At 71.0% G+C, this 112,844-nt stretch carries 107 protein-coding genes and 3 pseudogenes; 50 read left to right on the top strand and 60 right to left on the bottom strand.

Going from position 1 to position 112,844, the window contains the following annotated elements:
• Positions 1-14 precede the first annotated feature (14 nt).
• A complete protein-coding gene (locus ABD793_RS36825) occupies positions 15-911 on the top strand; it encodes a right-handed parallel beta-helix repeat-containing protein (protein ID WP_344868073.1) in 897 nt (298 codons plus the stop codon).
• A gap of 461 nt (positions 912-1,372) precedes the next feature.
• Complete coding sequence (locus ABD793_RS36820; RefSeq protein ID WP_344868072.1) at positions 1,373-1,981, top strand: acyl-CoA dehydrogenase family protein; 609 nt, start codon at positions 1,373-1,375, stop codon at positions 1,979-1,981.
• Between the two features lie 9 nt (positions 1,982-1,990).
• Here the strand turns inward: ABD793_RS36820 and ABD793_RS36815 are convergent, their stop codons facing one another.
• Both ABD793_RS36815 and gltB read right to left on the bottom strand, forming a co-directional pair.
• Positions 1,991-3,499 carry a glutamate synthase subunit beta gene (locus ABD793_RS36815; protein ID WP_344868070.1) on the bottom strand — a complete coding sequence of 503 codons (1,509 nt, stop codon included), beginning with the start codon at positions 3,497-3,499 and terminating at the stop codon, positions 1,991-1,993.
• Positions 3,500-3,567: 68 nt separating this feature from the next.
• Positions 3,568-8,139, bottom strand: coding sequence for a glutamate synthase large subunit (gene gltB / locus ABD793_RS36810; protein ID WP_344868069.1), 4,572 nt, complete (start codon positions 8,137-8,139; stop codon positions 3,568-3,570).
• 389 nt (positions 8,140-8,528) lie between these two features.
• On the opposite strand from gltB, the gene ABD793_RS36805 reads away from it, so the two are divergent.
• Genes ABD793_RS36805 through ABD793_RS36795 form a run of 3 tightly spaced genes read left to right on the top strand, consistent with a single transcriptional unit; the run spans position 8,529 to position 11,220 of the window.
• A complete protein-coding gene (locus tag ABD793_RS36805) occupies positions 8,529-8,867 on the top strand; it encodes a hypothetical protein (RefSeq protein ID WP_344868067.1) in 339 nt (112 codons plus the stop codon).
• A 14-nt stretch (positions 8,868-8,881) separates the two neighbouring features.
• The gene (locus ABD793_RS36800; protein WP_344868066.1) at positions 8,882-10,429 is read left to right on the top strand and encodes a hypothetical protein; all 1,548 of its coding nucleotides are present in this window, start codon (positions 8,882-8,884) and stop codon (positions 10,427-10,429) included.
• 26 nt (positions 10,430-10,455) lie between these two features.
• Positions 10,456-11,220, top strand: a complete 765-nt coding sequence (locus ABD793_RS36795) for a hypothetical protein (protein ID WP_344868065.1) — start codon at positions 10,456-10,458, stop codon at positions 11,218-11,220.
• 65 nt (positions 11,221-11,285) lie between these two features.
• Here the strand turns inward: ABD793_RS36795 and lgt are convergent, their stop codons facing one another.
• The 4 genes from lgt to ABD793_RS36775 all read right to left on the bottom strand — a co-directional run bounded on the left by lgt (position 11,286) and on the right by ABD793_RS36775 (position 16,191).
• Positions 11,286-12,329, bottom strand: a complete 1,044-nt coding sequence (gene lgt, locus ABD793_RS36790; protein ID WP_344868063.1) for a prolipoprotein diacylglyceryl transferase — start codon at positions 12,327-12,329, stop codon at positions 11,286-11,288.
• Between the two features lie 69 nt (positions 12,330-12,398).
• The gene (locus ABD793_RS36785; RefSeq protein ID WP_344868062.1) at positions 12,399-13,595 is read right to left on the bottom strand and encodes a M20 metallopeptidase family protein; all 1,197 of its coding nucleotides are present in this window, start codon (positions 13,593-13,595) and stop codon (positions 12,399-12,401) included.
• Positions 13,592-14,731, bottom strand: coding sequence for an amidohydrolase family protein (locus ABD793_RS36780; RefSeq protein WP_344868060.1), 1,140 nt, complete (start codon positions 14,729-14,731; stop codon positions 13,592-13,594). Before ABD793_RS36780 ends, ABD793_RS36785 begins: the two co-directional genes overlap by 4 nt.
• The gene (locus ABD793_RS36775; RefSeq protein WP_344868059.1) at positions 14,728-16,191 is read right to left on the bottom strand and encodes an APC family permease; all 1,464 of its coding nucleotides are present in this window, start codon (positions 16,189-16,191) and stop codon (positions 14,728-14,730) included. Before ABD793_RS36775 ends, ABD793_RS36780 begins: the two co-directional genes overlap by 4 nt.
• 924 nt (positions 16,192-17,115) lie before the next feature.
• Here ABD793_RS36775 and ABD793_RS36770 point away from each other — a divergent pair.
• Entirely contained in the window at positions 17,116-18,423 is a 1,308-nt protein-coding gene (locus ABD793_RS36770; protein WP_344868057.1) for a type I glutamate--ammonia ligase, read from the top strand.
• Between the two features lie 600 nt (positions 18,424-19,023).
• Here the strand turns inward: ABD793_RS36770 and ABD793_RS36765 are convergent.
• The 7 genes and pseudogenes from ABD793_RS36765 to ABD793_RS36735 all read right to left on the bottom strand — a co-directional run.
• Positions 19,024-19,195, bottom strand: a pseudogene (locus ABD793_RS36765) (indole-3-glycerol-phosphate synthase TrpC); the annotation flags it as partial.
• 44 nt (positions 19,196-19,239) lie between these two features.
• Positions 19,240-19,899, bottom strand: a complete 660-nt coding sequence (locus ABD793_RS36760; RefSeq protein WP_344868056.1) for a peptidoglycan recognition protein family protein — start codon at positions 19,897-19,899, stop codon at positions 19,240-19,242.
• Positions 19,900-20,163: 264 nt separating this feature from the next.
• On the bottom strand, positions 20,164-20,955 hold the full coding sequence (trpA, locus tag ABD793_RS36755) for a tryptophan synthase subunit alpha (protein WP_344868055.1): 792 nt from the start codon (positions 20,953-20,955) through the stop codon (positions 20,164-20,166).
• Positions 20,952-22,190: a tryptophan synthase subunit beta gene (trpB, locus tag ABD793_RS36750; RefSeq protein ID WP_344868054.1), complete on the bottom strand. Its 1,239-nt coding sequence runs from the start codon at positions 22,188-22,190 to the stop codon at positions 20,952-20,954. The genes trpA and trpB overlap by 4 nt, the downstream gene beginning before the upstream one ends.
• Positions 22,169-22,978: an indole-3-glycerol phosphate synthase TrpC gene (gene trpC, locus ABD793_RS36745; RefSeq protein ID WP_344868053.1), complete on the bottom strand. Its 810-nt coding sequence runs from the start codon at positions 22,976-22,978 to the stop codon at positions 22,169-22,171. The genes trpB and trpC overlap by 22 nt, the downstream gene beginning before the upstream one ends.
• 83 nt (positions 22,979-23,061) lie before the next feature.
• Positions 23,062-23,604, bottom strand: coding sequence for a Trp biosynthesis-associated membrane protein (locus ABD793_RS36740; protein ID WP_344868052.1), 543 nt, complete (start codon positions 23,602-23,604; stop codon positions 23,062-23,064).
• Between the two features lie 661 nt (positions 23,605-24,265).
• Positions 24,266-25,825, bottom strand: coding sequence for an anthranilate synthase component I (locus ABD793_RS36735; protein WP_344868051.1), 1,560 nt, complete (start codon positions 25,823-25,825; stop codon positions 24,266-24,268).
• A 97-nt stretch (positions 25,826-25,922) separates the two neighbouring features.
• Here ABD793_RS36735 and ABD793_RS36730 point away from each other — a divergent pair, with 97 nt between their 5' ends.
• A complete protein-coding gene (locus ABD793_RS36730) occupies positions 25,923-26,528 on the top strand; it encodes a TetR/AcrR family transcriptional regulator (protein ID WP_344868050.1) in 606 nt (201 codons plus the stop codon).
• A 15-nt stretch (positions 26,529-26,543) separates the two neighbouring features.
• On the opposite strand, the gene ABD793_RS36725 is transcribed toward ABD793_RS36730, so the two are convergent.
• From ABD793_RS36725 to hisF, 3 genes are read right to left on the bottom strand one after another with little or no spacing between them, the layout of a single operon-like run.
• Positions 26,544-26,906: a DUF1304 domain-containing protein gene (locus ABD793_RS36725; RefSeq protein WP_344868049.1), complete on the bottom strand. Its 363-nt coding sequence runs from the start codon at positions 26,904-26,906 to the stop codon at positions 26,544-26,546.
• Positions 26,903-27,268: a phosphoribosyl-AMP cyclohydrolase gene (hisI, locus tag ABD793_RS36720; protein ID WP_344868047.1), complete on the bottom strand. Its 366-nt coding sequence runs from the start codon at positions 27,266-27,268 to the stop codon at positions 26,903-26,905. The genes ABD793_RS36725 and hisI overlap by 4 nt, the downstream gene beginning before the upstream one ends.
• The gene (hisF, locus tag ABD793_RS36715; protein WP_344868045.1) at positions 27,265-28,038 is read right to left on the bottom strand and encodes an imidazole glycerol phosphate synthase subunit HisF; all 774 of its coding nucleotides are present in this window, start codon (positions 28,036-28,038) and stop codon (positions 27,265-27,267) included. The genes hisI and hisF overlap by 4 nt, the downstream gene beginning before the upstream one ends.
• Positions 28,039-28,144: 106 nt before the next feature.
• Between hisF and ABD793_RS36710 the strand changes: the two genes are divergently transcribed.
• Genes ABD793_RS36710 through ABD793_RS36700 form a run of 3 tightly spaced genes read left to right on the top strand, consistent with a single transcriptional unit; the run spans position 28,145 to position 30,055 of the window.
• Entirely contained in the window at positions 28,145-28,690 is a 546-nt protein-coding gene (locus ABD793_RS36710) for a SigE family RNA polymerase sigma factor (protein WP_425548834.1), read from the top strand.
• On the top strand, positions 28,687-29,658 hold the full coding sequence (locus ABD793_RS36705; RefSeq protein WP_344868042.1) for a hypothetical protein: 972 nt from the start codon (positions 28,687-28,689) through the stop codon (positions 29,656-29,658). The genes ABD793_RS36710 and ABD793_RS36705 overlap by 4 nt, the downstream gene beginning before the upstream one ends.
• Before the next feature lie 16 nt (positions 29,659-29,674).
• Positions 29,675-30,055 carry a PPOX class F420-dependent oxidoreductase gene (locus ABD793_RS36700; protein ID WP_344868041.1) on the top strand — a complete coding sequence of 127 codons (381 nt, stop codon included), beginning with the start codon at positions 29,675-29,677 and terminating at the stop codon, positions 30,053-30,055.
• A 6-nt stretch (positions 30,056-30,061) separates the two neighbouring features.
• Here the strand turns inward: ABD793_RS36700 and priA are convergent, their stop codons facing one another.
• Complete coding sequence (priA, locus tag ABD793_RS36695; RefSeq protein WP_344868040.1) at positions 30,062-30,793, bottom strand: bifunctional 1-(5-phosphoribosyl)-5-((5-phosphoribosylamino)methylideneamino)imidazole-4-carboxamide isomerase/phosphoribosylanthranilate isomerase PriA; 732 nt, start codon at positions 30,791-30,793, stop codon at positions 30,062-30,064.
• Between the two features lie 64 nt (positions 30,794-30,857).
• On the bottom strand, positions 30,858-31,478 hold the full coding sequence (hisH, locus tag ABD793_RS36690; protein WP_344868106.1) for an imidazole glycerol phosphate synthase subunit HisH: 621 nt from the start codon (positions 31,476-31,478) through the stop codon (positions 30,858-30,860).
• Between the two features lie 141 nt (positions 31,479-31,619).
• On the opposite strand from hisH, the gene ABD793_RS36685 reads away from it, so the two are divergent.
• Positions 31,620-31,802 (top strand): hypothetical protein, encoded by a 183-nt coding sequence (locus ABD793_RS36685; RefSeq protein WP_344868039.1) that lies wholly within the window; start codon positions 31,620-31,622, stop codon positions 31,800-31,802.
• Between the two features lie 55 nt (positions 31,803-31,857).
• On the top strand, positions 31,858-33,030 hold the full coding sequence (locus ABD793_RS36680) for an acyl-CoA dehydrogenase family protein (protein WP_344868038.1): 1,173 nt from the start codon (positions 31,858-31,860) through the stop codon (positions 33,028-33,030).
• Between the two features lie 49 nt (positions 33,031-33,079).
• Here the strand turns inward: ABD793_RS36680 and ABD793_RS36675 are convergent, their stop codons facing one another.
• Both ABD793_RS36675 and ABD793_RS36670 read right to left on the bottom strand, forming a co-directional pair.
• Positions 33,080-33,967 (bottom strand): transketolase family protein, encoded by an 888-nt coding sequence (locus ABD793_RS36675; RefSeq protein ID WP_344868036.1) that lies wholly within the window; start codon positions 33,965-33,967, stop codon positions 33,080-33,082.
• Entirely contained in the window at positions 33,967-34,665 is a 699-nt protein-coding gene (locus ABD793_RS36670; protein ID WP_344868035.1) for a thiamine pyrophosphate-dependent enzyme, read from the bottom strand. The genes ABD793_RS36675 and ABD793_RS36670 overlap by 1 nt, the downstream gene beginning before the upstream one ends.
• 53 nt (positions 34,666-34,718) lie before the next feature.
• Between ABD793_RS36670 and soxR the strand changes: the two genes are divergently transcribed.
• A complete protein-coding gene (gene soxR / locus ABD793_RS36665) occupies positions 34,719-35,180 on the top strand; it encodes a redox-sensitive transcriptional activator SoxR (protein WP_344868034.1) in 462 nt (153 codons plus the stop codon).
• 213 nt (positions 35,181-35,393) lie between these two features.
• On the opposite strand, the gene ABD793_RS36660 is transcribed toward soxR, so the two are convergent.
• On the bottom strand, positions 35,394-35,963 hold the full coding sequence (locus ABD793_RS36660) for a TetR/AcrR family transcriptional regulator (RefSeq protein ID WP_344868033.1): 570 nt from the start codon (positions 35,961-35,963) through the stop codon (positions 35,394-35,396).
• Between the two features lie 207 nt (positions 35,964-36,170).
• Between ABD793_RS36660 and ABD793_RS36655 the strand changes: the two genes are divergently transcribed.
• The gene (locus ABD793_RS36655; RefSeq protein WP_344868031.1) at positions 36,171-38,351 is read left to right on the top strand and encodes an MMPL family transporter; all 2,181 of its coding nucleotides are present in this window, start codon (positions 36,171-36,173) and stop codon (positions 38,349-38,351) included.
• Positions 38,352-38,497: 146 nt separating this feature from the next.
• On the opposite strand, the gene ABD793_RS36650 is transcribed toward ABD793_RS36655, so the two are convergent.
• Genes ABD793_RS36650 through hisD form a run of 4 tightly spaced genes read right to left on the bottom strand, consistent with a single transcriptional unit; the run spans position 38,498 to position 41,767 of the window.
• On the bottom strand, positions 38,498-38,656 hold the full coding sequence (locus ABD793_RS36650; RefSeq protein WP_344868029.1) for a hypothetical protein: 159 nt from the start codon (positions 38,654-38,656) through the stop codon (positions 38,498-38,500).
• Between the two features lie 45 nt (positions 38,657-38,701).
• On the bottom strand, positions 38,702-39,301 hold the full coding sequence (gene hisB / locus ABD793_RS36645; protein ID WP_344868028.1) for an imidazoleglycerol-phosphate dehydratase HisB: 600 nt from the start codon (positions 39,299-39,301) through the stop codon (positions 38,702-38,704).
• Positions 39,298-40,407 carry a histidinol-phosphate transaminase gene (locus tag ABD793_RS36640; RefSeq protein WP_344868027.1) on the bottom strand — a complete coding sequence of 370 codons (1,110 nt, stop codon included), beginning with the start codon at positions 40,405-40,407 and terminating at the stop codon, positions 39,298-39,300. The genes hisB and ABD793_RS36640 overlap by 4 nt, the downstream gene beginning before the upstream one ends.
• A gap of 34 nt (positions 40,408-40,441) precedes the next feature.
• Positions 40,442-41,767, bottom strand: coding sequence for a histidinol dehydrogenase (gene hisD / locus ABD793_RS36635; protein WP_344868026.1), 1,326 nt, complete (start codon positions 41,765-41,767; stop codon positions 40,442-40,444).
• An 82-nt stretch (positions 41,768-41,849) separates the two neighbouring features.
• On the opposite strand from hisD, the gene ABD793_RS36630 reads away from it, so the two are divergent.
• A complete protein-coding gene (locus ABD793_RS36630; RefSeq protein WP_344868024.1) occupies positions 41,850-42,680 on the top strand; it encodes a carbon-nitrogen hydrolase family protein in 831 nt (276 codons plus the stop codon).
• A 227-nt stretch (positions 42,681-42,907) separates the two neighbouring features.
• A complete protein-coding gene (locus tag ABD793_RS36625) occupies positions 42,908-43,612 on the top strand; it encodes a S1 family peptidase (RefSeq protein WP_344868023.1) in 705 nt (234 codons plus the stop codon).
• An 81-nt stretch (positions 43,613-43,693) separates the two neighbouring features.
• Here ABD793_RS36625 and ABD793_RS36620 read toward each other — a convergent pair whose 3' ends face one another.
• The 5 genes from ABD793_RS36620 to nadA form a co-directional block, all read right to left on the bottom strand.
• The gene (locus tag ABD793_RS36620) at positions 43,694-45,157 is read right to left on the bottom strand and encodes a class I adenylate-forming enzyme family protein (protein WP_344868022.1); all 1,464 of its coding nucleotides are present in this window, start codon (positions 45,155-45,157) and stop codon (positions 43,694-43,696) included.
• Positions 45,158-45,212: 55 nt separating this feature from the next.
• Complete coding sequence (locus tag ABD793_RS36615) at positions 45,213-46,181, bottom strand: hypothetical protein (RefSeq protein ID WP_344868020.1); 969 nt, start codon at positions 46,179-46,181, stop codon at positions 45,213-45,215.
• A gap of 382 nt (positions 46,182-46,563) precedes the next feature.
• Positions 46,564-47,472 carry a carboxylating nicotinate-nucleotide diphosphorylase gene (gene nadC / locus ABD793_RS36610; protein ID WP_344868019.1) on the bottom strand — a complete coding sequence of 303 codons (909 nt, stop codon included), beginning with the start codon at positions 47,470-47,472 and terminating at the stop codon, positions 46,564-46,566.
• A complete protein-coding gene (locus ABD793_RS36605; protein ID WP_344868018.1) occupies positions 47,469-49,112 on the bottom strand; it encodes an L-aspartate oxidase in 1,644 nt (547 codons plus the stop codon). Before ABD793_RS36605 ends, nadC begins: the two co-directional genes overlap by 4 nt.
• The gene (nadA, locus tag ABD793_RS36600) at positions 49,109-50,119 is read right to left on the bottom strand and encodes a quinolinate synthase NadA (RefSeq protein ID WP_344868017.1); all 1,011 of its coding nucleotides are present in this window, start codon (positions 50,117-50,119) and stop codon (positions 49,109-49,111) included. The genes ABD793_RS36605 and nadA overlap by 4 nt, the downstream gene beginning before the upstream one ends.
• A 135-nt stretch (positions 50,120-50,254) precedes the next feature.
• Here nadA and ABD793_RS36595 point away from each other — a divergent pair, with 135 nt between their 5' ends.
• Positions 50,255-50,896, top strand: coding sequence for an NUDIX hydrolase (locus tag ABD793_RS36595; protein WP_344868104.1), 642 nt, complete (start codon positions 50,255-50,257; stop codon positions 50,894-50,896).
• A gap of 50 nt (positions 50,897-50,946) precedes the next feature.
• Positions 50,947-51,663 (top strand): LON peptidase substrate-binding domain-containing protein, encoded by a 717-nt coding sequence (locus ABD793_RS36590; protein ID WP_344868016.1) that lies wholly within the window; start codon positions 50,947-50,949, stop codon positions 51,661-51,663.
• A 9-nt stretch (positions 51,664-51,672) separates the two neighbouring features.
• On the opposite strand, the gene ABD793_RS36585 is transcribed toward ABD793_RS36590, so the two are convergent.
• Complete coding sequence (locus tag ABD793_RS36585) at positions 51,673-52,311, bottom strand: TetR/AcrR family transcriptional regulator (protein WP_344868015.1); 639 nt, start codon at positions 52,309-52,311, stop codon at positions 51,673-51,675.
• 112 nt (positions 52,312-52,423) lie between these two features.
• On the opposite strand from ABD793_RS36585, the gene ABD793_RS36580 reads away from it, so the two are divergent.
• Positions 52,424-53,416 (top strand): N-acyl homoserine lactonase family protein, encoded by a 993-nt coding sequence (locus ABD793_RS36580; RefSeq protein ID WP_344868014.1) that lies wholly within the window; start codon positions 52,424-52,426, stop codon positions 53,414-53,416.
• Positions 53,417-53,432: 16 nt separating this feature from the next.
• Here the strand turns inward: ABD793_RS36580 and ABD793_RS36575 are convergent, their stop codons facing one another.
• The 8 genes and pseudogenes from ABD793_RS36575 to ABD793_RS36540 all read right to left on the bottom strand — a co-directional run bounded on the left by ABD793_RS36575 (position 53,433) and on the right by ABD793_RS36540 (position 61,776).
• On the bottom strand, positions 53,433-54,032 hold the full coding sequence (locus tag ABD793_RS36575; RefSeq protein ID WP_344868013.1) for a DUF2567 domain-containing protein: 600 nt from the start codon (positions 54,030-54,032) through the stop codon (positions 53,433-53,435).
• Between the two features lie 69 nt (positions 54,033-54,101).
• A pseudogene (gene bsaP, locus ABD793_RS36570) lies at positions 54,102-54,281 on the bottom strand (biotin synthase auxiliary protein BsaP); the annotation flags it as partial.
• Between the two features lie 148 nt (positions 54,282-54,429).
• A complete protein-coding gene (bioB, locus tag ABD793_RS36565) occupies positions 54,430-55,461 on the bottom strand; it encodes a biotin synthase BioB (RefSeq protein ID WP_425548833.1) in 1,032 nt (343 codons plus the stop codon).
• Between the two features lie 73 nt (positions 55,462-55,534).
• A complete protein-coding gene (bioD, locus tag ABD793_RS36560) occupies positions 55,535-56,254 on the bottom strand; it encodes a dethiobiotin synthase (RefSeq protein ID WP_344868103.1) in 720 nt (239 codons plus the stop codon).
• Positions 56,255-56,311: 57 nt separating this feature from the next.
• The gene (locus ABD793_RS36555; RefSeq protein ID WP_344868011.1) at positions 56,312-58,498 is read right to left on the bottom strand and encodes a bifunctional SulP family inorganic anion transporter/carbonic anhydrase; all 2,187 of its coding nucleotides are present in this window, start codon (positions 58,496-58,498) and stop codon (positions 56,312-56,314) included.
• 291 nt (positions 58,499-58,789) lie between these two features.
• Positions 58,790-60,070, bottom strand: a complete 1,281-nt coding sequence (locus ABD793_RS36550; RefSeq protein WP_344868009.1) for an adenosylmethionine--8-amino-7-oxononanoate transaminase — start codon at positions 60,068-60,070, stop codon at positions 58,790-58,792.
• 45 nt (positions 60,071-60,115) lie between these two features.
• Positions 60,116-61,336 (bottom strand): cytochrome P450 family protein, encoded by a 1,221-nt coding sequence (locus tag ABD793_RS36545; protein ID WP_344868007.1) that lies wholly within the window; start codon positions 61,334-61,336, stop codon positions 60,116-60,118.
• A gap of 26 nt (positions 61,337-61,362) precedes the next feature.
• Positions 61,363-61,776: an SRPBCC domain-containing protein gene (locus ABD793_RS36540; protein WP_344868005.1), complete on the bottom strand. Its 414-nt coding sequence runs from the start codon at positions 61,774-61,776 to the stop codon at positions 61,363-61,365.
• Positions 61,777-61,828: 52 nt separating this feature from the next.
• On the opposite strand from ABD793_RS36540, the gene ABD793_RS36535 reads away from it, so the two are divergent.
• The gene (locus ABD793_RS36535) at positions 61,829-62,458 is read left to right on the top strand and encodes a nucleoside/nucleotide kinase family protein (protein WP_344868004.1); all 630 of its coding nucleotides are present in this window, start codon (positions 61,829-61,831) and stop codon (positions 62,456-62,458) included.
• Between the two features lie 298 nt (positions 62,459-62,756).
• Here the strand turns inward: ABD793_RS36535 and ABD793_RS36530 are convergent, their stop codons facing one another.
• The 5 genes from ABD793_RS36530 to ABD793_RS36510 all read right to left on the bottom strand — a co-directional run bounded on the left by ABD793_RS36530 (position 62,757) and on the right by ABD793_RS36510 (position 68,329).
• Positions 62,757-63,914, bottom strand: coding sequence for a glycosyltransferase family 4 protein (locus ABD793_RS36530; RefSeq protein WP_344868003.1), 1,158 nt, complete (start codon positions 63,912-63,914; stop codon positions 62,757-62,759).
• Between the two features lie 78 nt (positions 63,915-63,992).
• Positions 63,993-65,054, bottom strand: coding sequence for a C40 family peptidase (locus ABD793_RS36525; RefSeq protein WP_344868002.1), 1,062 nt, complete (start codon positions 65,052-65,054; stop codon positions 63,993-63,995).
• Between the two features lie 432 nt (positions 65,055-65,486).
• Positions 65,487-65,687 (bottom strand): hypothetical protein, encoded by a 201-nt coding sequence (locus ABD793_RS36520; RefSeq protein ID WP_344868102.1) that lies wholly within the window; start codon positions 65,685-65,687, stop codon positions 65,487-65,489.
• A 556-nt stretch (positions 65,688-66,243) separates the two neighbouring features.
• On the bottom strand, positions 66,244-67,623 hold the full coding sequence (locus ABD793_RS36515) for an NYN domain-containing protein (RefSeq protein ID WP_344868001.1): 1,380 nt from the start codon (positions 67,621-67,623) through the stop codon (positions 66,244-66,246).
• A gap of 121 nt (positions 67,624-67,744) precedes the next feature.
• Positions 67,745-68,329 carry a TetR/AcrR family transcriptional regulator gene (locus ABD793_RS36510; protein WP_344868000.1) on the bottom strand — a complete coding sequence of 195 codons (585 nt, stop codon included), beginning with the start codon at positions 68,327-68,329 and terminating at the stop codon, positions 67,745-67,747.
• Positions 68,330-68,426: 97 nt separating this feature from the next.
• Between ABD793_RS36510 and ABD793_RS36505 the strand changes: the two genes are divergently transcribed.
• From ABD793_RS36505 to ABD793_RS36495, 3 genes are all read left to right on the top strand, one after another.
• Positions 68,427-69,467: an NAD(P)-dependent alcohol dehydrogenase gene (locus ABD793_RS36505; RefSeq protein ID WP_344867998.1), complete on the top strand. Its 1,041-nt coding sequence runs from the start codon at positions 68,427-68,429 to the stop codon at positions 69,465-69,467.
• Positions 69,468-69,514: 47 nt separating this feature from the next.
• A complete protein-coding gene (locus tag ABD793_RS36500; protein WP_344867997.1) occupies positions 69,515-71,233 on the top strand; it encodes a DEDD exonuclease domain-containing protein in 1,719 nt (572 codons plus the stop codon).
• A 76-nt stretch (positions 71,234-71,309) separates the two neighbouring features.
• The gene (locus ABD793_RS36495) at positions 71,310-71,594 is read left to right on the top strand and encodes an Lrp/AsnC family transcriptional regulator (RefSeq protein WP_344867996.1); all 285 of its coding nucleotides are present in this window, start codon (positions 71,310-71,312) and stop codon (positions 71,592-71,594) included.
• 61 nt (positions 71,595-71,655) lie between these two features.
• On the opposite strand, the gene qcrB is transcribed toward ABD793_RS36495, so the two are convergent.
• Genes qcrB through ctaE form a run of 4 tightly spaced genes read right to left on the bottom strand, consistent with a single transcriptional unit; the run spans position 71,656 to position 75,983 of the window.
• Positions 71,656-73,335 carry a cytochrome bc1 complex cytochrome b subunit gene (gene qcrB / locus ABD793_RS36490; protein ID WP_344867994.1) on the bottom strand — a complete coding sequence of 560 codons (1,680 nt, stop codon included), beginning with the start codon at positions 73,333-73,335 and terminating at the stop codon, positions 71,656-71,658.
• A complete protein-coding gene (gene qcrA / locus ABD793_RS36485) occupies positions 73,332-74,483 on the bottom strand; it encodes a cytochrome bc1 complex Rieske iron-sulfur subunit (protein ID WP_344867993.1) in 1,152 nt (383 codons plus the stop codon). The genes qcrB and qcrA overlap by 4 nt, the downstream gene beginning before the upstream one ends.
• Positions 74,480-75,298, bottom strand: a complete 819-nt coding sequence (gene qcrC / locus ABD793_RS36480; protein ID WP_344867991.1) for a cytochrome bc1 complex diheme cytochrome c subunit — start codon at positions 75,296-75,298, stop codon at positions 74,480-74,482. Before qcrC ends, qcrA begins: the two co-directional genes overlap by 4 nt.
• A 58-nt stretch (positions 75,299-75,356) precedes the next feature.
• Positions 75,357-75,983: an aa3-type cytochrome oxidase subunit III gene (gene ctaE / locus ABD793_RS36475; protein WP_344867990.1), complete on the bottom strand. Its 627-nt coding sequence runs from the start codon at positions 75,981-75,983 to the stop codon at positions 75,357-75,359.
• Between the two features lie 95 nt (positions 75,984-76,078).
• On the opposite strand from ctaE, the gene ABD793_RS36470 reads away from it, so the two are divergent.
• The 3 genes from ABD793_RS36470 to trpD all read left to right on the top strand — a co-directional run bounded on the left by ABD793_RS36470 (position 76,079) and on the right by trpD (position 78,039).
• Positions 76,079-76,504, top strand: a complete 426-nt coding sequence (locus ABD793_RS36470; RefSeq protein ID WP_344867989.1) for a ribonuclease E inhibitor RraB — start codon at positions 76,079-76,081, stop codon at positions 76,502-76,504.
• A gap of 61 nt (positions 76,505-76,565) precedes the next feature.
• Positions 76,566-76,976: a hypothetical protein gene (locus tag ABD793_RS36465; protein WP_344867988.1), complete on the top strand. Its 411-nt coding sequence runs from the start codon at positions 76,566-76,568 to the stop codon at positions 76,974-76,976.
• Between the two features lie 7 nt (positions 76,977-76,983).
• Positions 76,984-78,039, top strand: a complete 1,056-nt coding sequence (trpD, locus tag ABD793_RS36460; protein ID WP_344867987.1) for an anthranilate phosphoribosyltransferase — start codon at positions 76,984-76,986, stop codon at positions 78,037-78,039.
• A gap of 48 nt (positions 78,040-78,087) precedes the next feature.
• On the opposite strand, the gene ABD793_RS36455 is transcribed toward trpD, so the two are convergent.
• Positions 78,088-79,047 carry a GlxA family transcriptional regulator gene (locus ABD793_RS36455; protein WP_344867986.1) on the bottom strand — a complete coding sequence of 320 codons (960 nt, stop codon included), beginning with the start codon at positions 79,045-79,047 and terminating at the stop codon, positions 78,088-78,090.
• 83 nt (positions 79,048-79,130) lie between these two features.
• On the opposite strand from ABD793_RS36455, the gene ABD793_RS36450 reads away from it, so the two are divergent.
• Positions 79,131-80,057 (top strand): DMT family transporter, encoded by a 927-nt coding sequence (locus ABD793_RS36450; RefSeq protein WP_344867985.1) that lies wholly within the window; start codon positions 79,131-79,133, stop codon positions 80,055-80,057.
• Here ABD793_RS36450 and ABD793_RS36445 read toward each other — a convergent pair.
• Both ABD793_RS36445 and ctaC read right to left on the bottom strand, forming a co-directional pair.
• A complete protein-coding gene (locus tag ABD793_RS36445) occupies positions 80,005-80,427 on the bottom strand; it encodes a cytochrome c oxidase subunit 4 (protein WP_344867984.1) in 423 nt (140 codons plus the stop codon). The two genes, ABD793_RS36450 and ABD793_RS36445, sit on opposite strands and share 53 nt — an antisense overlap.
• 38 nt (positions 80,428-80,465) lie before the next feature.
• Positions 80,466-81,413: an aa3-type cytochrome oxidase subunit II gene (gene ctaC, locus ABD793_RS36440; RefSeq protein ID WP_344867983.1), complete on the bottom strand. Its 948-nt coding sequence runs from the start codon at positions 81,411-81,413 to the stop codon at positions 80,466-80,468.
• Between the two features lie 214 nt (positions 81,414-81,627).
• Here ctaC and asnB point away from each other — a divergent pair, with 214 nt between their 5' ends.
• Complete coding sequence (gene asnB, locus ABD793_RS36435) at positions 81,628-83,562, top strand: asparagine synthase (glutamine-hydrolyzing) (RefSeq protein WP_344867982.1); 1,935 nt, start codon at positions 81,628-81,630, stop codon at positions 83,560-83,562.
• 54 nt (positions 83,563-83,616) lie between these two features.
• On the opposite strand, the gene ABD793_RS36430 is transcribed toward asnB, so the two are convergent.
• Positions 83,617-84,606: a carbohydrate kinase family protein gene (locus ABD793_RS36430; RefSeq protein ID WP_344867981.1), complete on the bottom strand. Its 990-nt coding sequence runs from the start codon at positions 84,604-84,606 to the stop codon at positions 83,617-83,619.
• Positions 84,607-84,738: 132 nt separating this feature from the next.
• Here ABD793_RS36430 and ABD793_RS36425 point away from each other — a divergent pair, with 132 nt between their 5' ends.
• The 6 genes from ABD793_RS36425 (at position 84,739) to ABD793_RS36400 (ending at position 91,665) form a co-directional block, all read left to right on the top strand.
• Positions 84,739-84,921: a hypothetical protein gene (locus ABD793_RS36425; RefSeq protein WP_344867979.1), complete on the top strand. Its 183-nt coding sequence runs from the start codon at positions 84,739-84,741 to the stop codon at positions 84,919-84,921.
• Between the two features lie 351 nt (positions 84,922-85,272).
• The gene (locus ABD793_RS36420; RefSeq protein WP_344867977.1) at positions 85,273-86,406 is read left to right on the top strand and encodes a GNAT family N-acetyltransferase; all 1,134 of its coding nucleotides are present in this window, start codon (positions 85,273-85,275) and stop codon (positions 86,404-86,406) included.
• Positions 86,403-87,566, top strand: coding sequence for a LuxE/PaaK family acyltransferase (locus ABD793_RS36415; RefSeq protein ID WP_344867975.1), 1,164 nt, complete (start codon positions 86,403-86,405; stop codon positions 87,564-87,566). Before ABD793_RS36420 ends, ABD793_RS36415 begins: the two co-directional genes overlap by 4 nt.
• Complete coding sequence (locus ABD793_RS36410) at positions 87,563-90,085, top strand: acyl-CoA reductase (protein WP_344867974.1); 2,523 nt, start codon at positions 87,563-87,565, stop codon at positions 90,083-90,085. The genes ABD793_RS36415 and ABD793_RS36410 overlap by 4 nt, the downstream gene beginning before the upstream one ends.
• Entirely contained in the window at positions 90,082-91,335 is a 1,254-nt protein-coding gene (locus ABD793_RS36405; protein ID WP_344867973.1) for a phenylacetate--CoA ligase family protein, read from the top strand. The genes ABD793_RS36410 and ABD793_RS36405 overlap by 4 nt, the downstream gene beginning before the upstream one ends.
• A 120-nt stretch (positions 91,336-91,455) precedes the next feature.
• Entirely contained in the window at positions 91,456-91,665 is a 210-nt protein-coding gene (locus tag ABD793_RS36400) for a hypothetical protein (RefSeq protein ID WP_344867972.1), read from the top strand.
• A gap of 129 nt (positions 91,666-91,794) precedes the next feature.
• On the opposite strand, the gene ABD793_RS36395 is transcribed toward ABD793_RS36400, so the two are convergent.
• On the bottom strand, positions 91,795-92,172 hold the full coding sequence (locus ABD793_RS36395) for a HesB/IscA family protein (protein ID WP_344867971.1): 378 nt from the start codon (positions 92,170-92,172) through the stop codon (positions 91,795-91,797).
• 144 nt (positions 92,173-92,316) lie between these two features.
• Between ABD793_RS36395 and ABD793_RS36390 the strand changes: the two genes are divergently transcribed.
• Together ABD793_RS36390 and ABD793_RS36385 are read left to right on the top strand one after the other, a co-directional pair.
• Entirely contained in the window at positions 92,317-92,976 is a 660-nt protein-coding gene (locus tag ABD793_RS36390) for a DUF3043 domain-containing protein (RefSeq protein ID WP_344867970.1), read from the top strand.
• A 41-nt stretch (positions 92,977-93,017) separates the two neighbouring features.
• The gene (locus ABD793_RS36385) at positions 93,018-94,007 is read left to right on the top strand and encodes an aldo/keto reductase family protein (protein WP_344867969.1); all 990 of its coding nucleotides are present in this window, start codon (positions 93,018-93,020) and stop codon (positions 94,005-94,007) included.
• A gap of 20 nt (positions 94,008-94,027) precedes the next feature.
• Here the strand turns inward: ABD793_RS36385 and ABD793_RS36380 are convergent, their stop codons facing one another.
• The gene (locus tag ABD793_RS36380; protein WP_344867968.1) at positions 94,028-94,723 is read right to left on the bottom strand and encodes an IspD/TarI family cytidylyltransferase; all 696 of its coding nucleotides are present in this window, start codon (positions 94,721-94,723) and stop codon (positions 94,028-94,030) included.
• Between the two features lie 78 nt (positions 94,724-94,801).
• Between ABD793_RS36380 and cobT the strand changes: the two genes are divergently transcribed.
• On the top strand, positions 94,802-95,881 hold the full coding sequence (gene cobT / locus ABD793_RS36375; protein WP_344867967.1) for a nicotinate-nucleotide--dimethylbenzimidazole phosphoribosyltransferase: 1,080 nt from the start codon (positions 94,802-94,804) through the stop codon (positions 95,879-95,881).
• Positions 95,882-96,056: 175 nt separating this feature from the next.
• On the opposite strand, the gene ABD793_RS36370 is transcribed toward cobT, so the two are convergent.
• Entirely contained in the window at positions 96,057-97,160 is a 1,104-nt protein-coding gene (locus tag ABD793_RS36370) for a branched-chain amino acid aminotransferase (RefSeq protein WP_344867966.1), read from the bottom strand.
• Between the two features lie 110 nt (positions 97,161-97,270).
• On the opposite strand from ABD793_RS36370, the gene ABD793_RS36365 reads away from it, so the two are divergent.
• On the top strand, positions 97,271-97,564 hold the full coding sequence (locus ABD793_RS36365; RefSeq protein ID WP_344867965.1) for a hypothetical protein: 294 nt from the start codon (positions 97,271-97,273) through the stop codon (positions 97,562-97,564).
• 9 nt (positions 97,565-97,573) lie between these two features.
• On the opposite strand, the gene ABD793_RS36360 is transcribed toward ABD793_RS36365, so the two are convergent.
• The gene (locus ABD793_RS36360) at positions 97,574-98,200 is read right to left on the bottom strand and encodes a DUF402 domain-containing protein (RefSeq protein WP_344867964.1); all 627 of its coding nucleotides are present in this window, start codon (positions 98,198-98,200) and stop codon (positions 97,574-97,576) included.
• Positions 98,193-99,050 (bottom strand): sulfatase, encoded by an 858-nt coding sequence (locus ABD793_RS36355; protein ID WP_344867963.1) that lies wholly within the window; start codon positions 99,048-99,050, stop codon positions 98,193-98,195. Before ABD793_RS36355 ends, ABD793_RS36360 begins: the two co-directional genes overlap by 8 nt.
• A 102-nt stretch (positions 99,051-99,152) precedes the next feature.
• Here ABD793_RS36355 and ABD793_RS36350 point away from each other — a divergent pair, with 102 nt between their 5' ends.
• Both ABD793_RS36350 and ABD793_RS36345 read left to right on the top strand, forming a co-directional pair.
• Entirely contained in the window at positions 99,153-100,655 is a 1,503-nt protein-coding gene (locus ABD793_RS36350; protein ID WP_344867962.1) for a leucyl aminopeptidase, read from the top strand.
• An 18-nt stretch (positions 100,656-100,673) separates the two neighbouring features.
• Positions 100,674-101,657, top strand: coding sequence for an SMI1/KNR4 family protein (locus tag ABD793_RS36345; RefSeq protein WP_344867961.1), 984 nt, complete (start codon positions 100,674-100,676; stop codon positions 101,655-101,657).
• 6 nt (positions 101,658-101,663) lie between these two features.
• Here the strand turns inward: ABD793_RS36345 and ABD793_RS36340 are convergent, their stop codons facing one another.
• Positions 101,664-102,002 carry an oxidoreductase gene (locus ABD793_RS36340; protein ID WP_425548832.1) on the bottom strand — a complete coding sequence of 113 codons (339 nt, stop codon included), beginning with the start codon at positions 102,000-102,002 and terminating at the stop codon, positions 101,664-101,666.
• Between the two features lie 201 nt (positions 102,003-102,203).
• On the opposite strand from ABD793_RS36340, the gene lpdA reads away from it, so the two are divergent.
• The 7 genes from lpdA (at position 102,204) to lipB (ending at position 109,419) form a co-directional block, all read left to right on the top strand.
• Complete coding sequence (lpdA, locus tag ABD793_RS36335) at positions 102,204-103,577, top strand: dihydrolipoyl dehydrogenase (RefSeq protein WP_344867959.1); 1,374 nt, start codon at positions 102,204-102,206, stop codon at positions 103,575-103,577.
• Between the two features lie 56 nt (positions 103,578-103,633).
• Positions 103,634-105,442 (top strand): 2-oxoglutarate dehydrogenase, E2 component, dihydrolipoamide succinyltransferase, encoded by a 1,809-nt coding sequence (gene sucB / locus ABD793_RS36330; protein WP_344867958.1) that lies wholly within the window; start codon positions 103,634-103,636, stop codon positions 105,440-105,442.
• Positions 105,443-105,552: 110 nt separating this feature from the next.
• A complete protein-coding gene (locus ABD793_RS36325; RefSeq protein ID WP_344867957.1) occupies positions 105,553-106,662 on the top strand; it encodes a serine hydrolase in 1,110 nt (369 codons plus the stop codon).
• A gap of 5 nt (positions 106,663-106,667) precedes the next feature.
• A complete protein-coding gene (locus tag ABD793_RS36320; protein ID WP_344867956.1) occupies positions 106,668-107,153 on the top strand; it encodes an ArsR/SmtB family transcription factor in 486 nt (161 codons plus the stop codon).
• 15 nt (positions 107,154-107,168) lie between these two features.
• Positions 107,169-108,053, top strand: a complete 885-nt coding sequence (locus ABD793_RS36315; RefSeq protein ID WP_344867955.1) for a TIGR01777 family oxidoreductase — start codon at positions 107,169-107,171, stop codon at positions 108,051-108,053.
• On the top strand, positions 108,050-108,679 hold the full coding sequence (locus ABD793_RS36310) for a phosphatase PAP2 family protein (RefSeq protein ID WP_344867954.1): 630 nt from the start codon (positions 108,050-108,052) through the stop codon (positions 108,677-108,679). The genes ABD793_RS36315 and ABD793_RS36310 overlap by 4 nt, the downstream gene beginning before the upstream one ends.
• Entirely contained in the window at positions 108,676-109,419 is a 744-nt protein-coding gene (gene lipB, locus ABD793_RS36305) for a lipoyl(octanoyl) transferase LipB (protein ID WP_344867953.1), read from the top strand. The genes ABD793_RS36310 and lipB overlap by 4 nt, the downstream gene beginning before the upstream one ends.
• Positions 109,420-109,463: 44 nt before the next feature.
• On the opposite strand, the gene ABD793_RS36300 is transcribed toward lipB, so the two are convergent.
• Both ABD793_RS36300 and ABD793_RS36295 read right to left on the bottom strand, forming a co-directional pair.
• Positions 109,464-110,399 carry an LLM class F420-dependent oxidoreductase gene (locus ABD793_RS36300; protein ID WP_344867952.1) on the bottom strand — a complete coding sequence of 312 codons (936 nt, stop codon included), beginning with the start codon at positions 110,397-110,399 and terminating at the stop codon, positions 109,464-109,466.
• Between the two features lie 25 nt (positions 110,400-110,424).
• Positions 110,425-111,048: a TetR/AcrR family transcriptional regulator gene (locus ABD793_RS36295; RefSeq protein WP_344868101.1), complete on the bottom strand. Its 624-nt coding sequence runs from the start codon at positions 111,046-111,048 to the stop codon at positions 110,425-110,427.
• A 133-nt stretch (positions 111,049-111,181) separates the two neighbouring features.
• On the opposite strand from ABD793_RS36295, the gene ABD793_RS36290 reads away from it, so the two are divergent.
• From ABD793_RS36290 to ABD793_RS36280, 3 genes and pseudogenes are all read left to right on the top strand, one after another.
• Positions 111,182-111,709 carry a hypothetical protein gene (locus ABD793_RS36290; RefSeq protein ID WP_344867950.1) on the top strand — a complete coding sequence of 176 codons (528 nt, stop codon included), beginning with the start codon at positions 111,182-111,184 and terminating at the stop codon, positions 111,707-111,709.
• 19 nt (positions 111,710-111,728) lie between these two features.
• Entirely contained in the window at positions 111,729-112,679 is a 951-nt protein-coding gene (locus ABD793_RS36285; protein WP_344867948.1) for an oxidoreductase, read from the top strand.
• A gap of 37 nt (positions 112,680-112,716) precedes the next feature.
• Positions 112,717-112,844: pseudogene (locus ABD793_RS36280) on the top strand (lipoyl synthase); the annotation flags it as partial.

Here is a 112,844-nt window from a genome sequence, read left to right as displayed (position 1 = left end):
AAGGGAAAGAACCCGTGAAAGCTCCGACTGTGCTCGGCAAGGCCCTGCTGATCGCCGCGCTGGCCGTCCCGTTCGCGACCGTGGCGGCGAGCGCCACGCCCGGCGCACCGCCCGGCCCGGCCTGTACCCGGCACATCGCCGGATCGGGCGCGCTCGAGCAGGCGCAGCCCGGCGACGTGGTCTGCGTCGACGTCGCCGCCTCCGATCGGCTGAAAATCACCAAGGGCGGCACCCCGGACAAACCGCTGACCTACTCCGGCAACGGCGAGCAGGTCGGCGGGATCGACGTGGAAGCCGACAACGTCGTGGTGGACGGCTACACGATGGACGGCCCGGAAGCACCCGGTATCGAAATCCACGCCAACAACGTGACGGTGCAGAACACCACGGTCAAGGCCCCCGAGGGCGGCGACGGCGACGGCGTGCGCTTCTTCGGCGACAACATCAAGATCCTGCACAACACCATCAGCGACACCGACAACAGCACCGGCGCGCACGCCGACTGCATGCAGACGTTCGCGACCGACGACGAGGACATCGCGAGCAAGAACGTCGACATCGAAGACAACCGCTGCGAGCAGATCGACAACATGTGCCTGATGGCCGAGGGCCCGAACTCGGAGGCGGGCGACGGCAGCGGCGAGGGGGTTTCCGAAGAGTGGACCTTCCGCAACAACTACTGCGAGACCAAGGAAGCCTCGCAGGCGGTGATGATCGACGACGTCCAGAAGCTCACCCTCGAGGGCAACACCTGGGTGGCGGGCCCGGACCACGCGATCGGGCTGCAGAACAAGTCGACCGACGCGCACGTCAAGGACAACAAGCTCGACCCGTCCATCGACTGCGAGGTCGGCATCGACGATTCCTCCCGCGAGGGCTACCAGGGACCGGAGCCGAAGTGCGAACCGTGACCGGCGCACGGTGAGGACGGCCACGCCGGAAGCGCTCCGGCGTGGCCACTCCCGGCAGTGGCCGGAATTCGGGACCACCACAGCACACTCGCGGCGCACCACCCCAGTACTGAGTGCTTTTTCCTTATCCCGCAAGGAATTCTACGGCCAGCGGACCCGGCGAGGCCACACTCGGCGAGCGTCCGCACCCGGTCTGCAGAGGCGAAATTCCTTCCGTGGTCACGAACCCGACGCAGGGCGCGATCGACGTTTCCGGCCGGAGACCGGGAGGGATGTCCGGTGCGGCACCGGCTGGAACGAACGGATCATCGCCGAGTTCCGGGCGAACGGCGGGTACATGACCTGGAGCGGCGAAGAGAACTTCCAGCCGATCCGGAAACTCGTACCGGATTTCGTGCGGACGAGGGTGGTCCCGCGGGAGCGCGAAACCGACGAGCACCTACAACGGCGTCGCCGGGCAGGTGCTCGTCGGTTTCGGCACCGGCGAGCAGCAGGCGCGGCGGCTCGAACGGCTTGCCTCCGGCGAGGTGGTGGCCTCGTTCGCGCTCACCGAACCCGGTGCCGGATCCGCCCCGGCCGGACTGCGCACCACCGCCCGCCACGACCGCGGCGGCTGGGTCATCGACGGCGAGAAGTGCTTCATCACCAACGCGCCGATCGCCGGCCTGTTCGTCGTGTTCGCGCGCACCCACCCGGCAGGCGAGGACGGCACCGGGATCGCGGCCTTCCTCGTCCCCTCGGACACGCCCGGGGTCCGGGTCGGCCCGCACGATCGCAAGATGGGCCAGGAAGGCGCGTGGACCGCGACCGTGGCGTTCACCGACGTCCGCGTCCCCGGCACCGCACTCGTCGGCGGTGCCGGCCGGCCGCGCGCTCGTCCGCGAAACCGCCGCACGCTACGTTTCCGGTGCGGACCGGCGGATCGGCCCGTCCGCGGCGAAACTGTACTGCGCGACGTCGCGGTCGAACGCATCTACCGCGACGTGCGCCTGCTGCGGCTGTACGAGGGCACCAGCGAAATCCAGTGCCTCGTCATCGGCGGCGGCCTCGTCCGCGCCGCGCGCCGATGAGCGGGCCGCTCACACCACCGCGAGCGGCAACGCCGTCGGGTGCACCGGAGCGGGCAGGTCCGAGGCGCCGGTGAGGTAGGTGTCCACCGCGTTCGCCACCGAACGGCCCTCCGCGATCGCCCACACCACCAGGGAAGCACCCCGGTGCGCGTCCCCGCACACGAACACGCCCGGCGTTTCGGTCTGCCAGTCCGCACCGCAGGACAGCGTGCCGCGACGGGTCAGGGACAGGCCGAGCCCCTCGAGCAGCGGCATTTCCTCCACGCCCTCGAAACCGATCGCGAGCAGCACCAGGTCCGCGGGCACCGTTTCGACCTCGTCACCGGTCGGCACCACCTCGCGGCGGCCGGTCTCCGGGTCCTTGCTCACCCGCACCTGCTGCAGCTCGATGGCCTTGACGGTGCCCTCGCCGTCGTCGACGAACCGCCGCACGGCCACCGCGAACTTCCGCTCGCCCGCCTCCTCGTGCGCCGGGTAGGTGCGCAGGATGTAGGGCCAGGTCGGCCACGGCGAACGCTCGTCGTCGCGGGTCATCGGCGGGACCGGGTACTGGTCGAGCTGCGTGACCGACAGCGCACCCTGACGGGTGGCGGTGCCGTAGGAGTCGGCGCCGGTGTCCCCGCCGCCGATGATGACCACGTGCTTGCCGTTCGCGTCGACCGGCGACGGACCGTCGCCCTCCACGAACTTGTTGGCCGGCACCAGGTGCTCCATGGCCAGGTGGATGCCCTTCAGCTCACGCCCCGGCGTGGTGTGGTCGTCGCGGCCGCGCAGCGCACCCACCGCCAGCACCACCGCGTCGTACTGCGCACGCAGATCCGCCACCGTGAGATCGACGCCGACCTCGCAGCCGGTGACGAACTTCGTGCCCTCCTTGCGCAGCTGCGCCAGCCTGCGGTCGAGAACCTTCTTCTCCATCTTGAACTCGGGGATGCCGTACCGCAGCAGCCCGCCGAGCCGGTCGTCCCGCTCGAACACGGTGACCTCGTGGCCGGCGCGGGTGAGCTGCTGCGCGGCGGCGAGCCCGGCCGGACCGGAACCGACCACGGCCACCCGCTGCCCCGAGGCCACCTCGGCCGCCTGCGGCTGCACGTACCCGGATTCCCACGACTGGTCGGCGATCGTCGCCTCGACCCGCTTGATCGCCACCGGACCGCCGGACAGCGGGGAGATGGACAGCACGCAGCCCGATTCGCACGGCGCAGGACACAGCTTCCCGGTGAACTCGGGGAAGTTGTTGGTCGCGTGCAGCCGATCGGATGCGGCCGCCCAGTCACCCCGGCGGACCAGGTCGTTCCACTCCGGGATCAGATTGCCCAGCGGACAGCCGGACCCACCGGAATGGCAGAACGGGATACCGCAGTCCATGCACCGCGAAGCCTGCGTGCGCACTGCTTCGTTGCGCTCGCCGGGGTCGACGTCTTCGTAGACCTCGCCCCAGGAAGCTAGCCGGTCCTCTTTGGACTTCTTCTTCGGCTCTGCACGCTGATACTTGAGGAAACCGTTGGGGTCAGCCACGAGCGGCCTCGGTTTCTTGCGGGATACCCGCACCCGGTCGGCACTCGCGGCCGGGGCTCCGCCAATTGTCAGCCACGAGCGGCCTCCATGATCGCTTCATCGACATCGCGGCCGGCGGCACGCGCCGCCTTCGCCGCTTCGAGGACCCGCCGGTAGTCACGCGGCATCACCTTGGTGAAGGCCGCCGCGCGCCGCGTCCAGTCGCCGAGCAGGGACGCGGCCACCGCCGAGCGGGTGAGGTCGTGGTGGCGGCGGACGATGTCCTTGAGCCAGGCCAGATCCTCGGCGTCCGGCGGCAGCAGGTCCACCATCTCGCCGTTGACCTTGGCCGGGTCGAGGTCCAGCACGTACGCGGTGCCACCGGACATCCCGGCCGCCACATTGCGTCCGATCGGCCCGAGCACCACGGCCTTGCCACCGGTCATGTACTCGAACGCGTGGTCACCGACGCCTTCGGCGACCACCGTCGCCCCGGAGTTGCGGACGCAGAACCGCTCCCCCACCTGGCCGCGCAGGAACATCTCGCCGCCGGTCGCGCCGTAGGCGAGCGTGTTGCCCGCGATCGTCTGGCGTTCCGCGGCGAACCCCGCCTCCGGATGCGGGCGGACCACGATCCGGCCGCCGGAGAGGCCCTTGCCGACGTAGTCGTTGGCATCGCCCACCATGTCCAGCGTGATCCCGCTCGGCAGGAAGGCGCCGAGCGACTGCCCCGCGGATCCGGTCAGCAGCACGTGGATGGTGTCCTCCGGCAGGCCGGCACCGCCGTAGCGGCGGGTGACCTCCGAACCGAGCAGCGTGCCGACCGTGCGGTTGACGTTGCGCACCGGCAGTTCGAGCCGCACCGGATGCGCGTCCTCCAGTGCCGCCTCGGCGAGCTGGATGAGCGTACGGTCCAGCGCGTGCTCCAGGCCGTGGTCCTGTGCGCGCACCCGCCGCTTCGCACCGCCGTACGGGGTTTCCGCCGGCATGTCGAAGATCGGCGCGAGGTCGAGCCCGTTCGCCTTCCAGTGCGTCACCGCCTCGTCGGTGTCCAGCACCTCGGCGTGCCCGATGGCCTCGTCGAGGGTGCGGAACCCCAGCTGTGCCAGGGTTTCCCGGACTTCCTGTGCGACGAACTCGAAGTACCGCACCACGTGGTCGGCCTGGCCGGTGTAGCGCTTGCGCAGTTCGGGGCTCTGCGTGGCGACACCGACCGGGCAGGTGTCCAGGTGGCACACCCGCATCATGATGCAGCCCGCGACGACCAGGGGGGCCGTCGCGAAGCCGTACTCCTCCGCGCCGAGCAGCGCCGCGATCACCACGTCGCGGCCGGTCTTCATGGCGCCGTCCACCTGCACCGTGATCCGGTCGCGCAAACCGTTGAGCAGCAACGTCTGCTGCGTTTCGGCGAGCCCGATCTCCCACGGCGTGCCGGCATGCTTGAGCGAGTTCATCGGGGAGGCACCGGTGCCACCGTCGTGCCCGGAAATGAGCACCACGTCCGCGTGTGCCTTCGACACCCCGGCCGCGACCGTGCCGACCCCGAGCGAGGACACCAGCTTCACGTGCACGCGGGCCTGCTCGTTCGCGTTCTTCAGGTCGTGGATCAGCTGCGCCAGATCCTCGATCGAGTAGATGTCGTGGTGCGGCGGCGGCGAAATCAGCCCGACGCCCGGCGTCGAATGCCGCGTGCGCGCGATCCACGGGTACACCTTGTTCGGCGGCAGCTGCCCGCCCTCGCCCGGTTTCGCGCCTTGGGCCATCTTGATCTGGATGTCGTCCGCGTTCACCAGATACTCGCTGGTCACCCCGAACCGGCCGCTGGCGACCTGCTTGATCGCGCTGCGCCGCTGCGGATCGTAGAGCCGCTCCGGATCCTCGCCGCCCTCCCCGGTGTTGGACCGGCCGCCGATCCGGTTCATCGCGATGGCGAGCGTCTCGTGCGCCTCGGCGGAGATCGAGCCGTAGGACATCGCACCGGTGTTGAACCGCCGCAGGATCGACGCGGCAGGTTCCACCTCGTCGATCGGCACCGGCGGCCGCTCGCCGTCGCGGAACCGGAACAGGCCGCGCAGCGTGCCGCCCTCGCGGTAGAGCCGGTGCACTTCCTCGGTGTACTTGCGGTAGACCTCGTCCCGGCCGGTCTTGGACGCGTGCTGCAGCAGGAACACCGTCTCCGGGCTGAACAGGTGCAGTTCGCCCTCGCGCCGGTAGGCGTACTCGCCGCCGGTGTCGAGCCCGCGGTGCACCCGGTCGGTCGGGTTGTCCGGGTAGGCCCGGCGATGCCGCACCGCGACCTCCTCGGCCAGCACCTCCAGTCCGACGCCACCGAGTTTCGACGACGTGCCGGTGAAGTACTCGTCGAGCAGTTCCTGGCTCAGGCCGAGCGATTCGAACACCTGCGCCGCGGTGTAGGCACCCACGGTGGAGATGCCCATCTTGGACATGATCTTCAGCACGCCCTTCACGAGCGCCTGCACGTAGTTGCGGATCGCCTTCGCGGATTCGATGCCGGTGTTCGCGCTGTGTTCGAACCGGGCGCCTTCGGGGCTCCGGCTCGCGAACATGTCCTCGATCGTCTCGAAGGCGAGGTACGGGTTCACCGCGGCGGCGCCGTAGCCGAGCAGCAGCGCGACGTGGTGCACCTCGCGGGCGTCGCCGGTCTCCACCACCAGCGCCACCCGCAGCCGCTCCTTGGTGCGCACCAGGTGGTGGTGCACCGCGGAAACCAGCAGCAGCGACGGGATCGGCGCCATCCGGTGGTCGGAATCGCGGTCGGACAGCACAAGTGTGCGTGCGCCCGCCGCGATCGCCTCGGACGCCTCGCGCCGCACCCGCTCGACCCCCGAGCGCAGCGCCGCCGCACCGCCGTCCACTTCGTACAGTCCGGAAAGGACACTGCAGGCGAAGCCGGGCAGATCGCCGTCGTCGTTGATGTGGATGAGCTTGGCGAGCTCGTCGTTGTCGATCACCGGGTAGGGCAGGTTCAGGTGCCGGCACGACGCGGGTCCCGGCGCGAGCAGGTTGCGCTCCGGGCCCATGATCCGGCTCAGCGACGTGACCAGTTCCTCGCGGATCGCGTCCAGCGGCGGATTGGTGACCTGGGCGAAGTTCTGCTTGAAGTAGTCGTAGAGCAGCCGGGAACGCTTCGACAGCACGGCGACCGGGGTGTCCGAACCCATCGAGCCGATCGGCTCGGCGCCCTTGGCGGCCATCGGCGCGAGCAGGATCTTCAGCTCCTCTTCGGTGTAGCCGAAGGCGAGCTGGCGGCGCAGCACCGAATCGTGGCTCTGCACCACGTGGTCGCGGTCGGGGAGCTCGGCGATCTTGAGCAGCCCGGCGTGCAGCCAGTCGCCGTACTGCTGCCGGCCCGCCAGCGCGGACTTGACCTCCTCGTCGTCCACGATGCGGCCGGCTTCGGTGTCCACCAGGAACATCCGGCCCGGTTTGAGCCTGCCCTTGGCCACCACGTCCGCCGGGGCGACGTCGAGCACGCCGGCCTCGCTGGCCAGCACCACGCGGCCGTCGGCGGTCTGCCACCAGCGCGCCGGGCGCAGGCCGTTGCGGTCGAGCACCGCGCCGACCAGCGTGCCGTCGGTGAACGTGACGCACGCCGGACCGTCCCACGGCTCCATCAGGCTCGCGTGGAACTGGTAGAACGCGCGCCGCTGCGGATCCATCGTGGGGTGGTTCTCCCACGCCTCCGGGATCATCATCAGCACCGCGTGCGGCAATGAGCGGCCGGACAGGTGCAGCAGTTCCAGCACCTCGTCGAAGGAAGCCGAGTCCGATGCCTCCGGCGAGCAGATCGGGAACAGCCGGGTCAGATCGCCGGGGATGAGGTCGGATTCCAGCAGCGCCTCGCGGGCCCGCATGCGGTTGCGGTTGCCGCGGATGGTGTTGATCTCGCCGTTGTGCGCCACGAACCGGAACGGGTGCGCCAGCGGCCAGGACGGGAAGGTGTTGGTGGAGAACCGCGAATGCACCAGTGCGATCGCGCTGGCGAGCCGCGGATCGCGCAGGTCGGCGAAGAACCGCGGCAGCTGCTCCGGCGTCAGCATGCCCTTGTACACGATGGTGCGCGCGGACAGCGACGGGAAGTAGGTGCCGCAACCGGCGGTGAGGCTTTCGTGTTCCGCGCGCTTGCGCAGGCAGAACGCCAGCCGGTCGAGCTCGAGACCGGTCTCCTCGTGCCGGGCGGCGACGAAGAGCATCGAGAAGTACGGCATCACCGAGCGCGCAGTGGGACCGAGGTCCGCGCGGTCGGCGTCCACCGGCACCTCGCGCCAGCCGAGCACCTCCAGGCCTTCCTCACCCGCGATGCGCTCGACCAGCCCGACGGCCTTGCGGCGCTGCTCGTCGTCGGCGGGCAGGAACGCGATCCCGGCGGCGTACCCGCCGTCGGCAGGCAGGCCGAAGCCTGCCTCGGCGCGCAGCAGGTCATCGGGCAGCTGGAGCAGGATGCCCGCACCGTCCCCGCTGGTGGGCTCGGCCCCGGCGGCGCCGCGGTGGTCCAGATTGGTCAGCGCGGTGAGACCGTCGGTGACGATGCCGTGCGAGCGGCGGCCCAGGACGTCGGCCACCATGGCCACCCCGCAGGAGTCCTGTTCGCTCTCCGGGTCGTACAGACCCTGCTTGCCGGGCATGGCGGAGAAGATCATGAAGGGGACCTCCTTCGTCGTTTTCGTGCGATGGCCGGTGAGCCGGCCGCGGGAGCGCACGGGACGACGATGGCCCGCCTGTTAGCGCGACTTTAACACCCGGGAAACACGTGAGCATCGCTGCGGAGCGCCCGGGAGCGGGCCGAACGGTAACGATCCGGCTGCGCGGAACGACGTAGTTCCTGATGGGGCCGCGCTGGTTCGCCTCCCCGCAGCATACGTCCCCCGCGGCCGATCCGGTACGCGCCGTGACCCCCTCGCCCGCTTTGCCCCGTTTGCCCTGTTCGCCCTGCTCAAGTCGGGGAAATTCGCGGAACCGCAGACCGAGCGTCGCCGTCCACTGTCATAGTGTTCGGCAACCAAGAGTGCTCTCGGGGAGGGGTTTCCCAGTGTCTTCGTTCGAGGTGGACCCGCAGTCGATGCGGGACTACGCCCAGGCGGTGGACGGCCTGCACGACGTGGTCTCCAAGATCAGGGACTACATGAAGGACACCGCCTGCGACAAGTCCGGTTTCACCGGCCTGTTCACGGTGCTGCAACCGGTCGTCGACCTCGTCGGCAACCTGTACGGCGAAACGTTGAAGTTCGGCGACGAGCGGCTCACCTCGCTGAGCCAGGGCATGACCGCCGCCGCCGACCACTACGCCAAGCACGACGACAACACCGCGACGATCCTCGCCCAGTTCGGCATGAAAGCCGACGACATCGGCAGCGGTACCCAGGTCTGAGGAGGGGGAAGGACATGGCCAGGCACCACAGCGGGTCGCACAGCTCGCACAGCGGGTCGCACTCGGGATCGCACACCGGTTCACACACCGGGTCGGACACGGGATCGCACACCGGCTCACAGACCGGCTCGCACACGGGCTCGCACACCGGCTCGGACACCGGTTCACAGACCGGCTCGCACACGGGGTCGCCGACCGGCTCGGACACCGGGTCACAGACCGGGTCACCCACGGGCTCGGACACCGGCTCGCACACCGGTGACAACACCACCCCCGGCGGCGAGGGCACCAGCCCCAGCGGCGACGACAGCCAGACCGGCAGCCGGAACCGCGACGGCCAGGACGGCGAAGACGGTCAGGACGGCCGCGACGGGGAAGACGGTCAGGACGGCCGCGATGGAGAAGACGGTCAGGACGGCGAGGACGGCGAGGACGGCGAAGACGGTCAGGACGGGGAAGACGGCGGCGGGGACTCCGGCGGCGGCGATTCGCAGGGTGGCGGAGACGGTGGCGGGGGCGGCGGAAGCACCGGACCCGGCGGCTACGACAACGGCGGTTCGATCACCGAGTCCCTGCAGCCGCCGGAGGACACCTCCGGCGACGACGTCCAGGACCTGATCAAGGACGCGGGCGTCGAGGTGATAGCGGTCGAGTGGGTGTACCAGAAGTTCACCGGCACCACGCTGACCCAGCAGTTCATCGAACCGCTCACCGGCGACTTCTCGAAGATGACCGCGGACGGCGAGGCCTGGCGCAACATCGCCGAGTCGATGAAGGCGTTCTCCGCGGTGATGGTGTCCAACGAGGGCGTCCTCGGCGAGAGCTGGACCGGACTCGCCGCGACGGCGCACAAGGCCTACGTCGACCTCGGCTGGCGGGCCGGGCTGACCGCGGAGGCGGGCATCGCCGAGCTGATCGCGAAAGGCTTCGACCTGCTCGCGGACACCTCGAAGAAGCTCGCCGCGAAAGCGCTCGACCTGCTCAAGAGCCTGATCGACCGGCTGCTGGTGATGGCGGCCGAGGCATGCGTGCCGATCGCGGGCTGGGTCGCCGACGCGATCACCGCACTGTCCGAACTGCTGCCGCTGATCAACGCGCTGATCTCGATCATCGACATGATCACCGACATCATCGAGAAGGTCGGCGATCTGTGGAACTCGATCAAGGACATCGGTTCGCAGCTGGCGAAGATCAAGGACATCCACTCCATCGGCGACGCGGTGGACATCGCCAAGAACATCGGCGGCGATGTGAAGGACATCAAGGACAACGCGGGCGATATCGTCGGCGACGTCAATGACATCGGGGAGACCGCGGACAAGGGCGTAGAAGAGTCGAACAAGCAGCACGACGAGAACGAGAACCGGCGCCAGGAGCGGGAGAACAGCAGCGACGATTCGTCGTCGGACAACGGGAACCGCTCCTCGGACAACGGGAACCGGTCCTCCGACAACGGGAACCGCCCGTCCGGCGAACCGCCCGCCCGCACTCCCGAGCCCACGCCGGAGCGCACGCCGGCGCGGTCCGGAACCGGCCGGATCAGCGGCCGGATCGACGACTGAGGAGGTAGTACCGAATGTCGGGGCCCATGTCGGAAGACGCGTGGAAGACGCCGGAGATCCGTGAGGCCGAGTCCACGCTCGACCGCACCATCAGCAAATCGCGGCAGCTGCTGAAAGATCTGGAGAAGATCAAGCTGCCGCCGGTGAAGAAGCCCGACACCCCGGAGCGGATCGCCGCACTGAAGGCCGCCGCGTCCCGTCCGGACGCGCCGCCCGAGCTGCGGCTGATCAAGCGGAAGGTCGACGCCGGAGAACTGTCCTGGGAGGACGTCGCCGCCGGGCGCGCGTTCGCCGATCCGGAGGTGCGCGAACTGGCCTCGGGCAGGCTCGGCGAAGCGAAGGAGATGTACGACGAGCTGCGCGACGGCGTGCCACCGGAGGAGCTGCTCGAGGCTCGCACCGGCAGCCCGTCCGGCGGCAGCCTGCTCGACGACCGCGGCCGGTCCGGGTACGCCCCGCAGCAGGAGGCGCCGAAGGGCTACTCCAGCGAAGACCCGTTGCGCAGCAGCTCGCAGCCGGACCACCCGTCCTCGAGCGAGCAGCACCACCCGGAGCAGCCCCCGGCGACGCCAGGGCCGCCGCCGTCCCGGCACCGCGCGCCCGAGCAGGACCCGGACGACGAGTTCGCCAGCCCGCTGACCGAGCGGCGCAACCGTGACGACGACTTCGACAACCCGATCGCCGATCGGGACACCCCGCCGTCGCGGCCCGCGCCACCGCCGTCACGACGCAAGCGGGACGACCCGCCGGACTCCGACGACGACTACTTCGGCGGTTCGTACCTCAGCTAGCCCGGCAATGCAGGAGGGGCCCCGGCCAGGTACCGGCCGGGGCCCCTCCTGCGTTGCGGTGGATGTCAGGAGTCGGCGGGCTTCTCGCGTTCCGGCGTGGCCGACGCGCCCACCTCGTCCCTGGCTTCGCGGTCCGCTTCCGGCGTGGCCGACGCGCCCACCTCGTCCGCGGTCTCAGCGTCCGAAGTGGACCCGGGCTCGTCCGCAGTGTCCGGTGCGTTGCGCTCATCGTCCTTGCTGCGCAAGGATTCCGGGATCTCGCGGGGGCCGCGGCGGCCGGCCAGGACCAGGTACACCGCGGCTCCGGCGAAGACCAGGATCGAGGTCCACACGTTGACCCGCAGGCCGAGGATGTGGTTGGCGGTGTCCGTGCGCATCAGCTCGATCCAGCAGCGGCCCACGGTGTAGCCGGCGACGTACAGCGCGAAGGCACGGCCGTGGCCGAGCTTGAACCGGCGGTCGGCCCACACCACGAGCGCCGCGATGAGCAGGTTCCAGATCAGCTCGTAGAGGAACGTGGGGTGCACCGGGCTGTCCGGCAGCGGGATGTGCCCGGTCGCGACCCCGTTGAGCGCATCGTCCGGGTTGGCCGGGTTGAACCGCTGGTAGATCTCCAGCCCCCACGGCAGATCGGTGTGCGCGCCGTAGAGCTCCTGGTTGAAGTAGTTGCCGAGCCGCCCGATGGCCTGTGCGGCGACGATGCCCGGCGCGATCGCGTCGGCCAGCGCCGGCAGCGGGACGCCCTTGCGACGGCAGGCGATCCAGGCGCCGACCCCGCCGAGCGCGATCGCCCCCCAGATGCCGAGCCCGCCGTCCCAGATGGCGAACGCGTTCCACGGGTTCCGCCCGGCGGTGAAGTACAGCTCGGGATCGGTGACGACGTGGTAGATCCGGCCGCCGACCAGGCCGAACGGCACGGCGAACACGGCGACGTCGAGCACCGTGCCCTTGGTGCCGCCGCGGGCCACCCAACGTCGTTCGCCCCACCAGATCGCCACGATGATGCCGGCGATGATGCAGAGCGCGTAGGCACGGATCGGGATCGGTCCCAGGTGCCAGACCCCGCGGTCGGGGCTCGGGATCGTGGCCAGGAAGGCTGCGGAATACACGCGGCCACCGTAGCGCGTCGGCGTACGGCTGTGGTCAGGGAGCCGCCGAAGAAAACCCCGAAGCTGTGGTCACGAACCGGCCGTGGGCAGCTCCGGGTACTCCGGTCCGGACGCCGCGGCGAGGTACCCCGCGAGCAGCGCTTCCGCGACCTGCCCGACCGCGTCGTCCCCCGGCAGGAACAGCTCGTCGTGCAGGCTCCGCGCACCGGCCGTGTCGCCGAGGCCGACGAAGAGCATCAGCCCGCGCATCCCGCCGCCGCAGTAGTGCGCGAAGTCGTCCGCGCCGAACGAACGGAAGTCCACGTCGAGGTCGGCGCCGCCGCGCAACAGCCAGTCCTGTGCTGCGGCGGCGAGCGCGGGATCGTTCACCAGCACCGGTTCGCACGGGCTGATCTGCAGCTCGGCGGTGCAGCCGTAGGCCTGCGCCGTGCCGTGCACGATCTCGGCGAGCACTTCCAGCGCACGCTCCCGGTCGCTGCCCCGCATCAGCCGCAGCGAGCCGAGCGCGGACGCGCTGTTGGGCACCACGTTCGCGGCCGTACCCGCCTGGATCCGGCCGACCGTGCAGACCGCGCCGTGCACCGGGTCGATCCGCCGGCTGGCCACCTGCTGCAGGCTCACCACGAGCTGGCTCAGCGCCAGTACCGGATCGCGCAGCAGGTGCGGGTAACCGGCGTGCCCGCCCTGCCCGCGCAGGACGATCTCGAACTCGTCGGTGGACGCGTTCACCGGCCCCGGCGCGGCCGAGACGACTCCGTAGGGCAGCCGGGGCTGGACGTGCGCGCCGATCACGGTGTCCACGTCGTGCGCTTCCAGCGCCCCTGACTCGACCAGGTCCTGCGCACCGGACGGCGACGTCTCCTCACGCGGCTGGAGCACCGCGACGATCGGCTTCGGCACGCCGGCCCGCTGCGCCGCGCGGCACACCGCGACCAATGCCGCGAGGTGCACGTCGTGACCGCACGCGTGCATCAGGCCCGACCTCGACGCCCACGGCACGCCGGTCCGTTCGGTCACCGGCAGCGCGTCCATTTCCGCGCGCAGCGCCACCGCGGGCCCCGGGTGTTCCCCCGGCAGGTCGATCAGCCTGCCGGTCTTGGCCGCGCGCTCGCCCTCGCCTGCTCCGATCGCCGCGGTGACCAGACGCGCGGTGTCCTCCTCCTCGCCGGAACCGCGCGGATCGGCGTGCAGCCGGTGCCGCAGCTCGATCGCGGCGGGCAGTTCGTCGGCCAGCGCCGCGCGCCAGCGGATCGGGAATTCGGTCATCGGGGCTCCAGCCGGTAGATCCGGGCCGCGTTCTCGTACCCGGCCAGCCGGGCGAGCCGGATTGCGTCCACTTCGGACAGTTCGTCGGCGGTGAGCGCGGCACGCAGGAAATCGGACAGTCCCTTGCGGAACAGGGCGGTGCCGAGGTGGTGGAGCTCGGCGAGGCCGAACGCGTCGGTCGAGAACAGCAGCTTGCCGAACGGCGCCAGCTCCAGCATTTCGGCGAGGATCGCGGGCGCGCGGGAACCGGCGTTGTGCGTGATGAGGCCGACGTCGGCGAAGACGTGCTCGAAGACCTGCGCGAGGTAGGCCGCGCCACGGTGGAACGGGTAGTTGTGCAGCAGCAGGATCGGGACGCCGCTGGCGCGGGTGGCACGCAGCAGACCGGTGAGCAGGAGCGGATCGCAGCGGTGCAGGTCGACGTCGGAGTCGCCGTAGCCGACGTGGAACTGCACCGGCAACCCGCGGTCGATGCCGGCCCACACCAGGTGCCGGTGCAGGACTTCGTCGGCCAGCCGGACCGGCTCCCCGGCGTCGACCCTGGCGAGCCAGCGACCCGCGGCATCGGAGACCTCGACCGGCGCCGGCCGTGCACCGGACAGTTCGAGCCCGACCCGGTACGCCGCGATCGACTTGACCCCCACCGCGCCGTTCGCACGACTTGTCAGCTCGGCGTCGAAGTCCGCGGCGAATCCGGCCGCGGTGGTCCCGGCGCGGACTACGTCCTCGGCCACCTGCTCCAGCCGCACGACGTCGTGCGCGCGGGCGCCCGACAGCTGTGCGAATTCGGCCGTGGTGGTCAGGGAGGCCGCCAGGAAACCGCCGTCGAGCAGGAAATCCGTGGTGCCGGTGCCGCGCAGGAACCGCCGGTTGACCTCGTCCGCACCCAGTTCGCCGCGGCGCGTGAGGTAGTCCTCTGCCGTTGCGTGTTTCGGCAGGTCCAGCACCGGCGCGCAGCGTGCCCGCACGGCGAGGCCGATGAGCGAGTCGAACAAGGACACACCGAGCGGGGAAACGGTGTCCGCCTCGGTGAGCATCCGCTCGAACCCGTCCCGGTCGACGTCACGGGGCACGACGCCGTGGCAGTGGTGGTCGATCAGCGGCAACTCGGCCACGAAGTCCAGCAGTGCGGTCATACGCCTCCCTCGGCGAGCTTTGCCCCCACCCTACGAGCGAAGCCGGGTGCCAGGACGACCACGAGCACCGCCGGCACCAGCACCGCGCCGGCCACCACCGGGAACCAGCGCGCCGGGCCGTCGGTGGGATAGGGCACGACGTTGACGTAGACGGTGTAGCCGAGCAGCGCGAGTGCACCGAGCGGGAAGACCAGCTGCCACCACGGAACGCGCATCTTCCGCCGGACGAAGAGCAGCAGGATCGCGCCGAGCGTGGTGAGCACGTAGATCACCAGCAGGATGAGCGTGCCGATCGAGCCTGCCCAGGAGAAGGTGTCGGCCGCGGTTGCGCCGAAGAAAACCGCGCACACCAAGATGATCACGGCCGCGCCCAGCGCCACCGCGGTGACGGCCGCGACCGGCGTGCCCTTGCCGGAAAGCCGGCCGATGCCGCGTCCGTCGAAGGCGTCCCGGCCCAGTGCGAACAGCAGCCGTGAGCCGCCGACCACGCAGGCGAGGCAGCAGCCGAACGCGCTGATCGCGGCGCCGACGCTGATCACGTCACCGGCCCAGGAGCCGACGAACGTGCTGCCGAGGTCGCCGAGCAGCGAGGACGAGCCGTGGAAAGCGGTGGCGTCGCCGCCGAAGGCCATCATCTCCACCGCGGTCACGACCACGAAGTAGGCGCCGCCGAAGATGGCCGTGCCGAGGATGGCGCGCGGGATGTTGCGGCGCGGATCGCGGGTCTCCTCGCCGAGCGTGGCGGCGGCCTCGAACCCGGCGAAGGACAGGAAACCGAACACCGCGCCGAGGAAAACCCCGGAGACACCGGTGTCGGGAACGAAGACCTGCCAGGTGAACCGGCCGGACGGGGCATCCGCGGACAGCAGCCGGACCAGGATCACCACGGTGACCAGGAGGATGAGCGCGATGGTGGCGCCTTCGACGGCGAGCAGCGTGCTGGTGCCGCGTTTCGCCGGTGCGACCGCGAGCAGCCAGCTGCCGGCGAGCGCGGCGGCGGTCAGCACGAACGGGCCCCACCACGGCGGATCCGGCCAGATGCCGACGTGCGTGAGGAAGGCCGTGCCGAGCGTGCCCGCGGCGGAGCTGGTGACCACGGCGTAGAAGGTGTAGGTGCCGAGCAGCCCGATACCGGACACAGCTCCGGCGCGCGGGCCCAGCGTCGCGCCGACGAACGCGTAGACCGAGCCGGCATGCTGGTAGTACTGGCAGAGCCGGACAAATCCGTACGCGACGAGCAGCACCCCGGCCGCGGACAGCAGGAACGCCAACGGCACCGCCCGCCCGGCCGCGGCCGCGGTCTGCTGGGGGTTGATGTTGGCCGCCATGCTCGGTGCCATGAGCGCAACGGACAGCCCGACCGCCTGCCAGACCGAAAGTGTCCGCCGCAACTTCGGCGGGCCGGTGGGCCCGGTGGCTCCGGTGCGCTCCGCTGGACGGCCTTCCGCGAAGTCTGACACGATGCGCTCCTTCACGACGGAAACGCGGAAGCACCCAGTGAACCTCGCGGGAGCACGATGAGCCAGCCTCCGGCCGACCCCCAACCACCCCGGCGAACCCCACCGGACCCGACCACCGCCCCGGAGCCCGCCCCACCGCCTGGACCGCCCCCGCCCACCAAACCCAGCCCACCACCTGAACCGCTCGCGTCCGCCAAACCCGGCCCACCACCTGAACCACTCCCATCCACCAAACCCAGCCCACCACCGGCGCCAGGCTCCGGCGTGGACGGTTTCCGCCGCACGCCACACCCGGCCTTCACGGAACCGGCCCCGGCACATCCCGCCGCAGCCGCACCACAACACCCGCACCCGGCAGCACCTGCCCCGACCGATCCCGTTGTGACACCACAACACCCAGCCCCGGCGCGACCCACCGGAACCACACCCCACCCAAGCCCACCGGCATCCGACCCAACCGATCCGGGCGGGGCACCGCACCACTCGGCACCACCGGATCCGGCGCCTGCCGCCGGAACGGCTTCCCGCCCGAACCCACCAGCGCCTGGCCCAACCGATCCCGGCCGGGCCCCACTGCACCCACACTCGACGCAACCGTTCCCGGCGCGCCCCACCGGAACACCGGCCCACCCAGGATCGAGAGCAATCGACCCCACCGATCCCGTTGCGACACCACGACACCCGCACTCGGCAGCGCCCGACGCGGTGCAACCCGCCGGAACCACACCGCAGCCCAACCCACCAGCATCCGACCCCGGCGGGACACCACAGCGCCCACACTCACTGGAGCCAGACCCAGCACACCCCACCGGAACCACACCGCAGCCCAACCCACCAGCGTCCGACCCCGGTGGGGCATCGGACCCGGGTGTTCGGCTCGATCGGGCGCGGCTCGCCGGGCGGGGGGCGGACGTTGCGGGGCGGTTGGCGCGCGACGGGGTGGAGCTGGTCGCGCTGACGTTCGTGGACAACTCCGGGATTTCGCGAGTCAAGGCCGTTCCTGTGGGGCGGCTCGCCGAGGCGGCGGCGTGGGGTGTCGGGGCGTCGAACTCGTTCGACTTCTTCCTCTGCACTGATACGATCGCCACCGGCGCGCATTCGCCCGGCCCGGTGGGCGATCTGCGGCTGCATCCCGACCTCGACGCGCTCACCGTGCTCGCCGCGCAACCCGGGTGGGCTTGGGCGCCGGTGCTGAAGTACGACCAGGACGGGCAGCCGCATCCGCAGGACGCGCGGGGACTCGCCGACGCGGCAGTCGGACGGCTTGCCGCGCGCGGGTTGTCTGCGCGGATGGCGTTCGAGCTCGAATGGGTGGTGGCGGACGCGGACGGGGCGCCGCTGGCGGGGCCGGCGTACGGCTACTCGCGGCTGAGCGCACAGGCCGGTTACCTCCGCGCATTGGTGTCCGCTTTGGACAGTCAACATGTCGAGGTGGCGCAGATCCACCCCGAGTACGCCGCGGGTCAGTTCGAATTGTCAGTCACCGCAACGGATCCGGTGCGCGCGGCAGACCTGGCGGTGCTGACCCGGGAAACCGTGCGCACGGTCAGTGCCGCGCACGGGCTGCGGGCGTCGTTCACGCCGAAGTTCGCCCCCGGCGGCGTGGGCAACGGCGGACATCTGCACCTGAGCTTGTGGGACGGTGAACGGAACCTGTGCGCGGGCGGAACCGGAACCTTCGGACTCACCGGCACCGCAGCGTCGTTCGGCGCCGGGATCCTCATCCGGCTGCCCGCGCTGCTCGCGGTGGGTGCGCCGTCGGTGATCAGCTACCTGCGCCTGGAACCCCACCACTGGGCAGGCGTGTTCACCGCGTGGGGACTGGAAAACCGCGAAGCACCACTCCGGCTGATCCGCGGTGCGGCCGGTCAACGCGAGACGGCGGCGAACCTGGAGGTGAAGTGCTTCGACCTCACCGCCAACCCGTACCTCGTGGTGGCCGCCGTGCTGTTCGCAGGCATGGCGGGCCTCGACACGGGCGCAACGCTGCCCGCCCCGGTCGACGTGGACCCGGGCACCCTCGACCCGGCTGCCGCAGCTGCCGCCGGCGTCACGCGCCTGCCGAGATCCCTGGCCGAAGCCGTCACCGCATTCGAAGCGGACGACGTCCTCCCCGGATCCTTCGGCCCCCAGCTGGCCACGACCCTGATGGACATCCGCCGCGCCGAACTGGCCGAACTGGGCACCCTCTCCCCCGACGAACTGTGCACGGTGATGCGCTGGCTGCACTGACCAGCCGACCACACCTCCCAACGCCGATCGCCAACCCCACCACAGCCCACGAACCACACGAGGGGAGCCACCACGACTGCCACCACCCACAACACCCGGCCACCACAACCCGCAACCACCACTGCGGGCCACCGCGACCCGGGCCACCACACGACCACCCGCCGACCGACCCACCAACGACGACCACGCCAGACCACCACTGAGCGCGCCCGCGCCATGGCACCTCGCGACCTCGGCACCACCAGAACCCTGACCGTTGCACAACCATCAACCACCACACCGGACCACAGCACCCCGACCACTACCGACCACTACCGACCACACCGCGCCACCAACCGCACCGGGACCGCACCGGGCCACTGGGCCACTAGGCCACTAGGCCACTAGGCCACTAGGCCACTAGGCCACTAGGCCACTAGGCCACTAGGCCACTACGGTCCGCGGTCGCCGCAGCACCAGCAACCCACAACCACCGCAGCACCAGCAACCCACCTCAATCACACCACCAGCAACCCACGGCGCCCGCGCCGTACAACCGGCCTCACTCGCCCCAACCCGGCCCGCCACAGCTCCGTTCACCCAACCCAGCTCACCACGAGCCGAAGCGACCAGGCGCTCGCCGGCCGGCGCCGCACCCGCGCTGTGCACCGCCATACGACATCAGGTCGGCGGCGTCGCGCACGCCGGACTCGACGACCTTGAACACCTCCATCGGCAGGCCGGGGGCGAGACGGGAGAACACGTCCCGGTCCACTTCGAGGGTGTGCAGGTTGCCGCGTTCCCGTCTCTCGCCGGCCGGAAGCCTGTTTCCCAGGGTCAGCCGGTCAGTTCCTGTGCGACGCGGGACCGGAGTTCGGGCAGCCGGGCGTACAGCTTGTCGCCTGGACAATCGGTGTTGTAGTAGTCGCGGTGGCCGTTGATCTCCTCGGCCGGGATGCCGTACTGGCGGCACACGTGCGCCACGAACACCACCAGCGATTCCCACTGTGCCTCGGGTGGTTCCACCTCCGTGTAAGTGCCTTCGTTCTCGATGCCGATCGCGTTGTCGTTCTGGCCGGGGCAGTGCGCGGCGCGGACGATCTTCGTGCCACTGCGCAGCGCGTCGAGGCTGCCGTGCCTGCCTTCCAGCCGGTAGCCGCCGCGGGTGACGGTGAAGTGCTGGCCGGTGTCGGACCAGCCGTTGTTGTCCATATGGTCGGCCTGATCGTCACGCGCCACCTGGAATGCGTGTGCGAGTGAGTAGTCCGTGCTGTTGGGGCACGCGATGTGGTGGATGAGCACCCGATCGGCCGGATGGTCGAGCGTGGTGAGCGGCTCCGCAGGCGGGCGGGCGCCCCACTCGGCGCAGCGGTAGATCCGCGGCTCGTCCGCGGCCGACGCCATCCCCGGCAGCACGAGCCCGGCCGCCGCGGCACTGACACCTGCCACACCACGCAGGAACGTCCGCCGAGGCAGTTGCCCGATGTCGAAAGCCATGCCCGGCACGGTGCACGCGTGCCGTACACGATGCGTACAACCGGCCGCGAAGCCAGGCCAACCGCCCACGAAGCCACGGAAACTGCTCACGCAAGCCCCGGCAGCTGCCCGCGAAACTACGGCGGTCCACCTCCGCCCGCGCCCGGTCTCGCGCCGGGCCCGATCTGTCTTGTCCGGTCGTGTCCCTCTCGGTTCCTCTGCATACCGAGAGAGTACGAGCGACCACCGACAGTTTCGGCGCCGCGAGCCGGCGGAGGGCGATCCTCAGGCCGGGGTGACGGCCTCGCGCACGCCTTCGGCGAGTTCACCGGCCAGCCCGCGTACCCCGTCCGGACCGTGGGCGGCCGCGGTGACCAGGGCGGATCCGACGATGACCGCATCCGCGAAGCCGGCCACCTTGGCAGCCTGCTCGCGGGATCGGACGCCGAGACCGACCCCGATCGGCAGTTCGGTGTGTGCCCGGGTGCGGCGGACCAGGTCCTCCGCGTGCACGCCGACCGTGTCGCGGGCGCCCGTGACGCCCATGACCGCCGTGGCGTAGACGAAGCCGGAGGCCGCGGCGGTGGTCTTCGCGAGCCGTTCCTCCGACGAGGACGGCGCGACCAGGAAGATCCGGTCCAGCCCGTAGGCCTGCGAGGCCGCGGTCCACTCCTGCGCCTCGTCCGGGATCAGGTCCGGGGTGATCATGCCGAGGCCGCCTGCCGAGGCGAGGTCGCGGGCGAACGCGTCCACACCGTAGCGGTGCACCGGGTTCCAGTAGGTCATCACCACGGCCCGGCCGCCCCGCGCGGACACCGACTCGACGACCTCGAACAGCTGCTTCAGCCGGAAGCCGCCGTCCAGCGCCGCCTCGGCGGCCGCCTGGATGGTGGGCCCGTCCATCACCGGATCGGAGTACGGCACGCCGACCTCGACCAGGTCCGCGCCACCGTCGACCGTCGCGGCCAGCAGATCCTTCGACCCTGCCACGGTCGGGAACCCGGCGGGCAGGTAGCCGATGAGCGCAGCCCGGTGTTCCGCCCGCGTCGCCGCGAACAGCTCGTCGAGGCCGCTCACTTGTCCTCCCCGTCCACGAGCCCGAACCACTTCGCCGCGGTGTCCATGTCCTTGTCGCCCCGCCCGGAGAGGTTGACCACGATCAGGCCCTCCGGTCCCAGCTCACGGCCCAGCACCAGGGCGCCTGCCAGCGCATGCGCCGATTCGATCGCCGGGATGATGCCCTCGGTGCGCGAGAGCAACCGGAAGGCGTCCATCGCCTCGGCGTCGGTGACCGGGCGGTATTCGGCACGCCCGGTGTCCTTGAGCCAGGAGTGTTCCGGGCCGACGCCGGGGTAGTCCAGCCCGGCCGAGATGGAGTGCGACTCCACGGTCTGGCCGTCCTCGTCCTGCAGCAGGTACGACATCGCGCCGTGCAGGTTGCCGGGGCTGCCCTTGGTGAGCGTGGCGCCGTGCCGGATACCGTCGACGCCCTCGCCGCCGGGCTCCAGCCCGACCAGCCGCACATCCGGATCGTCGTAGAAACCGGAGAAGATGCCGATCGCGTTCGAACCGCCGCCGACGCACGCGGCCACCACGTCCGGCAGCCGTCCGGCCTTCTCCAGGATCTGCGCGCGGGCCTCCTCGCCGATGACGCGGTGGAAGTTGCGCACCATCATCGGGAACGGGTACGGCCCTGCCGCGGTGCCGAACACGTAGTGCGTGGTGTCGGCGTTGGCGACCCAGTCGCGCAGCGTCTCGTTGATCGCGTCCTTGAGCGTGCGCGAACCCGTCTTGACCGCAACGACCTCGGCGCCCAGCAGCTTCATCCGCGCGACGTTGAGCGCCTGCCGCTCGACGTCCACCTCGCCCATGTAGACGATGCATTCGAGATCGAGCAGCGCACACGCGGTGGCCGCGGCCACGCCGTGCTGACCGGCGCCGGTCTCCGCGATCACCCGCTTCTTGCCCATCCGCTTGGTGAGCAGCGCCTGGCCCAGCACGTTGTTGATCTTGTGCGAGCCGGTGTGGTTGAGGTCCTCGCGCTTGAGGAACACCCGTGCACCGCCGGCGTGCTCGCCGAACCGCTTGGCCTCGGTGAGCAGCGACGGCCTGCCCGCGTAGTCGTTCAGCAGCCGGTGCAGCTCGTCGGTGAAGTCCGGGTCGTGGCGGGCCTTCTCGTACTCCGCCGCAACCTCGTCGACCACGCCGATCAGCGCCTCCGGCATGAACCGGCCGCCGTACGGGCCGTAGTAACCGCGCTCGTCCGGGTCGTGCCGGTGGTGCTCTCCGGTCACCGCGACGGCCTCGGGCACGCCGGATGCGAACCGGCGGTGACCAGCTTGACCACGGCGCCCTTCGGGTCACCCGAAGCGACCAGGCCCTCGCCGACCAGCACCGCGTCCGCGCCGTGCCCCGCATACGACATCAGGTCACCGGGGCCGCGCACACCGGACTCGGCGACCTTGAACACTTCCATCGGCAGGCCGGGGGCGAGACGGGAGAACACGTCCCGGTCCACTTCGAGAGTGTGCAGATTGCGGGCGTTCACGCCGATGACCTTCGCGCCCACCTCGAGCGCGCGATCGGCTTCCTCGGCGTTGTGGATCTCCACCAGCGCGGTCATGCCGAGCGATTCGACGCGATCGAGCAGCGCGGCGAGCGCGTTCTGCTCCAGCGCGGCGACGATCAGCAGGACCATGTCCGCGCCGTGCAGCCGTGCCTCGTGCACCTGGTACGGGCTGACCACGAAGTCCTTGCGCAGCACCGGGACGTCCACCGCGGCGCGCACCGCGTCGAGGTCGGCCAGCGATCCGCCGAACCGGCGCTGCTCGGTGAGCACGCTGATCACGCGGGCGCCGGCGTCCTGGTAGTCCTTGGCCAGCTCCGCGGGGTCGGGGATCGGGGCGAGGTCGCCCTTGGACGGGCTGCGCCGCTTCACCTCGGCGATCACGCCGATCCCGGACTCGCGCAGCGCGGTCATCACGTCACGCGGGGGCGCGGCCTGCGCCGCCTTGGCCTTCAATTCGTCGAAGGGCAGCACGGATTCCCGCTGTGCGAGGTCCTCCCGCACGCCGGCGACGATGTCTTCGAGCACGCTCACCGGGCGCCCCCACCCCGTGCCGAACTCCTGGGTTCACTCGCAAGCTCGCTCACAAAAACCTTCCCCTTCCCGCCGAAACGATGCTAACCCCCGCTCGAAGAGCGACCCGTTCCGGGTTGCCCGGCAGGGTCGGTCGGATCGGTGCCGCCGGAAAGTGCCTCCCACAACTCGGTGTCCGGATCACGGCGCACCCGTTTCGCGCCGGGCGCGGAATACCGCGCGCCGAGCCGCTTCGCGGTGCCCGCCCACTTGACCGCTGCCAACCCGCCGAGGGCCACGAGAATTCCGCCCAGCGTGGCAAGCCCGTGCCCGAGCAGGATTTCGGTGCCGGGCAACCCCGGCCCGGACCCGAAGTGAACGCCGGTCACCCCGCTCCAGACCCCGGCGGCCCCGGCCAGTACGAGCACCACACCGAGCAGCCGCCGAGCCCACCCGCCGGTGGCGATCACCCCGGCGACCCCGGCCAGCGCGAGCAACGCGAGCGGCACGAGCGCGGTGGCGCGCTGTGCACCGTTCTCGGTGTACTGCACGACCCCGCGAACCCCTTCGTCGCGAAACTCGGCGAACCACACCAGCCGGGAAGCACCCCACAACGCGAGCGCACCGAGGAGGAGGGCCAGTATCATCGTCCACAGTGGACGCTTCGAGGAACGCCCGCCCGGCTCGGCCGGGGATGACGCAGACCCACCGGTGGCAGCGGTGACGTCCTCCGCAACCGGACGAGCCGAGGCACCGCGCGAAAGGGCGGGTTCGTCCTGCGAAGGGGCACCGTCATCCTGCGAACGGACGGAGTCGTCGCGCGAAAGGGCGGAGTCGCCCTGCGAAGGGGCCGATTCATCGCGCGAAAGGGCGGGCTCACCGCGCGAAAGGGCGCGGTCATCCTGCGGACGGGCGGGGTCGTTGCGGGTGGCCGAGGGCGCGAGGGGGCCGGAGGGCGCCTCGTCCTGCCGCTGTGCAGCTGCGCCGGCGGGGGTTTCGGAGGTGGGCGCCGGGGGCGAGTTTCGCGCCGCGGTCAGGTCCGTCTCCGCGGTGGGGTCCGATGCATCAACCCGGTCCGGCGACCCAGCACGATCCGGCACCACGGCGGGATCCGGGGTCCCGGCGGGATCGGTCGGCCCGGCGGGATCCGATGCCCCAACCCGGTCCGGCGACCCAGTACGGTCCGGCACCACGGCGGGACCCGGGGTCCCGGCGGGGGCGGTCGGCCCGGCGGGGTCCGGTGGGCCAGTCGGGGCCGCGGCCGCTGGGTTTGGTGGTGGGCTGGGGCGGGGCGGGGGTTCCGGTTGCTCAGACACCAGCCGCGTCCTCGGCTGGGTTCAGGTGGCCTGCCGGGGTCATGGTGTTGGCGGCGGCTACCGCGGACAGCACCGTGCGGGCCTTGTTCAGCGATTCGGTGTCCTCGTAGTCCGCGACCGAATCGGCCACCACGCCGCCGCCTGCCTGGACGTAGGCGACCCCGTCGCGCATCAGTGCGGTGCGGATCGCGATTGCGGTGTCGGCGTCGCCGGCGAAGTCCAGGTAGCCGACCACTCCGCCGTACAGGCCGCGGCGTACCGGTTCCAGTTCCTCGATCAGCTCCATCGCACGCACCTTCGGCGCACCCGACAGCGTGCCCGCCGGGAAGCAGGCCGCGACGGCGTCGAAGGCGGTGCGGCCCTCGGCCAGCTCACCGGTCACCGTGGACACGATGTGCATCACGTGGCTGTAGCGCTCGATCTGGAAGAAGTCGACCACCCGCACGGTGCCCGGTTTGCAGACCTTGCCGAGGTCGTTGCGGCCGAGGTCGACGAGCATCAGATGCTCTGCCCGTTCCTTGCCGTCCGCCAGCAGGTCCTTCGCCAGCTGCGCGTCCTCCTCCGGGTCCGCGCCGCGCCAGCGGGTGCCTGCGATCGGATGCGTGGTCGCGCGTCCGTCGCGCACCGTGACCAGTGCCTCCGGGCTCGAACCGACGATGTCGAACCCGTCCAGCCGCAGCAGGTACATGTACGGGCTGGGGTTCGAGGTGCGCAGCACGCGGTAGACGTCCAGTGCGTCGGCACCGGTCTCCATCTCGAACCGTTGCGAAGGCACCACCTGGAACGCTTCGCCCGCCTTGATCGCCTCCACCGCCTTCTCGATGGCGACGTGGTGGTCCTCCTTGGTGCGGCAGCGGACGAACTCCGGCGACGGACGGCTGAACGTCGCCACCGTGGGCGGCGCCGGCACGCCCAGTTCCACGGTCATCGCCGACAGCCGGGCCAGCGCGTCGTCATAGGCGGCGTCCACGCGTTCCGGCGAGTCGTCCCAGTTGACCGCGTTCGCGATCAGCGTGACGGTGCCCTCGTGGTGGTCGAACGCCGCGAGGTCGGTGGCCAGCAGCATGGTCATCTCGGGGATGTCGAGGTCCCGTTCGGCCAGTTCGGGCAGCTTCTCCAGCCAGCGCACCGCGTCGTAGCCGATGTAGCCGACCATCCCGCCGGTCAGCGGGGGCAGGCCCGGCAGCGGTTCGCTGTGCAGCGCCTCGACGGTCTCGCGCAGCACCTGCAGCGGGTCACCCTCGGTGGGCAGGCCGACCGGCGGCGTGCCGGTCCACACCGCACGCCCGTCGCGGACGGTGAGCGCAGCCGGGCTGCGGACCCCGACGAACGACCAGCGCGACCACGATTTCCCGTTCTCCGCCGATTCGAAGAGGAATGTGCCCGGCCGGTCGGCGGCGAGCTTGCGGTACACGCCGAGCGGCGTTTCACCGTCGGCGAGCACCCGGCGCACCACGGGGATCACGCGGCGGCCTTCGGCGAGGGCGCGGAATTCGGCGCGGGAAGGGCTGACCACACCGGGACCGGCTGCGGTGGCTGCTGAGCTGACCATGTCCTCATTGTGCCGCGGCAGCCGCGGCGGCGGACGGGCGGGGCGACAGAATTCAACCAATGTTGAATTACGGCCGCGAACCGGTCAAGATGGACCGGTGAGCACCGAAGACACTACCTCGCGCCGTCGCGGCCGCCGTCCGGCCGGACAGGACACCCGCGCTGCACTGCTGACGGCCGCTCGCGCGGTGTTCGGCGAGAACGGCTACGAACGCGCGACGGTCCGCGCCATCGCGGCCCGTGCCGGTGTCGACGCGGCCATGGTCAACCACTGGTTCGGCGGGAAGGACGGGCTGTTCGCACAGGCCGTGCTGAAGCTTCCGTTCTCACCGAACGAACTGGTCCCCGAACTGCGCGCGGGGCCGGACGAGGAGCTGGGTTTCCGGATCGCCCGCACCTTCGTGACCCGATGGGACGGCGCGGGCGGCAACCAGTTCCAGGCACTCATGCGCAGCCTCACCGGCCACGAGGTCGCAACTTCCGCACTGCGCTCGTTCTTCTCCGGCTTCTTCGCCGAGCTGATCGGCGGCATCGGCACCGACCGCCCGGAATTCCGCACCACGCTGTGCGCTTCCCAGCTCGTGGGCATGGGCCTGATCCGCTACGTCGCCGGATTCGAGCCGATGGCCTCGGCCACGGTGGACACCCTGGTCGCCGCGGTGGGCCCGACCCTGCAGCGATACCTCACCGGCGACATCGACTGAGCGCCCTGCCGCGGGTCAACGCGCGAGCAGCAGGAACACCAGCGCCAGCACACCCGGCAGCGCCTGCACGACCAGGATCCGCCTGGCGGCCGTCGCGGCGCCGTAGAGGCCGGCGACGATCACGCAGACCAGGCCGTACAGCTTGAGCTGGAAGCCGGCCGGGTCGCTCGCGAGCAGGCCCCAGATCAGCGCCAGCGCCAGAAACCCGTTGTAGAGGCCCTGATTCGCGGCGAGTGCCTTGCTCTCCCGTGCGAACGCCTCGGTGGTGCCGAACGCGGCGCGGGCACGCGGGGTGGTCCACAGGACCATCTCGAGCACCACGATGCAGAGGTGGATCAGTGCGACGAGACCGACCAGCACGTTCGCGACCACGGTCACCGGGATGCTTCTCCTTCTTCGGCGAGCAGCAGGCGTTCTTCGGTGTCGAAACAGGTGTGCGTGCCGGTGTGGCAGGCCGGGCCGGTCTGGTCCACGCGCAGCAGCACGGTGTCGCCGTCGCAGTCGATGCGGACCTCTCGCACGTGTTGCACGTGGCCGGAGGTCTCGCCCTTCACCCACAGCTCCTGGCGGCTGCGGGACCAGTAGGTGCCGCGGCGGGTGGCCAGGGTCGCGGCGAGCGCCTCGTCGTTCATCCAGGCCATCATCAGCACGTCGGACGTCGAGTGCTCCACGACGACCGCGGCGATCAGGCCGTCCTCGGTGCGCTTGAGCCGTGCCGAGACCTGCTCCTCGAGCGTCATCGCACGACCACCCCGTCCGCCCGCAGTGTGTCCTTCACGTCGCCGATCTTCAACTGTCCGAAGTGGAATACGCTGGCCGCGAGCACGGCGTCCGCACCTGCCCGTACCGCGGGCGGGAAGTGCTCGAGGCGACCGGCACCGCCGCTGGCGATCACCGGCACCCGCACCGCCTTGCGCACCAGTCCGATCAGCTCCAGGTCGAAACCGGATTTGGTGCCGTCGGCGTCCATCGAGTTCAGCAGGATCTCCCCCACGCCCAGCTCCTCGCCGCGCGCGGCCCACTCCACGGCGTCGATGCCGGTGCCGCGGCGGCCGCCGTGCGTGGTCACCTCGAAACCGGACGGCGTCGGCTCATCGCCGTCCGGCACCCGCCGGGCGTCCACCGACAGCACGATGCACTGTGCGCCGAACCGCCGGGACGCCTCGCGCAGCAGCTCCGGGCGCTCGATCGCGGCCGTGTTGATGCTCACCTTGTCCGCCCCGGTGCGCAGCAACCGGTTCACGTCCTCACCCGAGCGCACGCCGCCACCGACGGTGAGCGGGATGAAGACCTGCTCGGCAGTGCGGCGGACCACGTCGAAGGTGGTCTCCCGGTTCCCGGACGACGCGGTGACGTCGAGGAAGGTCAGCTCGTCGGCGCCCTCGGCGTCGTAGCGACGCGCCAGCTCCACCGGATCACCCGCGTCCCGCAGGCCGGCGAAGTTGACCCCCTTGACGACCCGGCCGGCGTCGACGTCGAGACAGGGAATCACCCGCACCGCCACAGCCATGCCCTCAGCGTAGCCGTCGACCTGCGCGTGAGCGTGCCCGGACACCACCTCCGCTGCGGACCCGGCAGCGTCCTCGCGGGGCGTCGGCAACCGAATTTGAAATCCCATGCATCGAAACCGGCCCCTCGCGCGTCTGAGTGACGTGACCACCGGCTTCGACGACTTCGTGGCAGAGCGCCTCGACGGGCTCCTGCGCTATGCGACCGTCCTCACCGACGATCCGCATCTGGCGCAGGACATCGTGCAGAACGTGCTGCTGCGTGCGCAGGAACGCTGGGCGAAGATCGAATCACCGCCCACCTACGTACGCCGGATGATCACCAACGAGTACCTGTCGTGGCGGCGCCGGGCGGCGCGCCGGATGGTGCCCTCGACCCACACCGTGCTCGACTCGCTCAGCCCGCCCGAGGCCGATCCCAGCACGGCCTACGACGAACGGGACGAGATGCTGGGCCTGCTGGCCACCCTGCCGCGCAAGCAGCGTGCCGCGATCGTGCTGCGCTATTACGAGAACCACACCGACGCCGAGATCGCCGAACTGCTGCGCTGCGGCGTTTCGACCGTGCGGAGCCAGATTTCCCGGGCGCTCGGCACGCTCCGCGCCGGCGTGCACCCGCTGCCGGCCACCCTCACCACCGGAGTCCGAGAATGAGCGAGCACGAGACCGAGATGCTGCTGCGCGACAGCCTCGAACGGCTCGCCGAGCGCGCCCCGGACGGCAACGAAGTGCGCAACGCCCTCGTCCGCGCCCGGCATCGGCGTCGCCAGCGATTCACGCTGGCCGCCGTGGCCGCGGCGGTGGTCGTGGTGACCGCCGGAGTGCCGGTGGTGCTCAACGTCGTATCGGACGTACCCGCCGACGTACAACCCGCGGCGGGGCGCCCGGTGCTGGACTACACCCCGGATTGGCTGCCGGACGGCTTCACCGAGCAGTACCGCTCCGCCGGGCCCGGCCACGCTCCGCAGGTCCGGCGGTGGCTCGCCGGACCGGCCACGGTGGAGCTCGCGGCGCACTCCACCGCCGACCCGGAGTGGGCACAGACGGCGTTGCGCATCTCGGCGCTGAAGGACCAGGTCGTGGTGCACGGACGGGTCGGCATGGTGACCGGCGAGACCGGCACCGCGGCCACACTCACCTGGATGCCCGACGACGGCCACGTGCTCACCGCGGAGGTCGACGGGATGCCGGACGCGCGGAAGGTGGCCGAGCAGGTGGCGGATTCGGTGACCGCCGAACCCGCCCGGATCCGCGGCGAAGCCCGTTTCGGACCGTTGCCTGCCGGGCTGCGCGAGCTGACCACGACCGTGCGCGGCAGCAACCCCGACGACGGCGGCACCGCGCTGGACGCGAGCAGCCCGGCCGCACCCGGCAAGGTGGCAGTGCGCGTGACGGTCGGCGCCGGAGCCCCCGGTCTCGGTGGTTCGGTGCCGGTGCGGGTACGCGGGCTTCCCGGGGCGTATCTGGCCGCGTCCGGCCCGGCGGAGGCGACGGTCGCAGTGCACCTGCCCTCCGGCCGCTGGCTGATCGCCTCCGGCCGGGTCCCGCAGGAGGAGCTGGTCGCGGTGGCCGATGGCGTGCAACTCGACTCGGCGCCGGACTACGGCTGGCTCGGCCAATGAGGGCTACGCTCGGCGCATGCCGTCCGAATGGGAGCGCCTGACCGCGGAGAAGTACGTCCTGCTCACCACTTTTCGCCGCGACGGCCGCGCCGTGCCCACCCCGGTGTGGGCCGCAGCCGACGGCGACGAGCTGGTGGTGTGGTCGGCGCGCGAGGCGGGCAAGGTCAAGCGCATCCGCAACAGCGGCGAGGTCCGGCTGCAGGCGTGTGACATCCGTGGCCGCACCCACGGCACCGAAATCCGCGGCGAGGCGAGACTGCTCGACGCCGCCGGCACCGAACGTGCCAACAAGCTCATCGCCCGGAAATACGGCCTGGTGGCGCACGTGACGATGTTCTTCAGCCGCCTCCGCGGCGGCCGGGAACGCAGCATCGGCATCGGCCTCACCCCGGCCTGAGCAGGCTCAGCGCACTGCGGCAAGCGCCTCCGGCAGCGTGAACGCGCCCGCGTACAGGGCCTTGCCCACGATCGAGCCTTCGACGCCGTCGCCGGACAGACCGGCGAGCGCGCGCAGGTCGTCCACACTGGACACTCCGCCGGACGCGATCACCGGTGCGTCGGTGCGCGCGGTGACCTCGCGCAGCAGGTCGAGGTTCGGCCCGCGCAGGGTGCCGTCCTTGCTCACGTCGGTGACCACGTACCGGCTGGCGCCGTCGCGGTCAAGGCGTTCCAGCACCTCCCACAGGTCTCCGCCGTCGGAGGTCCAGCCGCGTGCGGACAGCCGGTGCCCGGCCTCGGTGATGCGCACGTCCAGGCCGATCGCCACCCGGTCGCCATAGCTGGCCACCGCCTTCGCCGTCCAGGCCGGATCCTCCAGCGCCGCGGTGCCGAGGTTCACCCGGCGGGCACCGGTGCCGAGTGCGGCTTCCAGCGACGCGTCGTCGCGGATGCCGCCGGACAGTTCCACCTGCACGTCGAGCCTGCCGACGACCTCGGCGAGCAGTTCGCGGTTGCTGCCCTTGCCGAACGCCGCGTCGAGGTCGACCAGGTGGATCCATTCGGCGCCGTCGCGCTGCCATGCCAGCGCTGCATCCAGCGGGCTGCCGTAGGACGTTTCGGTGCCTGCCTCGCCCTGAACGAGTCGGACGGCCTGGCCATCGGCCACATCAACGGCGGGAAGGAGCGTGAAAGTCACGCGCACAGACTAACCGCGCGGCGGAACCGTCCCGGTGCGGGTGGCCAGGCAGGGCGGCCGGGGCTCAGAGCGTGGCGAGCCAGTTGCGCAACAGCACGGCACCGGCGTCCCCGGACTTCTCCGGGTGGAACTGCGTGGCCCACAGCGGCCCGTTCTCCACCGCGGCGACGAAGTCCTCGCCGTGCTGCGCCCAGGTGAGTTTCGGCTGCTGCCCCGGCAGCCCGGACTCCAGCTCCCAGTTCCGCGCGGCATAGGAGTGCACGAAGTAGAACCGCTCGTCCGGGCCGATCCCGGCGAACAGCTCCGAGTCCGACGGCGGGCGCACGGTGTTCCAGCCCATGTGCGGGAGCACGTCGGCCTGCAGCCGGTCGACCGTGCCCGGCCACTCGCCGGTGCCCTCGGTCTCCTCGCCGTGCTCGACGCCGCGGCCGAACAGGATCTGCATGCCCACGCAGATGCCCAGCACCGGCCGCCCGCCCGCGAGCCGTTTGCCGATGATCCGGTCCCCGCGCACCTCGAGCAGCCCGGCCATGCACGCGGAGAACGCGCCGACACCGGGCACCACCAGCCCGTCCGCCTCGACCGCGGCATGCGGGTCGCCGGTGACTTCCACCTCGGCACCGGCGCGCGCGACCGCGCGTTCGGCGGAACGGAGGTTGCCGGAGCCGTAGTCGAGAATCACCACACGAGACACCCGGCAAGGGTAGTCCCCCGGCGCGGCGACCCGGCTTTTCGCCCGTCCGGGTTTCATCCGCGTGCCGATCGGGTACTCCACAGCCCGCGTGTGGCACTCCCCCGGTGCCCCCGGACCCGGAAAGAGGACGCGATGTCCGAGTCCGACCTGCTCTGCCGGATGTTCCAAGCCTGGCGCGAGGACATCGAGAGTGTGCCGTTCCCGCAGTTCACCGTGCTCACCATTCCGCTGCAGCGCAACCGCGCGGACCTCGACGCGGCGCCCGGCGCCGAGCACGTGACCAATCCCACGCGCCGGTCCGCGGGCCCTCGCTGACCGCACTGTGTTTTCCTTCTGAGGCCCGCATCGACGCGCGTCTTCAGGAGGATCGATGAGCACCAGCCCGGATCCGCAGGACTTCCTCGGCCTCGACGCCGCTCTCGACGAGGACGAGCGGGCGATCCGGGACGCGGTCCGCGACTACGGCCGTGACCAGCTGCACGACCACGTCGCCGACTGGTACGAGAGCGGTGCGCTGCCCGCCCGTGAGCTGGCCAAGGGCTTCGGCGCGCTCGGACTGCTCGGCATGCACCTCACCGGCTACGGCTGCGCGGGTACGAGCGCGGTGGCCTACGGCGTCGCCTGCCGTGAGCTGGAAGCGGTGGACTCCGGGCTGCGCAGTTTCGTGTCCGTACAGGGTTCGCTGGCGATGTTCGCGCTGCACCGCTGGGGCAGCGAGGAACAGCGCGCGGAATGGCTCCCGCGGATGGCCTCCGGTGACGCACTCGGCTGCTTCGGCCTGACCGAACCGGACGCGGGCAGCGATCCGGGCAGTATGCGCACCCGCGCCGTGCGCGACGGCTCGGACTGGGTGCTCACCGGCACGAAGATGTGGATCACCAACGGAACCGTGGCCGACGTCGCGGTGGTCTGGGCGCAGACCGACGAGGGCATCCGCGGTTTCGTCGTACCGACCTCGACGCCCGGTTTCACCGCGAACGAGGTCAAGCACAAGCTTTCCCTGCGGGCCTCGCTCACCGCGGAACTCGTGCTCGACGGTGTGCGGCTGCCGGAATCCGCGGCGTTCCCGGAAGTCCGCGGTCTGCGTGGTCCGTTGTCCTGCCTCAACGAGGCCCGCTACGGCATCCTGTTCGGCGTGGTCGGCGCGGCGCGCGCGTGCTACCGGGCAGCACTGGACTACACGCTCTCGCGCGAGCAGTTCGGCAAACCGCTCGCCGGTTTCCAGCTCACCCAGCGCAAGCTCGCCGATCTCCTGGTGGAGGTCAACCGGGCCGGACTGGTGGCACTGCAGATCGGCCGGTTGAAGGACGCCGGGACGCTGCACCCCAGCCAGGTCAGCTTCGGCAAGATGGCGAACGTGCGCTCCGCGCTCGAGGTCGCCCGCACCGCCCGCACGATGCTCGGCGCGAACGGTATTTCGCTCGAGTACCCGGTGATGCGGCACATGGCGAACCTCGAAACGGTGCTGACCTACGAGGGCACCGAGGAAATGCACGCGCTCTCGCTCGGCCAGGCGGTGACCGGGATCCCGGCGTTCCGCTGATCCCGGTTCCGGCGCCGGGTCACCCGCCGGACCGGGTTGCGGCGCCGGATCAGGTGAAGAACTCCTTGAGGGACAAGGCAATCGAGCCCGCGTCCAGGCCGTGCGCGAGATCGTGCTCGGCGAGCGTGCCGTAGATCCGGACCTCCGAATCCCGCTCGGTGCCGAGGCTCAGCAGCCGGTGCGGCAGGTCCGCCAGCGCCGCCGACGCGTGATGTGCCGACGTGCCACGCAGATACGGCTCCACCAGTGCAACGTCCGGCACCCCGGTCACCGCGCGACGCAGGCCGGCCGCGTCGAACGGGCGCACGGTGGAGGCGTAGAGCACGGTCACGTCGAGGTGCTCGGTCGCCGCCAGGACGCGATCCAGCATCGGCCCGATCGCGGCGACCACCCCGCGGCTGCCGTGCCGCATCGACTGGAAGCCCACGCCGAAGTACGCGGATGCGTTCTGCTGCGCGGAAAGCCGGAGGTACACACGGCTGTCGCCGGGCACCGAATCGAGCAGCAGCCTGCGGGCCTCGTCCGGATGTCCCGGCACGTGCACGTGCCAGCACGGCAGCGAGTCGATCAGCGCGACGTCGCCGGGCGCCTGGTGGGTACGGCCTTCGGCGGGCATGTCGTAGGACGCGCCGTAGGAAACGAGCACCGCGCCGAGGTCCTGGTGGCTCAGGTCGAGCTTGATCTGTTCGAACGCCCGCTCCACGAGGAACGGCGAGAAGGTGTGCACGATCGGCCGCAGCCCGGCGAGCGCGAGTCCGGCACCGGTGCTCACCAGCAGCTGTTCGCGGATCCCGACGTTGAGCACCCGGTGCGGATGCCGCTGTGCGGCCTCGGCGAGCTGGGCTGCGGAGATGTCCGCGAGGACCACCGCCACGTCCGGGTCGGTGTCCACGATTTCTTCCGTGGTGGCAAGGAAGGTGCTCCGCATGTCCGGCATCAGTGCCCGCCTTTCGGCTCCACGACGGCGACCACGGCGAGTGGCCGTCCCGGGTGTTCGGTGGTGCACGCCGCGTAGAGCGCTTGGTGGTCGCGGCCGGAGACGGTGCGCGTCACCCAGCCCTCCGTTTCGAAGCGGCGTGCGATCCCGCCCGGCCAGCCGTGCGTCGAGGACTGGTTGTCGACGACCACGGCGCTCAGCCGGTCGAGGCCCATCCGTGCGGCGACGACGATCGCCTCGTGGTTGGAACCCTCGTCCAGTTCGGCGTCGCCGACCAGGGTCACCACCCGTGCGTCCGCCGCACGGGCACGCAGGCCGAGCGCCGTGCCCAGTGCGATCGGCAGGCCGTGGCCGAGGGATCCGCTGGAGATCTCGACGCCGGGCACGCGGGTGCGGTCCGGGTGGTGGCCGAGCCGGGAACGGGCGGAACTCCAGTCGGCGAGCTCCTCCTCGTCGAGGAACCCCTTGGCGGCGAGCACCGCGTAGTAGGCCATCGGACCGTGTCCCTTGGACAGCAGGAACCGGTCGCGGTCCGGATCGTGCACGGTCTCCGGAGTGATCCGGAGCACGCGGTCGAACAGCACCCACAGAACGTCCACCGTGGACTCGGCGGCCGCATGGTGTTTGTCGTCTCCGGTCATCAGTGAAATCAGCCGGGGCAACCGTGCATAGCCCGGCATCGGTGTCGTGGTGGTCATGTACCGACCATGCAACCTCGACCAAACTGTAGGTCAACGGCTAACCTGGACCAATGACGAGGTTGGCGGAGATGCTGAGCATCGGGCAGGTCGCGCAGCGCAGCGGGGTCCCGCACACGGCGCTGCGGTTCTACGAGGAGAAGGGCTTGATCAGCTCGGAACGCTCGGCGGGCAACCAGCGCCGCTACTCGCGTTCGATCCTGCGCCGGATCGCGTTCATCCGTGCGGCACAACGGGTGGGACTGTCACTGGAGGACATCAGCTCCGCACTGGCCACACTGCCTGCGGACCACGCTCCCACGAAAGCCGATTGGGCCCGGCTGTCCCGCGAATGGCAGACCGAACTGGACGCCAGGATCGACGCACTGCAACGCCTCCGCGACCGCCTGACCGGCTGCGTCGGCTGCGGCTGCCTGTCCCTGCGCAGCTGCGGCCTGTACAACGCGGAAGACGAACTGGCCCGCTTCGGCCCCGGCGCGAGCAAACTGCGCCCATCGACCGAGGGCGGAATCTGAGCCTTCCCGGCCGCCGCCGAAGTACCCGGCTGCCGGGAACAACACACGCCGACAGCGGCATCCACCGCCACGGCAGTACCCGGCGGCCCGGCTACGCCCGGCGCGTTCGCGGCACCCGGCGGTTCCGCGGCGCCCGACGGCCCAGCTGCACCCGCCGGCTCCGCGGCACTCGGAGGTGCCCAGCGGCCTGGCGGTTACGCGGCGCCCGATGGTTCAGCGGCGCCGGGGGCGGCCCATCAAGCGGCGGCCCACGTCGATGAGTTCCCGGCGCAACGTTTCGTCGTCCAGCTCGGCGAGATCGGGGGAACCGCCCGCCATTGCGACGCCGGTCAGGGTGACCATCGCGGTCACCCTTGCGGCCACGTCGGGTTCCGGACCGGCCAGGATCGCGATCAGCGCGTTCTTGAAGCCCTCCATGCCGTGCGCCGATTTCTCGATCGCGCGGTTGATCCCCGGGTCACTGGAGAACAGCGCGACCAGCACGCGGTGACGCACCACGAGGTCGACGAAACCGTCGAGCAGGTGGTCGATCTGCGCGCCGCGGCGACGCTGCTTCGCGGCCTCGACCACGAGCACGTCCAGCTCGCGGATACCGGGCTCGGCCACCGCCTCGGTGATCTCCGCTTTGGTCTTGAAGTGGTAGTACACGGCCGCCTTGGTGACCCCCAGCGCGGCGGCGATCATCTGCAGCGACGTGCCCTCGACGCCGTGCTCGGCGAACAGCTTCAGCGCAGTGCCCAGAAGCCGCGTCCGAGTGTCTTCTGCCGGGGCGGCGGTCGTCATCGTTCCTCCTCGTCGAAGCGGTCGGAGCCTACGTCACCGCCTTCTCGATCGGCAAACCGCTTACCTGCCGATCGACAGGTGAACCACTTGCCGTGCGGCTAGTCACACACTTGCCGATCGGCTTGGCAGTCCCCTGCCGATCGGCTAGCTTCGAGGTAACCAGAACGAGTGACGAAGGCCCTCATCGGGCGAACGGAGACAAACCCCGTGGCGACCTTTCTCTACTGGCTCGGCAGGCTGTCGTTCCGCCGCCGCGCCCTGGTCACGGCCGTGTGGGCGGCTGTGCTCGTGGCGCTCGGTGTCGGTGCGCTCACGCTCTCGGGCAAGCTTTCGGACTCGGTGACCATCCCCGGCACCGAATCGCAGCAGACGATCGACCGGCTGGCCGAGCGGTTCCCGCAGGCCGCGGCCGGTGGCGGTACGGCACGCGTGGCGATCGCCGCGCCGGACGGGCACACCGTGACCGACCCGGCGGGCAGGGCCGCCGTCGAGTCCGTGGTGAACCGGCTGAAGGCCGCGCCGAAGGTGGCCACGGTCGCCGACCCGTTCCAGGCCAGGTCGGTCTCCCCCGACGGCCGGGTCGCGCTCGCCCAGGTCGGTTACCAGATCAAGGGTTACGAGCTGACCGACGGCGAACGGCAGGCGCTGCTCGCCAGTGGCGATCAGGCGAAGCAGCAGGGCTACGAAGTCGAGTTCGGCGGCGACGCGGTGCAGGGCATCCCGGAGACCGGCGCCACCGAAGGGCTCGGCGTGGCGGTGGCCGCGGTCGTGCTGATCATCACCTTCGGCTCACTGCTGGCGGCCGGTATCCCGCTGCTGACCGCACTGATCGGCGTGGGCATCGGCATGGCGGGCATCCTGCTGGCCTCCGGTTCGATGGAGCTGAACTCCAACACCCCGATCCTGGCGCTGATGATCGGGCTCGCAGTGGGCATCGACTACGCGCTCTTCATCGTCTCCCGGTACCGGCACGAGCTACGGGAGGGCCGAGCTCCCGAGGAAGCCGCGGGCCGGGCGGCGGGCACCGCCGGGTCCGCTGTGGTGTTCGCCGGGCTCACCGTGATCATCGCGCTGGCCGGGCTCACCGTGGTCGGCATCCCGTTCCTCGGCCAGATGGGCGTCGCCGCCGCGGCGACCGTCGCGATCGCCGTGCTGATCGCGTTGACGTTGCTGCCCGCCATCCTCGGGTTCGCGGGCTCGCGCGTGGCCGGCAGCCGGATCCGGGTGCGCCGCAAGGTCAGTGAACCCTCGCACGGCGAGCGCTGGGCACGCTTCGTCGCCCGGCACCGGCTGCCGGTGCTGCTGGCCGCACTCGTCGGCCTTGCCGTGGTCGCGATTCCGGCGCTGAGCATGCAGCTCGGCCTGCCCAACGACAGCACGGCTGCCCCGGACTCCACCCAGCGCAAGGCATACGAGCTCACCAGCGCGAGTTTCGGCGAGGGCGCGAACGGACCGCTGCTCGTGGTCGTCGACACCGGCCCGAACCACGATCCGGATGCGCTGAAGCAGGCGAGCGCGGGCGTCGGGCGGTTGCCCGACGTCGCCGCGGTGACCCCGCCGCGGGTCAATGCCGCCGGAGACACCGCACTGCTCACCGTGATCCCGAAGAGCGGGCCGAGCAGCACGCAGACCGAGGACCTGGTGGCGGCGATCCGGGCGCAGTCCGGTCCGCTGCACGACGCCACCGGCGGCAGTCTCTCGGTGACCGGGCAGACCGCGGCCAACATCGACGTGTCGCAGAAGCTGTCCGACGCGATGCTGCCCTACCTCGGGCTGATCGTGGGGCTGGCGTTCCTGTTGCTGATGCTGGTGTTCCGCTCGGTCGTGGTGCCGCTCAAGGCCACGCTCGGCTTCCTCGGCTCGGTGGTCGCGACGTTCGGCGCGGTGGTCGCGGTGTTCCAGTGGGGCTGGCTGACCGATCTGCTCGGGGTCACCTCCACCGGCCCGATCATGAGCATGCTGCCGCTGCTGCTGATCGGTGTCCTTTTCGGACTCGCGATGGACTACCAGGTGTTCCTGGTGACGCGGATGCGCGAGGAGTACGTGCACGGCGGGGATCCGCAGGAGTCGATGGTCACCGGGTTCCGGCACGGGTCGCGGGTGGTCGTGGCGGCCGCGTTGATCATGATCTCGGTGTTCGCCGGGTTCGTGCTGGCCGAATCGTCGCTGATCCAGTCGATCGGGTTCGCGCTCGCGTTCGGCGTGCTGGTGGACGCGTTCGTGATCAGGATGACGGTGGTGCCCGCGGTGATGTCGCTGCTCGGCCGCGGTGCCTGGTGGCTGCCGCGCTGGCTGAACCGGATCCTGCCGAACGTGGACGTCGAGGGCGCGAGCCTGACCCGCAAGCTCGACACCCCCGACGACGAGCACGAACTCGCCAGGGTCTGACGAAATCCGGGGCGTGGCCGATCCGTGCGGATCGGCCACGCCCCGGTTCGTTCGGGTTCCGCAGCCCCCGGTGTCCTCCCCGCACAACGGCCGCAGGTCCGGCCGGTTCCGCGAGCCCGGGTCCGGCGAGCCAGGGTCGCGCCGGGTCAGCCGGCCAGCCAGGCGACGGCTCCGCCGACGGCCAGCACGGCCGCGACGCCCAGTGCCACCGCGATGACCTTGGCCGTCTTCCACGTGGAGTAGACGCCGCCGATCAGGAAGCCGCCGAGGGCCAGCAGCAGGACCGCGATCACCTCTTTGCTCACCAGGTCAGCGTGCCACACACGAAACGGCGCGGCCCCGGCGGGCGGTCAGAGCACGCCCTTGGTGGACGGGACTCCGCCCGCACGCGGGTCCGGTTCGGTCGCCGCCCGCAGCGCCCGTGCCACGGCCTTGTACTGCGCCTCCGCGATGTGGTGCGGATCGCGCCCGTGCAGGACACGGACGTGCAGTGCGATCTGCGCGTGGAACGACAGCGAGTCGAACACGTGCCGGGTCAGCACGAATGGGTAGTTGTTGCCGATGGTGAAGGTGTGGAACTGCTCCGGTTCGCCCACGTGCACGCAGTACGGCCGGCCGGAGACGTCGATCGCGGCGTGTGCCAGTGTTTCGTCCATCGGGATCCACGCGTCGCCGAACCGGCGGATACCGCTCTTGTCGCCCAGCGCCTGGCGCAGTGCCTGGCCGAGCACGATCGCGGTGTCCTCGACGGTGTGGTGCGCGTCGATGTGCACGTCGCCTGCCGCCTCGACCTTCAGGTCCAGCGAACCGTGCACCCCGAAGGCGGTGAGCATGTGGTCGTAGAACGGCACGCCGGTGGTGATCTCCACCTGCCCGGTCCCGTCGAGGTCCAGCTGGACCAGGATGGACGATTCCTTGGTGCTGCGCTCCACCTTGCCGATGCGGCTCATCGCGGGATTTCCTTACTGGCTTCGAGGAAGGCGTCGTTCTCTTCCGGGGTGCCGATGGTCACGCGCAGGTGCTGCTCGATGCCCACGTCCCGGATCAGCACCCCGTTGTCCAGATAGGACTGCCAGCTCGCCTTGGCGTCCGCGAACTGTCCGAAGAGGACGAAGTTGGCGTCACTCGGCACCGGGGTGAAGCCCAGTCCCAGCAACGCTTCCACCACACGGTCGCGTTCGGCGGCGAGCTGGTGCACGGTGGCGAGGGTGGCATCCGCATGCCGCAATGCGGCTCGTGCGGCGGCCTGGGCGATTTTGGACAGATGGTACGGCAGCCGGACCAGCTGCAGTGCGTCCACCACGGCCGGTGCGGCGGCGAGGTAGCCCAGCCGTCCGCCGGCGAAGGCGAACGCCTTGCTCATCGTGCGCGAAACGATCAGCTGCGCGGGGAATTCGGCGATCAGCTCCACCGCGCTCGGCTGCGAGGAGAACTCCGCGTACGCCTCGTCCACCACCACGATCCCCGGCGCGGCCGCCAGCACGCCGCGCAGCTGCGCCAGCGGGATCGACCCGCCGGTGGGGTTGTTCGGGCTGGTCACGAAAACGATGTCCGGCTGCCGTTCGCGCACGGTCTCGGCGGCCCGCTCGGTGTCCAGCGTGAAGTCCGGCCGCCGCGGCACCGGCACCCAGTCGGTGCGCGTACCGGAGGCGATGATCGGGTGCATCGAGTAGGACGGTTCGAACCCGAGCGCGCTCCGGCCGGGCCCGCCGAAGGCCTGCAGGATCTGCTGCAGGATCTCGTTGGACCCGTTGGCCGCCCACACGTTCGCCTCGGACAGCACCACCCGCGTGGACACCGTGAGGTAGTCGGCGAGGTCGGTACGCAACGCCACCGCGTCGCGGTCCGGGTACCGGTGCAGGGCCGCGGCCTCGGCGCGCACCGCCTCCGCGACGTCGGCCACCAGCTCCGGCGGCGGCGGGTACGGGTTTTCGTTGGTGTTGAGCCGAACCGGTACGTCGAGCTGCGGCGCACCGTAGGGCGTCTTGCCCCGCAGATCCTCGCGCAGCGGCAGCTGCTCGAGGGTGACGTCGGCGCCGGGGATGGCGGAAGTCATGCCACCTCCGTCGGGAAAAGTACGTCGGTGGAGGTCATGACCGGTCTCCTTCGAAACGGGCGGTGACGGCTTCGCCGTGTGCGGGCAGGTCTTCGGCGTCCGCGAGCGCGACCACGCGCGGGGCGACCTCGCGCAGTGCGTCGGAGGAGTAGTCGACCACGTGGATGCCTTTGAGGAAGCTCTGCACGGACAGCCCGGAGGAGTGCCGGGCGAACCCGCCGGTGGGCAGCACGTGGTTGGAACCCGCGCAGTAGTCGCCCAGCGACACCGGGGCGTAGGCACCGACGAACACCGCGCCCGCGTTGCGCACTCGCGCGGCGACCTCGCGGGCATCGGCGGTCTGGATCTCCAGGTGCTCGGCGGCGTACGCGTCGACCACCCGCAGTCCGTCCTCCACAGTGGACACCAGAATGATGCCGGACTGCTTGCCGCCCAGTGCTTCGCCGACCCGTTCGGAGTGTTTGGTCGCCGCGACCCGGGTGCTCAGCTCGCGCTCCACCGCGTCGGCGAGCTGCTCGGAGGTGGTGACCAGCACGCTGGCCGCGAGCGGATCGTGCTCGGCCTGGCTGATCAGGTCCGCCGCCACGTGCACCGGGTCGGCGGTCTCGTCGGCGAGGATGGCGATCTCGGTGGGGCCGGCCTCGGAATCGATGCCGATGGTGCCGCGCACGAGCCGCTTGGCCGCGGTGAGGTAGATGTTGCCGGGGCCGGTGACGATGTCGGCCGGGGCCAGTTCGGTGCCGTCGGTGTCGGTGCCGCCGTAGGCGACCAGCGCCACCGCCTGCGCGCCGCCGACCGCCCACACCTCGTCGACGCCCAGCAGCGCGGCGGCGGCCAGGATCGTCGGATGCGGCAGGCCGCCGAACGCCGCCTGCGGTGGCGAGCAGACCACCAGCGATCCGACGCCGGCCAGCTGCGCCGGGACCACGTTCATCACCACGGTGGACGGGTAGACGGCGAGACCGCCCGGCGCGTACAGCCCGACGCGCTCCACCGGGACCCAGCGCTCGGTGACCGTGCCGCCTGCCACCACCTGCGTGGTCACGTCCTGGCGGCGCTGGTCGGCGTGCACCTTCCGCGCCCGCGCGACGGACTCCTCCAGCGCGGCCCTGACCTGCGGGTCGAGCTGGTCGAGCGCCCTGGCCAGCTCGGCCGCGGGCACCCGGACGGTCGCCGGGCGCACCTTGTCGAACCGCTCGGTGAACTCGAGCACCGCGGGCACACCCCGGTCCCGCACCGCCTCGACCACCGGCCGGACCTGATGCAGTGCCGCGTCCACGTCGTATTCGGCGCGGGGCAGCGCGGCACGCAGTTCGGCGGAGCTCGGTACCTGCCCACGCAGGTCGGTGCGGTTCAGCATGGTCACCAGGGTACGAGGTGGCCCGCGGGCGCCGGGCAGGGATACTCGGTGCTGACCGCTGTCCCCTGACGAGGAGGCCACCGTGCCCCGGATCGCGTTGTGCCAGCTCAACTCGGGCGACGATGCGGAAACCAACCTGGAATCGGTGCGTGCGGAGGTGGCCTCCGCGGCGGCGGACGGCGCGCGGGTGGTGGTGTTCCCGGAGGCCACCATGGTGCGGTTCGGCCGGGCACTCGCACCGGTCGCCGAGCCGCTGGAGGGCCCGTGGGCGTCCGCGGTGGCCGAGCTCGCGCGGGAACACGACGTGCTGGTGGTCGCAGGCATGTTCACCCCGGCCGGTGGCGGGCGGGTGCACAACACGCTGCTCGTCACCGGGCTCGGGCAGCACCTCGGCTACCACAAGATCCACCTGTACGACGCGTTCGGCTTCGCCGAATCGGACACCGTGGCGCCCGGTTCGAAGCTGGTCACGTTCGAGTCCGGCGGCACCGTGTTCGGCGTCGCGACCTGCTACGACCTGCGTTTCCCCGAACTGTTCCGCCGGCTCGCCGACGACGGGGCGGACGTGCTGCTGGTCCCGGCGTCCTGGGGAGCCGGCGAGGGCAAACGCGAGCAGTGGGAACTGCTGGTCCGGGCCCGCGCGCTGGACTCCGGCTGCTGGGTGCTGGCCTGCGACCAGGCCGATCCGGCGGCAACCGGACTGGAGGTCAACCCGAAAGCCCCGACCGGCATCGGCCACTCCCTGGTGGCCGACGGTTTCGGCCGCGTGACGGCGGCACTGGGCCCGTCGCCGGACAGGCTGGTGGTGGACGTGGATCCGGCCGGCGCGGTCCAGGCGAGGGGCGCCACCGGGGCACTGGCCAACCGCCGGCTCACCGGCGGGCCGGCAGGCACCGGCGGACGGCTCAGCTGAACCGTCCCGGTCGCGGGCCGGACGGCACCGCGTCCGGCCCGATCCGGAAGCCCACTGCCCGAGCCATGCCGGGCCGGATGCACACCGGGCCGGGAACCCCGCGGAAACCCTGGGACTAGCCCGAACGGCCTACTACGGACGCCGGTCGGGAACCCGACTTCAGTAGGTTATCCGGTTTCCAAGATCGACCTACGGTTGGGAAATCATTTCCGACCGGAGGGAATTCCATGCGTTTGGCTAAGGCGGTGGCAGCAGTCGTCGGAACGGCGGCGGCGCTGGGCATCGGGGCGGTCGCGCCCGCGAACGCCGGCCCGGCGATCATCGGCGGGGACACAGTGGACTCCGCTCCCTGGGGCGCGCAGGTCTTCTGGGACGACCAGACCGAGTACGGCGGCTTCGAATGCTCGGGCACGATCATCGCCTCGCAGTGGGTGCTCACCGCACAGCACTGCCTCAACGAGCCGGGCATGCACGTCAAGATCGGTGATGTCGCGCTGGGCAAGGGCACCGAGGTGGCGGTGGACAAGCAGGAGGCCTCGCCCAACGGGGACCTTGCGCTGCTGCACCTGAAGACCGAGGTGGACACCACCTTCATGAAGCTCGCCGACGCCGATCCGGACAACGGCGCGACCAACCAGATCTACGGCTGGGGCCGCACCGAGGGCAACAGCCCGCCCTCGGACACCCTCAAGACCGCCGACGTCAAGGTGACCGGTGACAGCACCGATGCCTTCGGCGGCAAGGCAATCGCCAGCGAGGGCGTCACCGGCGCCTCGTGGCACGGCGACTCGGGCGGCCCGCAGGTGTCCGACGGCGCGCAGGTGGGGGTGTGCTCCACCGGCGAGAACTCGGGCAGCGACCCGAACGGCACGCAGAACTACGCGAGCGTCGCCGGCAGCCGCGACTGGATCAAGCAGACCGCCGGCGTCTGATCCTCCCTCCGGCGAACCCCGTCCGCTGTACCGGAATTCCGGTGCGGCGGACGGGGTTTTCCGGCTCTGCGGACTATCCGCTCACCGCAGGGACAGCAGTGCCTGCTTGTCCGGCTTTCCGGACGCCCCAACGGGAACCTCGCCGATCACGGTGAACGACGCAGGCACCGCCGCCGCGCCGAGGTCCGCCGCGACCAGCTCGCGCAGCTTCGCGAAGTCCGGGGTTCGCCCCGCAGCCGGGACGACGAACGCGTGCGCGGCTTCTCCGGTCTGCTCGTCCGGCGCCGCCACCAGATAAGCCTGGTCCACGTCGGGGTGCGAGGCGAGCACGCGCTCGATCGGGCCGGTGTAGTGGAGCACCGCGTTCACGATCACCACGTCTCGCGAACGTCCGGTCAGGTAAAGGAATCCACGCTCGTCGAGCCGGCCGATGTCCTGGGTGCGGACCCAGCCACCGTCCAGTACCGCGGCGCTCTGCCCGGGGTCCCGCCAGTAACCCGCGAACGCGGTGGGCGTGCGCACGTGCACCTCCCCCGGCGTCCCGGCCGGCACTACGTTCCCCGCCGCGTCCCGAATCTGCAGGGTCACGCCTTCGCAGGGCAAGCCGGCCGAAGCGAGTGCTTCCGGGTGGGCGGCCACGTCGGCAGCGCTCAGCACGGTCAGCTTGCCGGTCTCGCTCTGGCCGTAGCCCTGGCGCAGCGCAGGCCCGATCCGTTCGAACGCCTCCGCCAGCAACCCCGGCTCCACCGGCGAACCCGCGACGGTCAGCATCCGCAGCCCGGACAGGTCGACGTGCTCGGCGCGCAGTACGTCCAGGATCCGGTACAGCCGGGGCACGGTCACCAGCGCCGCCGTCACATCCAGCCGCGGCAGGATCCACGGGAAGTCCGGCAGTCCTTCCGGGATCACCACGGTGCCGCCGGCGAGCAGGCACGCCTGCAGGTGCATCACCATCACCGCGCTGGTGAGCGTGCCGAACAACAGGAACCGCCGGTACTCCCCGGCCAGCTCGGCTTCGGTCTGTCCCCGGTGTTCGACACCGAGCGCGGCCAACGCACCGAAATCGAACGCGACGCCCTTGGGCACGCCGGTGCTGCCGCTGGTGAACACCACCCAGCCGAGGTCGCCGGACCTGCCTTGCGGAACCGGTTCTTCATACGCGGCAAGCAGTTCCGGGCCGATCCGGAGCGGCTCGACGGGTGCGGCCGCACGCAGTTGCGGGGTTGCGGATGCCTCGTCGGTGACCACCGCACTCACCCCGTCCAGCACCGCACGCAGGTGCGCCGGCGAAAGCCCCGCCCGCACCCCCACCGCCCGAGCACCCACCGTCTGCACGGCCAGCTGCGCGGCCCATCCTTCGGGCGTGACGCCGGTGGCGAGCGCGACCCCGTCGCCCGGCCGCACCCCGGCCGTCCGCAATCCGGCGACGAACCGGCCGATCAGCTCGAGCACCTCCGCCCGCGGCACCCGGCGGGCACCGTGCTCGAACGCCACCGTGTCCGGCGCCCGTCGCAACTCCTCGAGCAGTGTCTGCGGATATCCCATCGCACTCGTCCTTCCGCCTCCGCACCAGAGGTACCGCAGGGTTCTCAGAATCCCCTCAGCGCGCCGGCAGGTCCGCGAGCTGCACCAGCTTCGGCACCCGCAGTGACAGAGCCACACCCGTGGCGACCACCGCGAGCAGTCCGGCCACCGCGGCCAGCGTCCAGAAGTCCGGTCGCACGATCGACTGGCCGCGCAACGCCTGCCACGTCACGATCGCCAACGTGCCCGCGTAACCCGCCGCAGTGGTCCACACGAGACGGCGGCGCACCACGTCGCTCGACAACACCGGGTAACGGCGGGACAGGGCCAGCAGAGCGAATGCGACCAGCGGCACCACCTGGATCGCATGGATCCCCACGAAGTGCGGGATGCGCAGGTCCCCGCCGACCGTGCTCCAGCCCAGCAGCGGCAGCCCGGGTCCGCCGTCCGCGAGCCCCACGGTGTGCCCACCGGACGTGGGTGGCTTGATCCCCTGGGCGTACAGGGCCTTCTGCGATGGCGTCGCCGAGAACATCAGCAACGCCAGCCCCATCCCGGTGGCCGCGAGCGCGGTTCCCCAGCGCAGCGCGGAAACCAGCGCGCGATCCGGCAGCCTCTGCCACAGCAGCAGGACCACCACGGCCGCGGTCGCACCCCACGCGGTGAACGCCCCGGTGGCAATGAAGTTGTTGATCTGCCGGTCCGTCGGGGTCTCGACGTTGAAGTGCAGGGTGCGGGCACGGAAGATCACCTGCCACACCAGCAACGCCATGTCCATGCCGATGCCGACGGCGAACACCGTGCCCAGCCACCACCCCACCCGGCGGCCACGCCGCAGCAGCGACAGCAACCACGCCAACGTGCCCGCATACATCCCCACCGAGACCGCGAACTTGAACGGCTTGGCCCAGATCGGAGCGTTGACCAGAGTGCGATCGTCGACGAGCAGGCCCACCGCCGAAACCACCAGCAGCACAGCCATGACCGCAGCCAGCACCATCAGCGGACGGTGCAGTGTGCGGAAAACCGGTCCCCAGGTAATCATGGCCGCCAGCATCACCCGCCCCGGCAACGGAAGCACTGGTGCGCACCACCGCCCGCGGGGTAGGGCGCTCCCCACCCCGCGGGCACCACGGCTGTGTGTGCAGCATCGCCCCGGCCCCGCCCGCCGGACCCCGCAACCACCGCACGCAATGCGGCAGGATCACGACCACGCGGCCCAAGCCGCCAGGCCTCGCCACCGCCGATTCCGACCACACCAGCCCGAGCGACCAGCCGCAGCGCAGCCCACCCCCCGACGCCCTCGCCAACGCTCCGCCGCCCCGCAACCACCGCGCACAATGCGACACCCCGGCCAAGGCAGCCGGCGCCCTGCCGCTCTCGGCCGGGGCCGATCCCCTCCGACCGAGGGTTCCCGGGGCGATGGTTCAGCGGCGGTCGTGCAGATCCATGCCGAGGTCCAGTGCCGGTGCGGAGTGCGTGAGTGCGCCTACCGCGAGGTAGTCCACTCCGGACTCGGCGTACGCCCTTGCCCGTTCCAGGGTCAGGCCGCCGGACGATTCCAGCCGGGTCTTCGGGGCCACCTCGTCGCGTCGGGACACCGCTTTCGCGCATTCCTCCGGGGTGAAGTTGTCCAGCAGCACCTCGTCCGCGCCCGCGGTGAGTGCTTCCTCCAGCTGGGCCAGGTCGTCCACCTCGACCTCGCACGGCAGCTGCGGCGCGTGTTCCCTCGCCGCCGCCAGCGCCGCGCCGACCGAACCGGCCGCGACCACGTGGTTGTCCTTGATCAGCACCGCGTCGCCGAGGCCCATCCGGTGGTTGACCCCGCCGCCGCGGCGCACCGCGTACTTCTGCAGCAGCCGCAACCCCGGCGTGGTCTTGCGCGAATCCCGTACCGCTGCACCGGTTCCCTCGATCGCGGAAACCCAGGCCGCGGTTGCAGTGGCGATCCCGGACAGCTGGCACAACAGGTTCAGCGCCGCACGCTCCGCGGTGAGCAGCCCCCGCACCGAGCCGCGGAGCACCAGCACCGGCTCCCCCGCAGCCGTCCGCGAACCGTCTTCGCAGACGGACACGACCTCGTAATCCGGCCCCAGCACGGCGTCGAACACCGCCAGCGCCACCGGCACCCCGGCCACCACACCCGCGACCCGAGGCGTCAGCTCCGCCACCGCTCGCGTGTCCGCCGGCACGGTCGACGCCGTGGTGGCGTCCGGGCCGTAACGCAGGTCCTCCCCCAGCGCCGTGGTGACCACCCGGCGCACGTCGGCCACGTCGAGCCCGGCGTCCGCCAGCGCTGCGGTGACGACGTCGGAAAACGGGAACAAGTCGGTCATGCCGCCCCCTCCAGCAGGATCGGGTCCGCCAGCACCGGCTGGCCGGACGGGCTGAGCCGGATCAGCTGGCTGCGCTGCCAGCGGTGCTCGTCACGGTCCGGGAAGTCGGTCCGCACATGCGAACCACGCGATTCGGTGCGCCGCGCGGCAGCGGCGAGCAATGCCTGTGCCACCACGGTGAGCGCCGCGTCCTCGACCGCCCGATGCGTCCACAACGGACTGTCCTTCGTGGACAGGTCGAGCACCGATCCGGCCGCCGCGAGCCCGTCGGCATCCCGGCCGATCGCGGCGTACCGGCTCATCACCCGCTGCAGCGCGTCGCGTTCGGCGACCGGCGCGGAGGTCCGCTGCGGCATCCGGCCACGCGAGGGATCCGGCAGCAGCCCGGCCGCGAGATCCGCCGCCACCGCCTCGGCCGCCCGCTCCCCGACCACCAGGCCTTCGAGCAGACTGTTGGATGCCAACCGGTTCGCACCGTGCAATCCGGTACGCGCCACCTCACCCGCCGCGTACAGGCCACGGACGGTGCACCGTCCGTGCACCGTGCTCACTACGCCACCGCAGGCGAAATGTGCGGCCGGGGTGACCGGAATCGCGTCCACGGCCGGGTCGAGACCCAGCTCCGCACAGGCCGCGTACACCGTCGGAAACCGGGTCGCGAAACCGGAAACTCCGGTGGCGTCGAGGAAAACGTGGTCGCCGACGCCACCGGGAGCCTGGCTCATCCGCCGCGTGATCGCCGCCGACACCACATCCCGCGGTGCCAGGTCGCCCAGCGGGTGCACACCTGCCATCACCGGCACACCCGCACCGTCGACCAGCGTCGCACCCTCACCGCGCACCGCCTCGGTGACCAGCGGGCACCGCCCGCGCGCACCCGGGGTGTAGAGCACCGTGGGATGGAACTGCACGAACTCGACGTCCGCGACCGACGCCCCTGCCCGCAACGCGAGCGCGAGCCCGTCGCCGGTCGCCAGGTCCGGATTCGACGTCGCCTGGTACAGCTGCCCGAACCCGCCGCTGGCGAGCACGACCGCGGACGCGCGCACCACCCCGGGCACCCCCCTGCGGTCCAGCACGGTCACGCCGGCCACCTCGCCCGCGGGCGTGCGCAACGCGTCGACCGCGATGTGGTGCTCCAGCACCGGCACCCGCCGGTCGGTCACCTGCGTGACCAGCGCGCGCTCGACCTCCGCGCCGGTGGCGTCGCCGCCCGCGTGGATCACCCGGAACGCGCTGTGCCCGCCTTCCCTGGTCCGGGACAGCCCGTTCATCCCGCGGTCGAACATCGCGCCGTTCGCGAACAGCTCCGTGACCGCAGACGGCCCGCCGGCGAGGATCGACCGCACGGCGTCCTCGTCGCAGAGCCCGGCGCCGGCGGCGAAGGTGTCCTCGGCGTGCTTCGCGACCGTGTCGTCGCGGTCGCGGTCCCCGTCGAGCACCACGGCCACGCCGCCCTGCGCCCACCGGGTGTTGCCGTCCTCGACCGCAGCCTTGGTCACCACGAGCACGTGCAGGCCGAGCTCCTGCGCCCGCAGCGCGGCGGTCAGCCCGGCCACCCCGCTGCCGATCACCACCAGATCGGCCCGAGCCTCCCAGTGCGGGGTTTTCGCCTCAAGATCGCTAACCGGGGTGTTCATTCGCCACCGCCCGGACGGCCGATTTCGATCATCCGCTGCACCGAGGCCCGCGCCCTCGCGGCGGTGTCCGGGTCGACGTGCACCTCGTCCGCGCCCTCGGTCAGGCACCGCAGCAGCGCGGCCGGGGTGATCATCTTCATGTACCGGCACGACGCCCGGTCGTTCACCGCGCGGAAGTCGATCTCCGGCGCGGCCTTGCGCAGCTGGTGGATCATGCCGATCTCGGTGGCCACCAGCACCGAACGCGCCTTGGTGTCCCGCGCCGCGTGCACCATGTCGCCGGTGGAGAGGATCTTCACCCGGTCCGGGGCCACCGCGCCCTCCCCTGCCAGGTAGAGCGCGGAGGTCGCACAGCCGCACTCCGGATGGATGAACAACTCGGCGTCCGGATTCTCGTTCGCCCGCGCGGCCAGCTCGGCGCCGTTGATGCCCGCGTGCACATGGCATTCGCCGGCCCACACGTGCACGTTCTCCCGTCCGGTCACGCGCTTGACGTGCGCGCCGAGGAACTGGTCCGGCAGGAACAGCACCTCCTGCCCGGCCGGGATGGACGCGACCACGTCGACCGCGTTCGACGATGTGCAGCAGATGTCGGTTTCGGCCTTCACCTCGGCCGTGGTGTTGACGTAGGAGACGACGACCGCGCCCGGATGCTCGGCCTTCCACTCGCGCAGCTGTGCGCCGGTGATGGAGTCGGCGAGCGAGCAGCCCGCCCGCGCGTCCGGGATCAGCACGGTCTTGTCCGGAGCGAGGATCTTGGCCGTCTCGGCCATGAAGTGCACACCGCAGAAGACGATCGTGTCCGCGGCACTGCTCGCCGCGATCCGGCTGAGCGCGAGCGAGTCGCCGGTGTGATCGGCGATGTCCTGGATCTCCGGTACCTGGTAGTTGTGCGCGAGCAGCACCGCGTTGCGCCGGTCGGCGAGCTCCCGCACCCTGGCGGCCCAGTCCGCGTCCGCCTCGACCCCGCCGTAGGGGGTCAGGTCCTGGTCAAGCGTGGTGGTCATGTGGCCCTCCTGGACCCCGGAACCGGCCGTCGCCGGCCGGTTTCGTTCTGCCTGGTTTTCGCCTTATAATCGAAAACTGTGCGAAGTCATCTTAACACCCAGGCCCCGCTCGCCCACGAGGTTCTCGCTGCCGTCCTGCAAGTGCGCTCGGACACACTGCAGGTGCTGCTGTGGCGGCGGGCGCTCGACCCGCACCTCGGCCGCTGGTCACTGCCCGGCGGACGGCTGCGGCCGGACGAGGACGTGGAGACCTCCATCCGCCGCCAGCTCGCCGAGAAGGTGGATGTCCGCAAGCTCAAGCACGTGGAGCAGCTGGCCGTGTTCAGCGCACCCGACCGGGTGCCGGGCCCGCGGGCCGTCGCGACCGCGTTCCTCGGCCTCGTCCCGTCCGGGGTCGACCCGGTGGTGCCGGAAGACACCCAGTGGCACGACGTGAACGCCCTGCCGCGCACCGCGTTCGACCACGAGGCCATCGTGCTGCACGCCCGCGACCGCCTGCGTTCGAAACTCAGCTACACCAACCTCGGCTTCGCGCTCGCCCCCGAAGAATTCACCATTTCGGCATTGCGCGGCCTGTATTCCGCGGCGCTGGGCTACAAGGTGTCCGCGACGAACCTGCAACGCGTGCTCCAGCGCCGCGGGTTGCTGGTGCCGACCGGCCACACCGTCTCCCCCGGCCGCACCGGCGGCCGCCCCGCGGCGTCGTTCTCCTTCGCGGGCAAGGGGATGCAGGTGACCGACCCGTTCGCGGTGCTGAAACCCCCGCCACGCAAGTGAGGCTGCACGCACGGACTGCGCGGCCGCCCGGCTGCCCGTACCGTGGACGCGTGACCGAGCCGGAGCAAGTTCCCAGCGGAACGGCGATCCTGCCGTTGTTCCCGCTGCAGACCGTGTTGCTTCCCGGCACCCACCTGCCGCTGCACATCTTCGAACCGCGCTACCGGCAGCTCACCGCCGACCTGATGAGCGGTTCCGTACCGGGCAGCGAGTTCGGCGTGGTCGCACTGCGCGCCCCCCTCGTGCGCGAGGTGAGTGGTCTGGACCATGTGTACGAGGTGGGCTGCAGCACCGTGTTGAAGGAGGCGAAACGCCATCCGGACGGCCGCTACGACGTGATCACCAAGGCCGCGCGACGGTTCCGCCTGCGCGAACTGGACCGCACCTCGGCGCCGTACCTGGTGGGCGTGGTGGAGTGGGTGCCCGACGGCCCGGTGCCCGCCGCGGCCGAGCCGGCCGGCCGGCAGCTCGGCGAGGTCGCGCGCACTGCCCACCAGCGCTACTGCGAGGCCGCCTGGCACGAGGACGACTGGCGTTCCCCGGTCGAGGACGCCGATCTGGCCGAGCTGGCCTACCAGCTGGCCGCGGACTGCCTGCTGCCGCTGGAAGACCGGCAGCTGCTGCTCGAGGAGACCCATCCGCTGCGCCGGCTGCGGATCGCGTGCCGCCTGCTCACCAGGGAAGCCGGATTCCTGGAAACGCTCGGCGCGGTCCCGCTGCCGCCCACCCAGCTGAGCACGTTCACCAAACCGTCCGACCTGAACTGACCCCGGACCTCAGCCCGGCCGAGGGCCTGCCGGTCGCGCCGCGGCGACAGCGGCGGTGACGGCGCTGGTGAGCCGGGCGAGGTAACCGTCGTCGACCTGTCCACTGGTGAATCCGAGCCGGAACACCAAGGGTGCCAGCAGCAGGTCGATGGCCAGTTCGTGGTCGATGTCGGCGGGCAGTTCCCCGCGTCCGACCGCGCGGGACAGCAACGCATCGGCTGCGGCGCGACGAGGCCCGCCCACCTCCTCGCGTAGCGCCTCGGACAGCGACGGGTTTCGCTCCGTCTCGGCGATCATGTCCAGCACGATCCGGATGACCGCCGGACGGCGCGCCTGTTCGAGGGTGACTTCCAGGTACTCCCGGACGTCGCCGGCCAATGTGCCGGTGTCGGCGACCTCCGGCAGGTTCGCCCGCACCACGGCACCGACCAGGTCGATCAGCATCGCCTGCTTGGACCGCCAGCGCCGGTAGACAGCGGCCTTGCCGACACCGGCACGCCGCGCCACCGCCTCCATCGACATCCGGGCGTAGCCGGTCTCCGCGAGCTCGGCGAACATCGCCGACGCGATCGCTTCGGTCACCGATTCCTGGAGCACCGCGGCTCCGGCCGGCGCACGGGCGGTCCGGCGGTTCGGCTTGGTCGACATGGGTCGGCACCCTACCCACAACGGAACGGTTGCGTCTCGACGCAGACGCGGATAACCTCGATTTCGCACGTCGGAACGATCCCGTTCCGTCGTTGATTCAGGAGGTGGGTGCATGACCGCGGTCAAGGTGTTTCCGCTGCGGATCGGCCGGACCAAGGTGCCCTACGGGCAGTTCTACGGCGGGCTCGACACGTTCTCGCTCACGGAGTTCGTGCAGGACAAGGACCATTTCATCTGGGTCCCGATCCACGCGTTCCTGATCGAGCACCCGAGCGCGGGCCCGTTCCTCGTCGACACCGGCATCGGACCGGGTCAGGCGGACGAGCACGCCCGGTACTACGGCGGCTCGATCATGGAATACCTGATGGACGACGACGAGTACGACCTGCCTGCCGGCGAGCGGATCGAGGTCCAGCTCGAACGGCACGGCTACCGGCCCGCCGATATCCGGGGTGTGGTCGTCACGCACTTCCACGAGGACCACATCGGCTCGCTGAACCTCTTCCCCGGTGCCGAGGTGTACCTCGGCAGGGACGAGTACGAGGCACGGGATTCGAAGGCGCTCGGCCTGGTGCCGCTGGCGTACCCGCGGTCGATCGAGGCGGTCGAGAACTGGCGTCCGGTCGATTTCACCGGGCCGGCCATCGGCGGCTTCGACCGCTCGGCGGACATCCTCGGCGACGGCAGCCTCGTGCTGCTGCCCACGCCCGGACACAGCCCCGGCAGCACCAGCGCCCTCGTCCGGACCGACAGCAGTGATCTGCTGCTGACCGGGGATGCGATGTACACCATCCGGCACCTGGCCGTCGACCACGTCCGCCAGATGCAGACGGACAACGCGGAGACGTTCGTCGACTCGATCCGGCGGATCCAGTGGCTGCACCGGGCGTTGCCGAACCTGGTCATCCTGACCTCGCACGACCACACCGAGTACGGCGAGCACCTGCGCGGCGCGCTGGCAGGCGGCGAGTTGTCCGAAGCGGACCTGTCCTGGGCGAAGGCCTGGGAGCGCGAGACGTTCGATCCGGTGTTCGGGATCAACCCCGCGAAGCTGCCGCGCTTCGTGCCCGCCGCCGACGGCGATCCGGTCGGCCTCGCGCGCTGACGCCGGGTGCGGGACCTCAGCCCAGCCGGCGGCCGAGGTCCTCCCGGCCGTTCCATGCGGTCATCAACGCGTAGACAAGACAGGTGAGCAGCGGCGCGGCCAGCACCACCCAGCCGGAATCCAGCCGTGGTGCCTGCGCGACGACCGCGCCGAGCGCGGGCGGGCTGTCCACCGAGTACCGGGAGTTCGCGAAGGCCGGGCCCATCTGGGTGCCCAGCCAGGCGGCGACCAGCGCCCCGGCCACCGCGGCCACGAACACCACCGGTCCCCGGCGTTCCCGCAGGAACCACGCGACGATCCCGATCAGCAGCCCGGTGGCCATCGCGAGGAAGCCGAAGACGGCCAGGTCGTCGAAGCGGTGCCAGCTTTCCAGTTCCAGCGGCGCGAGCCCGCCGTCGGCGGTCACCAGCCGCATCCGCTGCGGCGGTGCCATCAGCGACCACAGCCAGCCGAGCGGGATGCCGAGCAGTGCCGCGGTGGAGAGCACGCTCACCGCGGGCAGCAGATCCGCCTTCACCACGACCCGTGGCCGCTGCGGAGGGAACAGCACCGGCACCGACCAGGTGTCGGCCACGGCGGACGACCGGTGTGCAGCCTTGCCCGCGGAATCGACCACCCCGGACTCCCTCCCTGCTCGTGTGCGGACCGAGCGTAACCGGTCTCGCCCGCCGGGGTCACTCGCGGTTCACCCGCCGGCGGTCTCCCCATGCCGGCTGCACCGTGCGCTCCACCCGAGCGGCGTCACCTGCACCACCATCCGGCGCGCACAGAACCGGCAGAACCGCGGCGGTTCCAGCGCCGTACGCGGGGTGTGGCAGGCCGTGTGCCCGGCACCGCCCGCGGCGCGTCCACAGTGGACACAGTAGCCGGACTGACCGGACGGTTGCGATTCGCCGGGACACTCGGACCGTCCCGGTTGACCCTGCGGTTCGGGCTGTCCCGGCCGGCTCGACAGCCCGGATTGTTCCGGTCGGGCGGGCCGGGTCGGTTGGCCGGGGTCCGGTTGGTCGGGTTCAGAGGCTGTCACTGAGCGCCTTCACCGGCATCTTCAGCTCGGCGAGCATCTCCAGGTCCGCGGCGGCCGGGCGGCCGAGGTTGGTCAGGTAGTTGCCGACGATGATCGCGTTGATGCCGCCGAGCATGCCCTGCTCCGCGCCGAGGTCGCCGAGGGTCAGCTCCCGGCCGCCGGCAAACCGCAGCATCGTGCGCGGCATGGCGAGCCGGAAGGCCGCGACGGTGCGCAGCGCGTCCTTGCCCTCGACGATCTCGTAGTTCTCATACGGCGTGCCCGGCTGCGGGATGAGGAAGTTCATCGGCACCTCGTGCGGGCTCAGCTGTGCCAGCTGCACGGCGAACTCGGCGCGCTGCGCGACCGTCTCCCCCATCCCGACGATGCCACCGCAGCAGACCTCCATACCCGCTTCGGCGACCATCCGCAGGGTGTCCCAGCGCTCTTCCCAGGAATGCGTGGTGACCACTTCGGGGAAGTGCGAACGAGCCGTCTCCAGGTTGTGGTTGTAGCGGTGCACGCCCATCTCGACCAGCTCGTCCACCTGCTCCTGCGTGAGCATGCCGAGCGAGCAGGCGATCTGGATGTCGTTGCCGTCCGCGCGGATCGCTTCGACGCCCTGGCGGACCTGCGCCAGCAGCCGCGCGTCCGGCCCGCGCACGGCGGCGACGATGCAGAATTCGGTCGCCCCGGTCTCCGCGGTCTGCCGGGCGGCCTTCACCAGGCCGGGGATGTCCAGCCACGCCGAACGCACCGGCGTCGGGAACCGGCCGGACTGCGAGCAGAAGTGGCAGTCCTCCGGGCAGCCGCCGGTCTTCAGGCTGACGATCCCCTCGACCTCGACCTCCGGACCGCACCAGCGCATCCGCACCTCGTGCGCGAGCTGCAGCGCCTCGGACAGCCGCTCGTCCGGCAGCTGCAGCACGGCGAGCACCTGCTGCTCGGACAGCCCCTCCCCGCGGCCGAGCACCTGCTCGCGGGCCACGGCGAGCACGTCGCCGAGGTCGGGGCCGGTGGTCTCCGGGACTGCGGTCACGGTTTCTCCTTCGGGTGGGGTGCGGACCGGTGCCATGGTGCCCGAGCCTGCCGGGACCCGGATGCGACTCTGCTCACGTCCGGCGGGCCACCGTGGCGGCGAAGGCCTCCGGGTCGAACTCCCCGCCGAACCACGGGGAGAGGCCGAGCCGCGCCCGGTCGACGAACGCATCGTGCCCGGCCTGCCCGAGCCCGGCAGGCAGTACGCCGAGCAGCGGCGCCCCCGCGGCGACCGGCAGGTCGGTCAGGTTCTCACCGGCGGCCAGGTCCGGTTCAGCGGGCCAGGAGCCGATCACCACGCCGACCACGTTCAGCCCGCGCCGGGTGGCGACCTCGGCGGTGAGTGCGGTCGCGTTGAGCGTGCCGAGCTCGGCCCCGGCGACGATCACCACCGGCGCGCCCAGCGACCACGCCACGTCGGCAAGCCCGCTGCCCTGTGCGTCGAACCGGACCAGCAGGCCGCCCGCGCCCTCGACGATCGTCAGGTCGTGCCCGTCGTCGAGTTCGCTCACCGCGGCGGCGGCCTCACCGGGACCGAGTGCCGGCAGGCCGCTGCGCCGGGCCGCGGCCTCCGGGGACAACGGGTCCGGGTACCGGCGCAGCTCCCTGGTGGTGACGCGCTTGCCTGCCAGCCGCACGATCTCGTCCAGATCGCCCGCCTCGCCCGGTGCCACCCCGGTCTGCGCCGGTTTGAGCACCGCAACGCGCTGTCCCCGCTCGAGCGCCAGCGCCGCGATCGCCGCGGTGGCGATCGTCTTGCCGACCCCGGTCCCGGTCCCCGTCATCACGAGCATGGTCACGGGCCACCAACTTAGTCACCCGCACCCGGCGGGCACCACGCCCGTCCTGGATCACCCACCGGTCGGGGCGGGCAACGACGGGGCCGGCGACCCCGCGGACACGAATGCGCCCCGCTTCGGACCGGACAGATACACCTGTGCGGCGCCGACGTCGAAGTACAGTCCGCTCAGCAGCAGTTCACCGCGCGCCTCGGCGTCGGCGACCAGCGGATACTCGCGCAGGTGGTCGAGCTGCTGCAGCACGTTGTGCAGGGCGAGCCGGTCCCGCTCCCCGGCCGGCAGCTGCCCGTCGAGAGTCACCGGGCCGCTGCTGTGCTTGCTCGGTTCGGCGTGCGCCAGCCAGGCGGCCAGCGCGGTGCCCGGCGGCGCACCCTCGGCGAGCGCACCCATCGCACCGCACGAGGAATGCCCGCAGACCACGATCTCCCGCACGCCGAGCACGCCCACCGCGAACTCGATCGACGCGTTCATCGACGGATCGGCCTGCGCAGGCGGTACCAGATTGCCGATGTTGCGGATGGTGAACAGATCACCCGGCCCGGACGTGGTGATCAGGTTCGGCACGATCCGCGAATCGCCGCACGTGATGAACAGCGTGTGCGGCTGCTGGCCGTTCGCCAGCCCGCTGAGGGTGTCCTTGAGCAGTGGTGCGGCGCGGCGCTGGAACTCGGTGGCACCCCGGTGGGTCCGCTGCCCCGGCAGCGCCACGTCCACTGCCTGCCACGCGGACCACGGCGCGAGCCAGCGCGGCACGGCACTGGCGGCCGCATTCCGCCGCAGCGTCGGGCTGCCCTCCTTGCCCTTGCCGAACCACGGATGCCCGACCTCGTCGACGGTCACCACGCCACCGGCTCGTTCGTGCGCCTGCTGCCAGGTGGTCAGGCTCTCGAAGGCCGCGTGGTCCAGGTAGTCGACCACCAGGTCCAGGGTGACCGTCGCACGTTCCGGGACCGAGCCGAGCACCTTCGTCAACCGCGGCACGGACAGGAAGGTGAGCACGCCTTCGACGACCACCCGCCATTCACTGCCGTGCTGTTCGACGTGGATGCCGGACCACACGGTGCGGCGCACCATCAGCAGCACCGCGAGCACGACCCCCGCGAGCACGCCGGTGAGCAGGTCGAACACGACCACGCCACCGAGCGTCACCAGGTACAGCGGCAGATCGCCGTGCCGCAGCACCTGCCGCAGGTGCGCCGGATTGACCAGCTTGGCGCCCACGTGCACGAGCAGACCGGCGAGTGCGGCGAGCGGGATGCTGCCGAGCACCCCGGCGAGCGCGACCACGAACACGAGCACCCAGACCCCGTGCAGCACTGCCGAAGCCCGGGTGCGCGCACCGGCCGCGACGTTGGTGGAACTGCGCACGATCACCCCGGTCACCGGCAGCCCGCCGAGTGCACCGGACACCATGTTCGCCGCGCCCTGGCCGAGCAGCTCCCGGTCGAGGTTCGCACGCGGGCCGTTCTGCAGTTTGTCGACCGCGACCGCGGAAAGCAGGCTTTCCACGCTGGCGATCAGCGCGATGGTGATGGCGGCGACCACCACGTCCACCCAGCCGCCGCCGGGCAGCTCGGGCGCGAAGCGGATCTGCAGCAGATCGCCCGAAAGCTCCACGCGCGGCAGGGTCATGCCCGCGAGCAGCGAGACGCCGGTGGCGATCGCGATCGCGGCGAGCGGACCGGGCACCTTGCGCACGGCCGCGGGCAGCTTCGGCCAGATCAGCAGGATGGCGATGGTGAGCAGGCCGATCGCCGCGGCCGCGTCGTGGTGGGCAACGATCTGGCCGGGCAGTTCGGCGATGTTCTCCAGTGCCGAACTCTGCGCGCTCCCGCCGAGCACGACGTGCAGCTGGCCGAGCACGATCGTCACGCCGATCCCGGCGAGCATGCCGTGCACGATGGCAGGCGAGATGGCGAGCGCGGCCCTGGCGACCCGGCTCAGTCCGAGCAGCAGCTGCAGCGCACCGGCGAGCATGCTGATCAGGCAGGTGACCTGCCACCCGAACGTTTCGATGGTCTCCGCCATCAACACGGTCAGCCCCGCCGCGGGCCCGCTGACCTGCAGCGGGGAGCCACCGAGCAGCCCGGCGACCACCCCGCCCACGACCGCGGCGATCAGCCCCGCGACGATCGGCGCCCCGGAGGCGAGCGCGATCCCGAGGGAAAGCGGCACAGCGACAAGAAAAACCACGAGCGAGGCGGGTACGTCGTGGCGAAGCACGGCTAGACGTCTCATGATCACCAGGAAACCTGGGAACGCGTGAAATGTCCGCTATGCCTCATACCGTAGAGTGAATTTGTATTGGATCTCCCACTTTCCGGTTGCGTAGATCGTCAAGACGTGGATTGCAGGGCAGGCTGGATCGGGCCGGACTGGGGCCGCCACCACCGGGTGCGCACGCAGGTGCGCGAGTTGCTGCCCCACGTTGCGCAGGGCCGGCTGGTCCGCCGGGGTGACGGGTATTTTCCGCCAGCCGCGGACGACTCCTCGCGTCCGGCCCGGCGCGTCCGCTGCTTTCCGGTGAATTCACGCTTTCCGGGCCACCTCGAGCATCGCGGAGGTGATCGCGGCCAGGTCGGCGTCGCCAGTGAGGTATGGCGGCATCGCGTAGACGAGATTCCGGAACGGCCGCAGCCACACCCCGTGTGCGGCCGCCACGTCCGTCGCCACGCCCATGTCCACGTCGTGGTCGAGTTCCAGCACGCCGATCGCGCCGAGCACCCGCACATCGGTCACGTTCGCCACGTCGCGTGCCGGGTCCAGTCCGCTGCGCAGGCCGGCCTCGATCCGCGCGACGTCGGTCGCCCAGCCGCCGTCGGCGAGCAGGCCGAGCGACGCGTTCGCGACCGCGGCGGCCAGCGGGTTGCCCATGAACGTCGGCCCGTGCGCGAGCACCGGCAGCTCGCCCCTGGTGATGCCGTCGGCGATCCGCGGCGTGCACAGCGCGGCGGCCATCGTGAGGTAGCCGCCGGTCAGCGCCTTGCCGAGGCACAGCACGTCGGGGCTCACCCCGGCGTGCCCGGCCGCGAACATCCGCCCGGTACGGCCGAAACCGGTGGCGATCTCGTCGAAGATGAGCAGTACGTCGTGTTCCCGCGTCAGCTCACGCAGGGCCCGCAGGTACCCGGGGTGGTGGAAGCGCATTCCGCCCGCCCCCTGCACCACCGGTTCCACGATCACCGCGGCCAGCTCGTGCGCGTGCCGCTCCAGCGTGCTCGCCAGCTCGTCCACATAGGACTGATCCGGCGGCTCGGCGAATCCGGACGGCGGTGCGGGCACGAACACCTGTTCCGGCAGCACCCCGCGCCACAGCGAGTGCATGCCGCCGTCCGGGTCGCAGACGCTCATCGGCGTGAAGGTGTCGCCGTGGTAGCCGCCGCGCCAGGTGAGCAGCCGCCGCTTGCCTGCCAGCCCGCGCGAACGCTGGTACTGCAGGCACATCTTGACCGCGACCTCGACCGACACCGAACCGGAGTCACACAGGAACACGTGCTCCAGCCCGTCCGGGGTGACCTCGACGAGGGTCCTCGCGAGCGTGATCGCCGGCTCGTGGGTGAGCCCGCCGAACATCACGTGGCTCATCCGGCCGGCTTGTTCGGTGAGTGCCGCGTCGAGCACCGGGTGCCGGTAGCCGTGCACCGCCGCCCACCAGGACGACATGCCGTCGACCAGCTCCCGGCCGTCGGCCAGCCGCAGCCGCACGCCGCTCGCCTCGGTGACCAGCAGCGGCGGCACCTTGCCCGGCATCGGGGCATAGGGATGCCAGACGTGGGCGGCGTCGAGGGCGAGCAGGTCGGCGGGATCCACGCGCCGACCCTAACCACCCGCCGCAGCGGGTGGATGTGACTGTCGCTACCGGCGCGCCGCCCCCAGCCGCACGGGCAGTTCGCGCAGACCGTGCACCAGCGTGCTCGAGCGGTACCGCAGCTGCTCCTCCGGCACGGCCAGCGCCAAATCGGGGAACCGGTTCAGCAGGCTGCCCAGCGCGACCTCCGCCTCGAGCCTGGCCAGCGGGGCGCCGACGCAGTAGTGGATGCCGTGGCCGAACGCGAGGTGCCCGCCTGCCGGACGGGTGACGTCGAGGTCGGCCGGATCGGGGAACCGGCCCTCGTCGCGGTTCGCCGCGAGCAGCGAGACGCGGACGAACTCGCCTGCCGGGATCGTGGTGCCGCCGACCGCCACGTCCTCGGTGGTGTAGCGGATCGTCGCGATGTTGATCGGCCCGTCGAAGCGCAGGAACTCCTCCACCGCGCCGGGCAGCAGGCTCGGTTCGGCACGCAGCTTCGCCGCCTGGTCCGGGGCCCGCAGCAGGGCGAGCGTGGCGTTGCCGATCAGGTTCACCGTGGTCTCGTGGCCCGCGACGAGCAGCAGGAACGCCATCCCGACCAGTTCCTGCTCGCTGAGCGCGTCACCCTCGTCGGTGGCCTGCACGAGTTCCGACAGCAGGTCCTCGGCCGGTTCGACGCGCTTGTCCTCGACCAGCTTCACGAGGTAGCCCTGCATCCGGGCGGCCGCGTCCTCGATCACGGCCGGTTCCTCGCCGCCGCCCGAGAGCAGGGTGTTCGACCAGCCGGAGAACTCGCCGCGGTCCTCGGGGCGCACCCCGAGCAGCTCACAGATCACCGTGATCGGCAGCGGCAGGGCGAACGCGGCCATCAGGTCCAGCTGCTCGTGCCGCGCCATCTCGTCCAGCAGCTCGCCGGTGATCTCCTCGACCCGCGGCCGCAGCCGCGCGACCGTCCGGCTGGTGAACGCCTTGTTCACCAGCTTGCGCAGGCGTGTGTGGTCCGGCGGATCGCTGTTCAGCATGTTCGCGCTGAGCAGCTCACCGAAGCCGGCACCCAGGTTCTCCTCGCCGAGCTTCGCGGCCATCAGCTCGTGGGCACCCTGGTTGTTCTTGCTCACCCGCGGATCGGTGAGCGCCGCCCTGGCGTCCTCGTAGCCGGTGATCAGGTAGGACGGCCAGCCCCAAGCCGTGTGGACCGGGCACACCGGGCCGCGCTGCTCCGCCAGCCACTCGTGCGTGTGCTGCATGAACCGCTCATCGATGGCGGGGATTTCCTCGACGCTCAAACCGGCCTCCCGGGTGTCGGTCGTCCTCAGCGCTCGGCCAGTGCGGCTTCGACACGCTCGATCACGTCCTGCCAGTATGCCCGCGCCTCGGTGCGCTCCGCCGCGTCCGCAAGCCACTCCTGGTGGATCTTGACGGTGGCCCGCTTGCCGAGGTCGACGACGGTGAGCTGCACGGTGGAGTCGTGGTCCCAGTCCTTGGGCCGCCAGGTCAGCCGCACCCGGCTGCCCTCGTGGAAGCTGCGGATCTGGCCGCTGGTGCCGTTCGCGGTCTCGTAGCCCGCGCCCCGTTGCCGCGGCAGCTCGACGCCGGGACCGAGCCAGATCTCCAGCCCCTCCCTGCCCAGCAGGAACTCCCACAGCCTGCTGCCCGGATACGGCAGCGTGCGGGAAACCCCTATCTCCCAACCACTTCGTGCGGTCTTGCCCGCCTCGTCGGCCATACCGCCATGATGGCACCGGACACCGACGAAAACCGGTGCGGGACCATGAAGTGTGCGCTATCGCCCGATTTCCCCCGACGTATTGACGGCCGAGCTGACCGACCGCATCGCCGCGCTCACCCACCGCCGCCGGATCGCGGTCGCCGTCGACGGCGCGGACGACGCGACCGCGGCTGCCGCACTGGCCGACTCCCTCGTCGACCCGCTGCGGACGCTGGGCAGGGCAACACTGCGGGTGCCTGCCCGCGGTTTCCTGCGCCCGGCGTCGCTGCGATTCGAACACGGGAAGCACGATCCGGACGCGCGCTACACGGACTGGCTCGACGTCGGCGGCCTGCGCCGGGAAGTACTGGACCCGCTCGGCGAGCACGGCACCGGCGAAGTCCTGCCCGCGCTGTGGGATCCAGCCCGCGACCGCGCAACCCGGCTGCCCCGGGTACCGCTCCCGGACGGCGGCGTAGTGCTGGTCGACGGGGAGTTCCTGCTCGGTGCCGGGCTCGCCTTCGACTTCGTGGTGCACCTGTGGCTCTCCCCGCCCGCGCTACGCCGGCGGGTGCCCGAAGACCGGGGTTGGGCCGTGCCGGCGTACGAGCGGTACGAGGCCGAGGTGGACCCGAGCGCACTTGCCGACGTCGTGGTCCGCGTGGACGACCCCCGCCACCCCGCGGTCTACGAACCCTGATGGCGGGGCCAGCGTGCGCCGATCACGGTCGAGGTGCAAGAGCCCGTTACCTGCTCGGGAGAACCGATGTATCTCGAGATTCAAGCTGACGACATCGAACGCGCCGCATCCCGGACGGAGCTGGCAGGGCTACTTTCTCGACACCGAAAGCAACACCTTCGGTGCGTTCGAAGTCGACCAGAACGCCGCCGAGCAGCACCGAAGGTCGCGGGGACGGAGACCGACCGGCGCAACCATCCACAACGGACACAACCCTGACCGTGGACCTGGCACCACCGGCAGGGGGCAGACCGCAGGCTCAGCGGACCGCGGCGACCGGTGCTCCCTCCAGCAGCGTCGAAAGCCGCCGCGCCATCGTGTCCCAGCGCCAGTGTTCGGAAACCCAGGCGCGGCCTGCCTCGCCCATGCGGCGGGCGCGGACCCGGTCGGTCAGCAGCGCGGCGAGGGTGTCGGCCAGCTGGGCCACATCGCGGCCGTCGACAACGTGGCCGGTCACCTCGTCGAGCACGGTTTCCGGGGCGCCACCGGAGCGGCCTGCCACCACCGGAAGACCGGTCGCCGACGCCTCCAGGTAGACGATGCCGAGACCTTCCACGTCCAGGCCCTTGCCGCGGGTGCGGGCCGGCATCGCGAACACGTCGCCGGCGTTGTAGTGCGCGGGCAGTTCCTCCCACGGCACCGAGCCGGTGAGCACGACGTCGCGGGCCACGCCCCGTGCCTCGGCCAGCTGGGTCAGGTGCTTGCCGTGCGGACCGCCGCCGACCAGCAGCAGCGCCGCGTCCGGCACCCGCTCGCGGATCGCGGGCAGCGCCTGCACGAGCATGTCCTGGCCCTTGCGCGGCACCAGCCGGGAAACGCACACCACGGTCGGCCGGTCACCGAGACCGTGCCGGGCCCTGATCTCCGCGCGGGCAGCCGGATCCGGCGAGAACACCGTGGTGTCCACCCCGCTCGGCAGCAGCTCCAGTCCGGCCCGCGGGCCGAACGCCGCGGCGAACCGGCGGCGGGTGTACTTGCTGACGTAGGTGACGACGTCGACCGTGTCGCCGATCCGGCGCAGTGCCTGCCGCGAGCCGGGCAGCATCGACCAGCCGACCTCGTGCCCGTGCGTCGACGCCACCACGCGCCGTGCGCCGGCCTGCCGCAGCGGCTGCGCCAGCAGGGCGAGCGGGGCGGCCGCGCCGAACCACACCGCGGTACAACCGCGGGCACGCATGATCTCCTTCGCCCGGCGGAGCACGTCCGGCGTCGGCAGCATCAGCGACGTCGGATGCCGCACCACCTCGAACGGCGCCGCCGCGTCGAATTCGGGGTGCGAACCGCTGCGGCCCTGCCACGAGGGGGCGTAGACCACGAGCTCGTCCGCGGGCAGCCGGGTGGCCAGCGAGTTGAGGTAGTTCTGGATGCCACCGGGCCGCGGCGGGAAGTCGTTGGTCACGAGCAGGGTCCTCAGCACACTGGCAGGCTACTTTCCGGTGGAGACGACGACGGGGCGGCACCGCGTGTGCGGTACCGCCCCGGTCGAGGACGTGCTTCAGGACACCCTGCGGGCACCCACGTACTGGCTCTGCAGCGGCGAGATCTTCACGACGTCACCGGAGGTCGGCGCGTGCACCATCTTGCCGTTGCCGAGGTACATCCCCACATGCGACACCGGCGAGTAGTAGAACACCAGGTCACCCGGCTGCAGCTGGCTGCGCTGCACCGCCGTGCCGAAGGTCGACTGCGCACTGCTCGACCGCGGCAGCGAGATGCCGGCCTTCTCGTACGCCCACTTCATCAGACCCGAGCAGTCGAACTGGTTCGGACCGGTGGCACCCCACACGTAGGGGCTGCCCAGCTTGCTGAGCGCGGCATCGAGCGCGGCCTGCGCGGCGGGACCGGGTGCCTTGATGTTCGTCGGCGCCTCGCCGCCGGTGTCGCCGCGCAGCGCCCGGTCGAGCGTGCTGAGCGACGGCTCGGTCTTCTTCAGCTGGTCGATCTGGTCGTCGAGCGTCTTCTTCTTGGTCTTGATGTCGTTGGTCAGCTTCTGCGCGCCGTCCCGCGCCGCGGTGGCCCGCTGCGCGGCATCCGAGGCGAGCTTTTCCGCGTCCTTGGCCTGCTTGACCGCACCGGCGAGCTTCTGCAGCGCGGCGTCCTTTTCGGACGCGATCTGGTCGAGTGCGGCGGAGCGGTCGAGGAATTCCTGCGTGGACGAACCGGCCAGCAGCGCCGACATCTTGTTCATCTGCACACCGGACAGGAAGGACGCGCCGGCGAACTTGTCGACATCGACCTTGTACTTCGCCTCGTCGGCGGCGGCGCTCGCGGACTGCGAGTGCGCGGTGTTCACGTCATCGCCGGCCTTGTCGAGGTCCTTCTGCTTGGCGGCGAGGTCGTCCTGTGCCTTCAGGAGTTCCTCGTTCGCCTTCTCGGCCTGTGCCGAGAGGTCACGGTATTTGGCCAGTGCGTCCGAACCGGAGTCCGGCGGGGTCTGGAGGGCGGGGAGGGGGGCGGCGGTGGCGGTGGCCGCTGGTTGCGCCACGGTGACGACCGCGATCACGGACGCCGCTGCGAGGGCACCTGACACCACGCGCTTCACTGGATGCGACTGCACGGTCGCGCGGGTCTCCTTTGCTGTCGGGCCGCCGTCTCCGGAACCGCGACGCAGCAGCAGAGGTCGGGGGCCCTCAACATCAAGCGTCCGCGCCGTCCGTGTTCCGGCCGTGGTGCAGTGCACCAGCCTTTCCACGCACGGTGTGGTTCCGGTAATGGCTCCCCGACAAAGCCGTCCCGGCGGCGATCCCGCGTCGCCACCCTGCGGGCGGCTACCTGTCGCGAGATCTCGGCCAGGTTACGAAAAGACCAGGAGCTCGTCCACCGGACCCCCCGTAAAAACTCTCCGTAGTTCCCGGAAACACCATCGGACCAGCGAAGGAGCCGAATGTGACGAGTGTCATACGCTGCGCTGGCGCTGGGAGTCGGGATCATTACGGACCGTTCACCGCACCGACCCGACCGCTCGTCGAGCAGCCGTCACCCACTCGAGTCACGCCGGCTTACGGTCGGACGCCGGCACCAGCCGCAGCCGAGGCACCATCCCCGCCTCGGCGAGTGCGTCGACGGCTCGCCGTTCGTCGGCGTCCCAGACCACCCCGACGGGAGGCCCGAGCAGCACACTCACCACGCAGTCGTGACACGCCGCGCCCCGCACCGCACACCGGTCGCAGTCGATGACGAGCGTGCCGATACCGTCCGCCCCGACGTCGACCGCCCCGACCGGACGATGTCCGGGATCCGGCGGCCGCGGACGCCGGACCGCAGATTGCGCCACCGCCCCACGCACCCCGGCGACAGGCTGCGGTCCAGGAGTGCCGTGCGGTCCCGGAGTGCCGTGCGGCCCCGGAACGTCGTGCGGCCCCGGAACGTCGCGCAGCCCAGCTGCGGGTCGTGGCGCAGCAGCATGGCGCGGTCCGGTGGCAGGTTGCCGCCCGGCAGCGTCGTCCTGCCCCACGGCAGCTCGCGTCCCCACGGCAGCTTGCGGGCCAACCGCGGGTTGCCGCCCGACCTCGGGTTGCGGCCCCTGGGCAGCGGCTGATCCGGCCGCCGACGGCGGTCCGGCCGTTGCTCCCACTGCACCGACCGTGCGGTGCGTGGTGGTCGGCTCGTCGGTTGCTTGCTCGATGTTCTCGTCCACCGCAGGCTCCTCCGGTTCACGGGCGTCCGGATCGGGCTTCCGGATCAGCACCCGTTCGCACGGTAGGAACCACCACCGACAGTTTCGGCGTGCTCGTCTCGCCTGCGGGTCAGACTCGACCCAATCGGCTGACCAGCACCGCCGACGGGACGGGGTGGGCGCCGTTCGCGCGGACCGAATCGGCGACCGCCCGGTCGGACGTCGCCACGACCATCGGACGGCCCTTCGGTTCGGCGGACACCAGTGCGCGAATGACGTCATCGGCCAGCACCCCGCGTTCGGAGAACAACACGCGCACCCCGCGTGGCACCGAAGCCGGTACCGACAGCACGCCCGCGCCGTCGAACACCACAGTCACCTCCGCCGACGTGCGTGCGGCCAGCGCGGACAGCTGGTGTGCCAGCCGGTCGCGCTGGTCGGCCAAGGCCAGCTCGGGATAACCGGTCTTGGTGACGTTGTAGCCGTCGACGATCAGGTGCACGTTCGGCAGTGCGAGGTGCCGGTCGAGCGCAGCCACGTCCGGGATCCGCCCGCCGGGGCCGAGGCCGGACCTCGCGCCGCCGACCATGTCGGCAGGGCGGGCACCGCGGTCGCCCAGTGCCAGCTCCCGGCGCAGACCGTGCACGGCACCGTCGATGGTGTCCACGAGCAGTGCCAGCCGGACTTCGTCGGCTTCACGGGCCTCGCGGGCCGACTGCCGGGCGATCTCCGCATCTGCGACCGCGCGTTCGGCCCGGCTCCGTTCGGCCACGACGCGCTTTCGCTCCCGTTCCAGACGGTCGGTGAGCACCTCGATCTCACGCTGCCGCTCCGCTCCCCCTCCGGCCAGCTCGGCGCGCGCAGCCTCCGCCGCGTCCTTCGCCTGCCGCAGCTGCACACCTTGCTCACGTAGCCGCCGTAGCAGCTTCTCAACCTCGCCCTCGCGCTCGCCACGCGCACTGTCCGCGGCTTCGCGGGCTCGCTTGAGCTCCGCGCGCAGCTCCGCGACTTCGGCCTCGAGCCGTTGGTTGCGGGCCAGTACGGCGTCCCGCTCCGCGCGCAACGCCGTCTCCTCGGCGTTCTTCGCAACGAGCCGGACCCGCCCCTCGGCGCTGGACTCGCCGAGCAGCACGGCCGCCGCTGCGGCAGCCACCGAGTCGGCGATGTTCGGGTCCAAGGCGTCGGTGCGATGCTCGCGCAGCCATTCGAGCACCGCGATGCGGAACTGGGTCGAATCGCCGAGTGCGGACAGCAGCGCGGTACCACCGAGCTTCGCGCGTTTGGCCGGGGCGAACTTCGCGACCGGCCGCAACTGCCGGGGCACGTCGGCGATCGGCAGCTTCGCGACGGCCGCCGCGGCCAGTTCGGCGATGCGCTCACGCACCGCCTCCGGCAGGTTCACCCACGACGCCGGCTCGGGGGCCGGGGCGTCCGGTTCCGCCCGCGCCGGAGCCGCCGAGGGGCCTTTGGCCTCCTCGGGTTCCTCCGGTTCCACCGGCTGCGGGTGCATTGGTCCAGGGTAGGCCCCGGCGCAGGATCGTGCGCCGTGCGGGACGCGCCGGTCCAGCAGTGCGGGACAAGCGGGTCCACCACTGCGGAACGCGCGCCGGTCCAGCAGTGCGGAATCCGGTTCAGCCTGCCGCCACCACCCGGCGGACGCTCTCCCGGAGCAGCGCGCGGCGCCGCTCGTGCACCTCTTCGGGCTCTTCGGCGGTGGCTGCGTAGACATTGCTCACCGGCGACCACGCCATGGACATCGCGATGACCATGGCCATCACGTCGAACGGGTCACCCGGCCGCACGGTTCCCGCCTCCTGGGACGCCGCGATACCGCGCACCTTGTGCTCGTTGCGCTCCCCCTCGTCGTCGACCAGGTGCCCGGCCGGACGGCGTTCGAGCCGGGTCCAGGTGGCCAGCCGGATGAGGTCGGGACGGCGCAGGTACTCGTCGTAGAGGCGGACCGCCCAGTCCGCGAGATCGTCCCCGATCGGGGCGGCGTCGACGATCCAGTCCAGCGACTCGGCGAAGAGCGTGTCGAACAGCCCTTCCTTGCTCCCGAAGTACGCGTAGAGCTGTGCCTTGTTGGTGCTCGCTGCGGCCACGATCCGGTCGACGCGCGCGCCGGCGATGCCGTACTCGGCGAATTCCCGGCTCGCCACTTCGAGGATGCGCTCTCGCGTGGCGACACCGCGGGCGGTGCGGGGCTGGGCAGGCATCCCCCCACGCTAGCAACAGACCAGTCGGTTTGCGCTGCCTCCCCTACGGAGGCTACGGTCAAATAAACCGAACAGTCTGTCTGAAAGGAATCCCGCGATGCGCACCACGACCGGATGGCAGGCCGGCGGCGACCCGGTGGTCCTGCACCGGACCGCCCTCGAGCGGCGGGACCTGCGCGCCGACGACATCGCCGTGCGAGTGGATTACTGCGGCGTCTGCCACACCGACCTGCACGCACTCAACGGGCACTCCCCCGACCGGCCGCCGCTCGTCCCCGGCCACGAATTCACCGGTGTGGTGACCGAAACCGGGCCCGCCGTCACCCGGTTCCGGCCCGGCGACCCGGTCGCGGTCGGCAACATCGTCGACTCCTGCGGCAGCTGTCCGCCGTGTCGCGCCGGGCAGGAGAACTTCTGCCGGGAGTACCCGACGCTGACCTACCAGGGCACCGATCGCCACGACGGTTCGACCACGCTCGGCGGGTACTCCCGCGAATACGTCGTCCGCGACGCGTTCGCCTACCCGCTGCCCGCCGGTCTCGACCCGGCAGGCGCCGCACCGCTGCTCTGCGCCGGGATCACCGTGTGGGAACCGTTGCGCGCGCTGGGAGTGGGGCCGGGCACCCGGATCGCGGTGGCCGGGCTCGGCGGGCTGGGGCACCTGGCGGTCAAGCTGGCCGTGGCGCTCGGCGCGGAGGTCACAGTGCTCACCCGGTCGGCGGAGAAGACGAACGACGCACTTCAACTCGGCGCGAAGGATGTCGTCGTGTCGACCGATCCGGAGCAGGTGGCCGCCGCCCGAGACCGGTTCGAGGTCGTCCTGGACACCATCGCGGTCGCGCACGAGCTGAAGCCGTACCTGGGGATGGTCGCGATGGACGGGACGCTCAGCATGGTCGGGTACCTGGGCCCGGTCACCGTCGAGGCGATGGACCTGCTGATCGGGCGGAAGAAATTCGGCTCGGCAGGCAGCGGCGGCCGTCCGGCGACCGCGGAGCTGCTGGACTTCTGCGCGGACCACGGCGTGACCGCCGACGTCGAAATCCTCCCGTCCGCACGGGTCGGCGAGGCACTGGACCGGCTCGGCCGCGGCGACGTGCGGTACCGCTTCGTGCTCGACCTTTCCGACCTGTCCTGAACCAGCCTGCCCGGGAATGTCGGTGGGCGGCCCTACTGTGCGCGATCATGGAGACGCGTCCGGACCGCTCCCCGGCACAACTGGCGTTCGACGAGCTCGGCACGCCGTTGCGGGACACCACCTTCGTCGTGTTCGACCTGGAGACCACCGGCACCAAACCGGGACCGGACGGGATCACCGAGATCGGCGCGGTCAAGGTGCGCGGCGGACGGGTGCTGGGCGAGTTCGCCACGCTGGTCAACCCGGGTGCGCCGATCCCGCCGCAGATCGTGGAGCTGACCGGGATCACCCAGGCGATGGTCTACGACGCCCCGCGCATCGAACGGGTGCTGCCCGCGTTCCTGGAGTTCCTCTCCGGTGCCGTGCTGGTGGCGCACAACTCCGGCTTCGACACCGGGTTCATGAAAGCTGCGTGCGAAGGCCACGGCTACGTCTGGCCGCGGGCCACGGTCGTCTGCACGGTGAAGCTCGCCCGGCGGGTGATCCCGCGGGAGGAGGCCCGCAGCTACCGGCTGTCGTCGCTGGCAATGCTGCTCGGCGCGCGCACCCGGCCGACGCACCGCGCGCTCGACGACGCACGCGCCACCGTGGACGTGCTGCACGCGCTGCTGGAGCGGGTCGGCAACCTCGGCGTGCACACCGTCGAGGAGCTGGTCGACTATTTGCCCGAAGTCACCCCCGCGCAACGGCGCAAGCGGCATCTGGCCGCCGATCTGCCCGCGCGGCCGGGGGTGTACCTGTTCAAGGGGCCCGGCGGCGAAGTGCTGTACGTCGGCACCGCGCGCGATCTGAGAAGGCGTGTGCGCACGTACTTCACCGGTTCGGAAAGCCGCGGCCGGATCCGCGAGATGGTGGCGCTGGCCGAGAGCGTGGACGCCGTTGAGTGCTCGCATTCTCTCGAGGCCGAGATCCGGGAGCTGCGGCTGATTGCGGCGCACCGGCCGGCGTACAACCGGCGTTCGAAGAACCCGCACCACGCGTGGTGGGTAGGGCTCACCGACGAAGCATTCCCCCGGCTCTCGGTGGTACGGCTGCCGCGGGCGGGCACGCTCGGACCGTTTCGCAGCCAGGCCGACGCACGCACCGCGGCCGAGACTCTCGCCGATGCGACCGGGCTACGCACCTGTACGCAACGCATTTCGGCCACCGCCGCGCACGGCACCCCGTGTGTGCTGGCGGAGCTGGGACGCTGCGGTGCGCCGTGTGCGGGACGGCAGAGCGTGGCGGAGTACTCCCCTGCTGTCGAGGCCACCCGCGGCCTGATCGCCGGCCAGGACGGTCGTCCACTGCACCTCGCAGCGGCCCGGCTGGAGCGGCTGTCCGAAGCACAGCACTACGAGCAGGCCGCGCAGCACCGCGACGAGCTGGCCGGTCTCGTCCGCGCCGTCGGCAGGGCACATCGGCAAGCCGCGCTCGCCGCGATCGCAGAGCTGATCGCCGCCGCCCCGGACGGCAACGGGGGCTGGGAACTCACCGTGATCCGCCACGGCAGGCTTGCCTCGGCCGGCGTCGCCCGCCGTGGTGTACCCCCGATGCCGGTGGTCGAGGCGCTGGTGGCTGCGGCCGAGACGGTGCTGCCCGGCGAGGGCCCGCTGCACGGCGCCCCCGGTGAGGAGGTCGCCATCCTGCTGCGCTGGCTGGCCCGCCCCGGCGTCCGGCTCGTCCGCACCACCCGTCCCTGGGCCGAACCCACCGCGATCGCCGGGTGGCGGGCCTGGCTCGACCGCGTCAGCGACGCCCGCACGCTCGAGCACCTCCCCGGCTGACGGGAACCGCGAGCCGGGTGGTGATCCCGGCTACGATCGCGCTCATCGGGTTGTCCCCAGGGAGCGGAGGAACGCTGTGATCACGGCGATCGTGCTGGTCAACGTAGAGGCCGAGGAGATTCCGGAGGCCGCGCAGGCGATCGCGGATCTCGAGGGGGTCGGCGAGGTCTACTCCTGCGCCGGGGATGTCGACCTGATCGCCACCGTGCGGGTGCAGGCGCACGAGGACCTGGCCGACCTGATTCCCGGGCGGATCGGCAAGGTCCGCGGGGTACTCGACACCGTCACGCACATCGCGTTCCGGTCCTACTCGCGGGCGGACACCGATTCGGCGTTCGAGATCGGCGTCGAAGGCGCCTGACCGGTACGCAGAAGGCCCCTTCCGCCGGGCGGAAGGGGCCTTCTGCGTACCGAAAAGCGGGTCAGTGCCCGGAGCCGACCTCATGCGATTCCGCACGGTCCTGATCCGGCGCATCCGGGGCGTGGCCATCCCCGTTGCCGCCCGCGTGCCCGTTGCCGTGCGCACGCTCCAGCGCGGCCGTCTCCTCCGGCGGGTCCGGAGTCCACAGCGAGCCGGGAACGGCCTGTCCTGCGGTGCCGAGCTTGTTCATCTTCTTCGGCACGGCCGCGCCCTGGTACTCGAGCGGGATCGCGTGCCCGTGGTCGTCCACGCCGCCGAGCGGCTGGTGGATTTCGATGAACTCGCCGTGCGGCAGCCGCTTGATGATGCCCGTCTCGACGCCGTGGTCCAGCACTTCCCGGTCGGCCCGCTGCAGCCCGAGGCAGATCCGGTAGGTGAAGTAGTAGGCGAGCGGCGGCACCACGAGGACGCCGATGCGCCCGGCCCAGGTGGTCGCGTTCAGCGAGATGTCGAACTGGTCGGCGATGATGTCGTTGAAACCGGACAGTTCGATCACCGCGAAGAACCCGAGCGCCATCATGCCCAGTGCGGTGCGGACCGGTGCGTCCCGCGGCCGTTGGAGCAGGTTGTGGTGCGCGGTGTCCTTCGACAGCTTCCGTTCGAGGAACGGATACGCCAGGAGGAGCCCGATCAGCACCGGCATCCCGATCGCACCGGGGAAGAACACCGCCGGGATCGTGTAATTCCCGAGGTAGACCTCCCAGGCCGGCCAGATCCGCAGCATGCCGTCGGCCCAGGCCATGTACCAGTCCGGTTGCGAACCGGCGGAGACCATGGACGGGTTGTACGGACCGAAGTTCCACACCGGGTTGATCTGGAACAGCCCGGACAGCAGCGCCAGCACCCCCACGACCAGGGTGAAGAACGCCCCGCCCTTGAGCGCGAAGTACGGCACGATCCGCACGCCGACGACGTTCGTCTCCTTGCGCCGCACGCCGGGGAACTGCGTGTGCTTCTGGTACCAGACCAGCGCCAGGTGCGCACCGACCAGCGCCAGCATGATGCCCGGGATCAGCAGGATGTGCAGCGTGTAGAGCCGCGGGATGATCTGGTCACCCGGGAACTCCCCGCCGAACAGCGCCCAGTGCAGCCAGGTGCCGATGACCGGAACGGACAGCACGATGCCGGACAGCGTCGCGCGGATACCGGTACCGGAGAGCAGGTCGTCCGGCAGCGAGTATCCGAAGAAGCCCTCGAACATGCCCAGGACCAGCAGCAGGCCGCCGATCACCCAGTTCGCCTCGCGCGGCCTGCGGAACGCACCGGTGAAGAAGATCCGGAACATGTGGATCATCATCGCCGCGACGAAGATCAGCGCCGCCCAGTGGTGCAGCTGGCGCACGAACAGGCCGCCGCGCACGTCGAACGAGATGTCCAGCGTCGTCCTGAACGCCTGGGACATCTGCATGCCCTGCATGTTCTGGAAGCTGCCGTGATAGGTGACTTCCTGCATGGAGGGGTCGAAGAACAGCGTCAGGTACACCCCGGACAGCAGGATCACGATGAAGCTGTAGAGCGCGATCTCGCCGAGCAGGAACGACCAGTGCGTGGGGAAGACCTTGTTGAACTGGTGCCGCAGGCCCTTGGCGAGGTGGTAGCGCTGGTCCGCGTTGTCCGCGGCCTCGCCGAGGTGCTGCTCGAGTGCGCTCGTGCCCTTGGTCGGCGTGGTGAGTGAACTCATGACTTACGCTCCCAGAAGGCCGGGCCGATGGCCTCGATGAAATCGCCCTTCGCGACCAAGTATCCCTCTTCGTCCACCGTGATCGGAAGCTGGGCGAGCGGACGGGTGGCGGGACCGAAGATCGGCTTGGCGTAGTGCAGTGCGTCGAACTGCGACTGGTGGCACGGGCACAGGATGCGGTTCGTACGCTGTTCGTACAGCGAGGTCGGGCACCCCACGTGGCTGCAGATCTTCGTGTACGCGTAGTAGTCGCCGAAGTTGAAGTCCTCCTGGCCCTTCCGCTTGACCACGCGCGCGGCGTCGGTCGGGCGCAGCCGGATGAGCATGACCGGGTTGTCGACCCTGGTCAGCGCGGCGGCGAGCGCCTCGCGGTCGCCCTTCTCCGAATCGCGGTACGGGAACACCGTCTCCATCGCGCCCGCGTCGAGGTCCTCGACCCGCAGCAGCGTGACGCCCTTCTCGACCTCCTGGTCGAGGCTGCCGACGTTGCGCCGCAGGTAGACCTTCTCGCCCTTGAACTTCGGCTGCCAGCCGGTGTGCCAGAGCGAATCCTCGCTCTCGGTGTCCTTCCACGGGTCCTTGATGAAGGACGCGACGGGAAGGGCCGCGACGGCGAGGCCGAGCGCACCCGCCCCGGCGCCCGCGGTGCGCTTGATCAGCGACCGGCGGGCGATCGTGCTGCGGGTCCCCGCGTCGGCGAGGTGCGCGAGGATGGTGGCCCGGTCGACCTCCTTGGACGGGCCGTCGCCGCGCTCCTGCACCGCGGTCTCGTGCGGCACGAACTTCTTCGTGTACACGATCACGCCGATGCCGAGGCACAGCACCGCGAGGCCGAGCGAGACACCCAGCGCCGGGGTGTAGAGGCTGTAGGTCGAGTGCCCGGTCGGGTCGCTCGGGTCCTTGTACTCCCACCAGTGCGGCCACGCCATGACGACGACGAACGCCAGCCCGAAGAGCGCGGACAGCGTGAACCAGAGCGCCACCAGGCGCTGCGCCCGCCGCTCCGCGCGGGTGTTCTCCACCGGCCACGGGGTGGGGTAGTCGACGATCTCGACCCCGTCCAGCTGCCCGCCGAGCTTGAGCAGCTGGTCCCGGTCCATCTCGGCCAGCTCCGCCTCCGAGGGCGGCTGGGGCCCTTCGGCACTCATGCCTTCGATCCAATCCACAGGGTGATGCCGACGAGCGCGGCGATTCCGACGACGAACGCGATCACGCCCTCGGACGCGGGGCCGAGCCCGCCGAGGCCGTTGCCACCTGGGTTGTTGTTGCCGTCGGACACCGACTTCACGTAGGCGACGATGTCCTTCTTCTCGTCCGGGTTGAGCTGCCGGTCGGAGAATTTAGGCATGTTCTGCGGCCCGGTGAGCATCGCGTCGTAGATCTGTTCCTCGGTCGCCGGGTCGAGGTTCGGCGCGTACTTGCCCGCCGACAGCGCGCCACCACGGCCGGTGAAGTTGTGGCACGACGCGCAGTTGAGCCGGAACAGCTCGCCACCGCGGGCGGGGTCGCTGCCGCGCAGTGCCTCGCCGCGTTCCGCCGGCCGCTGTGCACCGCCGCCGTGCGCCTGCACGTAGGCGCCGACGGCGTCGATCTCGCTCGGGGTCAGCTTCGGCGGCTTCCGCTCGACCTGCGCCTCCTGGCGGGCCGCGGGCATCCGGCCGGAGGAGGTCTGGAAGTACACGGCCGCGTCGCCGATGCCGATGAGGCTCGGACCGCGGTCCTTGACGCCTTCCAGGTTCGCACCGTGGCATTCGATGCAGGTGTTGTTGTAGACCTGCGCACCCTGGCGCAGCAGCGCCGGGTCACCCTGCGCCTGCGCGGTCTGCGGCTCCGGGGCGAACACGGCGTACAGGGCCCCGGCCCCCACCAGGGCGACGCCGAGTGCGAGCACGCCCGCGAAGCGCCTGCGCAGCTTCGAGCGCGCGCGGAAACGGCGCTCCGGGGACTTGTTCGTGGTGGTCATCTTGCGGCAACCCTTGCTGTCAGTTCAGGCCGATGTGCTGGTGGGCGGCGGAGGCGGATCAGGGAAGGATGTAGATCACCGCGAAGAGGCCGACCCACACGATGTCCACGAAGTGCCAGTAGTACGACACCACGATCGCCGAGGTGGCCTGCGCGGGCGTGAACTTGCTGAGCTTGGTGCGGATCAGCAGGTACACGAACGCGACGAGCCCGCCGATGACGTGCAGGCCGTGGAACCCGGTGGCCAGGTAGAACACCGTGCCGAACGGGCCGGACGGGATGGTCAGTCCCTCCTCGACCAGGTTGTGGTACTCGTTGGCCTGGCCGAAGACGAAGATCGCGCCCATGATCAGCGTGACGATGTACCAGCGGCGCAGGCCGTAGACATCGCCCCGCTCCGCGGCGAACACGCCGAGCTGGCAGGTCAGCGAGGACAGCACGAGGATCACCGTGAACGGGATCGCGTATCCGACGTTGAGGTGGAATTCCTCGCCGTGCAACGGCGGCGGCCAGGCCGCCCCGGCCGGGTTCTGCGCCTTGACGGTGAAGAACATGGCGAACAGTCCGGCGAAGAACATCAGTTCGCTGGACAGCCACACGACGGTGCCGACACTGACCATGTTCGGCCGGTTCAGCGAGTGGACCCGCTGGCTGATGGTGGGAGCTGCCGTTGTCACGAATCGCATTATGTCCTCCCGCGGCCGCACCCCGCCCGTCGGGTCCGCGGCGGGTCGTGGGAGCTTCGCATCACACCCGGAACGGGCGGAGGGAACGGCTACTCGTGAGTTGGCTGCAACGGCTGCGTGACCTGGCCGGAAAGCGGGAAACCGCCGGTCTGACGCCCGACACGCCCGATTTGCGGGTCGTCGTGACGGCGTTCGACCCGGCGGTCGCGGACTCCGCCGCACTGGCGGATGCACCCGGCTGGACCGCCGCCGCGCCCGCGGTGCTGACGCACCACCTGAGCCTGCCCGCCGACCGGATCGCCGAAGCGGCCGCGATCCTCGCCCAGGACGGCTACGAACTGCGCGAGCAGGAGCGCGACGGGGATCGGGTGCGGGTGCACGCGGTGCGGGTGCAGGTGCTCGACGCGCTGCACTGCGCGCAGGAACGCGCGCGGATGGCCGGGCTCGCGCAGCGGCTCGGCGGCGACGCACTGGGCTGGGACGCACGGCAACCGGGTGACTCACCCACCGCATCCGCGTGACATGTGTCTCGGCGGATACCATCGCGGACGTTCCACCCGTGACGAGACGAAGGCGGGCTCAATGAGCGAGCAGTCCCAGCGGATCCTGGTGTTCAGCCACAAGGCCGGGGTGCGGGAGGCGATCATCAACGCCATCGGCCGCAGGCCGGCCGCCGATCTCGGCCGGGTCGAGTACGTCGAGGCGGACGGGGTCTCCGCTGTCCTCTCCGAAGTGGACGCCGGCACCGTCGACCTCGCGATCCTGGACGGGGAAGCGCAGCCGACCGGCGGCATCGGCCTGACCCGCCAGCTCAAGAACGAGATCACCGACTGCCCGCCGATCGTGGTGACCGTCCGGCGGCGCGACGACCGCTGGCTGGCCACCTGGTCGCAGGCCGACGCCGTGCTGGAGCACCCGCTCGACCCGCTGACCGCGGCGGAGACCGTCGCCGGCGTGCTGCGCGCCGGGCGGGTCCCCGCCGTCAACGGCTGAACCGGGGATGGGCACCACCCCGGTTCCGCCCGGCCCGGCCTCGCAGACCTGGCCCGCACTGCTCACCCGGCTGATCGCGCGGGCCGATCTGCCGGCCGAGGACACCGCCTGGGCAATGGACCAGATCATGTCCGGCGCGGCCACCCAGGCGCAGATCGGCGGCTTCGCGGTCGCGCTGCGGGCCAAGGGCGAGACGCCGGAGGAGATCTCCGGGATGGCCGACGCGATGCTCGCGCACGCGCGCCGGATCGAGCTGGACCGGCCCGCGGTCGACATCGTCGGCACCGGCGGCGACCGCTCGAACTCGGTGAACATCTCCACCATGGCGACGATCGTCACAGCCGCGGCAGGCGCACCGGTGGCCAAGCACGGCAACCGCAGTGCGTCGTCGAAGTCCGGCGCCGCGGACGTGCTGGAAACCCTCGGCGTGACGATCGACCTGCCGCCGGAGGTGGTGCGCGCGTCACTGGAGCAGATCGGCATCGGGTTCTGCTTCGCACCTGCCTTCCACCCGGCGTTCCGGCACACCGGCCCGCCGCGCCGCGAGCTGGGCGTGCCGACCACGTTCAACCTGCTCGGCCCGCTGACCAACCCGGCGCAGCCGCGCAGTGCGCTGATCGGCTGTGCCTACGCGGACAAGACCCACGTGCTGGCCGAGGTCTTCGCCCGCCGCGGGATGTCGGTGCTGGTCGCCCGTGGCGACGACGGCCTCGACGAGATCACCACCACCACGACCACGTCGGTGTGGGTGGTCTCCGGCGGCACCGTGACGGAGCGGACGTTCGACCCGGCTTCGCTCGGCATCGCCAGAGCCACCGCCGAGGATCTGCGTGGCGGTGACGCGGAGGCGAACGCCGAAGTGGTGCGCGAGCTGGTACGCGGCAAGACCGGTCCGGTGCGCGACGCGGTGGTGCTCAACGCGGCCGCCGCACTCGCCGCGTTCAGCGGCTTCTCCGGCTCCCTCGAGGACGATCTGGCCGCCGGCCTCGACCGGGCGGCGCAGGCGATCGACAACGGTGCCGCGGCGGCGCTGCTGGACCGCTGGATCGCGTTCGGCCGCTGAACCCGCACCCGGTGCGTCCGACGACGGCCGGCACCGCGCAGCTGCGATTCAGCGGGCGAACGCGGCCCGGTAGGCACTCGGCGTGGTCGCGCGCAGCCGGGAGAACTGGTGGCGCAGCGCGGCCGCCGACGAGTAACCGCACGCGGTGGCGATGTCCTCGATGGACAGCCGTCCTTCTTCGAGCAGTGCCTGGGCCCGGTCGAGGCGACGTTCGGTGAGCCAGCGGTGCGGGGTCGTCCCGGTGGCGGCGGAGAACCGGCGCAGGAAGGTGCGCTCCCCCAGCCCGCTGCGACGGGCCAGTTCGGCGACCGTGAACGGCCGGTCGAGCCGCCGTTCGACCCATTCCAGTGCTTCGGCGACCACCGCGTCGTCCGGTGCCGCAGTGGCGGGGACCGGCGCCTGCACGAACTGCGCCTGCCCACCTGCGCGGTGCGGCGCGGCGACCATCCGCCGGGCGAGCGCAGTGGCCGCCGCGACCCCGCGCATCCGCCGGACCAGGTGCAGGCACAGATCCACCGCGGCGACCGTGCCTGCGCTGGTGAACACGCCGTCGTCCTCCGCGTAGAGGGCCTGCGGATCGACTTCGGCCGCCGGGAACTGCCGGCGGAACTCCGGTTCGTAGAGCCAGTGCACGGTGCAACGGCGACCGTCGAGCAGGCCGGCGTGGCCGAGGGAGAACACGCCCGCGCAGAACCCGGCGACCCAGGCGCCGTGGTCCCGTGCCGCGCGCAACGCGGCCAGTACGGGCTCCGGCGGCGCGACGGTGCGGGGCGCGCAGGTGGGCACGATCACCAGCTCGGCCGACGTGGCGAAGTCCAGGCTGTGCAAGCCGTTCAGCCCGAACCCGGACCAGCTGGCCACGTCGGTGCCGCCGGGTGAGCACACCCCGAAGTCCCAGCCCGGCATGCCTTCCGCAGTGCGGTCGGTGCCGAACACCTCGCAGGCGACCCCCAGTTCGAACGGGGAGACCCGGTCCGCCAGCAGCACCGCGACCCGTCGTACGTCCATACCGGACAGCTTGTCACAAGTTTTGTGGCCGTTGTCATCTCTGACACTGGTCGGACCGGGGCGCGCAGCCGAGCCTGGATGGCATGAAGAACCCCGAATCCCGCCCGCTCGTGCAGTGGTCCGCCGCGATGGCGCTGTCCGGCACGATCGGCGCGGTCGTGCTCGAAAGCGGTGCCGCCGCACCCTTGGTCGCCTTCGCGCGCTGCGTCGTCGGCGGTGTCCTGCTCGTGTTGTGGTGCCTCGCGCGCGGCTGGTTCCGCGACTGGCGGCCACCGCCAGTCGCGGAACTCGTGACAGCCGTGCTGGGCGGGCTGCTGCTGGTCGGCAACTGGGTGCTGCTGTTCGCGTCCTACGCGCTGTCGTCGATCTCGGTGAGCACCGTGGTGTATCACACACAGCCGTTGATCCTGGTCGGCCTGGCGACGGTGTTCCTCGGCGAGAAGGTGTCCCGTTCGCATCTCGTACGGGCGGGCGTGGCCTTTGCCGGCGTCGTGGTGATCGCACTGTCCGCGCATGCCGACGACGGGCAACCGGTGCGGCTCGCGGGGATCGCGCTCGCGCTGGGCGCAGCAGTGCTCTACGCGGGAGCGTCGATGGTGGCGAAGCAGCTGAAGCACATCCGGCCACATCTGCTCGCCGCAGTGCAGCTGACCGCGGGCGCGGTGGTACTGGCACCGGCGCTGGCTTTCACGCCGTTACCGCATGCCGCGTCGGGCCTGCTGTGGCTGGTGCTGCTGGGCACGGTGCACACCGCGGTGATGTACGTGCTGATGTACGCGAGTATCGGCAGGCTGCCGACCACCACGGTGGCACTGCTGTCCTACCTGTACCCGGTGGTCGCGGTGGTGGTGGACGTACTCGCGTTCGGCCACGAGCTGAGCTGGCCCGAGGGCCTGGGCATGCTCGCGGTGCTCGCCGCCGCACTGGCTCCGCGGCGCGGCGGCGGATCGGCTGCGGTCAGTCGTGACTCGGGCCGGTGTGGTACTCGAACACCAGCCCGCCCACGGTGAACAGCAGTGCCACGATCGCGAGGACGAGCAGCCAGATGTGGAAGAAGGCCAGCGCCAGCCCGCCCAGTGCGGCCGAGGCGGCCAGCCCGATCGGCCAGTAGCTGCCGGGGCTGAAGAAGCCCAGCTCACCGGAGCCGTCGCTGATCTCGGCGTCCTCGCGGTCCTCCGGGCGCGGTTCGATCCGGCGGGACACGAACTGCAGGTAGCTGCCCGCGAGGAAGGCGAGACCGCCGGTCAGCAGGAGCGCGACGATGCCGACCGGCTCGGCCTTCTGATCGGTCGCGTAGAGCGCGGTCATCACCCAGTAGATGGCGGACATGATGACGGCGAACACCGCCACCAGGTAGAAAATCCGGGCCTCGACCTTCATCGGATTGGTCCCCTACTCCTCTGGATCGCCGGAACCGGTCAGTTGGACGCGGTGCGTGCGGTGCGGTCGGTGTTGAACGGCTTGGTGGTCACCGCGTACGGGCTGCACAGCTCGCCGCAGTTCATCTCCGTCAGCGCCTCGGAGGCCGTGGTCGGCTGGCCCGTCTTCGGATTCGTCTGGGTGCGGAGCTTGAGGTACTGCTCGTACTTGTCCGGGGACAGCGCCCGCACCTCGAAGTTCATCACCGAGTGGTAGGTGCCGCACAGTTCCGCGCACCGGCCGACGAAGGAACCCTCGCGGTCGATGGAGTTCTGGAAGGAATTGTCCTGGTTGTTCTTCTCCGGGTCCGGCATCACGTCGCGCTTGAAGTGGAATTCCGGGACCCAGAACGAGTGGATCACGTCGGTGGAGCGCAGCCGGTACTCGATCGTCTTGTTCGTCGGGAGCACCAGCAGCGGGATCTCACCGGAGGAGCCGACCGTGCTCACCTGGCTGCCGTCCGGGCGCTTGGCGTTCGCGTCGTCGTACTTGAACTCCCAGTTCCACTGGAAGGCCACCACGTCGACGGTGACGTCCGGGTCCGGCTTCTTGTCCAGCACGTTGTTCTCGGTCGTCGCGGTGAAGAAGAACAGCACGCAGACCATGATCGTCGGGACGACGACGGTGAAGATCTCCAGCGGGATGTTGTACTGGAACTGCCTCGGCAGGTCTTGCGGCCCCTCCACCGCGGAGTTCTTCTTCTTGCGGTGGAAGGTGGCGGTCCAGAAGATCAGGGCCCACACGATGACACCGACGACCAGCGCGGCGATGACCGTCCAGGTCCAGAGGGTCCGCATCTGGTCGGCCTGCGGGGTCACCCCGACCGGCCAGCCGAAGCGGAGGACCTCGTCCCCGGAGCAGCCTGTCGCGGTCAGCGCGACGAGCGCGGCCAGGGCGGCGATCCGCCCGGTTCGCTTGACCACCGGGGTGCGCTCTCGCTTTCCCACTGCGCCCTGCCCTTTCACCCAACAAAGGCCCCCGTCATTCAGGGCCTCCTGCACCGATCTTCGTGACAGGCGGAGCCTAGCCGAGTTCACGCTTCCCGCTGTCCAAGGGGTGACCAGTTGCGCCACGCGTCACCCGCATTCCGGGCATCGTGGCCTGCCCCGGCATACTGGGCCCTTCCCCGGACCGGCCCGACCCAGAGGTGTGTGAATACACGTGTGCGGCCTGCTTGGACTGATCTGCGCGACCGAGAGTGACGCGGCGAAGGCCCGCGCAGCCGTCGGCTCGGCCATGCACTGCCAGCGCCACCGCGGCCCCGACGAACAGGACACCTGGGCCGAGGCCGAGGTCGTGTACGGGTTCAACCGGCTCGCCTTCATCGACGTGGACCATGCCCACCAGCCGCTGGTGTGGGGCCCGCCGGAGGCACCCGGCCGGTACACGCTGAACTTCAACGGGGAGATCTACAACTACCGCGAGCTGCGCGACGAGCTGGCCGCGGAGTTCGGCGCGAAGTTCGACACCGAGGGCGACGGCGAGGCGATCGTCGCGGCGTACCACTACCTCGGCGCGGACGCAGTGAAGAAGCTGCGCGGCATGTTCGCCTTCCTGATCTGGGATTCGGCCGAAAAGGTCGTTTTCGGCGCTCGCGACCCGTTCGGCATCAAACCGCTCTTCTACTCCGCCGGTCCGCAGGGCGTGGCCTTCTCCAGCGAGAAGAAGAGCCTGCTGGAGCTGTCCGGCACGCTCGGCGTCGCGCGCGAGCTGGACCGCACCGCACTGCAGCACTACCTGGTCCTGCAGTACGTGCCGGAGCCGGAGTCGCTGCACACCGCGATCCGGCGGGTCGAGTCGGGCACGTCGTTCCGGGTGGTTCCGGGCGGGCAGGTCGAGTTCACCCGGTACTTCCACCCGCAGTTCACCGCCCGTCCGGTGCACGGTGCGGCCGAGGCCGAGCAGCTGTACCAGCGGATCGCCGACGTGCTGCGCGATTCGGTCGGCAAGCACATGATCTCCGACCCGGACGTCACGGTCGGCGCGTTCCTGTCCGGCGGCATCGACTCCACCGCCACCGCGACGCTGGCCAAGGAGCACAACCCGAACCTCATCGCGTTCACCACCGGGTTCGAACGCGAGGGCTACTCCGAGGTGGACGTGGCCGCCGAATCGGCCGCGGCGATCGGCGTGCGGCACGTGGTCCGCACGGTGTCCGCGGACGAGATGATGGCGGCGCTGCCGCTGATCGTCTGGTACCTCGACGACCCGGTGGCCGACCCGGCGCTGGTGCCGCTGTGGTTCATCGCGCGCGAGGCGCGCAAGCACGTGAAGGCGGTGCTCTCCGGCGAGGGCGCGGACGAGCTGTTCGGCGGGTACACCGTCTACAACGAGCCGATCTCGCTGGCGCCGTTCGAGAAGGTGCCGGGCAGCGTGCGCAAGCTCCTCGGCAAGGTGTCCACGAAGATCCCGGAAGGCACCCGGGGCAAGGACCTGCTGCGTCGCGGCGCGCTGTCGCTGGAGGACCGCTACTACGGCAACGCGCGCAACTTCCGCGACGAGCAGCTGCGCGCGGTGCTGCGCACCTACCAGGAGGGCGTCGGCTTCAAGGACGTCACCGCGCCCTGGTACGACGTCTCGCGCGGCTGGGACCCGGTGGCCCGGATGCAGCACGTGGACCTCTACACCTGGCTGCGCGGCGACATCCTGGTCAAGGCGGACAAGGTCACCATGGCCAACTCGCTGGAGCTGCGCGTGCCGTTCCTCGACGCCGAGGTGTTCAAGGTCGCCGCTTCGATTCCCCTCGACCAGAAGCTCGCGCACGGCACCACGAAGTACGCACTGCGCCAGGCGCTGGCGAAGATCATCCCGCCGCACGTGCTCAACCGGCGCAAACTGGGCTTCCCGGTGCCGATCCGGGCGTGGCTCCGCGGCGAGATGTACGACTGGGCGCGCGGCATCATCAACGACTCGAAGACCGACGAGCTGCTCGACAAGGCCGCCGTGCTGCGGTTGCTGGAGGAGCACAAGGCAGGCCAGCTCGACCGCAGCCGCCAGATCTGGGCGCTGCTGGTGTTCATGCTGTGGCACGGCATCTTCGTGGAGAACCGGATCAAGCCGGAGATCCCGGAGCCGGTCTACCCGGTCAAGCTCTGACCGGGTCCGGGGGCGCGGTCCGCACCCCCGGACAGCACCCCCGGACAGCAGCGGTCAGGCAGGCAGCACCGGGGCGATCTCGTCGGCCGACTCCGGGCCGAACGCCTGGCGCAGCCGCTGCAGCGCGTCGGTGCGGTCGAACGTCCACTCCTGGGTGCCGACGGTCTCCAGCACGAGCACCGCGATCAGCGAACCGAGCTGGGCGGCGCGTTCCAGGCCGAGACCGCCGTCGACGGCGGCGAGGAAGCCGGCGCGGAACCCGTCGCCGACCCCGGTCGGGTCGGCTTTGCCGCGCTCCGCGACGGCGCCGATCTGCAGGGCGAGCCCGTCGCGGCCGATGATCTCCACGCCCTTCTCGCCGAGCGTGGTGATCCGCATGCCGACCCGCGCCAGCACGTCCGCCTCGGTCCAGCCGGACTTCTGCAGCAGCAGTTCCCACTCGTAGTCGTTGCTGAACAGGTACTTCGCGCCCTCGACGAACTCCCGCACCTGCGCACCGTCCATGCGCGCGAGCTGCTGTGAGGGATCGACTGCGAACTCGTACCCGCGCTGACGGCACTCCTGTGCGTGCCGGACCATGCCGTCCGGATCGTCCGGGCCGATCAGCACCAGCCCCAGCTCGCCGCTGCGGTCGGCGATCGGCTTGAGCTCGATGTTGCGCGATTCGCTCATCGCACCTGCGTAGAACGTGGCGATCTGGCACAGGTCCTCGTCCGTGGTGCAGACGAACCGCGCGGTGTGCGCGACCTCGGACACCAGCACCCCGTCGGTGTCCACGCCGTGCCGCTGCAGCCACGAGTCGTAGTCCGCCCAGTCCGCGCCGACCGCGCCGACCAGTACCGGCGCCACCCCGAGCACACCGAGACCGAACGCGATGTTGGCGCCGATGCCGCCGCGGCGCACCACGAGGTCGTCGGCGAGGAAGCTCAGCGACACCCGGTGCAGCTGCTCGGCCACCAGCTGCTCGGCGAACCTCCCGGGGAAGTGCATCAGATGGTCTGTCGCGATGCTGCCGGACACGGCGATCCTTGGCTTGTCTGCCACCGGGTTCTCCTCAGAGCTGTCGGGTACTCGCCTCGGCGCGGCATGCCCCTTCCGGGTAGTTCCCACGCCCGCGCCGACACTACCGGCTGGTACCGCTGTCGCCCTCGAGCACAGCTCAATAACGTGCTGGAGGTGAACCCCACGACCGAACCGGAAAACCTCGGCGAGCTGATCGCCGACTGCGCCCACATCCCGTCCGCACTCGCCGCCCGCACACCACCGGTCCGGCAGCTGCCCGCACCCCGCACCCCGCAGCCGTGGACGGTCGACGACGCCTGCCACGCCCAGGTCGCGGAGCTCGACGCCTACGTCTGATCCACCCGGGCCACGAGCCGGGTGGAGGCCGCATCCCGCAGTGCGGGGATGCGGCCTTCAGCGCGTCCGGAGGTCTTCGTCACACCCGGCGGACCGCTCACCGCAACGGCTCAGCACACTGGGACATTAGGGCAGGATTTCCGGTGAGCCGCCTCACTGACCGGAAGATTTCCGCTGATCACGGCGTCAAGATCGATTCAGTCACAGCTCTGCGTGCGGTAATTTCCGAGGTACGCCGACCGCGACCTGGCCGGCGTCCCCATTTCGCCTCGTCCCCCGGCCGGCAAACCCAGGCCGGGGGACAGTCCTGTGCGCGCTGGGGAAATCCGGTGATTCTCGAGGAGACCCCCCGTGTACCCGCATTTCGAGCCTGCCCGGCTCGACGACGTCGAGGAGCTGCTGAGCCTGTACCGGCGCGTGTACGGCAGCACCTACGCGCTCCCGCTCGGCACCGATCCGCAGGTGATGGCCGCGGAACTGGCTGCCGACACCACCACCTGGTTGCTCGCCCGTGACCACGGCCGGATCGTCGCGTCGATCCTGGCCACCGTCGCACCGGCCGACCGGCTGGGCAAGCTGCAGGGCCTGGTGGTCGATCCGGCCCGCCGCGGCGGCGGCATCGCGCACACCGCGGTCGGCGAACTGACCCAGCACCTGCTGGCCAGCGGCAGCGTCGATTCGGTGTACGGCACCGCGCGCACCACCGCCACCGCACCGCAGCGGATCTGCCTGCGCAACGGCTTCACCGCGCTGGGCCTGTTCCCCAACCTCCGCAAAGCCGCGCGGCACGAGACGATGGCCCTGCTCGCCCGCCACCGCGAGGGTCTGCTCGCCCGGCGCCATCCGGTGACCCGCGTGCCGGCGAAGCTCGGACGGCTGGTCAACGCGATCGACAAGACCGTCGGGCTGCCGATGTGGCCGGAACTGGTGGACACGCCGGAAACCCGGCCCGAATCCGACCGCCCGGTCCGGCTGGAGCTGGTGGACGCGCCGAACTACGTGCAACGCGAGTTCGACCGGCTGGTGACCGATCCGGTCCGCCGGTTCTACCCGCTGCACCGCCCGAACGTCCTGCTCGCCGACGTCGACGGCCACTTCGAGTCCTACGCGCACCTGAGCCGGACCGATGGCTACTGCACGCTGATCGGGGCGACCCCGGCGCCGATGTCGGTCGCACCGTACCTGGACACGCTGATCGACGAACTGAGCGGGCTCGGCGCGCACTACGTCGAGACGCTGGTCCCGCTGCATTGTTTCGCCGAGCTGTCCACCTTGCTGGCACACGGTTTCCTGCCCGCCGCGCTGTACCCGGCGATGCGCCGCGAGGGCGAGCTGTTCCACGACTACGTGGTGATGGCCCGCACGCTGCAGCCGTTGAACTTCCGCGGCCTGGCGATCGACGAGGCGTTCCGCCCGTTCGCCGAGCAGTACATCGATTTGTGGACCGGCCGCTACCTCGACACCCAGGGGGTCTTCCAGTCGTGAACCGGCACCTCACCGATCCGGCTGTGGTGCCGGATCCCGTTGCGCTGCAAGCGGTCCAGCGGTTCTGCGACGTCACCGACGCGTACCGGCACGATGCCGGGACGGACGCGTTGTTCCTCGAGGCGATGAACGAGTCGAACGCATGGCACGCCGCGCGTTCGCCGTTCGCGGCGAGCCTGCTGCGCGACGTCGCACCGCTGGAGTCCATTTCGGACCTGGTCCGCCAGCCGTTCGTGCACGCCAACTTCTTCAAAATGCACGAAGTGCTTTCGGTGCCCCGCGAGGACGTCGCGGTGCACGCGACGTCCTCGGGCACCACCGGGCAGAAGTCGCAGATGTTCTGGGACGCCTGGACGTTGCGTGCCGGACAGCGGATGGTCGCGCGGATCTACGACCACTACGGCTGGATCGACGGGACCGATCCGGTGCACTACCTGCTCTACACCAACCAGCCGCAGCCGGGGCTGAAGCTGGGCAGCTCGTTCACCGGACAGTTCATGACCGACTTCGCGCCTGCCGCCTCGGTGGACTACGGCCTCGCGCACACCGGCACCGGGCACGAGTTCGACGCGTTCGGCGCGATCCGCGCACTGCAGCGCTTCGCCGAGGACGGGCTGCCGATGCGGGTGTTCGGCTTCCCTGCGTTCCTCTCCTTCACCCTCGACCGGATGCGCGCGATGGGCATCGGCCCGCTGCAGCTCTCGCCGCAGTCGCTGATCCTGTTCGGCGGCGGCTGGAAGGGCCACGCGGACAAGCAGGTGCCGAAGGCCGAGCTGTACCGGCGCATCCACGAGCAGCTCGGTGTCCCGGACGGGCGGATCCGCGACGGTTTCGGTTCGGTCGAGCACTCCATCCCCTACCTCGAGTGCGAGAACCACCACCTGCACGTGCCGACCTGGTCGCGGGTGCTGGTCCGCTCGGTCCGCACGCTGGCACCGCTGGACTTCGGCGAGCGCGGCTACCTGCAGTTCGTCTCCCCCTACATCACCTCGGCACCGGCGCAGAGCGTGCTGATGGGTGACCTCGCGTCGCTGCACCCGCCCGAGGAGTGCGGATGCGCCACGCCGACGCCGTGGTTCGTGGTGCACGGCCGCGCCGGCGTGAGCCGCAACCGCAGCTGTGCCGTCGCCGCCGCCGAACTCCTGAAGGACAAAGCATGAAAAACCACTTCTGGCAAGGCATCTGGGTCACCGACGAGGAAGCCGCGCAGCGCCTGGAGACCCTCGAAACGACCACGCAGGAGCTCCTGCAGGCCCCGCGGCTGAGCCCGGCCACCGTGCTGGCCGCAGGCGACGCGCTGGCCGTCCGGCTGGCCAAGCCGGACGACGAACTGCGGGTCCGGCTCACGAAGCTCCTGCTCGAGCGGGGTGTGCCTGCCGGGGAGGCGGCGCGCACGTTCGACGACCTGCTGCGCGTGCTCGACCGCGCGGAGCTGGAGCGCAAGCTGACCAGTGAGCTGGGCGGGATCGACCCGGCCCGGCTGGCGCGGGGCGACTTCCGCCGCACAGTATTCGAGGCATGGGTCCCGGTCGGCCTGCTGGCGCACATCGCCTCCGGCAACGCACCCGCGGTCGGCGCGCTGAGCGTTGTCGAAGGGCTGCTTTCCGGCAACGTCAACGTGGTCAAGGCGGCCGGTGACGACTCCCGGTTCACCGCCGAGCTACTGGCCGCACTGGCCGCGCAGGACCCGACCGGGTCGATTGCCGAACGCGTCATCGTGCTGCACTTCTCGTCGTCGCGGCGCGACTGGCTGGCCCGGATGATCGAGCCCGCGGACGCGGTCGCGGCGTGGGGCGGTGAAGAGGCGCTGGCCGGTATCGCCGAGCTGGTCCGCCCCGGCACCCGGCTGATCGACTGGGGCCCGAAGCTGTCGTTCGCCTACCTGACCGAGGACGTCTGGTCCTCGCGCAGTGCGCTGCGCGGCGTCGCCGCCGACATCTGCCGGCTCGATCAGCAGGCGTGCTCCAGCCCGCAGGTGATCTACCTCGACACCGAGGACGAGGCCGAGGTGTTCGCCTTCGCCGAGCGGTTCGCGCCGGTGCTGGCCGAAACCGTCGCGGCGGGCGAGCCACGTGAGCCGAGCCTGCCGGAATGGGCCGAGATCACCAACACCACGCTGGTCGCGCAGCTGGAGGAGCACCTCGGGCTGACCAAGGTGCTCGCCGCCGAGGACGGTTCGTGGCGGATCATCGCAGACGTCCGGGACACGCTGCGGGCCTCGCCGCTGTATCGCAGTGTGTGGGTAAAACCGTTGCCGCGCAAGAACATCACCGCGGCACTGCGGCCGATGCGCCGGTACCTGCAGACCGCGGGGGTCGGCGCGACGCGCCCGGACACCGCCGCGCTGGCCCGGCTGCTGGTCGCCATCGGCGTGCAGCGCGTGACCGTGCCCGGTGAAATGCTGAGCGGGTACGCGGGTGAGCCGCACGACGGCGTCTACGCGTTGCAGCGCTACAGCCGCCGCGTCGACGTGCAGCTGGACGAGCGGTTCGCCGCGGACGCCGCGCTGGACGATCTCGGCACCGCCGAACAGTTGCCGGTGCCGGATGTCCCGGTCACGCCCAAATCGGAGTTCGAGTCCCTTCAGGACGGTCGCGGCGAGGTGTTCTTCCTCTCCGGCGGCAGCACCGGCAAGCCGAAGCTGTCCGCGTTCACCTGGGCCGACTACGACGAGCACATGCGCTTCGGCGCGGAGAGCCTGCTCACCAGCGGACTGGATCCACGCACCGACCGCGTGATGAACCTGTTCTTCGGCGGCCGGATGTACGGCGGGTTCGTGAGCTTCTTCTCGTCGCTGGAACGGCTCGGCGCGGTGCAGTTCCCGATGAGCGCGGACCTTTCCCGGCTCGACGCGATCGCCGAGGCCATCGTGCACAACCAGGTGGACACCCTGGTGACGCTGCCGAGCTTCACCACGGCGCTGTTCACCGAATGCGCCGACCTGCTGCGCCGGTACCGCGGCGTGCGCAAGATCTTCTACGCCGGCGAGCACTTCGGCACGGCCCAGATCGCCTGGCTGCAGGCGGAGTTCGGGATCGAGCTCATCCGCTCGGCCGCCTACGGCGGGGTGGACGCCGGGCCGATGGCCTTCCAGTGCCCGCAGTCCCCCGCGCGCGTGCACCACGTCTTCACCGGTCTGCAGACGCTGGAGATCCTGGACGGCAACGACGAACCGGTGCCGGCGGGCGAACCGGGACGGCTGGTCTTCACCGCGCACACCCGCCGTGGGCAACGGCTGGACCGCTACGAGATCGGCGACCTCGGGCGCTGGATCGCCCAGCCGTGCGGGTGCGGCAGGCGCAGTCCGCGGTTCGAGCTGCTCGGCCGGGTCGGCGACGTGTTCCGCACCGCCTTCCAGACGATGAACTACCGCCGGTTCGTCCAGCTGGCCGAGCAGGACTGCGGGTACACCGGCGCACTGCAGCTCATGCTGACCGACGTCGCCGGTGGCGAGCACCTCACCGTCCGGGTCGAGGACGGCACCGATCCGAACGCGCTCGAACAAGCCCTGATCGAGGGCTACGACCAGCTCGCCGAGGCGGTGCACGGCACCCGGCGGCTGCGGCTGGAGGTGGAATCCGTCGCGCGCGAGGGGTTCGTGCGCACCGCGACCGGCGGCAAGGTCGTCGCAGTCGTCGAGAACCGTGCCGGCCGCAACCATTCCGGGAGCACCACGTGACCATTTATCCCGCACTGGACGGGCACGTCAGGTTCGTCCGCGCGCACTCGCCGTTCTACCGCGCGCTCTACGCCGGACTGACCGGCCCGTTCGCCCTCACCGACCTGCCGATCGTCGACCAGCCCGCGTTCTGGGCGGCGAACACCGTACGGGACAACGGAATCCTCACCGGTCCGCAGACCGGCGGGATCGTCTTCAAGACCGGCGGCACCACCAGTGCCCCGCGGGTGTCGGTGTACACCCGCGAGGAATGGCGGGAAATGGCACGCACATTCGCCACCGGACTTGCCGCGGCCGGGCTGCGCTCGGGCGACCGGGTGGCGAACCTCTACCACGCGGGCGAGCTGTACTCCGGATTCATCTTCACGCTCAACGCCTTGCAGGAGGCCCTGACCGACACCGTTCAGCTGCCGATCGCGGGCAACGCGCCGCTCGAGTTCGCGGTGCAGACGATGCTGGACTTCGCCGCGACCGTGGTCGCGGGCTTCCCGACCTACCTGGTCGAGCTGGCCCGGAACGTCTGCGCCGGGGTGGGCAGCCTGCCCGGCGTCCGGCTGCTGCTGTTCAGCGGCGAGGCGTTCTACGACGACCAGCGTGCGGTGATCGCCGCGGCGTTCCCGAACGCCGTGGTGCGCTCGATCGGCTACGCCAGCGTCGACGCCGGGATCCTCGGCGCGCCGGTGGAAGGCGAGGACCTCCGGGTGTTCCGCGGTTTCGGCGGGCAGCGGATCCTGGAACTCGTCGACCCCGACACGGCCGAGCCGATCACCAAGGCCGGCCGGGCGGGCAGGCTGCTCCTCACCGATCTGGGCCGCCGCCTGCTGCCGATCATCCGCTATCCGGTCGGCGACCTGGTCGAGTGGACCGATTACGCGGCACGCACGTTCCGCCTGCTCGGCAGGGCGGGCGAGGGCGCCCGTATCGGGCACGTCACGCTGCACCTGGACTATCTGCGCGAAGCGGTCGACAACGCGATCGGCGACGCCGTGGTCGACGGCTTCCAGGTGGTGCTGCGCCGGGCCGCGGCACAGGACCAGCTGGTACTGCGGGTTGCCGCCGGTGCCGCCGACCGGCCGGCCGCGGAAGCCGATCTGCGGGCTCGGGTCGACCTGCTCAGCCCGCGCTTCGCCGACCAGGTCCGCACCGGCGTCTGCCCGCCACTGCAGGTGGAATGGGTACCCCCGGCCGGGATCGTGACAAACCGGCGTACCGGCAAGGTGCTGCGGCTGATCGACGAGCGGCCAGTCTGAGCGGGCCGTCCGCGCGGTCGGGTACGGCACGTCGACGCAGCCCGGTGGCGAACTTCGCCGGGGCCGCGTTCGGCGCCATGGCCAGCTTCGGAAGCACCGCAACGCCGTGAGAACACTTGAATGTTCTTTGGCACGCTGCCGCGCGTACGGCCGGTACTCGTCTGCTTCGCGCAGGTGAACTTCTTCAGCGCGCCGACGCTGCTGCCGCTGTACACGAAGGTGGCGTTGCAAGAGGGTCCAGCGACACTCGCGGTGCTGAAGCGTCGTGGCTCGGCCTGCTCACCGGAGCGCGGCTGCTCCGCTTCGGCCAGGCGGCGGGCCTGCTGGTGACGGCACTCTCCCGCCTGCCCGCGCCGGAACCGCGGACGGCGCTGCCACGACTGAGGGCACACGCCGCCCGAAACGCGCAAAAGCCGCCCCCCGGGGTCTACCCGGTGGGCGGCTTTTGCGCTGGTCAGCTCAGTGGAAGCTGTCGCCGCACGCGCACGAGCCGGTGGCGTTCGGGTTGTCGATCGTGAAGCCCTGCTTCTCGATCGTGTCCACGAAGTCGATCACCGCTTCGGACACGTAGGGCGCGCTCATCCGGTCGACGGCCACGCGCAGGCCGTCGAAGTCACGGAACAGGTCGCCGTCGAGCGTGCGCTCGTCGAAGAACAGCTGGTAGCGCAAGCCTGCACAGCCGCCGGGCTGGACGGCGATGCGCAGGTGCATGTCGTCGCGGCCCTCCTGTTCGAGCAGCGCCTTCGCCTTGGCGGCGGCGGTGTCGGTCAAGGTCACGCCGTGGGTCTCCTCGGCGGTCTCGGCCTGTGTCGCGCCGGTCTGCTCAGCGGTCGTCATGGCACTCCCTCTAGGTCGAACTCGCTGCGGGTACTTCTCATCCGCCACGTTCAACACGCGCGGCACCCGATCTGTTCCCACCCCATCGTCGCACATGCCACGACCTGGTGAACATCGCCGTGACGTCTGCAATACCCTGGTGAAGTGAGGTTCCTGCGCCGAAGCACCGAAGACACCGCCGCCGACGAGTCCGCGGCCGAGGCCGTCGAGGCCGAGGCAGGCTCCGCCGCCAGGGCGTACACGCCCGGCAAGGGGAAGGCCACCCCGAAGCGACGGGAGGCCGAGGGGCGCAGGCGCGGGCCGGTCGCGGCCCCGCCCACCTCCATGCGCGAGGCGATGAAGCGCAACCGGGAGCTGCGCAAGGCCAACCCGGTGAGCAAGGACGAGCGCAAGGCGGCCGCCAAGCAGCGGCGCGACCGGATGATGTCCGGCGACGACAAGTACCTGCCCGCACGTGACCGCGGTCCGGTCAAGGCGTACGTGCGCGACCTCGTGGACTCCCGGCGCAACATCCTCGGGCTGTTCATGCCGCTGGCGATCCTGGTGTTCGTCGCGCTGCTGATCCCGGCGCCCGCCGCGCAGCAGTACATCACCCTGGTCTGCATGGCGATGCTGCTGGTCATGGCGATCGAGGGCGTGATCAACGGCCGCCGGATCGGCAAACTGGCACGCGAGCGCTTCCCGAAGGAGCCGCCTGCCGCCACCCGCGGGGTGGCCTGGTACGCGTTCGTCCGGGCCAGCCAGATCCGCAAGCTGCGGGTGCCCAAGCCGCGGCTGCGCCCCGGTGACCCGATTCCCGGCTGAGCCCGTTCGTCCGGCCGGGCGCCCGCACCTAGGCTGGCGGCATGGAGTTCCGACGGCTCGGCCGCAGCGGCCTCAACATCAGCGAGATCGCCTACGGCAACTGGCTCACGCACGGTTCCCAGGTCGAGGAAGACCAGGCGCACGCCTGCATCAGGGCGGCGCTCGACGCAGGCGTGACGAGCTTCGACACGGCCGACGTGTACGCGGACACCGTGGCGGAGTCGGTGCTCGGGCGAGGGCTGAAGGGGCTGCGCAGGGAAAGCCTGGAGATCTTCACCAAGGTCTTCTGGCCCACCGGTCCACAGGGGCCCAACGACCGGGGACTCTCGCGCAAGCACGTGCTGGAATCGGCGCACGCGTCACTGCGCCGGCTCGGCACCGACTACGTCGATCTCTACCAGGCGCACCGGTTCGACCCCACGGTGCCGCTGGAGGAGACCATGCTGGCGTTCGCCGATCTGGTGCGCCAGGGCAAGGTGCTCTACGTCGGGGTCTCGGAGTGGACCGCCGACCAGATCACCAGGGGCGCCGCACTGGCACGGGAGCTGCGGATCCCGTTCGTCTCGAACCAGCCCGAGTACTCGATGCTGTGGCGGGTCATCGAAGCGCAAGTGGTGCCCGCATCCGAACGCGAGGGGCTGAGCCAGATCGTCTTCTCGCCGGTCGCACAGGGCGTGCTCACCGGCAAGTACCGGCCGGGCGAGCCGGTGCCTGCCGGTTCGCGGGCCACCGACGAGAGCGGCGGCGCCACTGCGATCCAGCGGCGGCTGACCGACCAGACCCGCACCGCGGTCGCGAAGCTGGCACCGTTGGCGGCCGAAGCAGGGCTTTCCATGGCACAGCTGGCCGTGGCGTGGGTGCTGCAGAACCCGAACGTCGCCTCGGCGATCATCGGCGCCTCGCGGCCGGAGCAGGTCCACGAAAACGTGAAGGCGGCCGGGGTGCGGCTCGAACCGGAGCTGCTCGGCGCGATCGACGAGGCACTTGCCGACGTCGTGGTCACCGATCCTTCGCTGACCCGCACCGTCTGATCCCCCGGTTCGGAACTGGCTCAGGAGCGGCTCAGCAGCCGTTCGGCGACCGCGAGGTCGTGCGGGTAGGTGATCTTCAGGTTCTCCGCACCGCCGGGCACCCAGTGCACGGGCAGCGCGGAAAACCGTTCCATACAGGAGGCCGTGTCGGTGCCGAGGAAACCTTCGGCCTCGGCCTGTTCGTAGGCCGCGAGCAGCGGCTGCGCACGGAAGCCCTGCGGGGTCTGCACGCGGATCGCGCCGGGCAGCGCGGCCGCCACGGTGTCCGGCGCGGCCATCGAGACCACGTCGTCGGCTGCGACACCCGGCACCGCTGCACCGCTGCACCGCGTGCGCGCCAGCACCGAGCCGATCAGCTCACGGGTGACCAGCGGACGGGCCGCGTCGTGCAGGAGCACCGCGTCGACGGTGCCGTCCTCGATCCGCGGGGCCAGGTGGCGCAGCGCGTTGAGCTCGGAGGCCTGCCGGGTGGCGCCACCGTGCACGAGCTCCACCGGACCGGGATGCGCGGCCAGCACTTCCCCGGCGAGTTCGGTGTCCTGCGGGCGGATCACCAGCACGAGCACGCCGATCCCGGGCACCGCGTCGAACGCCGCGAGCGACCAGGCGACCACCCGCCGTCCCGCCACCGGCAGGTAGACCTTGTTGAGCGCGGCACCGACCCGGGTGCCCGCGCCACTGGCCAGTACGACCCCGGCCGCCGTCGTTTCCCGCACGCCGCCCGACCCTAAAGGGCCGCTCCGGCGAGCGGTAGGTTGGGCGCCGGGAGGATCCCGGCGAGAGGAAGGCCTGGCGTGGACGCGGAACCCAGCACCGAGTTCGGCGAGATCGAGCCGCCGAGCGACCAGGCCCGGTCGGCGGCGATCGCGTTGCACACCCAGCTCGTCAAGCCCGCCGGATCGCTCGGCAGGCTCGAGGAACTCGGCGTGTGGATCGCGGGCTGCCAGGGCCAGGCGCCGCCGCGGCCGTTCACCCGGCCCCGGGTGGTGGTGTTCGCCGGGGACCACGGCATCGCACGGCGGGGGGTGTCCGCGTATCCGCAGGAGGTCACGTCGCAGCTCGTGGCGACCATGCTCACCGGCGGCGCGGCGATCAACGTCCTCGCCGCCGCGGCCGGCGCGGGTGTGCGGGTGGTCGACATGGCAGTGGACACCGAAGAGTCCGCGATGCGCTCGATCGGCGAGTTCAAGGTGCGCCGCGGTTCCGGCTCGATCGACGTGGAAGACGCCCTCACCGACGCCGAAGTCCGCGCGGCCGTGGCGGCCGGGCGCAAGGTGGCCGACGCCGAGGTGGACGGCGGCGCGGACCTGCTGATCGCGGGCGACCTGGGGATCGGCAACAGCACGCCGGCCTCGGTCCTGGTCGCCGCACTGACCGGCAGCGAACCGGTGGCCGTGGTGGGCCGGGGCTCGGGCATCGACGACAACGCGTGGATGCGCAAGGCCGCCGCAGTCCGCGACGCGCTACGCCGGGCACGTGCGGTCCTCGCCGACCCGCTGGCCCTGCTGCGCACTTCCAGCGGCGCCGACATCGCCGCCATGACGGGCTTCCTGGCGCAAGCCGCGGTCCGCCGCACACCGGTGGTGCTGGACGGTCTCGTCGTCTGCTCGGCCGCGCTGCTGGCGGAGGAACTGGCCCCCGGCGCGCGTCGCTGGTGGATGTCCGGCCAGCTGACCGGCGAACCGGCGCACGCACTGGCACTGGAACACCTGGACCTCGGCGGCCTGCTGGACCTGGACGTCCGCCTCGGCGAAGGCACCGGCGCGGTGACCGCGCTTCCCCTGCTGATGATGGCCGCCCGCATCCTGGCGGAAATGACGACCCACGAACAGTCCGGCGTAGCCGGACCACTCACCCCGCTTCCGGCTCCCTGACCGGACAGCTCGATGATGTCCGCCGCCTCGCGCACCAGGTGGGCGTCGTGCCCGGGATCGGCGAGAAGACGGACGAGGTAGCAGGCACGCCGCGTTTCGGCGCGCAGCCCACCACGACGGAGCCGGGGCGGGGAATCGGTCGCGGCTCCCCCGCCCCGGGCTCATCGACGATGGGTCAGCGCAGCGGCACCATCCAGCCCTCTGGGTCCTTGACGGCGCCTTCCTGGATGCCCACCAGTTGTTCCCGCAGCTGCATCGTCACCGTGCCGGTTGCCCCGGCGGAGACGGAGAACTCGCCGCCGCTGTGCTTGACGTGGCCGACCGGGGTGATCACCGCCGCGGTGCCGCACGCGAACACCTCGGTGAGTTCGCCCGAGGCTGCCGACTTCTCCCACTCCTCGGTGGAGATCCGGCGTTCCTCGACCGGGTACCCGGCCGAGGAGGCCAGCTGCAGCAGGGACTTCCTGGTGACGCCGGGCAGCAGCGATCCGGTCAGCTCCGGCGTGACGATGCGGGTGTCGGCACCCGAGCCGAAGACGAAGAACAGGTTCATCCCGCCCATCTCCTCGACCCAGCGCCGCTCCACCGCGTCCAGCCAGACCACCTGGTCACAGCCCTTCTCCACGGCCTGCGCCTGCGCCACGAACGACGCCGCGTAGTTGCCGGCGCACTTGGCCGCGCCGGTACCGCCGGGGGCCGCGCGGACGTACTCCGTGGACAGCCACACACTCACCGGCTTCACGCCACCGGTGAAGTACGACCCGGCAGGCGAGGCGATGAGCGTGTAGACGTAGTCCGCGGCCGGCTGGTTGACGCCGAGCCCGGACGAGGTGGAGATCATGAACGGCCGCAGATACAGCGAGTCACCCTGACGGGTCGGCACCCACCGCTCGTCCACCGCGATCAGCTCGCGCAGCGAGGCGAGGAAGAGTTCCTCCGGCAGCTCGGGCATGGCCAGCCGCGCGGCGGACTCCTGGAACCGGCGGGCGTTCGCGTCCGGGCGGAAGGCGGCGATCGTGCCGTCCGGCTGTCGGTAGGCCTTGAGCCCCTCGAAGATCGACTGCCCGTAGTGCAGCACGGAAGTGGCCGGGTCGAGCGTGAACGGCGCGTACGGGCCGACCGTCGCGTCGTGCCAGCCCTGCTCCCGGTTCCACTTCACGGTGACCATGTGGTCGGTGAAATACGTACCGAACCCGGGCTTGGCGAGTACTTCGGCGACGCGGTCCGCGCTCGCAGGGCTCGGGTGCGGGACATGGGTGAACGACGTCGCTGTGATCATACCCAAACGATAGCGCTTGGTCGGATGAGCGTTAGTCGGATGTCCTCGGGTTTTTCCCGCGACCTTCGCCACCTCTGCCGTCGGCGGTGCCACCGCTCTACGATGGCCTGGTGAGCACCCATCCCGCGCAGCCGGCGAACACCGGCATCGGCACCGACGTGAAGACCTTCGCGACCGCAGTCCTGCTGACCTTCGGCGCCGGCATGCTCGGCATGGTCGGCTGGGGGCTGCTCGGCAGCGGCTTCGGCTTCTTCCTGGGCCTGGTCGCCGCAGGCTTCGGCATCTACTGGTGGCACAGCCTGCACGGCAGCGTCATCTCGAGCACCCTGCCGGTCCGCTCGGTCGTGCTGCTGTTCGTGGTCGACGCGCTGCTGATGGGTGCGCTGCTGCTGATGGTCGGCTGACCGGACGGCTCAGATCAGCCCGGCGGGCAGCGGCGGCGCGGGCCAGTCCGGGTCCGGCCGGAAATCGGTGTACGTGCCGTCGAAGGGAAATGCGCCGCGGTCGGCCAGTTCCCCGATCCGCTCCCCCTCGCCGCGCAGCCGGGCGAGCTGCCCCGCGGTCAGCCGTCCGGCCTGCACCGCCTCCTCGGCCTCGTCCTCGTCGTCCCAGCGCCAGCCCGCGCCCGGGGTGACCACCACGTCCAGCACGCCGTCGATGCGGTCCGGACCGGCCGCGGTCCGGCCCACCGGCACCTCGAGGTTCACGTACCACTCGCGGAACCGCCCGTCCGGCCCGAAGAACCACCAGACCGACGACCAGGTGTCCTCCGGGATCATCCGCAGCGTGGACGATCCGTGCCAGGTGTCGCGCACCGGCGTCCGAGGCACCCGGAAACGCTCCGCCAGCGGCGCTTCGTGCATCTTCCTGCCGTCCACGAGCCTGCTGCCGACGATCGGCGTGTCCATCGGGAGCCAGCCGAAGAGCACCTGCCCGTCGTCGGAGACCACCCGCAGCGGATGGTGCTGGCCGATGCTGCCGTCCGGCCGCAGAAACCGTTCGACGACAACCTGACCCGGCTCCCAGCGGTGCTCACTCATGCGCGTCACGGTAGCGGCGGGCCCGCGTCCGCAGCAGCACTTCGGCGACCGCGCCGAGCCCGGCCACGAGCAAGGCTGCGAACACCGGGATGAACGCTGCCGCCACCGCGGCCACCAGACCACCCGCCAACCCGGGTAGACCTCCTGACGGAGCGAACCGTTCCCGGGCGTCGGTGAAGGTGGTCAGCGCGGCGGGGACGGTCGCGAGCGCTGCGATCACGGTCAGCAACGGCTGCAGCTGACCCGCGTCCGCGGCGTAGAGCAGGTCACGGAACGACGACTCGGCGAGCCCCAGCCGGATCGGGCCGAGCTGCACCAGCGCCACCACGGTCACCAGCACCGCGACCACGCCGAGCGTCAACGCCCGCACGGTGGCCCGTTCGCCCTGGCCCGGCAGCAGGAACGGCAGCACGACGAGCGCGGCCACCACGATCGCCGCCACGTTCGGGGCACCGATCCCCTCCGCCGTGACCACCGGCGTCACCACTGCACACAGCACCACCAGCACGGCCGCGGCGATCAGCAGCACCACCGTGAGCCAGCGGACGAGTGCAGCAGGCAGCCGTAACCCGGCGAGGTCGGCCGCCGCGGCCAGCACGACGAGACCGACCGCGGCGTATCCCGGCTGGGTCGGCACCACATACGCACCGAAGACGAGCCCGAACACGACGACCTGGGCCAACCGCGCGATCCCGCCTGTGTACCGGTCGAGCCCGCCGGACCCCGGCGGCGGCAGCCGGGAGGCGAACGCGGCGGCCAGCCCGGCGAGCACCACCCCGGCGAGCACCCAGTAACCGGCCCCGGCAGCACCCACCGCCAGCGCCACCAGCAGCCCTCCCCCGAGACGCACGACGGTCCCCTTCCCACGTCCGGCCGAACGTGTCATTAGCATGGCTCACGATTGACCGGACGAATCCGCCCGGTACCACCGCGACGTCGCGAGGAGCCAGAAGTGACCGTGCCGAAGCTCGCCCTCACCGAGAACACCGATGCGGCAGTGGGCAAAGCCCGCGCCGACGTGGTCGTGATCGGCACCGTGCAGGGCGAGGACGGCCCTGCGCTCGCCCCCGGTGCCGGCGTCGCCGACGCGGCTTTCGACGGCAAGCTCGTCGAGGTGCTGGCCACGCTCGGCGCGACCGGCAAGGCCGAGGAAATCGTGAAGCTGCCGACGCTGGGCAAGCTGCGTGCGGGCGTGGTGCTCGCCGTCGGGCTCGGCAAGGAGAAGGACGGCACCGTCACCGCCGAGCAGGTGCGCCGTGCCGCCGGTGCCGCCTCCCGTGCACTGGCGGGCACCGACCGGGCGTTCGTCACGCTCTCCGCGCTCGACCTGCAGGCCGCGGTCGAAGGCACCGTGCTCGGCACCTACGCCTTCACCGAATACCGCTCGGAGAAGGGCGACGGCCCGCTGGCCCGGGTCGACTTCGTGAGCCCGGACGAGGGCGCCCCGCGCGAGCACAAGGCCACGCTCAAGGCGGCCACCTCGATCGCCGAATCCGTGATCATCGCCCGCGACCTGATCAACACCCCGCCGAACGACCTCTTCCCGGCCTCGTTCGCGGACCGGGCGAAGAAGCTCGCCGAGGCGAACGGCCTCGACTTCGAGGTGCTGGACGAGAAGGTGCTCAAGCGCAAGGGCTTCGGCGGCATCCTCGGCGTCGGCGGCGGATCCACGCGTCCGCCGCGGCTGCTGCGCGTCGGCTGGAAGCCTGCCAAGGCGGGCAAGAAGGTCGCGCTGGTGGGCAAGGGCATCACCTTCGACTCCGGCGGCATCTCGCTCAAGCCCGCCGCGGGCATGGACGACATGACCTCCGACATGTCCGGCGCGGCCGCGGTGCTCGCGTCCGTGGTGCTGGCCGCGAAGCTGAAGTACCCGCTCGAGGTCACCGCGCACATCCCGCTCGCGGAGAACCTCCCCTCGGGCAGCGCCTACCGCCCCGGCGACGTGCTGACCATGTACGGCGGCAAGACCGTCGAGGTGCTCAACACCGACGCCGAGGGCAGGCTCGTGCTGGCCGACGCGATCGTGCGCGCGGCTGAGGAGAACCCGGACTACCTGATCGAGACGGCCACGCTCACCGGCGCACAGGTGGTCGCGCTCGGCAACCGGACCGCCGGCGTGATGGGCTCGGACGAGTTCCGCGACCGGGTGGCGGGCATCATGCAGGCCACCGGCGAGGGCGGCTGGGCCATGCCGCTGCCCGACGAGCTGCGCGGCGACCTCGACTCGCGGCTGGCCGATCTGGCCAACGTCACCGGCCACCGCTGGGGCGGCATGCTGGCCGCGGGCATCTTCCTGCGCGAGTTCGTCGCCGAAGGCCTGCCGTGGGCGCACATCGACGTCGCGGGCCCGGCCTTCCACAAGGGCGGGCCGTACGGCTACACCGCCAAGGGCGGCACCGGCGTGCCGGTGCGCTCCATTGCCGCGGTGCTCGCGGACATCGCCGACCAGGGCTGAGCCGGGGCCGGAGGCGCCATGGAACGCAGCGACTACCTCGAGACCGCGGTCCGCGATGTGCTCACCGCCGACGAACCGGCGGCCGATCGGCGGATCGGGCACGCAGCTCTGCTGCTGGCCACCGCCGGTGCGGCCGGCCCCGCGGACCGCTTGGTCACGCACTGGCAGGCGGTGACCGACCGCCCGGCGTCGGTGCTCGCCGAGGACGCCGTGCGGGCCCGTGCGTGGGCGATGCTGTTCGCGGCGCGCGGTGACCGTCCACAGTGGGCGGAGTCGCTGCCGCCGCTCGACCTCGACGCGCAAGAGCGTGCGCACACTGCGTTCCTCGCCCGCACAGTGTCCGATCTGGACGGTCTGTTCGAGGGTTCCCCGGTGGCGGGCGCGGTCTCCGCGCTCGCCCCGGGCCGGCCCGATCCGGTGCGCACCGCATTGGCCGAGGGCGACCTGGACCGCTGGGCCGAACTGGTCGCGAACCAGCCGGACCCGGACGTCGCGGCGCTCGCCGCCACCCGTGCGCTGACCCCGTCGCTGGTCGCCGGCGCCGATCCGCTCGGGCTCGGCGCGGAGTGGCCGGAGCAGTGCGCGGGCGCGTTGATCGCCGCGTTGCGCGAGCGGTACCCGGCCGGTCCGGACAGCTGGCCGGACCTCGTCGCGGCGATACTGCGGCTGCGCGGGCAGCAGTCCCCCGGTCCGGCCGCACCCGCCGAGGTCGCGGCAGCCGAACAACGGCTCGGCGTCCGGCTGCCGGAGGACTACCGGGAGTTCCTCGCGGTGACCGACGGTCTGCCCGCGGACGTCGTGTTCCCGCGGCTGCTGCCCGCCGGCGAACTGCGTGCCGAGGGCGACGTGGTGATCGTCGCCGACCCGGCGGTGGTCCTGCTCACCCGCACCGGCGGCGACTGGCGTGCGATCGAGGTGGACCTCCGGCTCGGCAGCAGCGCGCATCCGTCGTTCCGCGCGCTGCTCGAACACCACCTCCGGCTGCTGGAAGCGAGTGCCTGAGCCGCGTCAGCGACCGGGACGGCGCTTCTGCCGCTCGGTGTAGTCGCGCATGCGCTGCGGGTAGCCGACGCGGGAAACCTCGTAGACCGGAACGGTGTTGCGGTGCCCGAACCGCTGCGCCGCCTCGAGGCTGCCGATGCGGCGGCGGGTCCACTCGCCGTCGTGCGCGACGAGCACGACGGTGGGTTCGGTCACCGTCGTGCGCGGCTCCACGAACGCCTCCACCCCGCGCCTGGCCGCAGTCCATTCCTCCAGGTAACGGGTGTCCTCGGAGCCGGCGCGCCGGACCGAGGACCGGCGGTTGCCGCCCCGGCCACGCCGCCGCAACGAGTCGAAGATCCCCATTCCGGCCACCTCTCTTCCTGCGGGAGTCCCGGCTCCATTATTCCCGGCGACAGGTGTGGCCGGTGTCGCATGCCCTGCTTGGTACGGCTAGGTCGCAAGCCTGATCGGCGTAGTGACAAGATGGCCTTGTCGCGCGCGCGTTTATACCGGGTGCCGCGGCAACCGAGAGCTTCACCCCATCGCTGCCGAGGAGTTATTGAAGTGAGCGACACCTCCGCCGACCTCGTGATCCTGGGAGGCGGATCGGGCGGCTACGCCGCGGCTTTCCGCGCGGCCGAGCTGGGCCTTTCCGTCACCCTGATCGAGAAGGACAAGCTGGGCGGGACCTGCCTCCACCGGGGCTGCATCCCGACCAAGGCCCTGCTGCACGCCGCGGAGGTCGCCGACGAGGCTCGCGACGCCGAGTCGTTCGGTGTCAAGGCCACGTTCGAAGGCATCGACATCGCGGGGGTGAACAAGTACAAGGACGGTATCGTCTCCCGCCTCTACAAGGGCCTCCAGGGCCTGGCCAAAGCGCACAAGGTGAACCTCGTCGAGGGCACCGGCCGGTTCGTCGGCGGCACCACGGTCGAGGTCGAGGGCACCCGCTACACCGGCAAGAACGTCATCCTGGCCACCGGGTCGTACTCGCGCACGCTGCCCGGCCTCGAGCTCGGCGGCCGGATCATCGCCAGCGAGCAGGCACTCACGCTGGACTCGGTGCCGAAGAAGGTCGTGGTGCTCGGCGGCGGTGTGATCGGCGTGGAGTTCGCCAGCGTGTGGGCCTCCTTCGGGGTCGAGGTCACCGTGGTCGAGGCCCTGCCGCGGCTGGTCCCGAACGAGGACGAGTTCGCCTCCAAGCAGCTCGAGCGCGCGTTCCGCCGCCGTAAGATCGCCTTCAAGACCGGGGTGCGGTTCACCGGTGCGAAGCAGGACGACAACGGCGTGAGCGTTTCGCTCGAATCCGGCGAGACGCTGGAGGCCGATCTGCTGCTGGTCGCCGTCGGCCGTGGCCCGAACTCCGCAGGGCACGGGTACGAGGAGGCCGGCGTCAAGATCGACCGCGGCTTCGTGCTCACCGACGAGCGCCTGCGCACCAACCTGCCGAACGTCTACGCGGTCGGCGACATCGTGCCGGGTCTGCAGCTCGCGCACCGCGGGTTCCAGCAGGGCATCTTCGTGGCCGAGGAGATCGCCGGGCACAACCCGCGCGCGATCGACGAGAGCGGCATCCCGCGGGTCACCTACTCCCACCCCGAGGTCGCGTCGGTCGGGCTCACCGAGACCCAGGCCAAGGAGCGCTACGGTGCGGACGTCACCACGTTCACCTACGACCTCGGCGGCAACGGCAAGAGCCAGATCCTCAAGACCTCCGGCGGGGTGAAGCTGGTGAAGGCCCCGGACGGCCCGGTCGTCGGCGTGCACATGGTCGGCGATCGCGTCGGCGAACTGATCGGCGAAGCGCAGCTGGTCTACAGCTGGGAGGCCTTCCCCGAGGACGTCGCCCCGCTGATCCACGCGCACCCCACCCAGACCGAGGCCCTCGGTGAAGCGTTCCTCGCCCTCGCGGGCAAGCCGCTGCACGTGCACAGCTGACGTCTCACCAGCAGAATCCACATCACGTCTTAGAGAGCAAAGGGAGTCAGCGAACAATGGCCTACTCCGTCACCTTGCCGGAGCTCGGCGAGAGCGTCACCGAGGGCACTGTCACCCGGTGGTTGAAGCAGGAAGGCGACACGGTCGAGGTCGACGAGCCGTTGCTCGAGATCTCCACCGACAAGGTGGACACCGAGGTCCCGTCGCCGGTCGCCGGCACCGTGGTGAAGATCAGCGCGGGCGAGGACGAAACCGTCGAGGTCGGCGGTGAGCTCGCGGTGATCGACGACGGCACCGGCGGGGTGCCGGAGTCCTCCTCGGGTGCGCAGCAGCAGGAGGCGCCCGCCGAGGAACCGGCCGCACAGCAGGAGGCGCAGCAGGCCCCGCAGCAGGAGGCGGCACCCGCGCAGGCGGAAGCGCCTTCGCAGCCGGACACCGCACCCGCAGCCGGTGGCGAGGGCACCGAGGTGAAGCTGCCCGAACTGGGCGAGAGCGTCACCGAGGGCACGGTCACCCGGTGGCTCAAGCAGGTCGGCGACAGCATCGAGGTCGACGAGCCACTGCTGGAGATCTCCACCGACAAGGTCGACACCGAGGTCCCGTCGCCGGTCGCCGGCACCGTGCTGGAGATCCGCGCGGGCGAGGACGAGACGGTCGAGGTCGGCGGGGTGCTCGCGGTGATCGGTGACGCGGGAGCGGCGCCGAAGTCCGCTCCGGCACCGGCCGCTCCGGCACCGGCCGCACCCGCAGCTCCCGCACCGCAGCCCGAGCCGACGCCCGCGCCGGTCCAGGAGAGCAAGCCCGAGCCGAAGCCGGAACCGAAGCCGCAGGCCGCGCCGGCCCCGGCGGCGCCCGCCCCGGCTGCCCCGGCGGCGTCGTCGGGCAACGGTGCCGCCGACGGTCCGTACGTCACGCCGCTGGTGCGCAAGCTCGCCACCGAGCACGGCATCGACCTCGCCACGCTGACCGGCAGCGGGGTCGGCGGCCGCATCCGCAAGCAGGACGTGCTGGCGGCGGCCGAGGAGAAGCAGCAGGCCGCGTCCGCTCCGGCGGCCGCACCCGCCGCGGCTCCGGCGGCGCCGGCCGCTTCGGCACCCGCACCGTCCGCCCCGCGGACCGGTCCGTCGCCGGAGGTCGCCGCGCTGCGCGGCACCGTGCAGAAGGCGAGCCGGATCCGGCAGATCACCGCCACCAAGACCCGCGAGTCGCTGCAGGTCTCCGCGCAGCTCACGCAAGTGCACGAGGTGGACGTCACCAAGATCGCCAAACTGCGCCAGCGGGCGAAGGCGGCGTTCAAGGAGCGCGAGGGCGTCAACCTCACCTTCCTGCCGTTCTTCGCCAAGGCGACGGTCGAGGCGCTCAAGCAGCACCCGAACGTCAACGCGTCCTACAACGAGGACACGAAGGAGATCACCTACCACGGCGCCGTGCACCTCGGCATCGCGGTGGACACGGACAAGGGTCTGCTGTCGGTGGTCATCCACGACGCGGGCGAGCTGAGCCTCGCCGGTCTCGCGCACCGCATCGCCGACCTGGCGGCGCGGGCACGGGCCAACCAGATCAAGCCGGACGAGCTGTCCGGCGGCACCTTCACCATCACGAACATCGGCAGCAACGGCGCCCTGTTCGACACGCCGATCATCGTGCAGCCGCAGTCCGGCATGCTCGGTACCGGCGCGGTGGTGAAGCGTCCGGTCGTGGTGGCCGACGCCGAGGGCAACGACACGATCGCCGTGCGCTCGATGGCGTTCCTGCCGCTGACCTACGACCACCGCCTGGTCGACGGCGCGGACGCGGGCCGCTTCCTGACCACCATCAAGCAGCGGCTGGAAGAGGGCAACTTCGAGGACGAACTGGGCCTGTGACCCGGTAACCGCCTCGGCGAAGGCCTCCGCACCCGAGGGTGCGGAGGCCTTCCTCATTTCCCGGCACTCTACTATTCCGGAATTACGGATTTCCGGAGTATGGTGGGCGCATGCTGACCCGACGCCGTCTGCTGACCACTGTGGCCGCCACCGCGCCGGCGGCGCTGTTCCTGCCCGGAGCCGCGCACGCCGGCGAACCGGATCTGACCACGCCCGAGGGCTGGCTGGCCCGGCTCGCCGCACACCGCGGTGACGTGTCGGCCGTGCTCGACGACGGCATCGGGCACCGCGTGCGCCACCTTCCGGCCGTCAAGCGCCCGTTGGCGTCGACGATCAAAGTGGTGCACCTGCTGGCGTACGCGACCGCGGTCGGCGCGCGGCGGCTCGATCCGGACGAGCAGGTACGTGTCGGCGACTGGGATGCCCGGCACCCGTACCTCGGCGACGGCCCGCTCGGCGCCGGTGCGCATCACAGCGCGCTGACCGAGCTGGGCATCCCGTGCGACGAATACGGCGTCGCGAAGGACCCCGAACAGCGCGTGCCGCTGGCGAAGATCCCCGAAATGATGATCCGGTTCAGCGACAACGCGGCAGCCGATTACCTGCGTGCGCGGCTGGGGGACGTGGCGTTGCACGCGGCCGCGGCTCGCGGCGGATGGACCGCGCCGGATGTGCGGATGCTCGGCGGTGAAACGCTTTTGCTGTTCTTCCCCGAATACTGCCCGGCACCGGGCAGCCCGGTCGTGGTGCGGCGGGCCGCGGGCGACGCACTGTCCGAACGCTTCGCCCGTGATCTCTCGTTCCGGGCCAAGGTGCTGCCGCGGGCTGCGGCGAAACCGCCCACCGCGGCGGAGCAATGGGCGTGGGCCGCCCGGACCGGCACCGGCGAAGCCGCGCGGCTGGCCGGGCTGCACCACGAAATCGCCGGAAGTCCCGATCCCGCCGCGGCGCTGGCGCGGGAGGTGCTCGGCAGGCAGTTCGCCGGGAGCCGGCCGCCGGGTACCGACGCGATGCTGTTCAAGGGCGGCGACCTGCCCGGAAACCTCTCGATCGGCCTCGACCTGGTGTGGCCGCACCGCCGTCCCGGCACTGCCGTGGTGCAGCTGGTGAACTCGACGGCCGCGGACCTGCAGCACGCCGACGTACTGCTCCGGCTTTGCGCGGACGCGCTGGACACCCCGGCCACATTCGCCGGGTTGGAGCGTGCACTGGGACACTGACCCGCATGACCGATGATCTCACCGAGCGCGTGGCGGAACTGGAACGCCGGGTGGCCGCGCTGGAGGAGCGGTCCGCCGAGTCCACTCCGGACAGTCCGAACGGGATCGTCGGCTACCAGGGCGAGCTGACCGATCCGGAGCTGCGCTGGTCGATCCGGCTGACCGCGCCCGCGGTGCTGGCACTGCCCGACGGTCCCCGCGTCGAGGTACTGGCGGCACTGGCCAGCGCCGACCGGATCGCGCTCGTGCGGCTGCTCGCCCGGGACGGCCCGCAGACCGGGGCCGCACTGCGCGAGGCCGCCGAACTCGGTTCCCCCGGACGGCTCTACCACCATCTCAAGGCACTCACCGGGGCCGGGCTCGTCGAGCAGGATCGCCGCGGCAGTTACCGGCTCCGCCCGACCGCCGCGATCCCCGCACTGGTGCTGCTGACCGCCGCCGCGGACGTGGCCGGCCAGCTGCGGCCGGGCGTGCGCGGGACCGGCGGATAGGACACGATCAGGGGTATGCGGGTACTCATCGCGGGATCCGGCGGGCTCATCGGCACGGCGCTGACCGCGCGGCTGCGCGAATCCGGCCACGACGTGCGCCGGCTGGTGCGACGGGCCGCGCGCACCGCGGACGAACGGGGCTGGGACCCGCCGTCGGGCCGGATCGACGAGGGCGCGTTCGCGGGTGTCGACGCGGTGGTGAACCTGTGCGGCGCGCCGCTGCTGTCCGGCCGGTGGAGCGGCATGCGCAAGCAGCTGCTGCTCGACAGCCGGGTGGAACCCACCGAAGTACTCGCCGAAGCCGTCGCCGAACACGGCGTCGGGGTGCTCGTGAACGCGTCCGCGGTGGGCTTCTACGGCAACACCGGAGCCACTGAGGTCGACGAGGATTCCGGCTCGGGCGGGGGTTTCCTGGCCGAACTGTGCCGGACGTGGGAATCCGCGACGGCGGCCGCCACGGCCGCGGACGTCCGGGTGGTCTCGATCCGCACCGGGCTGGTCCTCTCCCGCAGCGGTGGTCTGCTGAACGTGCTGCGGCCGCTGTTCCGCTTCGCGCTCGGCGGCAGGCTCGGCGCCGGTCACCAGTTCATGCCGTGGATCTCGCTGGACGACGAGATCGGCGGCCTGCTCCACGTCCTGTCGCACGACATGATGTCCGGAGCCGTGAACCTCACCGGTCCGGCGCCGGTGACCAACGCCGAGTTCACCCGTGCACTCGGACAAGCGGTGCACCGGCCCGCGCCGTGGTGGGTGCCGGAAATCGGGCTGAAGCTCGCGCTCGGCCAGGCCGGCGAGGAAATGGCGTTGTTCGGGCAGCGCGCGGTGCCGCGACGGCTGCAGGACAGCGGCTACGAATTCCGCCACCGCACCGTGGAGAGCGCGCTGGCCGCGGCGACATGACCGTCCCCGGGCTGCGGTGGGCGCTCACCGGTCTGCTGGGGTTCGCCGCGTTCATGGGGCTGGGCGTGCTCGTCGCCCGTCAGCCGCTGCAGCTCGACGTCGAGGTCGCGAACGCCCTGCGCGGGCAGTACCGGCAGGCGGCCGGCGCCGTCGCCGGAGTGCTCACCGAAGTCCTCGGGCCGGCGCTGCCGTATGTGCTCGCCGTGGCGCTGCTCGCACTCGTGCTGCGTGACCGGGCACGGCTTTCGCTGTGCCTGCGGCTGGCCGGGGTGCTGGTGCTGTGCCGGCTGACCAGTCCGGTGTTCAAGCCGGTGTTCCTGCGGCAACGTCCGCGCGAATACCCGGACCTGAGCTACCCCAGCGGGCACGTGGTGTCCGTGGCCGCCACCGGACTGGTCGTGGTGCTGCTGTGCGGCTGGCTGCGGCCCCGGCTCGTGCGCTGGGCGGTGCTGTGCGCGGCGGTCGCGACAGTGCTCGCCGCGACCTGCCGGATCGTGCTCGGCGTGCACTGGGTCACCGACACCGCAGGCGGCGTGCTGGCGGTGCTCGGCGTCGGCCTGGTGTCGGCGAGCGCACTGCGGTTGCTGCCCTTTCCCGGACCGGAAAGGCGTAGCCTCGACGGGTGAGTTCTTCGAGGACAAGCTGCCGCGCCGCGGCCGAACCCGTTGCCGTGCGCGAGCTCGGCACGATCGAGTACACCGAGGCATGGGACCTGCAGCGGGAGGTACTCACCGCCCGCGCCGACGAGACCGGTCCGGACACCATGCTGTTGCTGGAGCACCCGTCGGTGTACACCGCGGGCAAGCGCACCGAGGCCGCCGACCGGCCGACCGACGGCACCCCGGTGATCGACGTCGACCGCGGCGGCAAGATCACCTGGCACGGGCCGGGACAGCTGGTCGGCTACCCGATACTGAAGCTCGCCGACCCGATCGACGTCGTGCACTACGTGCGCAGGCTGGAAGAGGCGCTGATCGCGGTGTGCGATCGGCTGGGCGTGCGCACCGGCCGCGTCGAGGGCCGCAGCGGCGTGTGGATCCCTGCCGACGACCGCGGCATCGAGCGCAAGATCGCCGCCATCGGCATCCGCGTGCAGCGCGGCGTGACGATGCACGGCTTCGAGCTGAACTGCAATGCCGACCTCGGCGCGTTCGACGCGATCGTGCCGTGCGGCATCCGCGACGCCGGGGTCACCTCGCTGTCCTACGAGCTGCAGCGGGATGTGCCGGTCGCCGAGGTGCTGCCGCTGGCGCGGGACCTGGTGCTCGCCGCGCTCGAAGGCGAGCTGCCGGTGAGCGACGACCGCTGGCTGCCACGGCCGGAGGCACCGCAGGCGGCCGGCGTCACCTTCGCCCTGCAGAACTGACCCGACGCGGCCGCGTACCGGGGCCCGGTACGCGGCCGTCGCGGTCAGCCGAGCTGCGGGGCGACTTCGGCCGCGATGAACTCGATGTGCTCGAGGTCGGTGAGGTCGAGCACCTGCAGGTAGAGCCGGGTCAGGCCGGTCTTCTCCTGCCACTGCCCGATCCGGTCCACGATCTCGGCAGCCGTGCCGGCCAGGCCGTTGCCACGCAGTTCGTCCAGGTCCCTGCCGACCGCCTCGGCCCGGCGCGCCACCTCGGTGTCGTTCCTGCCGATGGCCACGGTGAGCGCCACCGAACGCACGATTTCCTTGGGGTCACGGCCGATCGCGGTCGCCGCCGCGGAGACCCGGTCGAACTGCGCGAGGACGGTTTCCGGGTCGGCGAAGGGCAGGTTGAACTCGTCGGCGAACCGCGCGGCCAGCTCCGGCGTGCGCTTCTTGCCCGCGCCGCCGATGATCACCGGCGGCGCGGGTGACTGCGCGGGCTTCGGCAGCGCCGGCGAATCGGTGAGCGTGTAGTGCTTGCCGGAGAACGAGAACTTCTCCCCCACCGGGGTGCGCCACAGTCCGGTGATGATCTCCAGCTGCTCGGCGTAACGGTCGAAGCGCTCCTTCAGCGGCGGCAGGTCCAGCCCGTATGCGGTGTGCTCGGTGTCGAACCAGCCGGCGCCGAGGCCGAATTCCACGCGCCCGCCGGACATCTGGTCCACCTGTGCAACGGAGATCGCGAGCGGGCCGGGGTGGCGGAAGGTGGCCGCGGTGACGAGCGTGCCGAGCCGGATCCGTTCGGTTTCGCGGGCCAGCCCGGCCAGGGTGAGCCACGCGTCGGTCGGCCCCGGCAACCCGTCCGCCCCGCCCATCACGTGGTAGTGGTCGCTGCGGAAGAACGCGTCGTAGCCTGCCGCTTCGGTGGTGCGCGCGACTCGCAGCAGGTCGTCGTAGGTCGCCCCCTGCTGGGGCTCGGTGAAGATCCTCAGGTCCATGGCCGTCAGCCTAGCCACGGCAGGGTCAGCCGGCGGCGGGTCGCTCCGGCACCTCGTCGGCAGGACGGCGCACGCGCAGCAGCATCCGCACGATCACGTCCTCGATCTCCGCGCCGACCTTCTTCGGATCGGCCGCACTGGCGATTTCGGTGGCCGCACTGGACAACGCGCCGAACAACAGCCGCGAGGTGACCTCGACCGGCACCGGCTCCACCTCGCCCGCGTCGACGAGCAGCTGCAGCCCGGAGCGCACCAGCCCGAAGCTGCACTGCTCCTCGGCCTCGCGCCAGCGTTCCCAGCCCATCACCACCGGCGCCTCGTGGATCGCAATCCGCTGGTACGCCGGGTCGAGGCAGCTGCCGATGAACGCCTTCAGCCCGCCGAGCGCCCGCTCCCACGCGGTGCCCTTGCCGGTCATGATCTTCTGGAGCCGGTCGTAGACCAGGCTCTCCACCGCGTCGAACGCGGCCTCGAACAATGCCTGCTTGCCGCTGAAGTGGTGGTACAGCGCGCCTTTCGTGACCCTGGCGCGTTTGGCCACCTCGTCGAGCGAGGTTCCGGCGTAACCGCGTTTGGTGAACAGCTCCACCGCGGACTCGACCAGCGCGGAGCGGGTCGACTCCGAATAGTCGAGACGTCGGGACCTCAATGTCGGCACGAACACAACCTTACGCCGGACACTGCCCGGCCATACCCGTGGTATGTTGGCCGGGTCAGGTCCGTACCGAGAGTATGCCGCAGACCTGCGGTATGGCCCGGGTCACGGAAGGGGAGCCCACACCATGAGCTGGACCGACTTCTACCGACGACGAGAGATCCTCCAAGCAGCCGTCCGGCACGCGCAGCACACCCCGGCCGAGCCGCTGGCGCTCGACGAGATCCCGGGCGCCGCCGATGTGTTCGGCACCGAGGAGAACCTGCTGCTCGCCCTGCACTACCAATGGACCCAGCGGCTCGGCGGCCATCTGCGTGCCGAGCTCGCCGACCCGGAGGACGCCGCGGCGGACGGCGCCGGCGACCAGGTCGACGCGGTGTCCCGCGCGTGGCAACGGGCGCAGTCCGGCCACGAGACGCTGCGGGCGCTGCTGGACGGTGCCGTGGAGCGCTGCCCCGCGCTCGCACCGCTGCACGAAAGCGAGTTGCGCATGCTGGCGATCACCGCCGGGCTCGCCGACCCGGCCGAGCCGCGCGCGGAGATCACCAAGGTGGGCCACGCGCTCGGCTCGCTGCTGCGGGCAGGCGACCTGCGTCCCGCCCGCCGGCGCAGCCCGATGGGCCATCTGATGCGGCTGCTCGCACCCAGCGCGTGACGTGTAGTTAGCTGAACCCATGAACCGGCGCTGGACCGAGACCGACATCACCGACCAGAGTGCCCGGACCGTCCTGATCACCGGCGCGAATTCCGGCCTCGGCCTGCGCTCGGCCGAGGTGCTCGCCGGACGCGGCGCCCGGGTGCTGCTCGCCTGCCGCTCGCCCGAGCGCGGTCAGGCCGCCCTCGGGCGGGTGGCCGCGGTGGCCACCGGCGAGCAGCCCGAACTGGTCCGGCTGGACCTCGCCGACCTCGCATCGGTGCGGGAAGCGGCGAGCGCGGTGCGCGAACTCACCGGCGACGCACTGGACGTCCTGGTGAACAACGCCGGCGTGATGGCCACCGCGCGCGGCCGCACAGCCGACGGGTTCGAGCTGCAGTTCGGCATCAACCACCTCGGGCACGCGGCGCTGACCTGGCTGCTGATGCCCGCGTTGCGGGGCACATCCGCAGCCCGCGTGGTCACCGTGTCCAGCGTGGTCGCCTACGGCGCGCAAATCCGGCTGGACGACCCGAACACCGAGCACCACCGGTACAACGCCGGCGCGGCGTACGGACAGTCGAAGCTGGCGAACCAGGTTTTCGGGGTCGAGCTGGACCGGCGCCTGCGCGCGGCAGGCTCGAGCGTGCTGAGCGTGCTCGCGCACCCCGGTTACACCTCGACCGGGCTGGTCGGGAACATGGCCGGCTCGTACCGCAATCCACTGGCACGCCGGGCGATCGCAACCATCGGCAGGCTGGGCAACCCGGTATTCGGACAGCGGGTCGAACAAGGCGCGCTGCCGCTGTTGTGCGCAGCCACCGATGCGGACGTCGAAAGCGGCGATTACCTCGGCCCGGATCGCTTCTTCGGCATCCGCGGCCTGCCCACGAAAGTCCGCACCCTGGCGGCCGCGCGCGACCCGCACACCGGTTCCGCATTGTGGGAACTGACCGCGCGGTTGACGGACGTCACCCCGGACCCCAGCTAGCAGGACTCCACACCCCGCCGGGCGTAGGGTGGACCCCGTGAACGTGACGCCTGAGGGGCGGAAGTTGTTGCGGCTTGAGGTGCGTAACAGCGAGACGCCGATTGAGAAGAAGCCGTCGTGGATTCGGACGCGGGTGCGGATGGGGCCGGAGTTCACGGAGTTGAA

Source organism: Amycolatopsis ultiminotia (genome assembly GCF_039536925.1).
GTDB classification, from domain to species: Bacteria; Actinomycetota; Actinomycetes; order Mycobacteriales; family Pseudonocardiaceae; genus Amycolatopsis; species Amycolatopsis ultiminotia.
This window is presented reverse-complemented; position numbering and strand designations above follow the sequence as displayed.

Coding starts and splice junctions, on each gene's coding strand:
- sucB (WP_344867958.1), top strand. CDS start 103,634: ATGGCCTACTCCGTCACCTTGCCGGAGCTCGGCGAGAGCGTCACCGAG.
- trpD (WP_344867987.1), top strand. CDS start 76,984: ATGGGCACCACCCCGGTTCCGCCCGGCCCGGCCTCGCAGACCTGGCCC.
- bioD (WP_344868103.1), bottom strand. CDS start 56,254: ATGCTCGTGATGACGGGGACCGGGACCGGGGTCGGCAAGACGATCGCC.
- ABD793_RS36780 (WP_344868060.1), bottom strand. CDS start 14,731: ATGACCGCACTGCTGGACTTCGTGGCCGAGTTGCCGCTGATCGACCAC.
- ABD793_RS36785 (WP_344868062.1), bottom strand. CDS start 13,595: ATGACCGAATTCCCGATCCGCTGGCGCGCGGCGCTGGCCGACGAACTG.
- ABD793_RS36710 (WP_425548834.1), top strand. CDS start 28,145: ATGCATCGAAACCGGCCCCTCGCGCGTCTGAGTGACGTGACCACCGGC.
- ABD793_RS36465 (WP_344867988.1), top strand. CDS start 76,566: ATGAGCGAGCAGTCCCAGCGGATCCTGGTGTTCAGCCACAAGGCCGGG.
- ABD793_RS36315 (WP_344867955.1), top strand. CDS start 107,169: ATGCGGGTACTCATCGCGGGATCCGGCGGGCTCATCGGCACGGCGCTG.
- hisI (WP_344868047.1), bottom strand. CDS start 27,268: ATGACGCTCGAGGAGCAGGTCTCGGCACGGCTCAAGCGCACCGAGGAC.
- ABD793_RS36395 (WP_344867971.1), bottom strand. CDS start 92,172: ATGACGACCGCTGAGCAGACCGGCGCGACACAGGCCGAGACCGCCGAG.
- ABD793_RS36705 (WP_344868042.1), top strand. CDS start 28,687: ATGAGCGAGCACGAGACCGAGATGCTGCTGCGCGACAGCCTCGAACGG.
- ABD793_RS36800 (WP_344868066.1), top strand. CDS start 8,882: ATGGCCAGGCACCACAGCGGGTCGCACAGCTCGCACAGCGGGTCGCAC.
- ABD793_RS36410 (WP_344867974.1), top strand. CDS start 87,563: ATGAAAAACCACTTCTGGCAAGGCATCTGGGTCACCGACGAGGAAGCC.
- ABD793_RS36345 (WP_344867961.1), top strand. CDS start 100,674: ATGGAACGCAGCGACTACCTCGAGACCGCGGTCCGCGATGTGCTCACC.
- hisB (WP_344868028.1), bottom strand. CDS start 39,301: ATGAGCCGCATCGGCAAGGTGGAGCGCAGCACCAAGGAATCGTCCATC.
- ABD793_RS36450 (WP_344867985.1), top strand. CDS start 79,131: ATGAAGAACCCCGAATCCCGCCCGCTCGTGCAGTGGTCCGCCGCGATG.
- ABD793_RS36660 (WP_344868033.1), bottom strand. CDS start 35,963: ATGACGACCGCCGCCCCGGCAGAAGACACTCGGACGCGGCTTCTGGGC.
- ABD793_RS36310 (WP_344867954.1), top strand. CDS start 108,050: ATGACCGTCCCCGGGCTGCGGTGGGCGCTCACCGGTCTGCTGGGGTTC.
- ABD793_RS36340 (WP_425548832.1), bottom strand. CDS start 102,002: ATGGGGATCTTCGACTCGTTGCGGCGGCGTGGCCGGGGCGGCAACCGC.
- ABD793_RS36615 (WP_344868020.1), bottom strand. CDS start 46,181: ATGATTACCTGGGGACCGGTTTTCCGCACACTGCACCGTCCGCTGATG.
- ABD793_RS36675 (WP_344868036.1), bottom strand. CDS start 33,967: ATGCCGGACATGCGGAGCACCTTCCTTGCCACCACGGAAGAAATCGTG.
- gltB (WP_344868069.1), bottom strand. CDS start 8,139: ATGATCTTCTCCGCCATGCCCGGCAAGCAGGGTCTGTACGACCCGGAG.
- ABD793_RS36605 (WP_344868018.1), bottom strand. CDS start 49,112: ATGAACACCCCGGTTAGCGATCTTGAGGCGAAAACCCCGCACTGGGAG.
- ABD793_RS36510 (WP_344868000.1), bottom strand. CDS start 68,329: ATGCCTGCCCAGCCCCGCACCGCCCGCGGTGTCGCCACGCGAGAGCGC.
- ABD793_RS36700 (WP_344868041.1), top strand. CDS start 29,675: ATGCCGTCCGAATGGGAGCGCCTGACCGCGGAGAAGTACGTCCTGCTC.
- qcrC (WP_344867991.1), bottom strand. CDS start 75,298: ATGACCACCACGAACAAGTCCCCGGAGCGCCGTTTCCGCGCGCGCTCG.
- ABD793_RS36370 (WP_344867966.1), bottom strand. CDS start 97,160: ATGATCACAGCGACGTCGTTCACCCATGTCCCGCACCCGAGCCCTGCG.
- ABD793_RS36500 (WP_344867997.1), top strand. CDS start 69,515: ATGGAGACGCGTCCGGACCGCTCCCCGGCACAACTGGCGTTCGACGAG.
- ABD793_RS36540 (WP_344868005.1), bottom strand. CDS start 61,776: ATGGCCGACGAGGCGGGCAAGACCGCACGAAGTGGTTGGGAGATAGGG.
- ABD793_RS36670 (WP_344868035.1), bottom strand. CDS start 34,665: ATGACCACCACGACACCGATGCCGGGCTATGCACGGTTGCCCCGGCTG.
- ABD793_RS36795 (WP_344868065.1), top strand. CDS start 10,456: ATGTCGGAAGACGCGTGGAAGACGCCGGAGATCCGTGAGGCCGAGTCC.
- ABD793_RS36640 (WP_344868027.1), bottom strand. CDS start 40,407: ATGACTTCCGCCATCCCCGGCGCCGACGTCACCCTCGAGCAGCTGCCG.
- ABD793_RS36740 (WP_344868052.1), bottom strand. CDS start 23,604: ATGATACTGGCCCTCCTCCTCGGTGCGCTCGCGTTGTGGGGTGCTTCC.
- ABD793_RS36300 (WP_344867952.1), bottom strand. CDS start 110,399: ATGGACCTGAGGATCTTCACCGAGCCCCAGCAGGGGGCGACCTACGAC.
- ABD793_RS36360 (WP_344867964.1), bottom strand. CDS start 98,200: ATGAGTGAGCACCGCTGGGAGCCGGGTCAGGTTGTCGTCGAACGGTTT.
- ABD793_RS36680 (WP_344868038.1), top strand. CDS start 31,858: ATGAGCACCAGCCCGGATCCGCAGGACTTCCTCGGCCTCGACGCCGCT.
- ABD793_RS36285 (WP_344867948.1), top strand. CDS start 111,729: ATGAACCGGCGCTGGACCGAGACCGACATCACCGACCAGAGTGCCCGG.
- qcrA (WP_344867993.1), bottom strand. CDS start 74,483: ATGAGTGCCGAAGGGCCCCAGCCGCCCTCGGAGGCGGAGCTGGCCGAG.
- ABD793_RS36555 (WP_344868011.1), bottom strand. CDS start 58,498: ATGAGACGTCTAGCCGTGCTTCGCCACGACGTACCCGCCTCGCTCGTG.
- ABD793_RS36320 (WP_344867956.1), top strand. CDS start 106,668: ATGACCGATGATCTCACCGAGCGCGTGGCGGAACTGGAACGCCGGGTG.
- ABD793_RS36445 (WP_344867984.1), bottom strand. CDS start 80,427: ATGAAGGTCGAGGCCCGGATTTTCTACCTGGTGGCGGTGTTCGCCGTC.
- ABD793_RS36290 (WP_344867950.1), top strand. CDS start 111,182: ATGAGCTGGACCGACTTCTACCGACGACGAGAGATCCTCCAAGCAGCC.
- soxR (WP_344868034.1), top strand. CDS start 34,719: ATGACGAGGTTGGCGGAGATGCTGAGCATCGGGCAGGTCGCGCAGCGC.
- ABD793_RS36325 (WP_344867957.1), top strand. CDS start 105,553: ATGCTGACCCGACGCCGTCTGCTGACCACTGTGGCCGCCACCGCGCCG.
- ABD793_RS36505 (WP_344867998.1), top strand. CDS start 68,427: ATGCGCACCACGACCGGATGGCAGGCCGGCGGCGACCCGGTGGTCCTG.
- ABD793_RS36685 (WP_344868039.1), top strand. CDS start 31,620: ATGTCCGAGTCCGACCTGCTCTGCCGGATGTTCCAAGCCTGGCGCGAG.
- hisD (WP_344868026.1), bottom strand. CDS start 41,767: ATGCTGAACCGCACCGACCTGCGTGGGCAGGTACCGAGCTCCGCCGAA.
- ABD793_RS36585 (WP_344868015.1), bottom strand. CDS start 52,311: ATGTCGACCAAGCCGAACCGCCGGACCGCCCGTGCGCCGGCCGGAGCC.
- ABD793_RS36760 (WP_344868056.1), bottom strand. CDS start 19,899: ATGGCTTTCGACATCGGGCAACTGCCTCGGCGGACGTTCCTGCGTGGT.
- ABD793_RS36580 (WP_344868014.1), top strand. CDS start 52,424: ATGACCGCGGTCAAGGTGTTTCCGCTGCGGATCGGCCGGACCAAGGTG.
- ABD793_RS36515 (WP_344868001.1), bottom strand. CDS start 67,623: ATGCACCCGCAGCCGGTGGAACCGGAGGAACCCGAGGAGGCCAAAGGC.
- ctaE (WP_344867990.1), bottom strand. CDS start 75,983: ATGCGATTCGTGACAACGGCAGCTCCCACCATCAGCCAGCGGGTCCAC.
- ABD793_RS36385 (WP_344867969.1), top strand. CDS start 93,018: ATGGAGTTCCGACGGCTCGGCCGCAGCGGCCTCAACATCAGCGAGATC.
- nadC (WP_344868019.1), bottom strand. CDS start 47,472: ATGACCGACTTGTTCCCGTTTTCCGACGTCGTCACCGCAGCGCTGGCG.
- ABD793_RS36455 (WP_344867986.1), bottom strand. CDS start 79,047: ATGGACGTACGACGGGTCGCGGTGCTGCTGGCGGACCGGGTCTCCCCG.
- hisF (WP_344868045.1), bottom strand. CDS start 28,038: ATGGCTGTGGCGGTGCGGGTGATTCCCTGTCTCGACGTCGACGCCGGC.
- ABD793_RS36735 (WP_344868051.1), bottom strand. CDS start 25,825: ATGGTCAGCTCAGCAGCCACCGCAGCCGGTCCCGGTGTGGTCAGCCCT.
- ABD793_RS36400 (WP_344867972.1), top strand. CDS start 91,456: ATGTTCTTTGGCACGCTGCCGCGCGTACGGCCGGTACTCGTCTGCTTC.
- ABD793_RS36620 (WP_344868022.1), bottom strand. CDS start 45,157: ATGGGATATCCGCAGACACTGCTCGAGGAGTTGCGACGGGCGCCGGAC.
- ABD793_RS36625 (WP_344868023.1), top strand. CDS start 42,908: ATGCGTTTGGCTAAGGCGGTGGCAGCAGTCGTCGGAACGGCGGCGGCG.
- qcrB (WP_344867994.1), bottom strand. CDS start 73,335: ATGAGTTCACTCACCACGCCGACCAAGGGCACGAGCGCACTCGAGCAG.
- nadA (WP_344868017.1), bottom strand. CDS start 50,119: ATGACCACCACGCTTGACCAGGACCTGACCCCCTACGGCGGGGTCGAG.